Here is an 84,307-nt window from a genome sequence, read left to right on the forward strand (position 1 = left end):
GTCCTCCCGCCGCCGTTCTAGGCGTCGGCCTGGACCGGCGGGCAGAGTCTCGCGCGTTACATCCTCGATCACCCGGACACCGTGGCCGGTCGCCAGTCCTCGACGTCGCAACCGGCTCCCGACTGGTCGCTATCGCCGCGGTGCCCAACGCAATGCGGATTTTGGGGCCTGGCTGCCGGCCGGGGTCCCGCTCCCCCCGACGCGGGATCGGGCGTTGGGGCGAAGACTGCGCATGGCGGTGCTGCAGCACGTGGCCGAGGATGGTGCATTCGAACAGCGCCTCCGGATCGAGGGCCCCAGGCGAGTCCGTAGGTGGGGCGGAGCCGCCGTAGTACTCCGAGCCGGGGAGAGCCCGGCACATGGGGAAGGGCGGCAGCGGTTACGCGAAGGGACGGATGCTGTAATGCCGCAAGACGCGCCGCCGAACGGCGACGCCCGCCCGGACGAGAGTCCGGTTCGGCGGGTAGCGGAGATGCAGGCCAAACTTCATCGTTGGGCGGCGGCCGATCCCGGCCGCCGGTTCGATGACCTGTTCAACCTCGTGCACGACCCGGCGACGCTGATCATGGCGTTCGAGCGGGTCGCCGGTAACCGGGGCGCCCGCACTCCCGGCGTCGACGGCCTGACCGTCGCCCACGTCGAGGAGTCGATCGGCGTCCCGGGTTTCCTGACCGACCTGCGTGCCCAGTTGAAGGCGGGCACGTTCCGGCCGCTGCCGGTGCGGGAACGCAAGATCCCGAAGCCCGGCGGGTCGGGCAAGGTCCGCAAGCTCGGTATTCCGACCGTGGCGGACCGGGTCGTGCAGGCGGCGTTGAAGCTGGTGCTGGAGCCGATCTTCGAGGCCGACTTCGAGCCGGTCTCCTACGGCTTCCGACCCCAGCGGCGGGCCCAGGACGCGATCGCCGACATCCACCTCTACGGCACCAACGGGTACCGGTGGGTGCTCGACGCGGACATCGAAGCGTGCTTCGACTCCATCGACCACACCGCGTTGATGGACCGCGTCCGAGCGAGGATGAAGGACAAACGCGTGCTGGCGCTGGTGAAGGCGTTCCTCAAAGCCGGAGTGCTCACCGAGGTCGGTGACCGGAGGAACACCCACACCGGCACGCCGCAGGGCGGCATCCTGTCTCCGCTGCTGGCCAACATCGCGTTGTCGGTGCTCGACGAGCATCTGACGGCGCCATGGAAGCCGGGCGAGGCGATGTCGACCAGCGGTCGCCGTAACTACCGGCGCAGCCGTGGGTTGCCGACGTGGCGGCTGGTCCGTTACGCCGACGACTTCGTGGTCCTGGTCCACGGGACCGAGGACCACATGGCGGCGCTGCGCGAGGACGTCGCCGCTGTGCTCGCTCCGCTGGGTCTGCGCTTGTCGCCGGCCAAGACGCGGATCGTGCACATGAGCGACGGGTTCGACTTCCTCGGCTTCCACATCCGGTGGCGGCGCAAGCGAGGCTCGAACCGGTGGCACGTGTACACGTTCATCGCCCGGCGGCCGATCCGGTCGCTGAAGGCGAAGATCCGAGCACTGACCCGCAGGACATCACAGCAGGACCTGAGGTCCGTGCTGACCAGGCTCAACCAGGTCACGCACGGCTGGGCCACCTACTTCCGGCACGCCGTCGCCAAGCACACCTTCCACCCCCTGGATCGGTTCGCCTGGCAACGGCTGATCAGGATGCTCATGCACCGGCACCGCTGGAACTGGAAGGCCGTCCGCAAACGGTTCACCATGCCGACCGGCAGGTGGCTACCCATCACCGCGGACGGGACCGAGCACCGGCCGATAGGGGCCATCTCCGTGACCCGCTACCGCCGACGCGCGATCCCCGACCCCTGGCCTGCACCCGACAACGCCTGACGACAGCAACCGTGGAGAGCCCGTTGCGCGGAGACGCGCACGGCGGGTTCGGCGAGCGGCCTGGAGAAACGGACCAGCAGCAACGCGGGCACCGCGCTCCAGGCCGACTCAACTAGTCCGATGCTCCCTATCTGCTGGTAGCAGCGTGACCGGGCACCGGACCGATGCCGGGCCAGCGCCGCGATTCGCCGCCCTCTCAGCATGATCAGGTATGCCGCGATCGCCCGCTCGATGACTGCATCGGCCGGCAAGATCACGCCAGCACGGATTTACATTCAGGGCTGGGCGCGCGTTCCAGATCGAAGAAACTCAGAGCGTTTCGGCGCGACCGACCCATGCCGGTCGCCGACCCGGGCCGCCGCCTCATCGTCAGCGCCGCCAGGCGGCCGGCATCGGCGCCACCAACGGCGCGGGTCCAATGTAGCCACGGATGAACGAAAGGCGCAGCGCCGGTTCAGCGGCGGCATCTTGGAGGATCTCCACGACGCAGCGGTCCAGACTCGACGAGAGTGGGGGACCACCACCGTGGGCGCCACCTTCCCGATCTTGCTTCTCCCCTACCAGCCCGAGACCCCACCGGGCCCACGCCCAACCCTGCTCGGAAGGTCGCTGGGTACGGCCGGTCGGCTCACTCGGCGCCCTGCTCCCAAACTGCTCCCAAAGTAAGGGGCGCTAGCAGAAAAGCTCGTTACCGGCAACTCTGGCAACGAGCTTCCTACCTGCGGATATTGATGGTGGGCGATACTTGGATCGAACCACCGCGCGTCTGCTCCACCCACTCCGCCTCCTGGCGGGCCTCCTCCGCCGCCCGGCTGCCGTGGTCCCCGTCGGGGTCGTCGAGCGGGCGTCACAAGCCGACTGGCCGCGACAGGCCGGGGTCTTCCGGTCCTGTCGCGGCCAGTACGCCCTTGCCCGCTCCCGCTAGGACTGCCGGGCCGCCGCCTTGACGGCGAGGACGGGGCAGTTGGCATCGAGCAGGATTCGCTGGGCGCTGCTGCCCAGGAGGAACTTGCCCATCGCCGAGCGGCGGCGCAGACCGATGACGATTAGGTCCGCGGCGGTCTCCTCGGCGACGTCCACGAGTTCGTCGGCCGCGTCCCGGCCACGCACCAGCCGGCGGACCTCATGGTCCACGCCCTCGCGCAAGCTGTTCGCGCAGCCGGTCCAGCTCGGCGTCGACCAGCTCCAGGTTCGGGTCGAAGTCCCCGCCGACGTGCGCATGCTCACCGGAGACGACGACCAGACGGGCGCCCAGAGGTTTGGCCTCCTTGATTCCTCGCTGCAACGCCGCTCGTCCCTCAGGCGAACGGAGTTACCCCACTACAACGGTCACGGTTCCGATCCTTCCTCGTTCGCGATCTCAGCCAGCTGCTCCGCTGCCCGGTCAGGTCGGTCAGGCCGCAGCCACCGCCGTGGCGGCACCGCGTCCGGCGATCTTGCCGAACACCGAGCCGTTCGTCAGGCCGCTGCCGCCCGGGTAGTTGAAGTAGAAGATGCCGCCGACCAGTTCGCCAGCGGCGAAGAGTCCGGGGATGGGCTTCAGATCTGTGTCCAGCACGCGGGCAGAGGTGTCGATCCGCAGGCCGCCGAAGGTGAAGGTGATCCCGCAGGTCACCTGGTATGCCTCGAAGGGCGCCTCGTCGATGGGGTTGGCCCAGTTCGTCTTCGGCACCTCCACGCCGTGGGTTCCTCGTCCGTCCTTCACGTTCGGGTTGAACGGCGTGTCGACGTCGACCGCGGCGTTGTAGGCGGCGATCTCCTTGAGGAACACCTCCGGGTCCACCCCTTCGAGCTTGTATGCGAGCTCTTCGAGGGTGTTGGCCTTCACCTTCGTCACCTGGCGGATCCGGTACTCGTCCCGCAGCAGGTGCGTCACCTTCGCGTCGAAGATCTGCCAGGCGAACTGCTGGGGCTGCTCCAGGATGACGCGGCCGTACTTGGCGTACGTGTAGTTGCGGAAGTCGGCGCCTTCGTCCACGAAGCGGCGGCCGTGGGCGTTGACCATGATTCCCCACGGGTAGCTGTGCTTCTGGAAATGGTCGCCGACCGCGAGGTCGCCGAACTCGGGGGCGTTGCGCTCCCAGCCCACGGCGTGGCAGCCGGACCAGTTCCCCGCCGGGCTGGCACCGATCTCGAGCGCCATCTTGATGCCGTCCCCGGTGTCGTACATCGTCCCGCGCACCCTGGCCAGATCCCAGTTCGGGCCGAGGTAGCGGGCGCGCATCTCCGTGTTCGCCTGGAAGCCACCGCTGGCCAGCACGACGGCGTCGGCGGCGAGCTCGGTGGTACGCCCGTCCTGGCGAACCCGTACGCCGTGCACGCCCTCGTCATCGGCGATCAGCGAGAGCGCCCGGGTGCCGTACCGGATCTCCACCCCCGCGTCCAGCGCTGCCCCGGTCAGTGCGTCCACCAGGCCGGGCCCGCCGCCGGACGCCTCCACCGTCAGGCCGCCCCAGAACTTGAACCGACCGTCGACCTGGAACGCCTGCCGTCCGTAGATGGGCAAAAACCGAACGCCCTTGCGCTGCATCCACTGCAACGTCGGCAGGCTCTCCTCGACCAGCAGCGAGGCCAGCTCCGGGTCGGTCCGGTACTCGGTGACCCGAGCGAGGTCGTCGAGGAAGGCCTCCTTCGGGTAGGAGCCGAAGTCCGTGATGGCCCGCTGCGACTCGTCAAGATCGGGCATCAACGTCATCAGGTCGTCCACGCCGTCGTACGCGACCCGCATCGCCCCCGCGGTGAAGGTGCTGTTGCCGCCCTTTGCTTCCTGCGGGGCCCGCTCGAGGAGCGTCACCGCCGCCCCCTGCTCCCGGGCCGACAGCGCGGCGCACAGACCCGCGTTGCCACCTCCCACCACGATCACCTGGCGCTGAGCCGTCATCCCGTCCTCCGTTGTCTCCAATGCGAATGCAAGTTGCATTCAATCATAGAGGATTTGGATTCACTAGTCGACCTGCATCCAGTACCGTTGCGTCTGTGGAGAGCAAGAGCACCCAAGGCAAGGCCACGGCGAAGAAGAAGTCGCCGCGGAAGTCCGACCAGGCCGCCCCTCCGACGCGGGGCCGGAGCGCGACCACTGGTGCGGACGCCGACCTCGCGCGGTACCTGCGAGACGCACCGTCGTGGGGCGGGACGACCGATGCGGTAACGAACGCCCTCCGGGAGGCCATCCTCGACGGCGCGCTGCAGCCGTCCGCGTGGCTGCGGGAAGACGAACTGGCCCGTACGCTTCAGGTCAGTCGCACGCCGGTCCGGGAGGCACTCCGCCGGCTCGCCGACGAGGGCTTGGTCATCAAGACAGCCCACCAGGGGACGGTCGTGGCCGGCCTATCGCTTGAGGACATCCTCGCCCTGTACGTGGTGCGGGAAAATCTCGAAGGCGTCGCCGGGCGGCTGGCGGCCGTCCGTTGCACCCCCGAGCTGGTCGCCGGGCTGGAGGCCGCACAGGGGCGCCTGTCGCTGGCCGCCGCCCGCGGCGGCGCCGCGGAACTGGCCCGCGAGAATCTCGAGTTCCACCGTCTGTTGCGGACCGCCGCGGGCAACCCCTACCTGGAACGGTTCCTCACCCAGGTGGAGCACGCCGTGCGTCGTCTCCCCGTGAGCACCTTCGCCAAGCAGGGTCGGGCGGAGGCTGTCCTCGCCGAGCACCAGGCGATCATCGACGCGATCCGCGCTAGCGACGGGGACGCCGCGGAGGCGGCGGCGAAGAAGCACATGCGCGAGGCGCGCAACGTCCGCCTCGCGCTGGTGCTGGGTTCCTGACCGGGCCCCCATTCGGCGGGTCCGTCGGCCTTTCCGTCGCGGCGCAGCCACCGCACCGCGAAGTGCAGTGCGGTGATCACCACGAGCAGGCGTACGAAATGCATGCCGGCCACGAGGGTCTGTCGCCGCCCAAACCGGCTACGGCCGCGACCATCTCACCGACACCCCCGGGAACCATGCCGAACACGGACTCGACGAGACCGGCTCGACCGGTCGACAGATCGCGAGGCCGACGCCGATCCCGGCCGGGAGGATGACGAGCACCGCGGTGATCCTCGGCACCAGGATCGCTTTCCTGCATCCAGGGCACAAAGGTTCAAGCGGCGCGGCCGCTGGTGTACATCGACGCCAGTGTCCCTGGCTGCGACCGAGCCCCACATGGATCTGCTCGGCTCCACCTCGGGCCAGGTGCCGACTTTGGCATCGCGATCTATCCCCCGACCGCGGCAACGGTTAGCCAGAACGTCACCGCTGTGCCGGTGACCCGGCACAGCGGTGTCGTACAACTGGTCGCGATCAACCGCCCTCGGGTAAATGCCCGCATTGCCTTCATACCGCACCGGCCCGGTCACCATCCCCTCCGCCCGCGTCTACCGCGACGCCGGGGTGCTGACCCTCGACCGGGGCGTGTGGCTGGAGTTGTCCGACGGCAGCGTGTTCGGGCTGACCGTGCAGATCTCCCGCCGACCCCGCGGCGACGTCACCGTCCGCCGCCGCTAACCCCACGGCCGCGCGCCGCCGCGGCTCGACTTGATCGATGCCGGGTTCGGTGCGTTCCTTGTCGTCGCCCACCACCCGCTGGCGGCGACCCCGCTGATCCGGGCAGCCCTCTGGGCTGCGCCCCGAGCACCTCACAAAGCTCGCTGGCCGTCCCTGCCACGGGATGAGACCCCGTCCACCGCCCGTCTCTCCACCGCGCGGACACCGCACCATCGCCCGCGCACCCGGAGACGGGGTGCGCGGGCCCAACCCCTACGACAGGAGGCCCCGCATGGACCCTGCAACCCCGCCCGACAGGAGCGACCACCCATCCCCCACCCCGGATCCGGGCGGCGGCCGCCGGCCCGGCTACCTGTACCGGCAGGTCGCCGCTCACCTCGCCGCGCACCCCGATCAGGTGTTCAAGGTCGGGGAACTCACCACCGCGATCGCCGCCCCGTCCACCGGCGCGGTGTTCGAAGCGTTGAAGAAGGTGACGGCGGCCGGATACGCCACCTACACCACGGGCCCGCACCGGTTCCAGATCACCCAGGCCGGTGTCGACGCTGCCGGGACTTTGCCACCGCCCGCCCCGCGTACACCCCGCCAAGGACGTCGCGGGGCGGGTCGGCGGCAGCCGGTCACACGCTCCAACGGGGACCTGTACTTCCCGCGAAAGCTCGCGGGGGCAACCGATGTGGACGTCCTGCGCCGGCTACGCGAGAAGCGTATCCCGGTGCTGCTCTACGGCCCGCCCGGCACCGGCAAGACCGCCCTCGTCGAGGCCGCCTTCCCCGACCTGCTCACCGTCGCCGGCACCGGCGACACCGTCGTGGAGGACTTCCTCGGCAACTTCATCCCCCTGCCCGACGGCGGGTTCGAGTTCGTCTACGGGCCCCTCGTCACCGCCATGCGCGAAGGGCGGGCGCTGTTGGTCGACGACGCCACCCTCATCCCGCCGAAGGTCCTCGCCGTGCTCTACCCCGCGATGGACGGCCGCAGGGTCATCACCATCCCCGGCTACCGCAACGAACGTGTCGACGCCGCCGACGGGTTCGACGTCATCGCCGGCCACAACCTCGGCGTCCACGGCGCCATCTTGACCGACGCACTCGCCTCCCGGTTCGACGTGCACATCGAGGTCACCACCGACTGGGACCTCGCCCGCCACCTCGGCGTCCCCAACCCGGCCGTGCAGGCCACCATCGCCCTCAACGCCGACCTCGCCGCCGGGCGCTTCAGCTGGGCGCCGCAGCTGCGCGAGCTGCTCGGCTTCGCCCGCGTCCGCAAGACCCTCGGCCTCGCGGCGGCGGTCGCCAACTTTTCAGGCCGCGCCCCCGCCGACGACCGCGAGCAGGTCCTCGCCGCGCTGCGGCAGCAGTACGGCACCGAGATCACCGCGCTGACCCTCGGCAAACAGCGCTGACCCCCCGAAAGGAGAGCCCCTGATGCCACACCCTCGCAGTCACCTGCAGCCTGGCCCGGCAGCGCCCGCCGCCGGTGACCCGGACTGGCAGGTGTGGAGCGACGCCTGGACCCGACACATCCCGACCTTGACCGGCCGCACCGACCTGACCGTGACCGTCGCCCCCGGCGCCGGCGGCGGCGCACCCGCCTGCTGCTACCCCGACGCCGGCCGCATCGAGGTCGACGCCACCTACATCGGCGCCCCCGACGTCGCCAACCCCCGACGTCCAGGCCACAAACGCCTCGTCCCGACCGCCTACGGGCTGCTCGTGCACGAGGCCGCACACGCCGCCCACAGCCGCTGGCGCACCCCGCCCGGCACCCCACCCGTCGTCGCCACCGTCGCCGAACTCCTCGAAGAGTCCCGCATCGAATACCGGCAACGCACGAGACGCCGCGGTGACCGCAGGTGGCTGCGGCACACCGTCACCACCCTCATCAGCCCCGACGACGCCGCCGTCGACGACCCCTGGCACGCCGCGCACCTCGCTGGGCTGCTCCTGGCCCGGGTTGACGCGCGTCCTCACCGCCAAGGACTGCCGAGGACTGCCGAGGGATCCGCGCCGCCGTCACCACCGTCCTCGGCCGCAAACGGCTGCTGCAGCTACGCGACCTCTGGCGACAAGCCCACACCACCGAGGACACCGACGCCGACACCATGACCGACCTGGCGTGGCGGTGGTGCCACATCCTCGACATCGACCCGCACCGACAACCACACACCCCTGCCGCAGACGCGGGCGTGTTCGCCGGCCTGCTCGCCCAAGCGCTCGCCGACTATCTCGCCCACACCGCCGGCCTCACACCCGCCCAATACCGTGACCAGCAGATCACCGCCCGGTTCTCCGCGCCCGCGTCGTGGACCCGCCGGGACGCCAGCGACGGCGAGCGGGCCGCCGCCCGGCATCTCGCCGCCCGACTGCGCCGCGCCCGCACCCACCACCCCGAACCCGACACCCGCCCCAGCCCGGCGCCGCCGGGCCGGCTGCGCACCCGCCACGCCATCACCGCCCAAGCGCAGATCGCCGCCGGCACCATCCCCACCGCCACACCATGGGCCCGCCGCACCCCGCTGCCGCCGCCGAAACCGACCCTGCACCTGGGCGTCATCGTCGACGCCTCCTACTCCATGCACCCCTGGGCGGCACCCATGTCATCGGCCGGGTGGATCCTCGCCCACGAACCAGGCAGTCACCGCCACCATCGCCTTCGGCAGCGACGTCACCCTGCTCGTCCCACCCCGCCAGCACCCCCAGCAGGTACTCGAGCTGCAAGCAGACGGTGGCAGTACAGCGTTCACCGACGCGGTGAAACTCGCCGACCAGATGCTGCAGCTGCGCCAGCCCGGCCGGCTGCGGATGCTCGCCGTCGTCTCCGACGGCGACCTGCCCGACACCGGACCCGCCCAACGCCTGCTCACCACCCTGCACCAGGCGGGCTGCCCCGTGCTCTGGCTACGCCCCGCCGACCTGACCGGGCACACCTTCACCGACACCACCACCATCCTCGTGGCGGACCCGGTGCAGGCCATCGGCCACATCGCCGACGCCGCCGTCACCGCCCTCGAACACGCCTGATCACCCCGGGCCTGATACCTGGGCCAAGCCGCGGCCCGCGAGGCGGCCGCGCACCGCGCCGAGCAACCACCCGACCGAGATCCCTGACCGCACCGCCACCGGCCGCCTTGCCCGGCCACCCCCGCGCACTCCAGCGCAGTCCCCGGGCACGGCCGATCAGCCGTGCCCGGGGCCCGACCTGACAACGGGAGACACCGAGAGCAATCCGCAGCACCCCCGCCTGCCGATCACCTCACCCACCGACCTGCTCACCGCCGTGCCCTACCTGCTCGGCTTCCACCCGGCCGACAGCCTCGTCATCATCGGCCTCACCGGCACCCGGGTCACCGTCGCCAGCCGCGCCGACCTACCCGCCAACGTCGCCACGTGGGCCGACGACTATGTGCTCTCGCAGATCCGCATGCTCCGTCACGCGGCAGCCACCCGCGCCATCGCGGTCGGCTACGGCCCCGCCGCCACCGTCACCCCGGCCATGGACATCATCCTGCCGCGGCTGGCCGTCTCAGGCGTCGACGTCTTCGACGCCCTGCGCGTCACCGACCGCCGCTACTTCTCCTACCTCTGCCAGGGCGGGTCTGGTGGGGCGGCGGAGCCTCGCTGATCATTGCCACGCACTCGGGGGCTCGGTACTGTATGACTGCTGACAGTTAGCCATGCCGTGGTCGGCTTGGACCAGCCTCGGCGACACGAGAGAGGATCGTGCCACCTGATGGCGCAGCGACGGAGCTGGTCGTACGAACACGAACTCCACAGCAGGAGTCTCATCGGGGGCGAGTGGGCCGACGGCGGTGGCGTCGAGTTCGAGCGCCCCAACCCCGCGAACGGCGAGACCCTGAGCTTCGGGCGGCTCGCCACCCTCTCGGAGCTGGAACGCGCCATCGCCGCCGCGAAGGCGGCGACGACCGCCTGGGCACGTATGCCGTTCCACTCCCGCTCCGAGGTGCTCGTACGGGCGGCCGACGCGTTCGACGCGCGCGAGGCCGAGGTCGCCGAGCTCATGACGCTCGAGCAGGGCAAGCCTCTCGCCGAGTCGCTCACCGAGACGAGGCGCAGCGCCTCGATCCTGCGCTACTTCGCCTCCTCGGCCGACCGGCGCAGCGGCGACCTCTACGAGTCGCCGCGGCCGAACGAGTACACCCGGGTGGTCTACCCGCCGCGCGGCGTCGTCGGACTCATCACGCCGTGGAATTTCCCGGCCTCGATCCCCGTCTGGAAGCTCGCTCCCGCCCTCGTCTACGGCAACACTGTCGTGTGGAAGCCGGCCGGCGTCGTGCCCGCACTGTCCGTGGCCATCGCGCAGATCCTCGTCGACGCGGGGCTCCCGGAGGGCGTGCTCAACCTCGTCCATGCCGACCCGCCCGTCGCCGAGCAGCTCGTGCGCCACCCGGACGTCAAGGCGGTGTCGTTCACGGGCTCGACAGCGGTCGGCTCGGTCATCATCGCGGCGGCGGCGCGGACAAGGACGCCGGTCCAGGCCGAGATGGGCGGCAAGAACGTCACGATCGTCCTCGACGACGCCGACCTGCCCTCGGCCCTCGACGCACTCGTCGAGGGATCGATGGGCTCGACCGGCCAGCGCTGCACCGCCTCCGAGCGACTGCTCGTCCACTCGCGGATCGCCGACGAGTTGCTCGGACGGCTCGCCGAGCGCGTCAACGCGCTGCGCGTCGGCGACGGGATTGCTCCGGAGACCCAGGTCGGCCCTGTCGCGACCGCCCAGGCGAAGGAAAGCATCAACGCGGCATACCGGGCGGCATATGACAGCGGTGCCCGCCCGGTCGCGGCAGCCCCTGTGGACGAGGCGAGCCCCGGCTACTTCGTGGCGCCGACTGTGCTCGAGGTCGCCAACACCGCGATGCCCATCTGGCGCGACGAGGTTTTCGGGCCGGTGCTCGCCGCAAGGCGGTTCGACACCTTCGACGAGGCGGTCGCCCTCGCCAACGACACGGACTACGGGCTCACGGCCGCGCTGTTCACGGACCGCCACTCCTACGCAGCCCGGGCCGCGACCGAACTCCACGTGGGCGTGCTCCACCTCAACAGCGCGTCGATCGGTGCCGACCCGCACGTGCCGTTCGGGGGCACGGGCGCGAGCGGGTACGGCCCGAAGGAGCAGGGCGAGGCGGCCCGGGACTTCTACACCGAAAGCCGGACGATCTATGAGAAGTGGGTGAGTGCGAGTGAGTGAGACCGAACGTCCGAGGACCGTCGCCGAGGCGATCGTCGACAACTTGGCGAGCCACGGAGTCGAGGTCGCCTTCGGCATCCCCGGCGTGCACAACCTGGGCCTGTGGGAGGCCGCGCGCGGACGCGACGGCTTCGAGATCGTCGGCGTGCGGCACGAGCAAGCGGCCGTCTACGCAGCCGACGGGGTCGCCCGGCAGAACAGGGTGCCCGCGGCCGCATTCACCATCACCGGCCCCGGCGCAGCCAACACGGTTGGCGCCTTCGGCGAGGCCGCATCGTCGTGCAGCCCGGTCGTCCTCGTCGCAACCGAGGTCGCGCTGCGCGACCGTTCGGCGCGCAGCAGCTTCGGCCGGGTGCACGGCTCTCCCGACCAGGGCGCCATCTTCGAGAGCCTCGCGAAGGGCGTGTTCCGCATCCGCAAGCCGAACGATGTCATTCCGATGGTCACGGAGGCGATGCAGCTCGCCGCGGCCGACCCGCAGGGGCCGGTCTACATCGACGTGCCGACCGACATCCTCTCGGCCCCCGTGGACGAGACCACCGCCACGCCCGCAGCCCCGGTTCCCCCAGCGCCCGCTGACCTCGACGCCCTAATCGCCGCGCTCCAGCGCTCCGAGCGCCCGCTGCTCTGGGCCGGCGGCGGAGCCGCGACCGACCAAGCCGCCAACGTCGTCCGCCAGCTGTCCGAGCGCCTCGGGGCTCCGGTCATCACGACCTTCGCCGGCCGCGGCATCGTCACTGAGAAGGACCCTGGCTGGACGTCCCTGCCGATCCACGAGCCCGACACGATCGACCTCATGTCGCAGGCCGACCTGCTCCTCGGCATCGGCAGCGCGTTCGATGGGATGAACACCCGCAACTGGAACCTGCCCTTCCCCACCGAGTTCTACTCGGTCAACGTCGCCCCCACCCACCTCGTCGAGGAGGGCGTGCCGCATACGGACATCCGCGGCGACGCCGTCCGCGCCGGCGAGGAACTGCTCGCCCGCCTCGACCCGACGCCGCGGCCGTTCTGGGCCGACCTGCCGACGCTTCGCCAAGCGGGGTGGGATCGCCTGCACGAGCACGAGATGCAGCCGCAGGAGATCGGGGTCCTCGCCGCGGTCGACGAGGCTCTCGCACGTGGCGACGTCGTACTCGCCGACATGGCCATCTGCGGCTACTGGACCTCCGGGTATGCCGCCCCGTCCCGGCCGCGCCAGCTGCTGTACCCGGTCGGCTGGGGCACGCTCGGCTTCGCCCTGCCCGCCGCGGTCGGCGCCGCCTGGCAGGCCCGTCGCCGAGGAGGGCGCGCGTTCGTCGTGATGGGCGACGGCGGCTTCATGTTCGCCGTCGGGGAGCTCGCGACGATCCGCGACCACAACCTCCCGGTGACGATCCTCGTCGTCGACGACGGCGGCTACGGCATGATCCGCTACGACCAGGTCGTCTCGGGCATGGAGCAGTACGGCACGAGCTTCTGGGTGCCGGACTTCTCGGCGGTCGGCACCGCGTTCGGCATCCCCTCGATGACCGTCGACCTGGACGACCACGACGCTCTCCACGCCGCGCTCGGCCTCACTGGAACACCCGGCGACGGTCCGCGCCTCGTCCACGTCAAGGCCGAGCTCCACCCGCCGCGCACGACCTCGCCTCGCTGGCGCGAGCTGCAGGTGGTGACGGCCAAGTGACAGCCGCGGGCATCGACACCACGTCGCTCGTTCACGGGATGGCGCAGGTCCGCCTGCCGATGCTCATCGACGGGAGAGCCGTCGAAGCCTCCGACGGCGCGCGGTTCGCCACGGTCGACCCCTACTCGGGTATGCCGTGGGCCGAGCTCCCCGAGGCCACCGTGGCCGACGTGGATGCTGCCGTCGCCGCGGCCCGGCGCTCATGGGACGACGGCGAGTGGCGCGGCGCGACGGCCGGGCGAAGGGCGACCGCGATCCACCGCCTCGCCGACCTCATCCAAAAGAACGCCGACACCCTCGGGCGCATGGAGACCATGGACACCGGCAAGTCGGTCCGGGAGACGGTCCGGCAGGTCGAGTTCGCCGCCCGGGTCTACCACTACTATGCCGGCTACGCCGACAAGATCGACGGCCGCGTGCTCACGGTGGAGCAGCCCGGCTACCTCGACTACCTCGTCCACGAGCCGGTCGGCGTGTGTGCCCTGCTCACCGCCTGGAACTCGCCGATGCAGCTGCTCGCGAACAAGCTCCCCGCCGCGCTCGTCACGGGCAACTCCGTCGTGGTCCGGCCGTCCGAGCTCTCCCCGGGCTCCACGGCCTACCTCGTCGACCTGGTACGGGAGGCCGGCATACCCGACGGCGTCATCAACATCCTCACCGGCACGGACCTCCATGTGGCACAAGCACTTTCGCGGCACCCCGGCATCGACCTGGTGAGCCTCACCGGCGGCGTCGCCACCGGCCGATCGGTCGCGGGCGCCGCCGGCGAGGACCTCAAGCGGGTCGTCATGGAGCTCGGCGGCAAGAGCGCGCAGGTGGTCTTCGACGACGTCGACCTCGACCGCGTCGTCGACGGAATCGTCGCCGGCATCTTCGCCGCTTCGGGCCAGACCTGCATTGCCGGATCCCGGCTCGTCGTGCACGAGTCGGTCCACGACGAGCTGCTCTCCCGGCTGGTGGCGCGCGCCGAGTCGATCCGGCTCGGCGACCCACTCGACCCGGCGACCGAGATGGGCCCCATCGCGAACCGCGCGCACTTCGACCGCATCTCGCGCTACGTCGACTCCGGCATCGCCGAGGGGGCGCGGATGGTCACCGGCGGCCCGCCCGAGGACTCCGCAGACAGCCTGTTCTTCCGGCCAACGATCCTCGTCGGCGTCACGGAGCAGATGGCGGTCTGGCGCGAGGAGATCTTCGGCCCCGTCCTCGTCACGCACCCGTTCGCGACCGAGGAGGAGGCCGTCGCGCTCGCGAACGGCACCGCCTTCGCCCTCGCCGGCGGCATCTGGACCCGCGACCTCGGCCGCGCCATTCGGATGAGCCGCGCGATGCGGGCCGGCTCGATCTGGGTCAACACGTACCGCCAGGTGTCACCGCAGGCGCCGTTCGGGGGGTTCGGGCAGAGCGGCATGGGCCGCGAGCGCGGCTATGAAGGCATCCTCGAGTTCGTCCAGACGAAGAATGTGATGGTGGACGCGACATGGTAGACCGCCCGACGATCGGCCTCGTCGGCCTCGGCAACATGGGTGCCTCGGTCGCGGCGCGCCTCGTGGAGACGTACCACGTGCTCGGTTACGACCCGACTCCGTCAGCGGCGGTACGGGCGCTCGCCGAGGACGGCAACCTCGAGCTCGTGGCCCACCAGACCGACGTGGCCGCCGCCGACACCGTCATCCTGTCGCTGCCCACTCCCGCCATCTCGCACGCCGCCGTCGCGGCGATCGCACCCCTCATGCCAGGCGGGACCATCATCGAGACGAGCACCGTGCTGCCCTCGGACATGCAGGCCGAGGCGGCGCTCACCTCCCCCCACGGCATCCGGCTCGTCGACGCGGCGATCCTCGCCGGCACCGGACCGATGGTCTCGGGCAAGGCCGCGCTCCTCGTCGGCGGGTCCGTCGAGGACGTCGCCGCGGCCCGGCTCGCGCTCGAGCGGTTCGCCGCCGACATCCAGGTACTCGGCCCCCTCGGGGCCGGCATGGCCGCGAAGGTCATCAACAACGCGGTCGCGCACGCTGTCATGGTCGTTCTCGCGGAGGCGGCGGCGCTCGCGGCGGCGAACGGCATACCACGCGGCCGCATCGCTGACCTGCTCTCCAGCGTCGACGGCGGGCTCATCCGCCCGCTCGAGCACCGCTACAAGGAACGTATGCTGCACGGCGACTTCGAAGGCGGCATGCCCACCGACGCCGCACGCAAGGACTCGACCCTCGCACTCGCGCTCGCGCAGGACGGTCACGTGCCGCTGTTCGGCATCCACAGTGCGCACACGGTCTACGAGCTCGCCAGCGCGGCGAAGCTCGACAAGCTCGACTACGCGGCGATCACCACCCTCTGGGAAACCTGGACCGGTCGCCCGATGCGGGACGGCGACTGAACCCGACGAGCCAGGCTGTACGCCGCAGGGCCGGCACTCAGTGCCCGTGGACTGAGTGCCGGCCCTGCGGCTTACCGGGCCGGCTGGGTGGCGCTCAGCGCCGGAACGGCAGGTGGATCGCCTTCGTCTCGAGGAACGACTCGTAGCCCTCGGTGCCGTACTCGCGGCCGAGGCCACTGACGCCGAAGCCGCCGGCCGGCATACCGAACAGGCCGCTCTCGCGGAACGAGTTGATCCAGACCGTGCCAGCCCGAACGCCGTGCGCGAACTTCATCGCCTTCGAGACGTCACTCGTCCACACGGCTGAGGCCAGGCCGTAACGGGACTCGTTCGAGATCCGGACCGCCTCCTCGACGGTGTCGAAGCCGAGGACCGCGAGCACCGGCCCGAAGATCTCCTCCTGGGCGATCCGCGCCCCGGGGTCGACGTCGTCGAAGATCGTCGGAGAGAAGAAGTTGCCCGCCGACAGCGTCGGGTCGGACGGCCGTTCCCCGCCGAGCACAAGCCTGCCCTCCTCGCGCCCGACTTCGACATAGCCGGTCACCCGCTCGAGCTGCGTGGGGCTGACGAGCGGCCCCATCGTCGTGTCCGGCGCGAGCGGGTCGCCCATCCGCACCTGTGCGAAGCGTGCGACGAGGCGTTCGAGCAGCTCCTCACGGATCGAGTTCTCCACGAGGAGACGGGATCCCGCGATGCACGCCTGCCCCGTGAGCGGCGCGATCCCCTGGTACGCCCCCTCGACGGCTTCCTCCAGCGAGGGCGCGTCGGCGAAGATCACGTTCGGCGACTTGCCGCCGAGCTCCAGCACGACGCGCTTGAGGTTGCCCGAGGCTGCCTGCATGACCTTCTGGCCCGTGAGCGTCGACCCGGTGAAGGTGACCATGTCGACGAGCGCGCTCGACGCGATCGCCTGCCCCGCGACCGAGCCGTTGAGCCGGTCGCTCGTCACCACGTTCAGGACACCTGGCGGCAGGCCAGCCTCCTGGAACAGCGCCGCGAGTTCGAGCACCGCCCCGGCGGTGAAGTGGGCGGGCTTGAGCACGACCGAGCAGCCGGCCGCGAGACCCGGACCAGCCTTGTGGCAGAAGGAAAGTGGCCGGTTCCAGGCAAGCAGCGCGCCCACCACACCGATCGGCTCGTGCGCGATGATGCCGAACACGTCGGGCTGCTGCAGCGTCATCGACTCGTCCCGCCACGTCTCGGCGATCGAGGCGATGTTGCGCAAGCTCTCCGCCGCATGCGCGACGTTGCCCGCCTGCCGCGGCTGCCCGAGCTCCTTGGTGAGGATCGTCTGGAACCGCTCCGCATTGTCGTCGAGCAGCGACGCCGTGCGACGCAGCACGTCTGCGCGCCGCTTGGCCGGGTAGTGACGCCACGGGCCCTCGTCGAACGCCTTGCGCGCCGCGCGGATCGCCGCCTGCACGTCATCCTCGGTGGCCTGGGCGTAGCGGGCGGTCGTCGACCCGTCGAACGGGTCCGCGCGCTCGTAGAGCGCCTGGTCCTGGGCGGGACGCCACTGCCCGTCGATGAGCAGGTCGTAGGTCTTGGGGTCGGGGTTGCGCACCGAGGTGGTCGTCATGGCGCCGGCACCCCCAGCATCCCGGAGAGCACGCCCGCGATCTCGATCGGCTCCCACATCCCCGCCGCCCGGACCAGGCTGCCGCCGCCAGGCAGGTGGAACGGCTGGCTGTAGAGGCAGATGTCACCGCCCGAGGCGTAGAAGAAGCGTCCGCTGACGTCCTTCGACAGCTCGCCCGAGAGGTAGACGATGAGGGGCGCGACGTACGCGGGGTCCATGGAGGAGGCGGGCGGCATACCTCCTGTCTGGTTCGGCTTCGTGCCCGGGAAGAGCTGGGTGTTCGCGCTTGGCAGGAGGCAGTTGACGTTGACCCCAGTCTCCCACGTCTCGAGCGCGAGCGTCGTCGACAGCGCCATGATGCCGGCCTTCGCCGCGGCATACGCGACGCTGCTCGGCTTGCGCGCGTCGGGTCGGGGAATCGTCTTGTTGTCCGGCACGTCCCAGAACGCGCCTCGGGAGCCGACGTTGATGATCCGGCCCCAGCCGTTCTCGAGCATCACCCTGGTCGCTGCCCGGCACATGAGAAAGTGGCCCTTGAGGTGCAGGTCCATGACCGAGTCCCACTGCTCCTCGGTGAGGTCGACGAGGTCCGCCTTGACGACGTTGCCGGCGCAGTTGACGAGGATGTCGAGACTGCCGAACTCGGCGACCGCCGCATCGACCATCGCCCGCGCGCCGTCGGCGCTCGTCACGTCCTCCCGCAGCGCGAGGCCGCGCCCGCCCGCCGCAGCAATCTCGTCGACCACCGCCTGTGCGGCCGAGTCGCCCTGGTCATCGACGTACAGGTCGTCGATCACCACCGCCGCCCCGGCCTTCGCGAGCGCGAGCGCAATGCCACGACCGATCCCTCGTCCGCCACCCGTCACCAGGGCAACCCTTCCGTCAAGCCGTTCCGACGCTTCTACCATTCCTCGTTTCCTTCCCAGGCCGCGCTGGCACAGCAGTGACGCGCGGCGCATCCATCGCAGCGACTTCTTATTTGCACCGAGATCGTTCAGGCCGACACCGTGAGGGCCGGCGTCTCCGGCGTGTCCGGCGTGTCTACGGCTTGGTCCACCACGGACGCCGACTCCTCGGCGGGGAGCACCCGGACGTCGTGAGGGTCGACCTCGACCACGACGGTCGAGCCGACCGGCGTCTTCGTCAGGCTCGACGCGACCGCCTGAGCCCGGAGCCGGATTTCCCCCACGCGCACGAAGATGTCTCCGACGCTGCCCATGTAGACGACGTCCTCGACGACGCCGAGGAGATCGCCTGCACACTGGTCGGCCTGCGCCGGCGCCGGCCGCACCCGGATCGACTCCGGCCGGATCGAGAGCACGACGTCGGGGCCGGTGCCGGCTCGGGCGACGCCACGCAGCCGCAGGTTATCGACCTGCAGGTCGACGAGGCCGTCGGCGTCGACCGTGCCATCGACGTGGGCCGGGACAAAGTTGCTGATCCCGACGAACTCGGCTGCGAACCGGCTCACCGGCTCCTCGTAGAGCTCACGTCCGGTGCCGATCTGCACGATGTCCCCGTGGCTCATGAGCACGATGCGGTCCGAGATCGCCATCGCCTCGCCCTGGTCGTGGGTGACGTAGACCGCGGTGGTGCCGACCTGTTGCTGCAGCTCGCGTAGGTCGAACCGCATCTTCTCCCGGAGCTTGGCGTCGAGGTTGCTCAGCGGTTCGTCGAAGAGCAGCACCACCGGTTTTGGCGCGATGCTGCGCGCGACCGCGACGCGCTGCATCTGACCACCCGACAGCTCCGACGGGTAGCGCTTCTGCATGCCCGGCAGGCCCACCATCTCGAGCACCTCGGCGACGCGCTCATCGATCGTTGGCCGCTTCCAGCCGAGCACCCGGAGGCTGTACGCGATGTTCTTGGAGACGCTCATGTGCGGCCACAAGGCGTAGGACTGGAAGATCAGGCCGAGGCGGCGCTTCTCCGGCGGCAGCGTGAAGCCCTTCTGCGACACGACGTCGTCCCCGATGTAGATCTCGCCGCCGTCGATCGTCTCCAGCCCGGCGATCGAGCGCAGCAGCGTCGTCTTGCCGCAGCCGCTCGGGCCGAGCAGCGCCACGAACTCGCCATCGCCGACGTCGAGGCTGAAGTCGTTGAGCGCGTGAAAGTCCCCATACCACTTGTGCACGTGGTTGATCCGGATGGATCTCAACTCGGCGTCCTCTCTCTTTCGCCTCAGGCGCGACTGCTGCTGAGGTCGACCTTGAACACGAACCGCGCGACGAGGTAGGCCGCGATGATGAACACGGACTCGATGAGCGCGATGCAGGCGGCGTAGTTGAGTGATCCGGCGATGATCGAGCCCCACATGATGACCGGGAGGACGATCGAGTTCGCCGAGTACGTCATGACCGCGATGTTGAGCTCGCGAGTGAACATGATGAACAACAGCAGCCAGGCCGACAGGGTCGCGGGCGTGAGCAGCGGCGCGGACACGCGCCCGAGCGTGCCGAAGAGCCCGGCGCCGCCGACCCGCGACGCCTCCTCGAGGCTCTTGTCCACTTGGACGAGGGTCGAGGAGAAAATGCGCACCGGGTACGCGAGGAAGCGCGCGGTGTATGCCGCGATGAGCAGCCAGAGGGTACCGTACAGCGGCGTCTGGACCGCCGCCCACAGCGCGCCGACACCGAGCACGATGCCCGGCACGGCGACCGGCAGCATCGCCACGGTCTCCGTCGTGCGGGCCAGCGGTGCCTTGAGCCGCTTCCAGGCGTAGACGAGGAAGAACGCCAGAAGGGTGGCGATCACCGAGCCGACCAGGGCGACGAAGATCGTGTTGCCAAGGCCCTTGAGGAAGACGGGGTCGTTCTGGAGGTTCGCCCAGTTGTCGAGGGTGAACAACTTCGCGGTGAGGCGGGGAGTCACAAACTTCAGGAACGTGACGAAGATGAGCGTGACCATCGGGAGGAAGACTGCGCACAGCAGGAAGAAGGACGGGACGGCGGCCACCAGCCACCGCCACCGGCCGAGCTGGAGGATCGAGGGGCGGGTGCCCTTGCCGGTGACGGTGACGAAGCGGTTCGACATCCGGGTCGCGCGGCCCTGCAGCAGGATGCCGACGATCATGACGAGCAGGAGCACGAGGCCGGCCGCCGCCGCGCTACCCCAGCTCGGCGGGGAGAACTGCGTCTCCTGGTAGATGAACGTCGGCAGGGTGGAGAACTTCGCCCCGGCACCGAGCAGCGCCGGCACCGTGAACATCTCCGCGGACAGGACGAACACCATGATCGCCGCGGACAGCACGCCCGGTAGCACCATCGGGAAGGTGACGCGGACCATCGTCCTCAGGGTTCCGGCACCGCCCACGCGGGACGCCTCCTCGAGCGCGCCGTCCATGTTCTTCAACGGGGCGACCGTGTAGAGGTACGCGAACGGGATGTGGAAGAGCACCATGACGAACACCAGGCCCGGGAAGCTCAGGATGTTCATGAACCCGGACTCGGTGTGAAAGACCTGCTTGAACCAGTAGTTCAGGAATCCCGCGTTCTTCGACCCGAGGATGAGCCAGGCCAGCGCCCCGGCGAAGGGAGAGAGGAAGAGCGGCATCGGGATGAAGAACTCGAAGAACCGCTTGAAAGGGAGGTTCGTGCGAGCCACCGCCCAGGCCAGGGTGACGCCGATGATGCAGGAGAAGACGGTTACGCACGCGGCCAGCAGCAGCGTGTTGCCGAGGACGTGCAGGTAGATCGGGTCCGTGAAGATCCCGACGATGTTGTCCCACGTGAACTGCGAGTTCTGGTCGGTCGGCGAGCCGGTCTGGAAGACGGCGTAGACGAGGTAGCCGAGCGGGACCAGGATGATGAGCCCGAGGATGACGTAGAGCGGCAGCGGGAGCAGTGAGTCCCGGCGCGCGACCAGACGTCGCCCGAGCGAGACCCGCTGCGGCGGACCAGCCGGTTCGGAGTCGCCGCCGAGATCGGCTGCGGTCCGTTGCTCGACGCCCCGCGACGTAGTGAGCGACATCAATGCCTCCTTTGGCCCCACCATCGCCGGACGTCCCCAGTCGCAGTGGGATTACTGTCAACAATCTGCTGCAGGTGTCGCCTACCTGGTGTCAAGAGCACTCTTCCCCTGGTCTGGAGAACGAGGAGACGGTCGGCGGACACACGATCCCGCTGACCGCCTCGGGCGGTGGCCTACTGGCCCGCGCCGAAGAGCTGCGTGAAGTACGTTGTCAGGTCCTTCTGTGTGGCCGTGACGACCTTCTCGTCGTTCGAGACCTGCTTGTTCGGCTTCGGCCAGTTCTCGACGCCGTTCGGGGGCACCCCGATCAGGTCGTCGCGAACCGAGAGGTTGCCGGTCGCGTCTTGCGACGCCTTCTGGCCGGCCTCGGACAGCTGCCAGTTGATGAACAGCTTGCCGCCCGGCGCGTTCGGCGCCTTGGACACCAGGCCCATCAGCGCCGGGACGACGACGGTGTACTCCTGCCGCGAGAGCTCGACGGGAGCGCCCTTCAGCGCCGCGCGGACCGCGGTGACGCTGTTGACCCCGAAGGCGACGGCATACTCACCGCTTTGCACCTGGTTAGCGGCTGAGTTGCCGTCGGAGAACACGACGGGGTCGACGTTGTCCTTGATGGCCTTCAGCCAGTCCTTGCCGAGCGACGTGTCCTGCGCGACCCAGTAGTCCCAGCCGCGCAGGTAGGTGCCGCCGTTGGGCTCGGCGATCGCGGCGCGGCCCTTCCAGGTCGGGTCGGCCCAGCCCTGGTAGGTCTCGAGCTTCTTCTTGTCTTCGTCCGACACCATCGTCGGGTTGTAGACCGCCGACAGCTCGTAGGCGCACCACGGGTACGCATAGCCCTCGATGAACGTCCCCTCGGTCTTGTAGTGCGATGCGTCCGCCGGGGTGAACGGCTCGATGAGGTCCTGCTCCTTGAAGGTGCCGGTGAAGGGGGCCGTGCCGGCGTACTGGATCACGTCCACGTGGTTCTGCCCCGACTGCTTCTCGGTCTCGAAGCGGGTGAGCAGCTGCTGGCCGTTGAGGCCGGTGACCTCGAGGTCGAGACCGGGGTATGCCGCCTCGAACGCCTTCTTGATCGCCGCCTGCTGATCCGTGCCGGAGAGGTGCGTGTACAGGGCAATCTTGCCGCCGTTAGTGGCCTTCGCCTGCTGGTAGAGGTCGTTGAAGGCGGATCCGGCGGGGGTGGGGTCCGCGGAGCCGCCGCAGCCCGCGACCATGGTGGCGAGGGCAGTAGCAACGACCGTCACCACGACCCGGGACCGGAGTCCGAGTCGGAGCGGAGTGATGCGTCGCTTCGTCGCGTCGCGCATCCTTTGCCTCCTTTGGCTACCTTGGCTGTTAACAATAAACTGACACCAGCGGGTGCCGGTGTCAATAGCGCACGGGCATCGCCCGCGTGCCGTCCCCCGCCGCTAGGCCCCGATCCCGGACGAGGGGCGCAATACCCCCGGCCTCGAGGATGCGCAGGATTGTCGGCGGATAGGGCTGGACGGTGCGGCGAGCGCCCGTCCGACGGTTCACGACGGTCCATGCGTCGATGTCGATCTCGGCCTCGTCGCCGTCGTCGAAGAGCTCCAGGGCATTCTCGACCTGGATCAAGGGCAGGCCCGCTGCGATCGCGTTGCGGAAGTAGATCCGCGCGGCGGACTCCGCGATGATCGCCTGGACGCCCCAGACCTGCAGGATGCGGACAGCCTCCTCGCGATGCGAGCCGGCCCCGAAGTTGCGGCCCGCCACGACGATGTCGCCCGGTCGCATGTGTTCGTCGAGACCCGGCCGTAGGCTCTCGAAGGCGTGCGGTCGCAGCGTCGCCAGGTCGTGCTCGCCGCGACCCCGGTGCACCCAGAACGTCGGGGCGATGACGTCGGTGCTGACATCGTTTCCGGGGATCCGCACAATGCGACCGGTCATCCGCCGGCTCAGCACAGGGCCTCCCGGGGGTCGGATATGGCCCCGTTGACGGCCGACCACGCAACGGTCGCCGGGTTCGCCAGGTAGATCTCGGCCTCGGCGCTGCCCAGCCGCCCCCGGTAGTTCCGGGTGGTCGAGGTGAGCGCCACCTCGCCCGGGGCCAGGTAGCCCCGCAGCCCCAGGCACAGCTCGCAGCCGGGATCGAGGAGCTGGGCGCCGGCATCGAGCAGTGTGGTCGCCACGCCGGACTCGATGCACTGTCGGTAGACGTCGTTCGACGCCGGGGAGACCAGGAGCCGTACCCGTGGGTCGACGCGCCGCCCCTCGAGCACCCGGGCCGCGATCTGGATGTCCTCGAACCGGCCATTCGCGCAGGAGCCGATCATCGCCTGGTCGATCCGCTTGCCGACGACCTCGCCCACCGGGAATACCGCGTCGAACTCGTGCGGCACCGCGACCTGCGGCGGGAGTGTCGACAGGTCGACCTCGATCACCTGCTCGTAGTGCGCCTCGGCGTCCGGCGCGACCGGCCGGTAGCCGTCGAGCACCTCCTCGGCGACGCGCGTCCGGAGGAAGTCGTAAGTCGTCTCGTCGGCCTCGAAGAGCGCGAACTTCGCGCCGACCTCGACGCCGTGGTCGGCGATCGTGAACCGGGCGTCCATGCTGAGGCTCGCCACGCCGGCCCCGCCGACCTCGATCGAACGGTAGAGCGCGAAGTCCTCGCCAAACCGGCCGGCGAGGTGGAGCATGACGTCCTTGGCGACCGGCCAGGCAGGCGCTTCCCCGGTCAGCTCTAGCCGGATCGCCTCGGGCACCATGAACCACAGCTCACCCGAGGTCACCGCGTAGAGCACGTCGAGCTCGCCGATGCCAGTCCCGGCGCAGTTCAGTGCACCGTAGATACAGGCGTGCGAGTCGGACCCGACGACGAGCTGCCCCGGGCCCACGTAGCCGTGGTCGACCATCATCTGGTGGCAGATGCCCGAGGTCGTGTTGTGGAAGTGGGTGATGCCGAGCCGCTCGGCGAGCCGGCGCAGCCGCTGCGCCCGCTCGGCGGCGCGCAGGCTCGTCGGCGGCTGGACGTGCTCGAGCATCGCGTACACGCGATCGGGGTCCCACAGCCGCTGTATGCCACCCGGCATCCCGGCCTCGACGAGCCGCTCGTTCGAGTCGACGAACGACTCGAAGACCATGACCCCGTCGAGCGCGCAGTCGACCAGCTCGCCGGGCGCGACCCGATCGACACCGGCCGCCCGGGCCATCAGCTTCTCCGCCATCGTCATCGGCGGCGCGACCGTCACGCTCATGGAATGTCGTCGCGTCGCGCGAGCAGGCCGACCGCAGCGCTCGCGCTCGCCTGGTCATCGAGGCGCCACCAGGCCTCGAGCGCCCGCTCGGTCGCGGGCAACCCGATCACAGGGACTGACAGCTTACGGAACTTGTCACTCGTCTCCTCGACGCTCATCCGGTTCAGGTCGTGGCCGCGCGGGTTCTCCAGCTGGTGCACGCTCGTCTCGCCCGACGTCGTCGTCGCCGTCACCTTCGCGGCGACCGTCGCCGGGTAGAGCGCCTCGATCTCGGCGTCCTCATGGACCGAGATCCGCTGCATGAGCTCGAGCACGTCAGGTGCCTCGTAGCGCTCGGGCTCGAAGTCCGAGACGTCGATCGTGCCGTCGATCAGCACCCGCGCGAAGACGTAGGGCATGCTGTGGTCCGCGGTCTCGCGGGTCTTCGGCGCCCACTTCTCCGGTTCGCTCGCGGTCTCGTGCCAGGCCGACCAGTAGGTGCCGATCTGCACCGACTCCAGCTCGTCGAGCGGCACCTGCTTGCGCAGCTCGAGGGCAGCCCAGACGACGATCTGGATGTTGTACTCGAGCGGCCAGTACTTCAGCCGCACGAACTCCAGCAGGTACTCCCCGGTGGGCGGGAACGGCCGCAGCTCGAAAGGCCCGGTGATGAGCTCCCAGTGCCCGTGCCGGCCCTCAAACGATGCGGTAGGACCGGTCATGCCGAGCCGGGCCAGCTGCGTGAGGTAGGTGGCCTCGCGCGCCGCCTCCGCCGTCGCCGCGCCCTTCCAGAGGGAGAGGCTGCCGGCACGGGTCGCCCGCAACGGCACGCACGAGACGGCCGCGAGGGACACCGCGTGGACAATCTGCATCTCGTCCATCCGGAGCATGTTGCCAAGGCCGGCCGCGACCGCGACCGCGACAGCCGCACCCTGGTCCCAGCCCAGGTAGCGCATCCTGGCCGACTCAGTGAGCCGGTTGAAAACCTCGTACTCGACGACGACCGCGGTGAGCAGGTCGCCGCCGGACACGTCCTCCGCCGCCGCGGCCCCGAGCAGCGCGCCGATGCTGTCGCTCGGGTGCGCCGTGGGGAACGAGTCGTTGAAGTCGAGGAACCGCACCATCGCCGTGTTAAGGAATGCCGCCGTGTCCGCGGTCGTGCGCCCGCCACGGATGATCGGCACGCCGCCGATGTCCTCGACGGCCGGCACCGGCGCAAGGCGTGCCGCCATCTCGACGGCGTCGCAGTCGACGCCGCCGTAGGCACATGCGATGGAGTCGACGATGATCTGCCGCGCGAACACGCGAGTGCGCTCCGGGATGTCCTCGAGCCGCAGCGAGTGCGCGAACCGGGCGATCGCCCGGGTGGTGCGGTCGACGCCGTCGGCGTCGAGCACAGCGGCCGCATCTTCGGCGGGGCTGTGATCCTGTCGATCCTGGGGTCGCTTGACGGGCGAGGTCATGGGACTGCCTCCATTCGCACCTCGGCCACCCCAGCCTGGGTGTGGGCGGCGAGTGCGGCGGTGTCATGGTCGATGAGCACGAGCCGATGGCCCGGTTTGAGCCTTGGTCTCCCGCTGGGGTCGGCGGGCGGGAGCTTGCCGAGAAATGCCTTGCCGTGCGCGGCGGCGAGCTCACGGACGCGGTCGACCGATTCCCGCACGCGTGCGTCGGAGGGCCCGACCCCGAGCTCTGCCGACAGGTCGTTCACGCCGACGTTGACGACGTCGACGCCCGGCGTCGCGACGATGGCCTGCGCGTGCTCGATCGCGCGCATCGACTCGAGCTGGCAGATGGTGAGCACGTGGCGGTTCGCGGCATCCCGGGCCGCGGCGTCGGTCGCGGTCGTCCACCCGCTCGGGAACGCCTGGTAGCCGCTCCCCCGCCGCCCCTGCGGCGGGTAGTGCGTCGCGGCCGCGACCCGCTCCGCGTCCTCGGCGCTGTCGACCTTGGGCGCCATGATGCCGACGGCACCGAGGTCGAGGACACGGCCGATCTCGCCCGGCGTGCCCTCCGCCACCCGCACGACCGGCGCGACGCCCTCGGCTCGGCTCAGGGCCGTCAGCATCTCCAGCCGCTCATGGGTCAGGCCCGTGGCCTCGAGGTCGAACACCGCGAAGTCCACGCCCGCCTGACCGAGCAGCCGCGGCAGGACAGCGGTGAAGAAGCCGACGACCATGAGGCCGACGACCACCTCTCCGGCGGCGACCCGCTCGCGGAGCCCGAGCAGGTCGATCGCCGGCGATACCGCTCCCATGGACTCAGGCAACGATCGCGCTCCGCGCCGAGTCGGCCGCGTACTGCGCCGCTTCCTCACCCGCGATCCGGCCGAAGACAGTGCCGAAGGTGAGACCACTGCCGGCCCCATAGCCGTGGTAGAAGACGCCGCCGGTCACCTCGCCCGTCGCCCAGAGACCGGGGACCGGGTTGCCCTCGACGTCGATCACGCGGGCCTTGGTGTCGATCTTGACGCCGCCGAACGTGAACGTGACACCGCAGGTGACGCCATAGACGACGAAGGGACCCTGGTCGATCGGCAGCGCCCAGTTCGACTTCGGCACCTCCAGCCCGGTGGTCGCGAGCCCGTCCTTCTCCAGCGGGTTGAACCCGTCGCTCGGCGGGGTCGCGGCGTTGAACTCCGCCACCGTCTGCGCGAGCTTCTTCGGGTCGAGGTCGAGCTTGACCGCGAGCTCCTCGATGGTGTCGGCCACGACCGGCTCGGACAGCTCGTAGCGCGGCTCGAGCAGGTGCACGGTCTTCTGGTCGAAGATCTGATACGCCATCGCGTCGGGCTGCCTCTGGATCGCCGCACCAGTGCTCGCGTACGTCATCCAGAGGTGGTCGCGGCCCTCGTCGTAGAACCGCTCGGCATTGATGTTCACCGTGATCGAGTACGGGTAGGAGTAGCGGCTCATCTTGTCGGTGAGGTCGATGCGGCCGACGTCGGGCGCGTTGGACGCGAGCGCGCTCGCGTGCACGCCGCCCCACTGACCGGCCGACTGGGCGCCCTCGAGCAGGAGCTGCTGGAGCACGTGGCCGGTCGCGTACCGGCTGCCGCGGACCTTCACGAGGTCCCAGCCCGGGCCGAGGTAACGCTGCCGCATCTCGGGGTTCGCCCCGAAGCCACCGGCGGCGACGACGACGCTCTTGCCGTGCGCGTCATGCCAGCCATCGGCCTTGCGGATCCGCACGCCGACAACCCGCGAGCCCTCGCGGAGCAGGCTGTCGACCGGTGAGTCGTAGCGCACCTCGATCCCCGCAGCCTCGACGGCGGCGAACTCGTTCTCGACAAGCCCGACACCCTCCTCCTCGGTGACGAGGGCGGCGCCGCCGGCGAGGGTGTACTTCTGGTCGGCAGGCAGCTTCTCGATGTCGTGCACCTTGCCGACCGGGAACTGCCACTTCACGCCCTTGCCGTGCAGCCAGCGGACGGCGTCATAGCCCTGGTCGACCAAGATCTGCGTGAGCTCGGGATCGCAGCGGTTCCGCGACTGCCGGCGCAGGTCGGCCATCATCTTTTCGGTGGGGTAGGGCTCGACGTCCATTCGGTCGATCCACTTGCGCGAGGCCTCGTTGAGCATCGGCTCGAGATCGGCGAGCGTCTCGTACGGGAACCGGAAGAACCCGCCCGTGTAGGTGCTATTGCCGCCGCGCTCCTCCTTCGACGATGCCTCGAGCACGAGCACCTTCTCCGCGCCGACATCCTTCGCGCTCAGTGCCGCCGACAGTGCCGCGTTCCCAGCCCCCACGACGATGACGTCGTAGTCCTGCTGCCCCATGACGCGTCCCTTCCTCTCCGTTGACTCAGGACTTGAAAAACTGTTTACAGGTTACAGTAGTGCATATGCAGCCCCCGCGCCACCGCTACATGTCGACCGCGTCGTGACGACGGTCGACGAGCTCGAACGCCATCGCCGTCCCTCAGAGTGCGATGAGTTCTTGAACCGAGCGCTCCGAGAAGGTCCGCGACTGGCCCCTGGGCCACCAGACCCCCTTTGCGCAACGCGAAGAACCTGCTCGCGAGCTTCTGGATCATCGCGATGTGCTGCTCCACGAGCAGCAGCGCCGTTCCTGTCGAGCGGAAACAGCTCATAGACCTTCGGCGGACTCCAGGAGCCGCGTCAACGCGATGCGCGCCCGAGCAACAGGTTCTCCTCGACAGTGAGGTTCGGGAAGATGCGCTTGCCCTGCGGTACGAGACTGAGACCGCGCGTCGCCGGCTCGTAGCGGTGCCGGCCCAGCTGCCGGCCCTCGAAGCGGATCTCGCCCGTAACCTTCGGCACGCCGTAAGCCGATAGCAGCGAGGTCGACTTGCCGGCGCCGTTCCGACCGACGAGCCCGACCGTCTCACCTTCGTCGATGGTGAACGAGATGTGTTGCAGCACGACCGCGCCGGAATACGAGGCGGCAACATCCCGGAACTCGAGCAGCGCACTCATGCCGCGGCCCCAAGGTATGCGCGGATCACCCGTTCGTCGCGGCGGACCACGGCCGGCTCGCCGCTCGTGAGGAGCCTTCCGAGATTGATGACCGTGACGACATCGCACGTGGAGAACACGCCGTCGACGTCGTGCTCGACGAGGAGGACGCCAACCTCCCGCTCTTTGCAGAGCCGGCGCACGTGCCCGAGCAGTCGCTCGGACTCCTCGGCGACGAGTCCAGCGCATGGCTCGTCGAGCAGCACGATCTTCGGATCGCCGATGAGCGCGAGCGCTAGGTCGACGAGGCGCTGCGTACCGTACGCAATCTCACGGCATACCAGATCGAGCACGGGAACGAGCTCGACCGCCTCGACAATGCCCCGCAGGTCGTCCTCGTCTGTCCGCCGGGCGACGATCTCAAGCTGCTCGCCGACCGTCATCGAGGCGAACACGCTGGGCCGTTGGAAGGAGCGGGCGATGCCGTGGTGGCGCCGCCACGCGGGAGCTCTGCTCGTGACGTCCTCGCCGGAATAGGTGACGCGGCCCGAGCTGCAGCGCCGACGACCCGAAAGCGCCTCGACGAGCGTCGACGACGTCAACGCCGCGGGCGGCGTCGCCGGGTACGACCTCAAGTTCATCCACCAGGACACCGACACGACGCCGGCCACGAGCATCCGGGCCGCAACACAGGCGGTCACGCAGGAGGGCGCGCAGATCCTCGACTTCCAGACCTCGCCCGAGAACGCCGCGATCAACCCGCAGCTCGCGGGGTTTAACGCCCTCGCGTTCAACTCGATCGCGCAGAACGACGGGCTCATCCGCTCGCAGTGCGTTCCGAATGCGTTTCATCTCGTGCCGGCGAACTCGATGCTCATCAATTCGCTGCAGACCCAGATGCCGAACATAACGGGCAACAAGTGGGCGATCATCGCGGCCGACTACAGTATGGGCCACGGCGCGACGACGGCCTTCAAGGCCTCGACGCAGAAACTCGGCAAGAGCGTCGTCTCGGAGCAGTTCGCGCCGCTCGGCACGACCGACTTCGGCACGTACATCACGCAGATACAGCAGAGCGGCGCCGACCCGCTCCTCGTCGTCATGTTCGGCGCCGATGGCGACGCGTTCATCAACCAGGCCACGCAGTCAGGGTCATTGCGTAGTTGAGTAACTGCTGGTCACGGTGGTGATGAGGTCGTGGGGGCGGCGGTTGGCGCGTCGGGTGGCTCTGGCGATGTTGGTCTCGCCATTGCCGCGGTGGAATCCGATGGCGGTGTTGCGCAGGACCGCTGCGACGGCGGGTCCGTTGCCGGTACGTGCCCGGTGGGCGTCCTCGTGGAAGGTCACATCGCGGACCCAGTGCAGCCGGTTATCGATATGCCATTCCAGGCGGGCCCATTCCTGCAGGTCAGCTGGTTGGGCGTGGGCGGCGGGCAGTGACGCCACCAGATAGACGGTCTCTCGTGTGCGCTTGCCAGCCACAGTGCGCGAGCGGGTGATCCGGACGGCCTGTTGGGCGTGGGGGAAGCCGATGCCACCGGGAGTCTGGACGGTCAACGCCTTGACGGTGCGGGTCTCACGACGGCCGTGTCCGGTGTCGCGGTGTTGGTCCCCGACCGGCACCTGCGCCCCCAGGGCAGATGCTTGAGCTGGGCGAACAAGGTCGGCTGGTTGGCCTTGACCGACACATACAGGTGCCCGCCGGCAGCGGCGACGGCTCGGGCGTGGGCGACCTGTGCGTGCAGCGCATCCGCGACGATCACCACACCCGCCAGGCCGCCCAACCGGGCCGCGACCTGCTCCAGCAGCGGAGCGAACGCCGGAATCTCGTTCGACTTCGCCGCGACCTGGACCTGCGCCAGGACCACACCGGTCGAGGTGTCGTAGGCCGACAGCAAGTGAACCCGCCCCTCGGGCAGGACAGCTCCCCGCACCACCTTGCCGTCAACAGCGATGACCCGTCGCACCGGCGGCGGCGCCGACAGCCGGGAGCACAGCCAGTCGGCCAGCACCGCCGTCAACGTCTCGGCGTCGACGCGGACCAGCAACCGCCACACCGTGGTCAAGACCGGCACCCGACCGGTGAACCCGAGCCGGCCCCACGCCGACGCATCGAGATCGTCGACCCAGTCGACGATCGCGGCGAACGTGCTGGCTCCGGCCATCACCGCGCACACCGCGACCGCGAGCACGCTCGCCAAGGGATACCGGATCCCTCGCGGATCACGCGGGTCAGGAACTCGTGCCAGGGCCGCCAGCAGGCCATCGGACTCACGGCCGGCAGCCGTGGTGTCGGTCGAGGCGGGGGCGTGCTGACGGATCACGTCGATCAGCGATGATGACATGCGCGGGTGTGGTCCCTTGTCGGTGTCATGTTGTCTCAGCAACTCCATGATCACCGACGGGGCCCCACCCGTCCCGCGTCACCCTCCAATCAGGCCGTGACACCGCGTACGCCCAGGTCAGACACACCTCAATCGACTACGCAAAGACCCTGGCCACGCAGTACAACCTCTCGAACACGATCAAGACGCGTGTGAGCCTCAACCTCATCACCGACCAGTCGTTCGACAGCCTCGGCGACAAGGTGCTTGGCGACTACCTGATCAAGCAGTACGACTTGACCGCAGACAACGCCCTCAACCAGACGTTCGTCAAGGAGTACAAGGCGAAGTACGAAGTACGGCACGACGCCGAACGACTACGCGGCGAACACCTACATGGCTGCGCAGGGGCTCATCGCCGCGATCCAGAAGGCGAAGAGCAACGACACGAATGCGATCCGCGACGCGCTGTCCGGTCTGACCTTCGACAGCATCGCCGGCCAGGTCACCGTGCGGGCCCAGGACCACCAGCTCCTGATGCCGTCGTACTTCGCCCAGGTCGTGAATGATGGCGGCAGCCTCGCGTTCAAGATCCTCAACACGACGTCGGGCAAGGACGCTTCACCGCAGGCGAGCCCGGACTGCAAGATGACCTGACCGACGGCCCGACTAGGTCGCCGTCCGGTGCGGGATCCGCCCCCGACGGTGCCAGCCGGCGCTGACCGGCCTGGTCGGCCAGGACCGGGCGGTGGCGCACCGCATCACCGGCGTGTCCCATGGCGCCACGCCGCGTCGCCCCTTGACCCAGTCCTGGCCTCCACGGTCGCCCTCCGCAGCGACGGCATGCAGCAACGAAGAAAGGAATCCGGAGAAATGGCCGACCCGCAGCAGGCGCGGTACGAGATCATCGGGATCCGGTACGCCTCACTCACCCGGCTCAAGAGTCAAGAATTCCAGTCGTACTGGGTCTACGGCGAGGAGGACGGCCCTAACCATTCCGCACACTACTTCTGGGTGATCCGCGGCGAGGGTCGCACGATCCTCGTCGACACGGGGTTCAGCTCGGAGACGGCAGCGAAGCGCGGCCGCAGCCCCGAGATCGATCCGCTCGAGGCGCTCGCCCGCATCGGCATCGGCATCGCACCGGTGGACGTCGACCACGTCGTCCTCTCGCACATGCACTTCGACCATATCGGGAATCTCGCGAAGTTCCCCCGCGCCTCGGCAACGGTCGCCCGCGCCGAGCTCGACTTCTGGACGGGCGACATCGCCCGGAAGCGACTCTTCTCATGGCTCGTCGTACCGGAGGAGATCGAAACGATCGTGCGATTCCGCGACGAGGGACGCCTCACGCTCGTTGATGACGAACTCGAGATCCTGCCAGGGATCCGGGTGACGCGAGTCGGCGGACATACGGACGGATCGATCATCACTGAGGTGGCAACCGCGGCAGGGCGGACGATCCTCGCCGCCGACGCGCTCCACACGCATGAGGAGCTCGAGAAGGACTGGTCGTACTTCATCTTCTCGAACCTGCCGGAGATGTACCGGGCCTACGACCTCCTACGCCAGCTCGCCGAGACGCCCGGCACGACCGTCGTGCCTGGCCACGACCCCGAGGTCTCGCGCCGATTCCCCTGCCTCAGCGACGCTACCCCTTCGCACTGCACATCAGATGAGCGCGGGCAAGACACGCCCGTCGACAACGACCAGTCGCCCCGACGGCGTCAGCGACGGCTCCGGGCCGGGGCGGCATACGTCCCCTCGGGGGGGGTCTCCAAGGCGTTCTGGTAGATCGCGAGAACGCGGAAGACGAAGTGCACGAACTTCGTGTACGGCGCCACCGCCAAGGACACCATGACCGCAGCGACGTGCACGACCAGCTGCGCGCCGAAGACCGGAGTGTCACGGAAGACAAGGACGAGCAGCCCGGTCACGTTGAGCACGAGAAGGGCGCCCAGGAAGGCGAAGTCGGCGCCCCACATGACGGGCGTCGTCTGGCTGCGGTCACTGCGCAGCTTGAGCCGCGCGAGCCCGATACAGCCCACGATCTGCGCGACACCGCCGATGACGCCTGAGATCACGGGCACCGACAGGTACGGGTACGGCGGCAGGATGCTGAGGAAGTACTGCTCGAAGGCGGCCGACACCGTCGCGAGGAACGTCAGCCCGAAGCCGACCACGACGAGCTGGTGCAGGACCAGGCGGCTGCCGGCCGGTCGCTCGCCGGGGTACGTGCAGCCCTCGTCCGACCCCTTCTGGTGCCGAAGGGTTGCCGCCTGGGCCAGCGCGGCACCCCAGGGTCGGAGCCGGAAGAGGCCACCCGCACCGTGGGTGAACCTCCAGTAGCGCAGGGCTGCCAGGACGATCACGGCGACCGCGAAGACGCTGGGCGCACCGACGAGGCCCAGGAGCAGCCAGTGCTCGATGACGTCGTAGGCCGATCCCGACGTTGCCTCGAACGCGTTGCCGCCGCTGGTCAGGAGGCTGAGCAGGAGCAGCACGACGCTCAGAACCACCGCTGCCCAGATCGCGCCTGCGGGGCTTGCCAGGCGACGGATGCGGGTGGCGCCCCAGATGAACCGCTCGTAGGTGCGGGTGCGCTCGGCCGCGAACAGCTCGGGAGGGTTCACGCCGAACTCGTGTGGTGGCGTGTACATGCAGGCGAGGTAGCAGTCCCTGCAGTCGTGGCAGAGAGGTTGGCCAGGTGGGTCACGTCGGCGGGCGTGAGGTCGACCAGTCGTTCGAGCGCCGGCCACACCGGGCAGTAGCCCGCGCAGTAGCGGCAGGAGTTGCAGATGTCGAGCTGCCGCTTGGCCTCGTCGAAGCCTTCCTGCCAGGCCCCCGGCATACCCAGAACAACGACGCCCATGTCGTGCTGCCTCCCTCCCGGCGATACGCCCCCACACGGTGCCGATGGTCATGCCGAACCCGGCCATGTAGCCGGTCGACAGGATGTTTCCCGACATGATTTCCCCCGCTGCGAAGACGTTCTCGAACGGCGGTCCGTCCACTCGCTGGATCCTGGCGTTCGCGTCGACCTGGACGCCCATGTAGGTGAAGGTGATTCCCGGTCGCATCGGTATGCCGTAGAAAGGCGGGGTGTCGAGCGATAGGGCCCAGTTCGACTTCGGCGGTGTCGAGTCGGCCGCCACACCGTCATGTCCGGACGGGTCGAAACGCGCCAACGCATCGGCCGGCACGTGACGGTTGTAGTCGGCGATGGTCGCCGACGCCCGCTCGGCGTCCAGGCCCAACTGGGCGGCCACCTCGGCGATCGACGCGCCGGAGTAGGTCCCGTACATCGGCGGCACGAACTGCCCCTGCACCTTGGAGTCCCAGAAGGCATAGGCGATCTGTTCGGGCTGGAGCGCGACGTTCCGGCCCCAGATCGCGTAGCGCTTCGGCCAGATGTCCTCGCCCTCGTCGTAGAAGCGCTCGCCGCAGGCGTTGAGCACCACGCCGAACGGGATCGAGTCGATCCGGGTGGCGATCCCGCCGTCGAACTTCGGGCTCCGCGCGTCGACGGCGACAGAGTGGAACCCGCGCTCCTCACCGGCGGTCTCGACGCCCGCATCGAGGAGCCTGGAGAGGACCGAGCCGTCGTTGGTTCGCGGCCCGCGGATGTGGTAGTTCAGCGCCGCGTCTCCCCAGTAGCGCCACACCCAGTCGATGTTGGCCTCGAACCCTCCGCTCGCGGCGACGACACTCGTCGCCTTCAGCCGAAAGCTCCCCTCGGCGATCTGCACGACGACTCCCGTACATCTCGGCCCCTCAAGCTCGAGGTCGGTGACGGTGGCCTCGTAGAGCACGGGAATCCCCAGCTGCTCCACGCGCCGGTAGCAGGAGTTGATGAGTGCCTTGCCGCCGCCGAGGAAGAAGGTGTTGGTGCGGCCGAGATGCAAGGTCCCAGCGAGAGGCAGCTGGAACTGCGCGCCGTGCTCGGTCATCCATGACGGCACGGTCTCGGAGGCGTCCACGGTGAGCCGCGCGAGCTGTTCGTTGGTCGGGCCCTGCCCGACGCTGCAGAGGTCACGCCACACCTCCTCGCGACTGTAGGCGCCGGTGTTCCAATCCGAGTCGGTTCCCGTGGATGCACCGGATGTTGCGGGTGTGACGACTGTTCCCACCGCGGAAGAAGCGGTCCGTGCGCTTTAGGACCAGGACGCTTGCGCCCTCGTCACGAGCCGACAGTGCGCTGACCAGTGCCGCGTTGCCGCCGCCGATCACGATGACGTCCCACGTGTGCGCAACGAGCGACTGCACTCGGTGCGTGCGCTCGGCCTGCTCCGCGAGCCGGTCCCCTCGCGCCATCGTGCTCCCTCCTCGGGCTATCGTCACCCGATAGACCCGCCTTCGGGAGCAGACTGTTTACAGATAACAATAGCCACGAGAACGTCGCCCTGTAAACATGCGTCCCACGGGGCGAGCAGCGCGCGACCGGTCAGGCCTGCCCGCCGGGGGCAGACCGCAGGCGTGGCTCAGCGCACCATGCCGGCGGTGGACCTCAGTCCATCTCCTCGAGGTACGAAGCGAGGGTGTGCTCCATGTGCCGGTCCATGAGCTCGCGCACCGCACCGACGTCCTGGCGCTCGATGAGCTTGTAGATCTGCTCGTGCTCGTCCCACGCCCGCTCGCTGTGTACGAGGACGCCGGGGCTGAAGTACCACCGGGTCTTCTTGACCAGCACGTGGAGGGTGTCGCGAAGCGTGTCGTTGTGCGTCGACTGCGCGAGGATCTCGTGGAAGCGCACCGAGCCGTCGCGGTGGTATTCCCGCGCCCCGTCCACCGAGTGGCTGACCTCGTCGTGCGTTGCCGTGCGTAGCTTCATCGAGGCGATGCAGACCTGGAACTGGTCGAGGTCCTGGGGCGTGCGGTGCTGCGCGGCCTCGCCGGCAGCGAGGACCTCCAGCGTGTGCCGGACGGCGAAGAAATCGGTGGCGGCCTTCTTGTCCCGGTGCGCGACGAAGGCCCCCATCCGCGGACGGATCTCTACCCACCCCTCGGCCGCGAGCTGCTGCAGAGCCTGTCGGATCGGACCGCGGCTGACCCCGAGGGCCTTGGCCAGCTGGACCTCGACGAGCCGGTCCCCTGGGGCCAGCCCGCCCTCGACGAGGTAATTCGAGAGCGCCTCGTAAGCGAGATTGGCGAGCGAGGATTTGTCGCCGATGTTCGCCAGGCCCCTGGGCGCCTGGTCGTCGTCTGGCTCTGCGCCGCGCGGGATCAGCGACTGCACGTCCACCTCGAACCTCTTTCGACGTCGCCCGGCTCCCGGCCGGCCCTAGCGCTCTGATCATCAGTATACCGTCTGCAATCAGCAGCCTCAGCACTCGCGCGACGGCGTGTCCGGCACCCAGGGCGCCGCACAGGCGCCGATGTGGCCGAGACCCTACCGGTCGGCCGGGCGGAACATCGGCAATTGCACCTCCTCGTCGACGCGCTCGAACCACGACTCCACCGGCATACCCTTCACGATCCGATCCGGGTCGACGAGCCCCGCCTGATAGGTCGGCCCCTCCTCGAGCCGGATCGCGGCCACGACGTACGGCGGTTCGAAGGCCTCGAGGTACCTCCGCCGGTAGGTGACCCACCCTTGGACCCGGCCCCGGCCGCTGAGCCGCGCCCACTCCGAGTCGGTGCTCCAGCACATCGGGCACTGCGGCCCCGGCGGCCAGCGCACGTGCCCGCAGTCCAGGCACCGCTGCATGCGCAGCTCACCGGCGCGCGCGTACTCCCAGAAGGGCCGGGTGTCCTCGTCCATCGCAGGCAGGCGGATGTCGTCGGCCATTGCTCAGCGCTCCTTCGCGAGGATGAGGGAGTCGCCGTAGCACGACCCCCACTGCAGGAGCCTCGAGTCTGCGAGCTGCCGCTCCCCGGCGGTTCCGCGCAGCTGGAAGACCATCTCGGCGAGGTGGTTCCACCCCATGAGGTAGGCCTCCGCGAGCAGGCCGCCGTTGGTGTTGACCGGCAGTCTGCCACCGGGCGCGATCCCGCCGTCCGCGCAGAACGCTGGCGCCTCGCCCTCGCCGCAGAACCCGAACCGCTCGAGCGCGTACCAGACGAGCGGCGAAAAGGCGTCGTAGGTGTAGAACGCGTCGATGTCGTCGCGGGCGATGTCTGCATAGTCGTAGACGGCGAGGTCCCAGGCGGACGGGACGAACGTCTCCTCCGGCTGCTGCTGCGCGCCGAGACCGGGCCTGGCCCAGACGAACTCGTCTGGGCCAGAACGAATTCCCTGCATGCCGGCGAGGTGCACCGCGGGCGACGGCGCATCGGCCGCACGCTCGGCAGACGTCACGATGAGGCAGCACGCGCCGTCCGAGACGAGGCTGAAGTCGGGCCGGCGCAGGGGCTCGATGATGTAGCGGCTCGCGAGGTAGTCGTCGAGCCCGAGCGGCTCACGGAGCATGGCCCGCGGGTTGCGCTCCGCGTGACGGCGCATCGCGATCGGCACGTCGCCGAGCTGCTCCTCGGTCGCGCCGTACCTCGCGAGGTAGGTGCTCGCCGACATCGCCGCGCCGCTGCCGGGAGCGGTGAGCCCGTAGTGCGGCGCCTCACCGTGCGGGCCCCCGCCCACGCGGAACGCGTCCGGCCGCTCCTTGCCCCCGAGCTGCACCAGCTGCGAGTACTTCACCGAGCACACCACCGCGACATAGTCGGCGAGCCCCGCCGCGACCGCCATCGCCGCTGCCTGCAGGCAGGCGCCGACGAACCGGCCGTGCGACCACGACTGCATCGCGTACCGCACGCGCAGGCCGAGCCGTTCGCACACCATGTCGTAGTCGGCGCCGAGCGGGTACCCGATGTTGACGAAGAGGCCGTCGACCTGTTCCTTCGCCAGCCCCGCGTCCGCCACCGCGCCACGGATCGCCTCCCCCGCCATCGACAGCACGCTGCGCTCGGGAAACCGCCCGTATGCCGTCAGGCCGACACCCACGATCGCCGTCGCGTTCCGCAGTGGACCCGCCATTGCTCCCGTCCCTTCTCCCGCGCCCGTCGGGTCACGTCCTGGACCCCTTGGCCGGCTCAGCCCCGCGAGACAGCCTTGGACTCGAGGAGCGCGGCGATCTCCGCCTCGTCGATCCCCGACTCCCGGAGCACCTCGACGGTGTGCTCCCCCAGCAGCGGCGCGCGCTCGTACGCGGTGCGTGGCGAGCCGAGCTTGATGGCGGTGCCGACGACGGTCCGCGGGTCGGGGAGGCCGGGGTGCTCGAGCTCGAGGAGCAGGTCGCGGGCCGCCACGTGCGGGTCCGCCAGGATGTCGACGACCGAGTTCACCGGGGCGACCGGCACCCGGCCACCGAGCTCGGCGACGATGTCGGCGACCGGGCGCTGCGACGTCCACTCCTCGACGACCGCCTTCACCGGCAGGCGGTTCCTGCTCCGCGCGGCGCTCGACCCCAGCTCCGGATCATCGGCCAGCTCCGGCCGCCCCATGATCTGGGCGAACAGGTTCCACGCCCGGTCGTGGTGCGCCGCGATCGCGACGTTGCCATCCGCGGCGCGGAACACGCCGAATGGCGCGAAGAAGGGGTGGTCACTGCCCGTCGACTTCGACACGATGTCAGCGTAGGAGTGCTGGTAGACGATGCGCTCGCACAGCGACAGCACGGCGTCGTACATCGCGACGTCGACGAACTGCCCGTCGCCGCCGGAGCGCACGTTGACCACGGCACCGAGGATGCCGACGGCGAGCAGCGCCGCGGGGAAGATGTCCCCGACACCCGGACCGGTCTTCGTCGGTGTGCCGTCCGGCCCGGTCACGCCCATGAGCCCGCCCATTGCCTGGGCGACGATGTCGTACGACGGCCAGGCGGCATACGGGCTCTCGCCGGCCCGCGGACTGCCGAAGCCGCTCAGAGATCCGTAGACGAGCTTCGGGTTGTCCTTGGCGAGCGACTCGTAGCCCAGGCCCAGCCGGTCCATCACGCCCGGGCGGAAGTTCTCCACGACGACGTCGGCGTCGGCGATGAGGCGTCGGAGCAGCGCCACGCCGTCGGCGATCTTGAGGTCGACGACGATGCTGCGCTTGTTGCGGTTGACGCTCTGGAAGTAGCCGCCGAAGGCGCGCAGCTCGTCCTCGGGCGCAAAAGGCCCGACGTAGCGGACGTGGTCGCCTTGGGGCGATTCCACCTTGACGACTCCGGCGCCCAGGTCGGCGAGGAGCATCGTGCAGTACGGCCCGGCCAGCGCGCGGGACAGGTCGATGACCTTGACCCTGTGCAAGGGTCCACCTGCGCTGGCTGTCATTGCCGCCTCCTCGTCGAGTCGACCAGGCCGGCTGGCCGCGCCATTGTAAACAGTATTCGGTTCGCCGTTGGCATGTTTCCAGCCATGGCGCGGGCTGTCAAGGACGCGTCCGCGGGAAGTCGCGTTGAGTGAGCACTCCGTCGCAGTCGTAACAGCGCGGGGGCCGCTCAGCTCCAGCCAAGCCACTCTCTGAAGCCGCAGTCCATGGTCCACTCGAGGTCATCCCCGACGAGGTCCAGCTTTTTGGTGAAGAGTCGAATGACCTCGTCATACGTCAACGTGAGCCGCGTCAGATCGCTGCCCAGGAAAACCCGGCGCGTGGAGTACGCGTCGACGAGGCGTCTGATCCGCGGGTGCAGGCTCGGGAAGGGGAAGGGCTCAGACCCAAATCCGTGAGTAACTTCTTCACGGTCACCGTCTCGCCTTAGCTATCGATGTGTGTCGTTGTCGTGATGGTGTGGGCATGTTGGGGGCCCGGTGCCCGGCGGCCGGATCCGGGATTGTGGTCGTGCGCCAGCGGCGTGGGCTCTTGCCGGCGAGTCCGGCGGTGCGCATCAGCCGGGCGACGCGTTTGCGTCCGTGTCGTAGCCCCTGCTCGGTGAGGTCAGCGTGGATCCGCGGCGCCCCGTAGGTGCCCTTGGACCGTTCGTGCAGAACGGTGATCTTGTCGGTGAGCCGGGCATCGACCCGCTCGCGCTGCGACCGGGCGCCGGTTTTCTGCTGGTAGTAGGCGGATCGGGAGACCTCGAGCAGTTCGCAGGCACGTTTGACGTTGTGCTTGCCGGCCTGCTCCGCGGCGATGAACGGGAAGACGTTCACCGGGTCTCCTTCGCGAAGAAAGCCGTCGCCCGTTTGAGCACATCGACGTCTTCGCGCAGCCTGCGGTTCTCTTTGCGCAGCTGTGCGAGTTCGGCCCGCTCGTCGGTCATCAGCCCGTCGGCGCGGACGCCGGTGTCGAGTTCGGCCTGCTTGACCCACTCACGCACTGCCGTCTCGGTCAGGTCGAAGTCCTGGCTGACCTGCCGGAGCGTGCGGTCACCACGCTGGCACAACTCGACAATCTCGGCCTTGAACTCCGGCGTGAACGAACGCCGAGGCCGTGGCCGCTTCTTTCCCATGCTCTCCATGATGCTGGACATCCTCCCGGAGACCCCCGGTCCCCTGATCTCGGATGTCCGTCAAAACGGGGCAGGCCCACGCTCCAACAGGTCGGCGCACTGCTTGACCGCGTCATGAAGTTCAATCACCCGCTCAACCTGCTCACCAACGCCTCACTTCAGCTGACCATCCGCCAAGTCATCGTGCCGGCGAGGCGGGACCGCGCCAGCCCGCCTGGCAGGAACCGAACCTCTCCGCCACTGGCACAAGACGAGAAGACCACAACGCGTGGTCCAATTGAAGATCCGTTCAAGCACCGTTTGTGGACAATAAGCTGAGGCCCTCAGACATGCGCCGCCGGATGGTTTCAGACGTCGCGGCGCTACGCTTGGTCTTCCACGTAGGTGCGGGTCTGCTTGAGCACCAGATCGACAGCCTCCATACGGGCGTCGGGCGGGTAGCCGTACCGGGCCAGCAGTCGCTTGACCTTGCTGCGGACCAGAGCCTGGGCCTGCTCCCGGATCCACCAGTCGACCGGCAGGTCCTGAAGCTCCTTGACGAGGTCCCTGGCGATCTGCCCCAGCACCCCGTCGCCAAGCATCTCCTTCGCCGACTCGTTCTGCGCGACCGCCGTGTAGAAGGCGTACTCGTCCTCCGTCAGGCCCATCTCGGCAGCCTTGCCGCGGTCGGCCGAGACCTCCTTGGCCAGCGCGACCAGCTCCGCGATGATCTCCGCGGCTGTTAGCCCGCCCGAGGTGTAGCGCTGCATCGTCTTGAGCAGTTTCGCGGTGAACCCTTCCTGGGCGACAACATTGTGGGGGTGGGCCGACCGGACCTCGCGCTCAATCGCTCGACGCAGCGCCTCGATGGCCAAGTTGGGGCGCTGGCTCTCGCGCATTCGACGCATGAAGTCTTCGTCCAGGTGCGACAGGTCGGGGCGCTGGATGCCCGCCGCCTCATAGATGTCGACCACCTCATCCACCGCGATCGCGCTCGCCGTAAGCTGCCGGATCGCCAGCTCCACGTCCGCCGCCGTCGCGAGCCCCCGCTCCGCCCGCTCCTCAGCCCTCAACTTGGCCAGATACAGGCGTACAGCTTCGAAGAACTCCAGGTCCGTCCGCAGTGGCCGAAGCTTGTCCTCACGCGGGCAATTGCTGTAGGCGCGAGCGATCTTGCGGGCGGTGTCGGCGTAGCGATCGGCAAGGGTGGGCTTGCCCTCCTCCAGATCTGGTTCAGGGCTGCGGAGGTAATCCACAACGTCGAGCGCAGCCTGGTAGAAGGCACGCGGTCTGCCCGAGTCGCGCTTGGCCTTCCAGTTGATGCCGTGAAGCTGGCTGCCGATCACGCCGTGCAGCTCAACCACCATGTCAACGGCCGCGCTGATGTCCTTCCCGATCGGCTTCTCATCGACGTCGGTCCGGGTGTACTCGGCGAGCGCCTTGGTGAGGTCGTCGGCAATGCCAAGGAAGTCCACCACCAGACCGCTGGGCTTCTCGCCCCATCGACGGTTGACGCGGGCGAGGGCCTGCATCAACGCCGCCCCGCGCATCGGCTTGTCGAGGTACATCGTGTGCAGCGGCGGCGAGTCGAACCCGGTGAGCCACAGCGACTGAACGATCACCAGTTCCAGCGGATCGTCGGCATCCGTGGCTCTGTGCTGAACCTTCTTAAGCGCGCCGGCCGATCGGACGTGGGTGGCGATCGGCTCCTGATCCTTGGCGCTGCCGGTGTAAACGGCCTTGATCAAGCCTTCGTCGTCGTCCTCGTGGTGCCACTCCGAGCGGATCGCGGTGATCTCCTTGTAGAGGTCAGCTGCGACTTTCCGTGAGTAACAGACGATCATGGCCTTGCCGGGCTTGCCGGTCAGCTTGACCATCCCGGTCCGGCGCCGTTCCCAGTGCTCGACGATGTCCACGGCGAGCTCCCGTATCCGGTCTACGTGGCCCACGACGTCCTCATACTGCGCGAACGCCCGCCGGACGCGCTTGATCTCCTCCTCGTCGAGATCGACGGTCAGATCCTCGGCCTCCTCGTCCAACTCCACCGGGTTCACGCCCTCGGGGAGGTGCACGGGGATGTGCCGGTTCTCGTAGTAGACCCGCACGGTGGCGCCGTCGCGGACAGCGCGGGTCAGGTCGTACACGTCGATGTAGTCGCCGAAGACCGCCCGGGTGTTCGCCTCGGCTCTGGAGATCGGCGTGCCGGTGAAGGCGATGAACGCCGCGTTAGGCAACGCATCGTGCAGGTTCTTGGCGTAGCCGTCGAGGAAGTCGTAGTGGCTGCGGTGCGCCTCGTCCACGACCACGAGCACGTTGCGCCGCTTCGAGAGCAGCGGGAAGTCGATGTTGGCTTCCTTGTCCGCCTTGGAGCGGTTGAACTTCTGCAGTGTGGTGAAGATGATCCCGCCGGACGGCCGATCCAGCAGACGCATCAGCTGCTCCTTCGTGTCCGCCTGCACGGGTGTCTCCGGCAGCAGGTCACTGGCTGCAAAGGTGAGGAAGAGCTGGCTGTCCAGGTCGATCCGGTCGGTGAGCACGACGATGGTCGGGTTACGCAGCGCCGGCTCTTTCATCACCTTCGCGGTGTAGTACGCCATCTCCATGCTCTTACCTGAGCCCTGCGTGTGCCACACGACGCCAATCCTGCCGTTGCCGCCCACCGCCGTGATCGTCTTGTCGACCGCGATGTTGACCGCGAACATCTGGTGAGCCTTCGCGAGTCGTACCGTATCGATCGCGCCACCCCGCTCTCGCGAAAAGGCGGTGAAGTTAACCAGCAGATCTATGAAGACCTTGGGGTCGAACGCCCCACCGATCAGAATTTCCAGCGCCCGACCGTCGCTGACATCGACCGGCTCACCGCACTCGTCGATATCCCACGGTGCCATGTGCTCCCATGCGGTGAAGAGCGTCCCGATCCGAGCGGTGATGCCATCGCTCGCGACCGCGAAGACCGACACCGCGAGGGCGGTCGCACCGAACTCACGCCGATAGGTCATGAGCTGGTCGTACGCCTCGCGAGTTCCGTCGGTCGCGCCAGCCTTCTTGAGCTCGAACACCGCCAGCGGCAGACCGTTCACATAGGCCACAACATCGAGCCGGCGCTTCCGGCGGGCATCCTTGATTGTTACCTGGTTGGCCGCGATCAGGTCATTGTCGTACGAGTCGAGGAAGTCAATCACCCAGGCCGTGTCGGTGCGGTTCTCCCCCGACGTCGGATCAACGTAGCCGACCTTGACGCCACGCGTGAGCAATGTGTGGATCCGGTGCCGCTCCGTGAACGCGTCGGCCGACGTCCGCTTTTCGAACTCGGCCACCACCTCGTCCACGGCGTCCGGCGGCAACCGCGGGTTGATCCGCGCAACCGCCTGGCGAAGACGGCCGTAGAGGATCAGGTCACCCCAGGACTTCCGCGCGCCATGACCCTTGCGCGATGGCGCCAGTTCCGCGCCGGTCATGGGCTGCCACCACTCGCCAAGCTGATCCTTGACATGATGCTCCCACTCGGCCTCGGACTCGTCGTGCGGGGAGGCCGGATCGTCCGACAGGCTCATAGCTTCTCCATATTGGGCGAAAATCCTGGAGTAGTTGCGGAAACGTGCCAAGACACTGTCAGACCGCGTCAGAGACCAACCGCTCGGCGTCCTTGATCCTGAGCTCTCCAGAGATCAACTTCGGCAGCAGCGCGTCCCGGAGTTGGGCGAGTACGACGCCCTCTTCACGAGCCTGCTCGGCCCGCTCTACCAGCGAAGCAACCTGGCCCCTCGTCACATCATTAGTCGCCCGGAGATCAACAACATCAGACCCGAGGACCTCCTCCGGCCGCACACGTTGGTGGCTCTTCGAAGTTCCCGTTACGCGCGCAGCGAGGCGGGAAAGGAATTCACGCTGGCGAGCGACGGCCCAGAGTTCTGCAGTAGTGATGGTTGGATTTGGCGTAAGCACAAGGAACTCGGTTGACGCGAGTGCTGGCACACCGACCTTCGGCTCAACTCGCCAAACTCTCGGAATATCGGGGTTGAGCTTCGACAGCAAGACACTTGGTTCATCCACCACGAATTTAGTACTCAAGATCTTTCCCGGAGAACAGACGTCCGGTACTTGGCCGTTGTCGAACGCCGGAAGACTGTGATGCGCCACCGCTGGGACGTTGAGGGTGGACGGCATTACTTGGATTCTGCGCAACCTACACAGCGACGAGAGGCTGGTTCGAGACGACCACCGCTCTTCCGAAAAGAGAGAAAGCGCCAGGGCGCAGCTCGTATCGGCGATCCGCTCGTTGACCGCGATCTTGTCATCCAAAGCAGAAAGAGCGTCGGCTATTGCATGTTGTTCTTGCTTAGAGGGAAGGGTTATGACGAGTTCACGTGCGGATCCGATATTGAAGTGCTGCTGAACGGCCCCCACAGTGTGAGCCATGACAAACGATGCGGCAGTTGCGTTGATCGAATAGCAGAGAAATCTTGCGTCAATCTCAGCGCCCGGGCGGACAATGATCAGATCTGAGCAGTTTACTGGCCCCAGTCCGCTAGGGATAAGTGCAGCCGCGCCAGGAATCCCTGTGCGCACAATCACGATATCCCCAGGATTCAGTTGCGATTTTCGAAGACGTTCATGAAATTCTGCGGGAATCCATGTGCAATTAGCGAGGTCAAGTCGTCCTGGTCGGACGTTCTGCGAGCGCAGGAATAGAACTCCTTGACTCACATACTCAGACGCCATGGAGCCGACGTGCCCCACTGTTATCTGAGTACAGACCTCGTAAAGCCTTACATTCCGCCACTCAGACATGGATCCTCCCCAGCTGCTCACGGACGACAGCCTCGAGACGAGCCGATTCGTCAAAGTGCGCGTACAGCTCCTTCTGCAGCCGCTCGATCTGTTCGGCGATCGGTTCGTCGTTGGAGGTATCGACCTCGGCCGCGCCGACGTAGCGGCCCGGCGTGAGGATGAAGTCGTGTTCACGTATTTCGTCCAGCGTGGCTGACTTGCAGACGCCGGGCAGGTCTGTGTATTCGATCGTCTTGTCGGTGCCGCGCCAGGCGTGGTAGGTGCTGGCGATACGGCGGATGTCGTCGTCGGTGAGTTCGCGCTCGGTGCGATTCACCATCGTGCCCATGTTACGGGCGTCGATGAAGAGCAGCTGGTTGGTACGGTTGGCGAGCCGCTTCGATCCCTGTGGGCTCTTGTCTCGGGATAGGAACCACAGACAAGCTGGGATCTGGGTGGAGCGGAAGAGTTGACCGGGGAGCGCGACCATGCAGGCGACGAGGTCACCCTCCACCATCGCCCGGCGAATGTCGCCCTCGCCGGACTGCTTGCTAGACATAGAGCCATTGGCGAGGACGATGCCGGCACGGCCCTTCGGCGAGAGCTTGTGGGCCATGTGCTGCAGCCAGGCGTAGTTGGCGTTGCCGACCGGCGGGATGCCGTACTCCCAGCGGGGGTCCATGACGAGCCGGTCGCCGCCCCAGTCGGAGATGTTGAACGGTGGGTTGGCCATGACGACGTCGGCGCGCAAATCGGGGTGCTGGTCTTCGTGGAAGCTGTCGGCCCACTTGGTGCTGAGGTTGGCCTCGATGCCGTGGATGGCGAGGTTCATCTTCGCCAGCCGCCAGGTGTTCTGATTGAGCTCCTGGCCGAACACCGAGATCTCGAACGCCTTGCCGCCGTGGGTTTCGATGAACTTCTCGGCCTGGACGAACATGCCGCCGGAGCCGCACGCCGGGTCGTAGACCCGTTCGCCTGGTTGCGGTTCGAGGATCTCGACAATGAGCTTGACGATGCTCTTCGGGGTGAAGTATTCGCCACCGCGTCGGCCCTCGGCCAGCGCGAACTTCTCCAGGCAGTATTCGTAGACCTCGCCGAGGACATCGCGCGCGCTGCGGCGTTGGCCGTCGGCGTCGAACTGGTCGCGGAAGCGGAGCTTGTGGATCAGGTCGACGAGTTCGCCTAGGCGCCGCTCGTCAACACCTCGGCCGTTGTAGAGACCCTGCGGCAGGGCACCTCTGAGGTCGGGGTTGGCGTCACCCACGGCCTTCATCGCACCGTCGAGGAGTTGGCCGATGCTGGTCTGCCCAGCGGCGGTCTTGGCACGGTGGGCGAGGGACTCCCAGCGGGCGGCCTGCGGGACCCAGAAGACGCCGCGGCCGGCGTATTCGTCCTGGTCTTCCAGCAGTGCCTGCCGGTTATCCTCGGGGATGCCCTCTGCCTCCAGCTCCGTCTCGATCTGCGCCCGCCGTTCGTCGAACGCGTCCGAGGTGTACTTGAGGAAGATGAGGCCGAGCACGAAATGCTTGTACTCGGCGGCGTCCATGCTGCCGCGCAGCTTGTCGGCCGACTTCCACAGGGTGTCTTTCAGGTCGGCCGACTGCGGCTCTACCGGCTTGCGCGCGCGTGGGGGCACTATCTCGTCTCCTCAGATATTCGTGTTCGACGCGTGGGGCTTGAAGCGGAGGATCATCGCCCCGTCGGCGACGCCGGCGGCGATCCGCTGACGGACCAGATCCAACGCCGCAGCCTGGTTGCGGGCCCGTTCCGCCAGATCGTTGAGCATCATGGACGCTTGATCGAGGTGGTCGTAGTCGCTGGCGGTCAGCACGGGGATCTCCAGCTGGTTCAGGGCCACGCTGCGCACGCGCGGACCGGTGCGTGCCGCGTTGCGTGCCGCGCCGAGCAGGGCCGCCAGCGCGTACGGCCCGATCCATGCCTGCTGGGGCTCGTCGCGGTACAGGGACGAGTGTTTGACGTAGCCGGGGATACGCAAGCCCTGTACGGGGGTGAGCAGGACACTGCCGCCGATAGCGTCGACCATGACGCGAAGCTGGTCGCCGGCCATGACGACCACGTCGCCCGGTTCGGTGATCGCGGCTGCGCCGTACTGCCCGAGTGTCAGAACATCGATGCGACGCTCGCCGACGGGCACCTCTCCGAGTAGCTCTTCGCGACCCAGAATCCGTTGTCCGCTGCGACCCAGATCGGCATCGGGAATGCGATGGCCCGGCAGCCGGATGAGCTGCCGACCGCGTAGCAGTTCGCCGACCGTGCGGTACGCGATGCCCTGCGCGCGAGTGGTGACCCCGATCCGTTCCAGCGTGGTGGTCGCGTCATCCACGCTCGTTCTGAAGGTTGCCATCGCGGACTCACGTGCCCGCACCGCCTCCACCACGAGGTCCTCAGGTGCCGCCTTCGGTGCCAGCAGATGCGACGGCAGGAGCGACCGCCTGCCCATTAGCTCGGACACGGGAATCGCCGTGCATGGCTCAGCTTCGCGCGACTCCCGCGACCCGCACACGAGCCGCGTAGTCTGCTCGACCCATGACCCGCCGTACCGGGACCGGACCTGGTCGGCATCGCAGACAACGACGTCTCGGGTCGTATCGCCCTCGTCGGGTGCCAACACCAACAGCACAAGGTCCGTGCCGCCGATGAAGCGGTGAATGTGGCGAGGCAGTTGAATGATCGCGCGAACGCAACCTCGACGCACGAGTTGCTCGCGTACCCACGTCACCGGAAGCCGGCGCGACATCCCCGTGCGCGTCAGCGTCCATTCCGGCACAACGGCGAACCCAACGCCCTCGTCGCTGAGGCACTCCACCACTCGAGAGGCCCAGGACAGCGGGTGTTCCTCATGGTGTTCCTGCTCGCCGGGCTGGAACGGCGGGTCAACAAACACAAGGTCCGAACCCGAGAGACTGACCGTGTCCTGTCCGTCGGCGAGGACCATGACCATCTGGTGGCCGTGGCAGAAGGACCTCAGACGCAGCCACCTTGCCGCCACCGGGTCTGCCTCGGCGCACCGGATCTCGCGTGGGCGGCCGGCGGCCATCATGGCGGTGAGCAACTTCCCTGGGCCGGCCGCGAGATCAGCTACTGCAAGCTCGGTGAGATCTCCCAGCATCTCGTTCGCCAAGCGCAGGATCAGGTCGCAGATCTCGGGGGGCGTCTCAACCGGGCCACCGGACCAGCCACGACGACCAGCTGCGGAGAGCACCTCCTCGGCCGCGGCCGCCGCACCAAGCTCTGAGACCAGACGCTCGACATCATCAAGCATCGACAACGCTGTTTGGCCGCGAGCGCCGACATGGCTGAGCAGCCCGACGAGATCGGGGTGCTCAGCCTCGGCTCTGACGCACAGCTCCGCGAGAGCGGCGAGGTCGGCGGACAGTGGGCGTTGATGGGCCACTCGCAACGCGATCAACTCGAGCGCGACGTCGGCAAACGTGTCGGGATCGAGCTGGGTCTCATCGAGACTGCCACCACGGTCCATGCTTGCCCGGAATCTGTCTCCGTAGGTGACAGCCGCTGAGCCACCCTCACGCGGAGCCGGCACCGGCCGATGGTCCAGCCACCGGGCAACTTCATCCGAATCAAAGAGTGGCTGGCCAGGCGAACCGCCTACCGGATCAGGAAAGTCAAGATGCCGCCGCCTCCAATTGCTGACGCTGGGACGACGCACCTGGGCAAACCTGGCGATCTGCCCCAGCGAAACCGTCGACGACATTTGTCCCCACCTCCTCCCACCCGTCCGGTTGTCCGCGCCGCGACACTACCGACGGAGGACGAACTAGAGCAAGCTGCGCTCGGTGATAAGGGGGGTTATCTGACCTTGACTTTGATGCGTTGATAGCCGGGTTTCTCACGACGCGTTGTCGCCTGTCTGCTGGCCTGCCGCTCTTATGAGATGCGGCACCGGGGTGGCCACCACCGCCAGCCCCGGCCGACGCCATCAGACCCGTCAAGGAGAACAGCATGCGCAAGACCACCACCCTCGCCCTGATCGCCACCGGCCTCGTCGCGTTGGGCTGCGGCTCCGGCACCACCGACAACGCCGGCAGCTCCGGCGGCGGTGAAGGCGCCAAGGGCGACGACAAGCCCGCCAAGACCGCGAAGGTCGGCCAGCCTGCCCGGGACGGCAAGTTCGAGTTCACGGTGAAGTCCGCCAAGTGCGGCGTCGCCAAGGTCGGCAGCGACCTGCTCGGCCAGAAGGCGCAGGGCCAGTTCTGCCTGGTCACCGTCAACGTGAAAAACATCGGCAAGGAAGCGCAGATGTTCGACGGCAGCAGCCAGAAGGCGTATGCCGCGGACGGCACCGAGTACTCCTCCGACACCGGCGCCGCCATCTACGCCAACAAGAACGCCGAGACGTTCCTCAACGACGTCAACCCCGGCAACCAGGTCACCGGCGTCGTGGTCTTCGACATCCCGAAGAAGGTCGCGCTCGCCAAGCTCGAGCTGCACGACTCGCCGTTCTCCGGCGGCGTCACCGTCGCCCTGAGCTGACCATCCGGCGCCGGGGGCGGGATCCGCGAAGCCCGCCCCCGGCGCACCCCTCCCCCGCACCACCGCCATCCCGATTCTCAACGCGAGGAGATCGACGTGCGCCGTGCGAGTCAGCCGATCACGACCAGACCGACCAACCGCAGTGTCGTCCGCAAGGACGTCACCCGTCCGCCCTTCGACGCTCCCACCCTGTTCGACCTCGACCTGCCTGAACGGCCGGAGGGCACCTACCTGACGTCGGTCTACCAGCTCGAACGGGTGGCGCCGACCACCGACGGTCTGCACGACGCAGTGGACCACCGGTATGTGCGCAAGCACGACTTCATGGTCGAGGAACGCCTGGTGGCGGGCGCGCCGGCCCTGCTGGTGCATGGGACGGTGCCGCGCGAGCGGGCCGACTGGTGTGACGTGTTGGCCTCGTTGACCGGGGAGACGATCGACCTGGGGTTCAGCAGCGGCGGTGCCGCGCTGCTCGTCGCGGTCGACGACCATGTCTACGCGCTCGCCTACGGCACCGTCGGCCGTCACATGGTCGACCTGGACCTTGCCAACTCCGGCTTCGGGATCGGCTTCGCGGTGCGCTCGCTCGCCCCCGACGAGATCAAGCAGGTACGCCGGCGGGTGTTCGGCACCACCGGCCGGGTCGACCGCAACATGGTGCCGGGCGGCCAGCACATCCGGATGTACGGCATCGACAAGTGGGGCGAGATCGTCGGCCAGGTCTGCGGGCGCACGTTCAATCCGAACCTGACTGTCTTTCGGTCCACGGGCAAGGCCACCCCGGTCGAGGGCAGCGATGCCCTGCGTATCCACCTCGGCGTCGAGCCCGCGAGCCTGCTCGCTGACCTGCGGGAGATCAACCGGGTCTGCAAGCAGGAGTCGCCCTTCGCGGACCTGGAGTTCATCACCCAGATCCGTCCGGTGCCGGCCCGGGACCCACGGCTCTCTCAGGTGGAGCAGCAGTTGGACCGCCTGCTCGCGTCACCGGATCCGGCGGAGGTGGGGCTGGCCGTACCTGGCCGGGTCTTCAGCGAGATCGAGCGGATCCAGTCGTACAAGCTGCGGGTGCCGAAGTCCGGCCTCAGTCCGGCGCTCCTGCCGGAACTCACGCTGGCGGACGTCCTCACCCAGACCGGTGGCGTCCCCGACGGCGAGCGGTGGGCGTCGCTTTGCAACGGGCGCGTGACCCTCTACGCCGACGCGACCGGCGACGAGACGATTGGCTCGACGGCCGCCTCGCGGTGGATCACCGCGCAGCTCGCCCACGGTGAGAGTCAGCTCCTGCTGCACGAGGGCGGCTGGTACGAGATCGGCGACCGGCACAGGGAGTTCCTCCGCCACGAGATCGAGCAGATCCTGGCCGGGCCGGCCAGCATCACACTCCCGGCCTGGACCGCCGACCTGGCGGACGAGGAGAAGTACAACGTCCACGCCGCGAGTGTCTGCGGTCTGACCCTGCTGGACCGGCGGCTGCTGCGGACGAGCCAGCACCACCGCGGCATCGAGGCCTGCGACCTGCTCGGGCCCGACGACGAACTGATCCACGTCAAGCGGGCCAAGGGCAGCTCGGCGTTGAGCCACCTCTTCGCGCAGGGCGAGGTGTCGGTCGACGCGCTGCGGTACGAGGCCGACGCCCGCGCCGCGCTGGTCGAGATGGTCCGTCGGCAGCCGTCGGGGCGCGTCATCGACCCCGGCTTCCGGCCGCGCAAGGTCATCTACGCGATCGCCCTCGGCTCCGGCAAGCCGCTCACCGTGAAGTCGCTCTTCACCTTCGCCCAGGTCGCGCTCTACCGGGCGATGAAGTCCCTTCGCAACGAGGGCGTCGAGGTCGAGGTCGTCGGCATCCCGTCGGCCTGACCCGTCTGCGACAGCAGGTCCACTCCCGTCCCCGCCAATTCAGAGCCGTCCCAACCCAAGCCGCCCCGGCTGAACCACTGGTTGCCGGGCCGACTACCCCTGACCCAAGGAGAGAAACCATGGCCCAGCCCGAGTTCCGGCCGGAGTCGGACCCCGAGCCCCAGTCCGAGCCGGGCACGCCCGACACCGGCAGCCTCCTACCCGTCGCTCGTAAGAGGAAGCCCCTGATCGGGTGGATCGTCGGCGGGGTCGTCCTGGTGCTGCTCCTCTGCTTCGGCGGCTGCGGCGCGCTGCTGGCCACGACCAACAGCGGGGACAAGTCCCGCCAGGGCAAGGCCGCTGCTTCGGCTGCTCCGACGTCGTCGGCAACCACCTCGGCCCCGACCACTGCCGCCGCTGCGCCCGCCAGGACCGAACCGCCGCTCCCCACCTACGAAACCCCGACCAAGAACGACTTCAAGCTCAAGGTCAAGGTCCTGAGCAAACAGTGCTTCGGCAGCGCCGGTTGCAACATCACCTACCGGATCAACGTCACCTACACCGGTACCGGGCTCGATCCGTCCAAGACGTACGAGGTGACCTATCAGGTGAAGGGCGCCGAGGATCCGATCATCAACACGTTCGAGGTGACCGGAGACTCTGCCTCCGTTCAGCAGGAGGAGATGGCCAGTACCAAGCGCTCCGGCGACAAGCTGACCGCTGTCGTGACCGACGTGTCGGAGCTGTGAAAACTCAATCAGCGTGTCCCCATCACGAGACGTCAGGAGGCGTCGTGCGTCCCGATGAGTTTCTCCGCACCCTGGCCCTGCTCCCCCCTCCCCTGCACGACCGCGCTCTCACCCTGCGCGCCTTCACCCGCCCCACTCGCTGCGACGACTGCCAGCGCATCGGCGACGCCGTCCGCCTGGCCCTCACCGCCGCCCACTACGACGAGCTGACCTCCGCCGGCGAGCTGCTCGACACTGCCGAGCGGCTGGCCGTCGACCACGGCATCCACCGCCGGTCCGGCGACGAACCGCAGCGCGGTCGCGGCCGGGTGGTCCGCTGGGCGACGACGTCCGCGCCGCTGGTGGCCGCGACCGACGCCAGCTGGAAGGGCCGCGTCGGCGGCATCGGGTACGTCGTCAGCGATGGCCACTACGGGCTGCTCGGTCGGGGCACCGGCCGGCTCGACCCGACCGGCGCCTCCCGGGTGCTGATCAACGAGCTGCGCGCGGTCGACTACCTGCTGACCGGGTACGACGAGGCGCCGGTGGGCATGACGGTGCTGCTGGACTGCCTCGCCGCCCTGCGATACCTGCACCGCTGGCAGGCCGGCGATACCGATGCGATGCCGGCCGGCTACAGCCTGCGGGAGCGTCGCTGGTCGGACCAGCCCACCCTGGTCCGGCTCGCCGAGCAGGTGGCCCGCCGCCCCGACCTGACGTTCGCGCACGTCAAGGGGCACAACGGCCACGCCCTCAACGAGGCCGCTGACAGCCTGTCGCACATGGCCCGCCGCCGGCGGGAGGAGTCCTTCGACCTGCGTCCTCGGGCGCACGCCCTGGTCGACGCATTCCTGCGCGACTGGCACGCGAACGCCACGCTTTGACCGCTCCCCGGGTGCCCGGAGCGGCCGACGTTGAACCACTGATTCGTTTGCGACATCAGCTCTACAACGTCCGACTACCACCACCACCTCCCGACTCCGCTGCTCGCCCCAGCCGACAGCGGCCTCCCCACTTCCACCGCTCGCCTCGGGCGGGCCGACGACCCGTCGGCCCGCGGACACCACACGCCTGGAGACGACCATGACCCATCCTCCCCAGCCGACCGCGCCGCTGATCGAGCTGATCTTCGACCGACTCGCCGGCGCTGACGACGTACCGACCGAGACCGCCGAGCTGGTCCTCGCCGCGCTGACCAGCGAGGACGACCTGACCGCCGCCCTCGCCGGCACCCCCACCCGACTCGACCCCCGCTCCCCCACCGGCGACGGACCGGCGGACCGGATCTGGCTGAAGTCGGTGACCGTGGCCGGCTTCCGCGGCGTCGGCCCGGAACGGACCCTCCAGATCGACCCCGGTCCGGGCCTCACCCTGGTCGTCGGCCGCAACGGCTCCGGCAAGTCCAGCTTCGCCGAAGCCGTCGAACTCGCCCTCACCGGTGACAGCGCCCGGTGGGCCGACAAGACGAGCGTCTGGCGTACGGGCTGGCGCAACCTGCACAACCTGGATCCGTGCTGGGTCGGCGTGGAGCTGCGGGTCGACGGGGTGTCTACGCCGACCCGGGTGCACCGCGCCTGGCCGGTCGGGGCCGAGCTGGCCGACGCCGAGGTGACCGTCACCAGCGCCCGTGGCCGGCACAGTGGCCTGTCCGACCTGGGTCTGGCCCGCCCGCTGGAGCTGTACCGGCCGTTCCTCACCGCCGCCGAGCTGGGCAAGCTCGCCGCCGGCACGCAGAGCCAGCTCTTTGACGCGCTCTTCGCGATCCTCGGCCTGGACGCGCTCACCGACGCCGACCAGCGTCTGCTGCGCGCCGCCCGGCCGCACGACACCACCATCAAGGAGGTACGCGCACAGCGCACCGCCCTTGCCGACGCGCTCGCCGGGATCACCGACGACCGGGCCCGGCGGACCGTCGCGCTGCTACGCGGCCGCGGCGCGGTCGACCTCGCGGCGGTGACGACGATCCTCGACGAGCCCGACGAGCCGACCACCGACGGGGCGGTGCTGCTCTGCCGGGAACTCGCCGCTCTCGCTCCGCCGCCGGTCGACGAGGTGACCCGGCTGGCCAGTCAGCTGCGGGAGGCGGCGGTCGAGGCCCTGCGGTACGACGGCGGCCGGTCCCGGGCCGCGCTGCGCAGCGCCGAGCTGCTCCGCCTCGCCCTCGAACATCACGAGGACGAGGGCGACGGGTCGTGCCCGGTCTGCGCCACCGGCACCCTCGACGGCGGATGGCGTACCGCCGCCGCGCAGTCGCTGACCGACCTCCGGCAGCGCAGTGTCGCCGCTCAGACGGCGACGACCCGGCTCACGACCCTGCTGCGGCAGGCGCAGCACCTGATCGATGATCTCGCCGTGCCCGAGGGTTCCGGGTCGGAGCCGCCGGTCGGGGCGCTGCGCGATGCCGTGGCCGCGCTGCGGGGCGTACCCGGGAAGCCGGCCGACCTGGCCGACCACCTGGCCGCGCGGTACCCGGCGGTGGCGGCGGCGGCGGACGCGGCCCGCGCGTACGCGGAGGGGTTTCTGCGGCAGCGCGACACCGGCTGGCGGGCGGCGGCGGCCGAGGTGCGCGAGTGGGTGGCCGCGGCCGGCGGGCTGCCGGCGCGGGAGGCCACCCTGGCCCGGTTGAAGGCCGCGCGCGGCTGGCTGAAGGACGCCGGTACGCAGATTCGCAACGAGCGGGTCGCGCCGTTCGCCGGGCACTCCCAGCGGATCTGGGCGCAGTTGCGGCAGGAGAGCAACGTCGAGTTGGGGGCGATGACGCTCGAAGGCGCGAACACCCGGCGGCGGGTGGTCTTCCCGGTCAGCGTGGACGGCGCCGACAACGGCACCGCGCTGGGGGTGATGAGCCAGGGTGAGATGCAGGCGCTCGGGCTGGCCACCTTCCTGCCGCGCAGCTGCGCCCCGGAGAGCCCGTTCCGGTTCATCGTGGTGGACGACCCGGTGCAGAGCATGGACCCGTCGAAGGTGGACGGTCTCGCGCGGGTGCTCGCCGAGCTGGCCGAGCAGCGGCAGGTGGTGGTCTTCACCCACGACACCCGCCTGCCCGACGCGGTCACCCGGCTCGGCCTCGGCGACGCCCGCATCGTCGAAGTGCACCGGGCGGAGCGGTCGGTGGTCACGCTGCGGCCGGGCTCCGATCCGGTGACCCGCTACCTGGACGACGCGTACGCCCTGTCGCGCAACGAGGACATCCCCGCCGAGGTACGTGGGCCGGTGGTGGCGGAGCTGTGCCGCTCGGCGGTGGAGGCGGCCTGCCACCGGGCGGTCTGGCGGGTACGGGTCGCCCGGGGCGTCCCGCACGACGACATCGAGGCGGCCATCGAGGCCGCGTCGCGCCGGCTGGCCACCATCGTCGCGTTGGCGCTGTTCGACGACGCCGATCGGGGCGGTGGCGTGCGCGACGAGCTGCTCCGTCGGCACGGACGACGGGCGGTGAACGCGTACCAGGCGTGCCGGGAGGGCGTGCACGGCGCGTACCTGGCGGACCTGCCGGGCCTGGTCGCAGACGCCCGCTTCCTGGCGGGGGCGCTGCGGTGACCGCGCCGACGCCGCAGCGCTGCCTGGCGGCGGCCGACCAGTTGCTACGCGGCTCCGGCCTGCTGGGGGCCGTCGCCGTTCCCGGCGGCTGGTGGCCTCGGGCCTGCGCCTGCCTGATCCGGCTCGCCCTGGAAGGCGGCATCGACGCCTACTGGCGGCGGGTCAAGCCGACCGTCGCGGCCTGCCGGCAGGGCCGAGCCAAGCAGCTGATGCTGCGCGGACGGCTCGGGCCGGGCACGGAGACCGCCCGGCGGGTGGCGTACGCGTGGGCCACGCTCTCGACCGCCACGCACCACCACTGCTACGAGCTGGCGCCGACGGCCGCGGAGCTGCGCCGGCTGCACACCGAGGTGAACGCGCTGCTCGCCCGACTCGACCAGCGCTGACCGGACCTACCCACCTGTACAGGAGTGACCATGAGCTACCACCCCGGCCATGACCCCCACCGACCCGCGTTGCCGGCATCGGCCCCGCCGGCCAGCCCCGGCCCGTACCCGCCGATCGGGTACCCGCCGGCGCACATCGTCGTGCACGGCCCACCCACCTCCGGGCTGGCCGTGACGTCGCTGGTGTTCGGGATCCTCGGCGTGCTCGGCGGGTGGTGCCTGTTCGGGCTGCCGTGCCTGCTCGCCGTCGTCCTCGGCCACGTCGGCCTGCACGACACCCGCAACAACTCGAAGTCCGGACGCGGCATGGCGGTCGCCGGCCTGGTCCTCGGGTACGTCTTCGTCGCCCCCATGATCATGCTCACGATGATGGTCTTCTTCGGCGGACTGATCGGCGCAGCGACCCCCTCGGCCACGCCCAGCCCGTGAACCGAGGCCGCACGCCCAGGGCGACCTCGCGCCCGCCATCTCACTCGGCGTCGCCGATCATCTGGCGGATGATGAGCAGACGGTCGCCGTCCAGGGGCGCTGTGATCCGGCCAGCGTTGTCCCACCGCTCCAACGACCATCGGTCCTTGTCCCGCCGGAGGGTTACCTGGGCACGCGGCCCCACCCCGTGCCATACCGCACCGCGCAGCGACACTCCGAATTTGCCACGATCCAGCAGCTTCACCTTGCGCAGCTGAACGCAGGCGGGGCAGCGGCCGTCGGTCGAGGCCACGCACCGGCCGCACAGCCGACCACCGCAGAGGGCGCACGGCTTGACCGGGTCGGGGCAGGCAGGGCAGGTGGCGGTCAGGCAGGTGGCACAGACCTCCACCTGCCGCACCAGGTGGTGCAGCCGACAGACACTCACCTGGTGCAGCGGCTCCCCGGTAACGGCGTCGGGGAGGTACCCGACGGTCTCCCCAGCCGCGAGCCGGTACGCCACGGCCACAGCGTCGCCGTTGGCGAGGCGCCACTCCTCCTCCACCTCGAGGCCCACCGTGAGGTCCACCTCGCTGACCCGACGGCTCAGTGCCTGATGACGTAGTTCGGTCAGCAACGCGTCCGGCATTCGTGCACCGGCGGCAGGGGCCGTGGGTGTGGTGTCCGGCATGACGGCCGCAACGGCGGCGGCCGGGGACATGGTGGCCCGGCGGGGCTGGCCGAAGGGCAGTCTGGTGACCTGCGGGCTCGCACGACGAGCAAGCGGGGTGGCGCCCAGGAGGGTCGGCCCGCGGAGGTCCCGCACCGACGTGTGCGCGACGAGCGACACCAACGTGTGCTCCCCGAGCAGCTCGACGCCGAGCGCGCCACGCAGGAGGTCAAGCGCGCTGTCCTCGGTCACCTGATACCAGGTGGGCTGGTCACCGCGATGGCGGACGCCGAGTGACGTGTGGTGTCCGACGGCCGCGATCACCACCGTCCAGCCGTCGAGCTCGGCAGTGACGATCACCTCGGGTGCCGGACGCCAACCGGCATGCACCCACGGCGCGACCGCATCAGGAAACTGCCAGTCGGCCGTCTCCTCGATGATGTGACTACCGAGCGCCCGCCGCCGAACGAGGCCGCGTGCGGTGACGGCCACCGTCACGGCGGTGTGCTGGCGGCAGGCGACCCCTACCGTCCGCGCCGGCGGCGTCGCGACGTCGGCCGCGGCTTGGCGGATCGGCTTCCGTCGGGCCGCCGGTGCGGACGCCGGAATGGGTGTCGGCGGTTCCTTCTCGCCGAAGGCGTCGGCAAGGTCGGCGCGAAGCTCCAGATCCAGGCCACTGGCAGAGGGCATTGTGGCCAACGAGGGCGCGTTGCCGGCACGACGCTGACCATCGGTCTGCACCAGCCATTGGAACGTCGTGCCCGCATCGTGGCTGAGCACCAGCCAATCCGGAGGAACCGGCGTCATCCGGCCGGCCACCGTGCGGAGAGCGACGTCCCCGCTGCCCCCGAGCTCCGCCCCCCTCAGCCGAAGCCGCAGCACCTCCGGGTCGTCGGCAGTCGCGGTTTCCCAGTGTTCAAGCCCCGATGGTCCGATGACCGCTACCTCGCTGCGGTGTACGCCGCGCAGCACCGCAACCGTGCCGTGCGGATCACGTCCGATGAGGACAATCAGCCCGTCCGCGTGCAACTCCGTGGGCAGTTGCGAGCGCTGCTCGACAGTGGCGGGCTTCAGTTGGGCGCAGGTCAGACAGAGCGGACCCGGCCCGCACGCAGCGCAGACCGTCCTGTTGCAGAGCTCGCACGGGCGGACCGGCAAATGCCGCGCGCAGTCTCCACAGGATCGATCGCCGCACCGTTCACACCGGGTCTGCGCAACCAAAGACGGGTCCTTGGATCGGCATACGCCGCATGCCGGTCGTTCACAGGACGAGCAGTCGATGACGGCTCCGTCGTCTCCGCAGCAGGGACCGTAGAGGTGGTCGCACACCGGGCAGATGGCACTGCGTTCGTGTGCGAAGAGGTGGCCACGGCTGTCGACCGAAACCTCGCCGTCGGTGACGGTGCCGTCCGTCAGCGTGGCGGCGAGCACCGCACCGGGCTGGACGAGGATGTGTCCTGTTGGCAGTCGGGAGTCCAGCGGGGCCGCCGGCGCGACCAGGTAGCGCCGGGTCGCTGATCCGTAGGGAGAGCGCCAGCGCTCCTCCACGGTCACGTACTGCCCGATCGGCACAGGAGTCAGCGGCTCGTCCATCCCGGCCAGGACGGCGCACAGCTGCGGGTCCTCGGACCGTGCGGCTCCGGCGAACGCCGTGGAGATCGCCTGGGTGGAGACAGCAGTGATCTCAGGCTCACCCTCCCCCTCGGTGAGCAGGGTCCGGGACGTGACGGGGCGGCGCACCACCTCCACGCCGTCGGCCGGCGTGCTGTATCGCAGCTCGGCTGCGGGCGGTGGCTCCCATGGGTGCCGCACCACGGCCCGCGCGGGCGGCAGGCCCGCGGCCGAGACCAAACGGGCCAGTTGCTCCTCGGCGGCGAGGGTGGCGCCGGGTACGCCGGGGACGAACAGGGTGCTGCTGTGACTGCCGTCGGTCAGCAGGCACACGTACGAACGGTGCAGCCCGTCGATCTCCACGCCCACCGGGCCGACGGTGGTGCCGGCGATCGGTCGGCAGTGGGGTTCGACGTCGTGCCCGCTGGGGATCAGTGACGCGGTGTCAGAGTCGGCGAGCAGTGGCGGACGGTCGCCGTCGTGCCACAGCTCGCGGTAGTGGAACTGCCCGTCATCCAGGTCGACGCGGCGTACCAGTGCGAACGGCACGGCGGCCAGCGCCGGCGGCGCCGGGGCCGCCGCGCGGCGACGCAGGTCAGCCAGGAGCGCGCTGAGCCCGGCGGCGCCCTCACCGCTGACGTCTGGTCCGGGTAGGTCGGGCAGCAGGGCCGCGACGGTGTCGTCGACGTCGGCGTCGGCGTCGGCCTGCCAGGTCCACCACACCGACGGTTCCACGTGCGCCCAGGCGCTGCCGACCGTGAGTTCCGACGGGCTGACCAGTGGCGTAGCGGCGACCAGGCCGGCGCCGGCCGGCAACTGCAGCCGGGTGGCTAGCCCTCGCAGCCGGGCCCGAACCGGGTCGCGGACGTCCTGGTCAGGCACGATCGTGCGACGGGTGCTGTCCGCGCCGACGACGATGGCATGCCGTCCTCCGACGAGCAGGTACGCTTCGCCGCCCAGCCGCCACCCGTACTCCCAGTCGGTGTCCAGATCCGACGCGCGGCGCGGTCGGACGCAGCCGGTGCACAGCGCTCCGTCGCGGCGGCAGGTGGCGCAGGCGTCGCGGCCGCAGCCGGCGCAGGCCGTGACCGTGCGGGTGGGTCCACAGGCAGCGCACCAGTCGGCCTCGCACACCTGGCAGCAGGACAGGGCCGAGCGGTCGACGGCGTGGGCGCTGCCGCAGAGGGCGAGGGTCTGCACCGCGGCGCCGGTGGCCTCGCAGGTCGGGGCGTGGTCGGTCAGGTTGCCCGTCCAGGGATACCGGATCTCCCGGCTCACGCCGCTGACATGCTCCCAGCTCTCCACCACGACCAGCTGGTCGGAACCGTGCATCTCCAGGGTCAGCAGCTCGGCCCTTAGTTCGGTGTCGGCTACCGGGGGCGCCGGCCGACGGGCGACTTCGATGGCCCGTTCGAGCTGCCGCTCCCACTCCTCGATCTGCAGATATGTGTTCATGTCGCGGCTACGATGCCAGGACTTCTGGGCCGCGCCGAGCTGCTTCTCGAGGTTCGCGACGAGGGTTTCCTGCGCCTCCTTGCGACGCCGATCCTCGGCCTGCCGGGCGTCACGCAGGTGCTGCCGCAGGTGGACCGCGGCCTGTCGGTCCACGGCGTCCAGCACCGCCCGCCCGGGCAGGGGCGCCGGCATAGGCGCCCCGTCGGGCAGCGGCGCCCGACGCTCGTCGAGCTGCACCGGGGTGCCCCCGTCGACGGTGACGAGTTGCTGGTTGCCGCTGGTGGCACCCTCCTGTACGCGGTAGGTGCCCCGCGCCGACCAGGCGTCATCCGGCTCGACGTGCCGTTTGACCATCTGGACGTCCGGGTCGTGCGCGATGACCGCCCGTTGGTGCAGGTCCGGCAGCACGGCGACGGTGCCGGTCAGGTCCCCGCGGTCACGCAACACCTCCAGCAACTCGTCGAAGAGCTCCGACCCGACGACGCAGAGCTGCGCCTCGGGGTGGTGGTCCAGCGCGGCGTTGGTGAACGCGAGGAAGAGTTCGTCGCGGCCTCCGAAGGCGGCGGCGAGGTTCGGCGGCAGGGTCGCCACGACGTACCCGTCCGATGGTTGGGTCAGCGTGGCACCGGCCAGTTCCAGGAACCGCCAGACGAAGCGTTCGAGGTCCTTCTGCCGTCGCCGTGGCCGCTCCGCGGGTTGCGGCAGCAGCTCACGGGCCTCCGGCTCGACCGCCCGCTTGCGGCGTTCCTCCTTCCGCTGGGCGAGCCAGTCACTCAGTCCGGCGTCCGCCGTCATCATGTTCATGGCACGGCCGCGGGCCTGTTCGAGCTGGGCGCCGAGTTCGTCGAGCCGGCGCTGCATGGTGGCGTCGCTCTTGGCGTACAACGCTTCGAGGACCCGCTGCTCCATGCTGGAGTCCTGAGTGCCCTCCAGCTCTCCGAGGACGGTGACGACCTGCCCGAAGAGCAACTCGAACATGGCCAGCTTGTCATGCAGCAGCCGGTAGACGGATTCGTCGAGGGTGTCCCGGGCGAAGAGGTTGGCGATGTGCACGTTGCGGGTCTGGGTCAACCGGTGGACGCGGCCGATGCGCTGCTCGACCCGCATTGGATTCCACGGCAGGTCATAGTTCAGTACGCAGTTGCTGACCTGCAGGTTCTGTCCCTCGGCGCCGGCATCGGTGGAGACGAGCACCTGGGCGCGTCCCGACTTGAAGCCGGCGACCGAGGCGCTGCGGGCCGCGTGGCTCATGCCCCCGTGAAACGGTGCCGCGACGACGCCGTCGGCGTCGAGTAGCCGCAGGATGCCGCCGAGCGTGTCGGTGTGCTGGGTGAAGACGAGGACGCGGCCGTGTTCGTCAAGCCACCGGCGGACGACGTCCAGGGCGACCTGCTCACGCGAGGTGTGCCGGATGTCGCCGGCGAGATGACCGATCTCGGTCAGCGTCTGCTTCAGCCCGCTGTCCCACTCACGTTCGGCCATCCGCAGGGCGCTGCGGGAGACGGCCTGGGGTGAGGCGGTGAGCCGCAGCGCGAGTTGCCGGCGACGCATGGTGTCCGAAGGGCCGGTCATCCGATGCCGCAGGGTGTTCAGCAGCATGTCGTAGAGCTGACGTTCGGGTGCGGTGAGCTGGACGCCGTGGTCCTGGGGTGGCATCCGGTGCACCCGGTCGACCCCCGCCTGCTGGCGGGTGGTCCGGACGACCACGCTGCTGATCAGCTTGCGCAACTCCGGGGCGTTGACCGGCTTGCGGGGGTCGCGACCGTCGACGAAGCGGCGGGAGAAGTCACGTTCGGAGTCGAAGGTGCCGGGCCGGAGCAGTTCGACGAGCCGGTAGAGCTCCAGCAGGTTGTTCTGCACCGGAGTGGCCGACAGGAACAGGACCCGGGGGGCGTTGGCGATAAGTTCACCGATGATGTCGCGGGTCTTGCGGGCGCCAGCGCCGGAGAGCCGATGTGCCTCGTCCACGATGACCAGGTCGAAGCGCTCGCCGAGGCGGTGGGCGTTGCGCAGCACCAGTTGCAGGGTCATGATCAGCCGGTCCTGGGTGAAGACCCGGGCGTCCTGGCCACTGGCGACCACTGTGAAGTCCTCGTCGAACTTGTCCCGCAGTTCCTCGCGCCACTGGTCCCGCAGCGGCGCTGGGCAGACAATCAACACCCGCTGGGCCAGGCCGCGCAGCATCAACTCCTTGAGGATCAGCCCCGCCTCGACGGTCTTGCCGAGACCCACCTCGTCGGCGAGGATGCCTCGACCGCCCATTCGGGTCAGGACTGTGCGGGCCGCCCCTTCCTGGTGCGGCATGTGCTCGATGTGCGCAGCGTCGATGGCGAGCAGCTCATCGAACTGATCCAGGGTGGCGAGGCGTTCGCCCTCCAGCCGCATCCCTACCGCGTCGGCGGCGTCCCACCCCCGGTTGTGGAGGGCGTCGATCAGGTTGGTGCGAGCGTTGGTGAGGAACCCGATCTCACCCTGCCAGACGTACTCTTCGCGCTTACGCAACCGGTAGCGGCCACCGATGCTCGCACGCCGCGCCCGGCCGGTGTCGCCGCGGACGGCGGCGGCGCCCGCGGCGACCGGGCCCGCACCCGGCGTCGAGGCCACGCCGGGCAAGCGCGGGGCTACGGAAAGCCGGGTCCCCGGTGCCAGTACGACGAGCCGGATGGCCTCGTCACCCCGGCGCTCCAGCCGCAGCAAGCCGCCGATCCGGCCGGTGTCCTGCAGGTACTCGGTCAGCGTTTCACCGTGGAGCCGACGGCGGCCGGCGACCCAGGCCACCGGCAGGGACTCCCCGTCCACCACCAGGGTCAGGGCCACCGAGTGTTTGGTCAGGCCCAGGCGAGCGCTCTCGACGGGGCCGAGGGAGATCTCGCCACCCTCCAACAGCTCGGCGGAGATGACCCGCTCGACACTCACCATCTCACCCACGCCGGCCTCCCAACCGTTCCCGCCCGGCATCAGTGATGACCAGACTCATGTAACTCCTGCTGTCCCGCGTGGTCTGTTCGCGGACCAGCAGCCCGGCATCGACCAACTGCTCGGCCGCCTGCTCCCAGCGACGGTCGGCGCCGCGCACGTGACGTAGCGCGCCGAACTGGGGGCACCGACGCAGACCGGCCCCGATGGGGTGCCCCCCGGCCAGCATCTCCGCGCCGAGGACCGCGGCCTTCAGCCCGACCGCGCCGTAGCGGCCCGTCCGGAGGGTCGAGGCCCACCCGACCGCCTGCAGGACCGTCAGCTCGACGTTGACCAACTGCTCGGGGTCGGGCACCGCCGACGCGGGAAGGTCGTGCCACGGGGAAGTCCCCCCACAGCTGTCACAGGCCTCGTGCTCAGCACCGCACGAGTACGACGGAAAACCGAAGTAGGCGACCATGGCCGCACGGCGACACCCGCCACCGAGGTACGACAGCATCGCGTCGAGCTGCCGACGCTGCCAGGCGTTCCACCGCCGGATCTCCCGCTGCAACACTTCGCTGGCCAGCTGGCGGCTGCGCACCCGCAGCCTGCGGTACCGCTGCGACGACGAGAAGGTGATGAGGCGGTCCAGCGACCACGCCACGAGATCGCGTTCCAACGCGTCGGGGTCGACACCGTGGTCCGCCTCAAGCCGGTCGAAGTCGATTCGGCTGCCCACCTGCGGTCGCAGTTTCAACAGCACGGACAGCTCGCGGAACCGACGTCGCTCCCCCTGGTCCGCCGGTTCCCGGACCCCGACGTGAACCGTGCCCCGGGCCGAACAGTCCGGAAGTTGTTCCACCGCGCCGGCACGTTCCAGCCAGCCCAGCACCACGTTCAACTCGTCCGGCTCGACCGCGACCGCCTCGGCCAACTCCTCCGGGTCGAACACGACGTCCTCGCCTCGGCGGCGCTGCGTCAGCAGCAGGTTCAGCACACGCCGAGCCTGCGCCAACCGGACGTCGTCGGACGTGTCGGCCACCTGGGCACGACGACGGGCGATATCACCACCGCCGTACAGCAGGACGCACTGGCCCCGCAGGTCGGCCGAGCGCGCCGCCCGGCCGGCTTCCTGTACGTACGCGTCCAGCGACTCGGGTAGGTCGTAGTGCACCACCCAGCCGACGTCGGGTTTGTTGACGCCCATGCCGAACGCCTTGGTGGCGACGATGACCTGGGTGGTGCCGGCGAGAAAGTCGTCCTGCACAGCTTCGCGCTGCTCCGGCACCATTCCGGCGTGGTAGTGCCGGGCCCGCAGTCCCGCGCGACGCAGCAGCGCCGCCACCTCCTCGGTGACCGCCCGCCGGGAGGCGTACACGATGCCCGGTGACGATCCCATCGCCGTCGCGATCCGCAGCAGTTCGCGGGCCCGCTCTCGTTCAGCGCCCACCTTGGTCACCTGGAAGCGGAGGTTCGGGCGATCGGCAGGTCGGGTGACGACCACCGGGTCGGTGAGCTCCAGGGTGCCGATGATGTCCTGCAACACCGGCTCTGTGGCCGTGGCTGTCAACGCCATCCGTGGGGCCCGGCCCAGGTGCGCCACCGCCCGCGACACCCGTCGGAACTCGGGCCGGAAGTCGTGCCCCCAGTCGCTCACGCAGTGCGCCTCGTCGACGACGAGGGCGGCCAGGTCCTGCCGCTCCAACGCCACCCTGAGCACCGGATCCCGCACGAGCCGCTCCGGCGAGACATACAGCAGCCGCACCTTTCCCGTCGCCAGGTCCCGCAGGATCTCGTTACGAACGGCGGCGGGGGTGTTGCCGGTGATGCCTTGAACGCCCCGTAGTCCACGGCGGCCCCGCAGGTCATCCAGTTGGTCCTTGATCAGCGCGACGAGCGGACTGACCACCACCGTCGCCCGGTCCTGCGGGCGTAACAGGGCCGGAAGCTGGAAGCAGAGCGACTTTCCGGTGCCGGTCGGCAGGACACCGACGGTGTCGTCGCCTGCCAGGTGAGCCCGCATCAGCTGCAGCTGCGGTTCGCGCAGCTCGTGCACGCCGAAGAGCAGCCGTGCGCCCTCGCGAAGTTTCGGCTCCGGATCCTCTCCAGGCGCCAGACGCAATCGCTCCAGGGTGGCATCCACGTCGCTGCGGGCCAGCGACAACGCGGCTGTGAGGTCCGGCTGCTCACCCGTGACGAACTGTACGGCGAAGCGCCAGGCGTCGTCGCGGTCGATCGCGTGGTGAATCGCAGGCCCGGGCAGGGAGGAGAGGAGTATCCGATTGGCGCTGCCAGGCGACTGCATCCGCCGGTCGCAGATCAGCGCCACACCCCGGTCGGTCTCGCTGCGAATCAGCCGACCGAAGCCTTGCGCCAGCTGCACTGCGGTCTTGGGTACGAGGTAATCCAGGAATGGATCGCCACCACGGTCGGCGATCGCGCGGGCCCGGGCACTGACCACGGCGTCATCCGGATGCGGGTACGGCGGTTTCTCGATGATCAGGTAGCTGAGCGTCTCACCGGGGGCGTCGAAGCCCTGCCAGTACGACCGCAGCCCGTACACGACGCTCCCCGGCTCGGACCGGAACCGGTCGGCGATCTCGGCCCGGCCGGCCTCGCCCTGCACAAGCAGGTGCACACCCCGCTCGGCCAGCGGCTCCGACCGCTGCCGGACCAGGCTGGCCACGGCCTCCATCCGGCGACGCGCGGCGAACAGCGTCATCGAGCGGCCGCCGGTCAACGACAGCAGACCGACCTGGTCGCGGGCGAACTCCTCGACGAACTCCCGTTCCTGACTGGGCACCGGCACGGGCAGGTGGTTGGTGAGGACCACCGCGGACTGGGTGGCGTAGTCGAACGGGCTGCGCAGCTGTCGCCCGTCGAAGACGCCCGGCTCGCCGCTGCCCCGTTCTACCCGAATCCCCAGCCGGTCACTCAGGTAGTCGAAGCTGTCACCAGTGGTCAGGGTCGCGCTGGTCAGGGTGACGCTGCGCGCCGGTCGGACAATGCCATCCGCGAACGCCGGACCGACGTCGACCGGAATGCACTCGAAGGTCCATTCGCTCCAGGTGGTCTGATCCGCGGACACGGGGATAGGAGCAGCCTCGGCTTCTGTTGCAGACTCCGTGTCGGCGCCAAGTTGGCCGGAGAGTCGATAGACCCAGAGATGCTCATCGGGCAGGTCCCGGAGCCGCCCGAGCACCGCACCGGCGTCCCGGACGGCGCGAACCAGGCCGGCGACGCGAACCAGCACGGCCTTGAGCAGCAGCCGAGCGCGGCCGCTCGCCTCGGCCACCTGCGCGCGGGCACCCGTCTCCAACACCGTCAGCTCGGCAACCAGGTCCCGCAAACCGCGGGTGATCTGCCGTACCTCCTCGACGAGCTGCCGGTACTCCGGTCGGCTGTGCACGACCCCTGACTGCGGGACCGCGGAGCGGTGCACGCCGCCGTACTCGTGCAGATACCGCTGCACGGCGTCGGTCAACCGGTCGCAGTCCTGCCGCAGCTGTCGAGCCATGGCCGGCAAGGTCCGCTCTCGGCGCAGGTGAACTCCGGCAGCGCCGAGCCGGCGTAGGTGCCGGTCGAGTCCGCTCCTGCCGTCGAGCCTCGCCGCCAGGCCGAGAAGCTCGCGCCGGCCGACGACCTCCGTCCACGCGGCCGTCAACGAGTCTTCCAGCTCGTGTGCCTCGTCGAAGACCAGGTCACCACGGCCCTCGGCGAGCACATCGCCCGGGCTCCGCTGACCCTGCTGAGCGAGCTTCGCCCAGGTTGCGATCAGGGCATGATTGACCGCGACGACGCCAGGCCGTTCGCGCATCCCGGCAAGTCGTGTGAACAACGGGCACCGGTCAGCCCATGCACAGTCATATCGTTCGCAGGACCCGGCGTCGGTTCGCAGGGTGTCCCGCAGCCCCCGATAGTCGGGGCGTCCGCCCGCGACGTCCGCGTCCGCAACGTCATCCCACACCCCCGTCTCACCGAAGGCGAGCGCTCGGACGGCGACGGCCAACGCCAGCCAGTGGTCAGTGCCCGCGCTCTCATCGGACGACTCCAACGCCGCGGCGATCTCCCGGGAGCAGAGGTAGTTGGACACCCCGAAGAGCTGACGGAACGGGGCATGGAACAGCCCCTGGCCTCGAAGCCGAGTCACATCCCGTCGCAGTTGCTGCTGAAGGACCTTCGTTGCGGTGGCGACCACGACGGGTCGACCCGGACCGGCTTCCCGACCGGCAGGTGTCAGGTAAGCCAGGGACTTGCCCGTGCCCGTTGGCGCCTCGATGGCGAGTAGGCCACCCGCGTCGAGCACCTCAGCCACCGCCCCGGCCATCTCCCGCTGTGACGGCCGGGCTGCGTAGCCTCGCTCACCCAAGCGGCTGAACACCTGACGTACGGCGTCTGCGGCCGTACCGTGCTGAGCTCCTGCTACCGGGTCGAGCAGGGGGTCCGGGGCGCAGGACAGTAGGTCCCGGATGTTCACCGGCATTGGAGCCTCGGGCAACAGTCGAGCAAGGTCCGATCCGCCCGCGACGAGACAGGCCCGGGCAACCTGCCACGACGGATCAGAGCCGTCGACCCGGCTGACAAGAACCCGGAGACAAGCGGCGAGGGCGAGTGCGTCGCTCAGCGGATCATCGTCCCCCTGCTCGACACCGAAGACCGCGCACATCTCGCTCATTCGGCCGGTCGGTCGGGCGGGCTCATGAAGCAGCGCCAGTATCCGCAGATCAGCTCGGAGATCAGGAAGGCTGCCGGTGATGTCGTCTGGCAGGTGAGACCAGCGGTCACTGCTCAGGCAGTATCCGACCAGGCCAGCAGCCCCGACGATGAACTCACGTACCTCATCGGATCGGGTCGGACTCGCGCTGAAGATCCGCGCCGCGCCGTCACGCATCCGTACGACGGCCAGTTCCACCTTCTGGTGCACCGATGGCCTCGGCACCACGACGACGAGATCCTCCAGCGGCATCGCTGCTGGTGGGTCAACCCTGTTCCACGCAAGTGCGGCCTCGTCTACGACCTTCGCAGTTGCAGATGCCGTGTCCGGGTCGGGGGCGAAGGACGGGCGAGGTGGAAGGCTCAGGCGATCGTGGTCATCGGTGACGAACGCCGAGGGAAAGCGCTCCGGCAATTTCGCCAGTCGAGCCGCGCTCAGCACAATGCCACTTTCCCGAAGGACGTCGGCGATTTCGTCGGGCGTGAGCGGCCCTCGTTGTGCGATCACGTCAGATGCTGCGGCGACATTCGGGGGTAGCGCCCGCGTTCCCATAGCCTCACTCCCCCGTTGCTGCCCCCGAAAGCTGCGGCAGCGAAGGATCTGAGCCGCGACATGGCCCGCCCTGCCGGGCCGCCGCATATCCGGCCCGCTTTCGAGCCGGCGACCGATGACAACGTTGGCAGAGGCTGGTCAGCACCCGCCAGCGAGGTCATGGGCTGACTCAACGTATGCAGCGATTTAGGCGGTCGGGATCCTCCGGATGGACGGGTTCGACCAACCGAGCTGCCGCCGAGCTGCCCCGAGTCGACCTGGGAAGGCTCCTGCCGGCTCAGACAATCCAGCCCACCAGCGCCCGTCATGATCGTTTCGTGCGACTACTCGGTCCCCCGTCGCGCGCAGCTCCCCGCGAGGTACATCGACAATCGCCGCCGACCTCAGCCGGCCATGCGCCCCATTCGGACAGGAGCGGACCGGCGGGTGCGTAACGTGCAGGGGTAACCCCCTGACGCGAAGAGGAGACTTCATGTCCAAGCCACCGCTTCCCGAGGCCGCGGTCGCCATGCTGCAGAAGCCGAACCCTGCCGTCATGACCACGCTCCGCAACGGTGGTCAGCCGGTGTCCGCTGCCACCTGGTACCTGTGGGAGGACGGCCGGATCCTGGTGAACATGGACGAGAGTCGCCGCCGGCTGGAGCACGTCCGGAACGACCCTCGGGTGTCCCTCACCGTCCTGGATGAGGCCGGCTGGTACACCCATGTCAGCATCATCGGGCACGTCGCCGAACTGCGCGCCGACGAGGGCCTCGCGGACATCGACCGGTTGTCCCAGCACTACACCGGCAACGCGTATCCCCGGCGGGAGCGCGCTCGGGTCAGTGCCTTGATCGAGATCGACCGGTGGCACGGCTGGGGCTCACTCAAGGACAACAACCAGGTCGGCTGACCGACACGGCCCGGCCGGCGGCACCGGCGGCCGGGCCAGCGACCTCACGGTCAGGGCTGCACGGTGGTGGCGGCCGGCGCGCGGAGGCGGGTCACCAGGTAGCCGAAGGCCGCCGCGGTGAAGAACATGACGATGCCGTAGACGGCACCCGGGATTGCCATCTGGGTGCTGTCGAGCAGTGCCGGGCTGAGCGCGATCGTGATGGCCAGGGTGCTGTTGTGGATGCCGATCTCGAACCCGGCCGCGGTGGCGGCGCTCCGGTCGACCCCGGCCAGCCGGGGCACGCCGTATCCGATCGCGAGGCTCAGCAGGTTGAACGCGAGCACGGCCAGGCCGACCGAGACGAAGTAGTCGGCGATGTTCTCCCGCTCGCCGAGCACGGCGCCGGCGATCACGGCGACGAGCACCACGACGGAGAGGATCCGGACCGGGCGGTTCAGGCGCTCGGCGACGTGTGGCACCCGGGCGCGGATCAGCATGCCGATCGCGACCGGGACGAGCACGATGGCGAAGACCTGCAGCACCTTGTCGGACTGCAGGCCGAGGCTCCTTCCGTCGGGGAGGAAGTACGCCGCCGACAGGTTGACCAGGATCGGCAGGGTGAACACGGCGAGCACCGAGTTGATGGCGGTGAGGGTGATGTTCAGGGCCACGTGGCCGCCGAAGAGGTGGCTGTAGAGGTTGGCCGTGGTGCCGCCGGGGGAAGCGGCCAGCAGCATCATCCCGACGGCCAGTTCGGGCGCCAGGTCGAAGGCGAGGACCAGGGCGAAGCAGAGCGCCGGCAGCACCAGCACCTGGCACACCAGCGCGATGACGGCGGCTTTCGGATGTTGGGCGACCCGGCGGAAGTCCGCAATGGTCAGTCCGAGACCCAGGCCGAGCATGATGATGCCGAGGGCGATGGGCAGACCGATCAGAGTCAGGGCTGAGTCCATGACACAACATCGTTACCACCCGGTAATGACTCCGCCATCCCCCATGTGGCCGGACGGCTCTTGACCGTCGACGGTGATCGGCTTAACTTCATCAATCAGGCAAGACTCTTAACTAATTCCGCTCCATTCCTCGTGGGAGTGTGCCGATGCGACCATTCCGCCACCGCCGCCTGACCGCCGTCGTCGCCCTTGCGGCCATGCTGATCACCGCCGCCCCGCCAACCGCCGCGAGCGCGGGCGACAAACCCGACCGCCGGGCCGGCTACCACCGGGTCGGCTACTTCACCCAGTGGGGCATCTACGGCCGGGCCTTCCCGGTCAAGAAGCTCGACACCTCCGGGGCCGCGAGTCGCCTCACCCACGTCAACTACGCCTTCGGCAACGTCAGTGAGGACGGACGCTGCTATGTCGACGGTGGGCCGGGCGAGGGTGACGCGTGGGCCGACTACCAGCGTCCGGTGCCGGCCGAGGAGAGCGTCGACGGTGTCGCCGACGCCCCGGGTCAGGCGCTCAACGGCAACTTCGGCCAACTGGCCAAGCTGAAAGCCAAGCACCGCGATCTGAAGGTGCTGATCTCTCTGGGTGGCTGGAGCTGGTCGACGTACTTCTCGAACGCCGCCCTCACCGACGCCTCCCGCAAGGCGTTCGTCGCCTCCTGCATCGACCTCTACCTCAAGGGCAACCTGCCGGGCGGTGACGGCGCCGCGGGCGGGCCGGGTGCCGCCGCCGGCGTCTTCGACGGCATCGACCTCGACTGGGAGTGGCCGAACTGGGCCGGTGAGCCGGGCAACGTCATCCGCCCGGAGGACCGGGAGAACTTCACCAAGCTGCTCGCGGAATTCCGCCGGCAACTCGACGCGTACGGGCGCACGACCCGCGAGCACTACGCGCTGACCGCGTTCCTGCCGGCCAACCCCGCAGCCATGGACGCCGGGTACGAGGGCCGCAAGATCTTCAAGTACCTGGACTTCGCCACCGTGCAGGGGTACGACTTCCACGGCGGCTGGGACGCGGTGACCAACCAGCAGTCCGCGCTACGCGTGCCGGCGGGCGCTCCGGACAACCCGGACTTCTCCGCCGAGGTGGCCATCGACGGCTGGATCACCCGCGGCGCGCCGCGCGACAAACTGGTCCTCGGCATCCCGTACTACGGTCGCGGCTGGACCGGCGTCACCGGCGGCGGCAACGGCCTGTTCAAACCCGCCGCCGCGCCCGCGCCGGCCACCTTCGAGGCCGGGTACGAGGACTACAAGAAGCTCAAGACCCTGGCCGGCAACGGCTACACCGTGCACCGCGACCTGCGCTCCGGGCACGCCTGGCTGTTCGACGGTACGACGTTCTGGACGTACGACGACCCGGCGGTCGTGCTGCAGAAGACGCTCTACATCCGGCGGGCCGGCCTGGCCGGCGCGATGATCTGGTCGCTGGACGGCGACGACGACAACGCCACGTTGACCAAGACGATCGGCCTCGGGCTGACGACCTGGTAGGCGTATCGCTTGCGGCAGTCCCCCGGCCCGTCGTCGACCGACTCATCGGTCGGCGGCGGGCCGGTGGTCCGTGCGCCAGACCGCGATCGATCAGCTCGGTCTACCCCTGCTCGGATGCCACCGCGCGTACCGCGGCCTCGATGAGCGCGGTCACCTCGTCCATGTCACGGGCCCGGGGCACGTCCAACTCCCCCGACCATCCGTCCGGACGGGTGAGCTTCACCGTCACGTCCTCGCGACGGTGGGTCAACCAGCCGGCGATCGCCTGGACCAGCACCATGACAGCCCCGCCGCTGTCGACCGCCACCAGCAGCACGTCCGTGCCCTCCGCCGACGTGTCGTCGGACGACGTCGTCGAACCGGCGGCGGGCGCCGCCGTCACCTTTTCGCGAAGCCGGTCCTCGGACCGCAGCCAGGACGCCAGAGAACGCCGAGCGTCGGCAGATGGAAGATCGGGGAAGACCGACAGCGTGATCGTCTCCTGAGAGGCCAGCACCGTCTCCTCCTTCCAGGCGAGACATCCGCACACCGCCATCCTGCCAGCCAGCGCCGCCGCCGGCACCCCACGCAATCATCAAAGTCGATCAGACCTTGACCCGGGTATCCGCGATTCATAGGCTCCGGCCACTGCGAGGCTTTTCCCGAGAAGGGAAACAAAGACATGGCCCCATCGATGCGTCCGTCCTGGACGGTCCCCACGAGGCGGCTGGCGAGTGCCGCCGCGATCACACTCCTGCTCGGCACGATTCCCCTGCTCAGCGGCACATCCGCCGCGAGCGCGGCACAGTCCCCCCAGTGCAGCACCGACCCCACGGCACGCCTGAGCACCGTGCCCGCCCCGGAGACCGTGCTCGGCTTCCCGCTCGGCGCGGGTCAGGAGCGGGTCGTCACCAACGACGAAATCCGGACCTACCTGGGAGCGGTGGACGGCGCCTCCGACCGGGTCGCCACCGGGGTGATGGCCACCAGCGTGCTCGGTCAGCCGCTGCCGTACGCGGTGGTGTCCAACGAGCGCAACGTCCGGCCGTCCGAGCTGCGCAGGATCGCCGAGGACGTGCGGGATCTGCGGGACCCACGCCGGACCAGCGCGAGGACGGCCGCCCGGACGGCGAAGGACAGCCCGGCCATCGTCTGGGTCACCGCGAACGTGCACGGCGGCGAGAAGAGCGGCACCGACGCCGCGCTCAAGACGCTGTACGAGCTGGCCGCCGGCCTGTCGTGCGCGGTCGTGAAGCGCAATGACAACCTGGTCACCGTCATCGTCCCGACGCAGAACCCGGACGGCCGCGACGCGACCAGGCGGCAGAACGAGTTCGGCTTCGACATGAACCGGGACTGGTTCGCCCGCACCCAGCAGGAGACCGACGGCAAGCTCGAACTCCTGCGCCGATACCCGCCGCAGGTCTTCATCGACGCCCACGAGATGGGTGGCCGCCAGTACTTCTTCCCGCCCAACGCGGACCCGATCCACCACGAGATCGCCGGTGAGGCCGTCGACTGGATCAACCGGATCGGCGAGGCCAACAAGGCCGGCTTCGGCTACAACGGCGCCTGCGTCGACGACGACAGCATCGAGTGCTACTTCAACTACGACACGTACGACATGTTCTTCATGGGCTACGGCGACACCGTGCCGACCACCGGCTTCGGCGCGGCCGGCATGACGTACGAGAAGGGCAGCGCGTCGGCGGTGGCCGACCGGGTCCAGCAGCAGTTCAACACCCAGTGGGCGACGCTCGGTTGGGCCGCGGCGAACAAGCACGAGGTGCTGACCGACTACTTCGACATCTGGACCGACGCGCTCGCCCAGGGCAGGGCGGGCACGCTGGAGCCCAACGAGGTGGTCCAGCCCACCAACGAGGTCCAGTTCCCGGTGCCCGACATCAAGATCCGCTCGTACTTCCTGCTGCCCGACCGGCAGCTCGCCGACGTCCGCCAGCTCGTCGAGCGGCTGCGCCGGATGGACGTCGAGGTGTACGAGGTGCAGAAGCCGACCCGGGTGCCGACCGCGCGGGTCTTCGGCGGCCGGACGGCCACCAACGTGACCGTGCCCAAGGGCGCGTACTGGATCCCGATGGACCAGCCGCAGAAACACTGGATCCAGGCGATCATGGGCGAGGACCCGTACGTTCCCTTCCCCTACTTCTACGACGTGTCCTCCTGGAGCAACCCGCTGCTGATGGGTGTCTCCACCATCTACACCGGCGACAACGTCCGGCCGAAGGCGCAGCTGGTCCGCGAGATCTCCGGCGGCCGCAGTGGACCGGCGTGGCCCTGGGGCTCGTACACGTACCCGCTGGACTCGGCGGCGGCCGCGGAGTTCACGTTCGCCCTGCTCGGCCGTGGGGTGCCGCTCGTGCGCAACCTGAAGACCAGCGCGGTGGCCCTGCCGGCGAGCAGGCTGAGCCGTACGGTCGACGAGCTGGCCGACTCGTTCGGGGTGACCCTCACCCCGGGCGGGCGCGCCAGCGGGACCCCGCTCGACCTGCCGGACGTGGGGCTGTTCCAGGGCACCGGCATCTCCACCACGTCAGGCTCGCACGGTGAGGCCCGGTACGTGCTCGGCAAGCGGTGGGGGCTGGACCTCACGCCGGTCACCACGGCCGACATCAACGACAACACCGAGGCGTTCACCGGACGCACGGTCCTGCTGGTGCCGGACGGCAGCAGCCCGACCGGTGGCCTCACCGGCGCGGGGCAGGCCAACCTGCGCGACTGGGTCGCGCAAGGCCACACCTACATCGGGCTGCGTAACGAGGGCACCCGGGTGGCTCGGGCGGCCGGGCTCACCTCCACGACCGAGAAGCCAAAACCGGCCGGGTACCAGGTGATCGGCTCGCATCTGCGGGTCGACGTCGACCACGACAGCCCGGTCGCGTTGGGCCGCCCGGAGGAGGACTTCGAGTTCAACAACAGCGACCCGATCCTGAACCCGAGCACCACCGGGACCAACGTGCTCCGCTACCCGGCGGGCGACACCTTCTGGGCCAACGGCTACACCGTCGGCGGCGACGCGCTGAAGGGGACGGCTGCACTGGTCGACGAGCCGACCGGCGCCGGTCGGGCGGTGCTGTTCGCGTTCAACCCGCTCTTCCGGGCGTACAACGAGAATGGTCTGCACCTGGTGGCCAACGCGCTGCTCTACCCGGCGGGCGCGACTACCGCGCCGGACGCCCGGCGCACGCCGGGCATCGACCCAGCGCGCACCAGCGCTGCCGCCGCGCCGGTGGCGGCGGACCTGGGTGGCGGGTGGCGGCCGATCACCATTGAGGTGGCGGCGGGCGACCTCCCGCGCACCCGGGCCATCGTCGAACGCTTTACCACGGACGCCCTGGCGTCCGCGAAGGGCAGCTCGGCGTACGTGGTGATCCCGAACCCGCAGGGACTCCAGGTGGACGAACACCCGTTCGCGAGTGATCTGGTGCGCGCCCTGCGTGACGCCAAGGTGCCGCTGCGGTCGGTGGTGGGCTGACGAATCGCTGCACAGCGAAGCGCCCGCCCCGACGGGGCGGGCGCTTCGGCGCGTTCTGGGGCCGGTTCCGGATGCGCCGGCGCCCGATCTTCCTCCGGTCGGTGGAGCTGACCTTCGGCAGTGACCCGCAGCCGAGGCCCGGCTGGGCTACGGGATGTTGCCCTTGACGACCAGGCCGACCTGGGGGCCGGTAGTGGCGTTCGGAGCCTGTGGAGCTGATGTCGCCAACGATTCAGGCGGGCAGGGCGATCGGGTGAATCGTTGGTGACATCAGCTCCACAGCGTCTCAACCAAGGATGGGACCCTCCGTGGGGACGGCCAGGGAAGCCAATCGGCTCCTGCGCCGGTGTCGATCGTCCACGAGGGCGCGGCCGCCGCGATCCAGCTCGCGGCCCGCGTCAAGCGACGCCGGGACGTGGGGGGTGACCCGCATGCTGCTACCTGCATCAGCACTGGGCATCGCCGGTGCAGAGGTGGCCACGACCGGGTGGGCCGGCGATGTACTGGCCCGCTTCGAGGGCGATGTTGTGGGCCACGGCGGCGGACCGGTTGCTCGGGGCCAGCACGAGGCGTACCCCGGCCATCATGACGGCGTTGACCAGGCGGGTCAGCGGACCCCTTCTCCTGGGAACTGGCACCAGGGTTGATCAGCCGGGTTGTGCCGCTCGCTCAGACAGCGATGAACCGACGACAGGGGCGAGGGCTGCGGAGAGTACCTCCGGTGGCTGCGGAAGCGAACGGGGTCGCGACTCACGCGATCTGTCACGTCGCGTGGCTGGTGTGAGTGCGCGGTTGGATCGCTGGCCTGTCGCCGGAGCTCCGTGCTGACAGATGGGTGAGTACCGGCGTGGTCGCCGATATGTGACGCTGGCTGTGTGCTGCCCGCGCCCTTGTCTCGCCCGGTAGGGCCGTACGGCGGTCGACGGCCGCCGCCTACCGCCGCCCAAGTGCGGCGGTGTGGGGGCGGTCGTGTCACGCGGGCGTGTCGGCCTCGCAGACCGCGTGACGCCCCACCTGGCCTGGGCCATCAGGCTGCCGCTCGTTCACGCGGGAAGAGGTGTGGGCCGGGAACTCGTCGTCGTGGTGGGTGTCGCTGTAGGGCAGGTCGATGAGGCGGTGGCTGCCGGTGCTGCGGCCGGTCAGTTGCCAGATCTGCTGGGCGGGGCTGGCGCCGAGTGCGAGGCGCAGTCAGTCCAGGTGCTCATGGCGTAGACCGTTCGTACTTGGCGATTTTCTCGGTGAGGATGTCGAGGCGTTCGCGGCCGGTGTCGTACTCGAGAAAGAACGGCACGGACCGTCCGTGCTCGGTCCACACCCCGGCGCCGTCGGGGCGAGGCAGCCCGGTCGGTCCGTGGACCATCATCTGCGGGTTGCCGCCTCGGCGGTAGAACACGCCGGGCTCGTGGAAGGCGGACGCGGGCTGCCACCGGTCCAGGGCCGTGTCGGTGTGGGTGCGGGCGTGGGCGGCGAGGTCGATGAAGAACTGGTTGCCGCCGAGCAGGTGCGGCAGGTCCGGCCGGGCGGTCAGGGACTGCTTTCGGCGGCGGGCCTGGTCCCGGCGTGGTCGTCCGAGTCCGCGTTGGGCGAGGACGTGGTCGTAGCCGAGCTGGTCCAGGACGTAGTGGTACGGGTAGGAGCCGCCGTAGGCCCGGTTGGGTCGGAACCGGTCTGTCGCACGCAGGACGGTGAGGCGGCGTAGCCGGCGTTGGGCGAAGTCCAGGGACGGGAACAGTGCGGCGCCGATCTGATCGGTGGTGAGGACTCCATGGTCGTAGAGCCAGCCGAGGAGGCGGTCGTCGCGGGCGGTGATGCTGGCCTGTAGACGCAGCAGCGGGTCCGGAGCCGGTAGCGGTTTACGCATGGGCGTCCCCTGGGGGGACACCCCACACATGAGGGTGTGTCTGGAGCCGATCAGGAGCGATGAGAGTGGTGTTGACCTGGGCTGTGAGCGAGTACGGGGGGTCCGTTTGGGGGTCGGGATCAAGGCGGACGGTGAAACGGGGACCGACATCGACACCGTAACGGCGGGTCACACCGCGTCAGGCGTAACGGTGCGCTGAAAGTCTGCGTGAGCCGGGTCGGTGACGGCGTTGGCGACGCAGGTGATGGTCGTTGTGCAGGGTCATGATGCGTGAAGCTCCTCGATCAGGAATGCGGATGGGCTTTCGATGCGCGCCCTCGCTGCTGCGCCCAGACAGCCGCGGCGGGCGACGTCGCGGTGACAGTTCTGTCAGGTTCTGCCAGGTTCTGTCAGGTCGCCGGCTTGCTGCCAGACGAAAGAACTGGTCTGACAGCGGCGACCCGGGCTGACAGAGGACCTCGTGGTTCGGTCACGCGCCTCCATTCGCGGCAGTTCCGGCGCGGTCGGTGCCGGTGGAGTGATCTCGACGCGCACGAGCGCCGATTCGGTGGCGTTTGACAGCTGATGCCCGTCCAGGCGCAGCTGTCCGGCGAGGGCCTTGCGGGATAGCGATGTCTTCTCGACAGTAAGGGCGCGGGCGGCGGTCCGGGCGGCCGGGACCAGCGCCGCCACCTGCGGGCCGCCGTCGCCGGTTGCCGCCTCGTGGTCCCGGCGGTCCGGGACCGTCCGGCCCCGGTCCGCAGCGGCGGGGACCGCGGCAATGGGGTCCCGGACCGTCTCGCTAGGGTCCGAGACGAACGTGTCAGCGACGAGCGCCGGTCGTGGCCCGGTCCGGCCGGGCCGAGCGGTCCGGCCGGGCCGAGCGGTCCGGTCGGGCCGAGCGGTCCGGGGTCGGGTCCCGGCCGAGGGCGATCTCTATCATCGCCAGGAATCGGAACGCCGGCAGCGCGGCGGCGATCCAGCCGATCACCGACGCCTCGGCCTCCACCACCTGCGCGGCCAGGGACAGCAACACCACCAACGTCAGCACCGTGGCGGGGAAGGCGACGCTGGTGCCTAAGCGCCGGTGGCGGCGCAACTCCAAACCGGCGGCGATCGACGTCAACTCCAGCACGACCGCGTCGGCCCAGGCCAGCCAGCCCAGCTGGCCATGCGTCGCCGCGACGTCATGCACATGCGTGAACACCCCCGGCTGGCCGTGCCGTGGTCCGGCCGGCCCGGCGAACGGGCCGGCCGGCCACGGTGGCCCTGTCAGCCGCTCGTGCAGAGGATGCCGTTCAGGGTGAACGCGGTGGGCAGCACGTTCGGCCCGCTGTACGCGCCGACGAAGCCGGCGCTCACGCTGCCGCCGGCGGCGATCTGTCGGTTGTCGTCGGTCGGCGTGACCCGCACGGCGGCGCCGACCTGCTCCCAGGTGGCGTTCCAGCCGCTGCTCACCTGCTGCCAGCCCGTGGGCCACCGCCAGATGAGCGTCCAACCGTTGATCGGGCTCGTCCCGTTGTTGATGATCTCGACGTTACCGATGTAGCCGTTGCCCCAGTCGCTGTTGGTGGTGAAGCGGACGGTGCACGCACTCTCGGCCGGGCTGCCGGTGGCGAAGGTCAGCGGCGGTGAGGACCAGGACACCCGGCCGGCGGTGTCGCGGGTCAGCACGTTGACGGTGTACCTGCTGCCCGACACCAGGTTGCCGACCGTGAGCGAGGTGGCCCTGGTCTCGCCGAGCTGCTCGCTGATCGCCCCGTTCTGCCGGTACACCTCGTACTTGGCGATCGGGCTGCCACCCGGGGTGGCCGCCGGCCAGGAGATCGTCGCGGACCGGTCGGTGACGCCGCTGGCCGTGGGCTGGCCCGGCGCCGCGGGCCGCCCGGCGGTGCCGCCGGTCGGGCGCAGCACGAGCATGGTCAGCGAGTACGGCGGCAGCGTCCGACTGGTCGCCGAGCCGGACTGGCTGGTGGCGATGCCGGCCGCGCCGTTGGTGAGGGTGGAGACCGTCGGCGCGGCGGCGGACGGGGTGAACCCGGCGTAGTCGATGGTGACCGGATGCGCGGTGTCCGGATCCTTGTTCACCAGCAGCACCGCGAGGTCACCGTTGGCCCGGCGGACCGCGTGGGCGCTGACCAGCGACTGGTCGGTGCCGGCGCGGACGAACTGGTCGCCGGCCTTGGCGAAGACGTTCATCATGGCCAGCCCGTGGTAGGGCGCGAACGGTGTGTTCAGCGGCGGCTCGCACACCGAGCCGTCCTCCGTGCAGGCGCCGCTGGACAGTATCCCGAAGTCCCCATAGTCGGTCTGGCCCGCCACCTCCGACACCGTGCCGATGCCGTTGTGCACGTTCCACCACTGCACGGTGAAGACGCCGTTTTCCAGCAGCCCACTGTAGGCGTCGGCCAGGAAGAGCGCCGCCGGCTGGGTGGTCCGGCCGGCGTCGACGTTCAACTCGGTGAAGCTGATGCCGATGCGCGCGGCGTTCGGGCCGGCGTACCGGGTGAGCTGCTGCCGGAGCAGGTAGGCCGCGTCGGGGATGTGGTTGGTCCGGGCCAGTGACTCCGCGGCCGTGCCACCCGGGTACCAGTGCACGTCGACGAAGTCGATCTTCGGGCCGGCGAGGGAGAGCACGGTCTGGTTCCAGGGGCCCGGGTCGGCGCCGGCGGTGATCCCGTCCGGCCGGTTGCCCGGCATCGTCAGCACCGCGCCGACCTTGATGCTCGGGTCGGCCGCCTTCATCGCATCGGCGTACTCGATGACCAGCCTCGCGTACTGGGTCGCGCTCTTGTCCGGGTGGTCGTCGGCCTCCCAGGCCGATCCGTAGTGGCCGTTGCCGTAGTTCTCGTTGCCGACCGTCCAGTACTTCGCGCCGTAGCCCTTGGTCACGTTGGCGTACCGCACCCAGTCGGCGGCCTCGGCCGCGGTACCCGTGCCGTAATTGGCGATGATCATCGGTTCGGCGCCGACCCGCTGGACCGCGGCCATGAAGGTGTCGAAGTCGGTCCCCGGTGCGACGTACCCGCCGGGTGCCGTGTGGTCCTTCCAGTGGTAGATGTCGGCGTACGAACCGCCGGGGTACCGCAACATCCGCACGCCGGCGTCGCGCAGCAGGTCCGACGTCTCGGCGCTGCCCAGGTGCTGGTCCCAGATGGCGTGATTGACGCCCAGTGCGGTATCGGGCACGGTCGCCAACCCCGCCCGCGCGTTCACGGTTATGGCAACCGGGTCAGCTGCCGCGCTGACGGTCGGGGGTTGACGCCGGCGAGCGCGCCCACGGCGAGCAGCAGGCTCGCCAGGAGAGCCGTGTGACGGGATCGGGCGGGCCGGGCCCTGCGGGTTTTCGGGTACGGCATTGGCTGGGCTCCTTTGCGGAGAACGACAGTGAGTCGCCCAGCCTCGGACCGGTCGGTCGCACGGGAGACGCGGCGTGGTGGCGGGCAGACTCGTGGACGGACGGCTCCCGGTATGCCATCGCTCGTGTCACCGTCCCCCGGGAATCCACCAAGGGATCCCGGCTGCCCATGGACGGGCGTCAGCCCCGCGCGCGCGACAAATCATCGACGGCCAAGAATGTCACGCCGATCCGACGACCTCAAGTGCAGGTCCGAGCCTTTCGGCCCACCCTCCTGCCGTGTGCGAGCGGATCCGCCGGCGGGGTGGCGTGCGGGCGGGTCGGCTGCCACCATCACGGGCATGTCTGTCGCCCGTCGTACGCTGCTCGGGGCCGGCCTGGCCGCCGTAACCTCCGCCCTCGCTGGCTGCGATGACAAGCGCGGACTGGGCGCGGGCGGGACCGACCCGGGCGATGCGGTGGCCGTGACCGACGCAGCCGGCAACAGGGCGGGGTTCGGCCCGGCCGGGAAGCCCTCGGTGGCGCCCGGCACGGCGAACCACGGCGCGGCCCCCGGCGGCGGCAGCATCCCAGCGAAACAGGCCCGCTACGTGACCGCGCTGCTCCGGCAACACCTGCCCGCCACGCCGCAGACCTTTCAGCACAGCGGCTTCCCCGGTGCCGTCGCCGTCGTCCAGGTCAACGGCAAGACGACCGTGCACACCGCTCTCGGGGAGGCGCTCCGCTACGCGGCCGGCCCGAAACTCCTCTCGGCTGGCAAGCGCGTTCCGATGCGCCCCGACTCCATCTTCGACCTCGCCTCGGTCACCAAGGTCTACACCGCCATCCTGCTCCTGCAGCAGGTCGACAAGGGGCGCGTCGACCTCGCCGCCCCCGTCCGCGACTACCTGCCCGCCTTCACCGGCGCCGGCAAGGACCGGGTCACCGTCGAGATGCTGCTCACCCACACCAGCGGCCTCCCCGTCGGCGCCAAGGTCACCGGCCTGCCGGACAACGCGGCCCGCTGGAACGCCGTGCTCGCCACCCCACTGGTCTCCGGCGCTGTGCCCGGGGACACGTTCCGCTACTCCAGTGTCGGGCTCATGGTCGCCGGCAAGATCGTGGAAAAGGTCACCGCTCAGGGCCTCGAGCAGGCTCTCAAGACCAATCTCACCGGGCCTCTCGGCCTTCGGGACACGGGCTTCAACCCCAACACCTGGCTGTCCAGCGACGCCAAGGCCACCCGTCTGGTCGCCACCGACGCCCGCTCGTCCCGCGGCCTCCTTCGCGGCACCGTCCACGACGACGTCGCCAACCACCTGGGCGGCGTCGCCGGTCACGCCGGCATCTTCGCCAGCGCCACCGACCTGGCCGCCATCGGCGAACTCCTCCTCAACGGCGGCACATACCAGGGCAAGCGCATCCTCGCCGCCGCCACCGTTCGACAGATGCTCACCAACCACAACGCCGGGAAGCCCGCCATCGACCCGGAACACCCCAACCGCACCGCCGCCCACGGCCTCGGTGTCGTCCTCAACCAACCCTGGTTCATGGGCAGGCTCGCCTCCCCCGAGACCTTCGGCCACACCGGCTTCGCCGGGCCGTCCCTCCTGGTCGACCCGAACCGCAAACTCGTCCTCGTCCTGCTCACCAACCGGGCCCACCCCAACTGGAGCTGGGCGAACCCCGATCCGGTACGCGCCGCCGTCGGCGACGTCCTCGCCAAGATCCTCTGAGGGGCGCGCCCGCGGCACCACAGGGCCGGCAGAGCAGGAATAATCCCGCGGCATGCGGGGACGAATCGGTGCGGTCCGACGGTGGTACGGGGAGCGCGGACGGGTCGTCCGCCGTGTCCTCCTCGTGCTGGTCGCCGGTGTGGTGCTGCTGAGCGGCGGCACCCTGGCCAGCGTGGTGTGGATTCGCGGTGACGCGGATGACCACATCTACAGCGAGGCGGGTGTGCCGGACGCGCCGGTCGCCCTGGTCCTGGGCACCAAGGTGCAGGCGGACGGTGAGCCGTCACCGTTCCTCGCCGCCCGGCTGGAGATCGCGCGGCGGCTGTTCGACGCCGGCAAGGTTCGAGCGATCCTGGTGTCCGGCGACAACATGAACGCCGACTACAACGAGCCCGGGGCGATGCTGCGCTGGCTGGTCGACCGGGGCGTGCCGGCGCGGCAGGTGGTGCTGGACCACGCCGGCTTCGACACGTACGACTCGTGCGCGCGGGCGGAACGGATCTTCGGGGTGCGGCGCGCGACCGTGGTGACCCAGTCCTTCCACCTACCCCGCGCCGTGGCTCTGTGCAGGCGCCTCGGCATCGACGCCAACGGCGTGGGCGACGAGACCGTGAAGCGGTACGCCCGACCGTGGCGGGTCAGCTCCACCCGCGAGTACGGTGCCTGCCTGAAGGCGGCTCTGGACCTGCTCTCCGGTCGGGACCCGGCCCTTCTCGGCCGCCGCGAGACCGGCGTCGACGACGCTCTTCGCAAGGGTTGACGAGGGTCGCGGTCCTGGCCGCCCCACCCAGCGACGCGGATCCGGCGGTCCCGAGCGGCGTACCGTCAGCGGTGCCGGGGTGCTGCGGCGCTGTCGCGTTCGATGAGGTCGGTGGCGAGTTCGACGCGCGGGCTTTCGATCGTCTCGCCGGCGGCGAGCCGCAGCACGGTACGCGCGGCCAGCATGCCCATCTTGGCCAGGGGCTGGCGGACCGTGGTCAGCGGCGGGGAGCACCACTGGACCTCCGGCAGGTCGTCGAAGCCGACCACGCTGGGTCGGGCACCCGTAGGCCACGTTTGCGGACCGCCTCGTAGACGCCGAGCGCCATCTGGTCGCTGGCGGCGAAGATGGCGGTGGGCGGGTCGGGCAGGGACAGCAGTTGCGTACCGGCGGTGTAGCCCGCCTCGTGGTAGAAGTTGCCGGGGCGGATCAACGCGTCGTCGACAGCGATACCGGCGGCGCCGAGGGCGGCGCGGTAGCCGTCCAGACGGGCCCGGCTGCACATCAGGTGCGGTGGACCGGCGACGAAGCCGATGCGGCGGTGGCCGAGGCCGAGCAGGTACTGGTTGGCGCTGAGGCTGCCCGCCCAGTTGGTGGCGCCGATGGTGGGCGCCGCCTGCGGGTCGATGCCGGCGGGGTCGATGATGACCACCGGGAGATGGAGCCGGCTCAACTCGGCCTGGAGCGGCGGGTTCACCATCGAGGTCACGAAGATGACCCCGTCGGTGGAGCGGGCGCGCATGTTTGCGAGCCACTGCTTCGCCGAGGAGATGCGCCAGTGGATGGCCGAGACGACGGTGCCGACGCCGCTGCCCAGGGCGACGTCCTCCACCCCACGGATGATCTCCACCGCCCATGGGCTGTCCAGGTCGTTGAAGACCAGGTCGATCAGGGCGGCATCGGTCTCCTTGACGGGCGAACGGCGGCGGTAGCCGTGCAGGGTGAGGAGTTCCTCGACCCGTTTTCGCGTGCGGGGGGCGACGTCGGAGCGGCCGTTGATGACCCGGGAGACCGTGGGCACGGAGACACCCGCCAACCGCGCGATCATCGCGATGGTGACGTTTCGGTGGTTGTCGGAGCCCACGGTCGGCCCTCCGTCTGGCTGGAGTCTTCAGGTCGGCTCGATGGTTCGAAGGCCGTCTCCGGAACTTCCGGTGCTTCACCGGTACTATCAATCGATGGCCGGCACGCTACGAGTCGTTTCCACACTGGTCAAGGTCTCTGTTTAATTGCGAAGAGAGCGGCTAGCCTCGCGCCTTCATGAAGGCTGGCGGTGGTGGCGGGTCGTGAACGTGAAAATGCCCTCTGGGCTGGGATGATGGGACTTGTCGAGGGTC

60 protein-coding genes and 5 pseudogenes are annotated in these 84,307 nt (G+C 69.4%); 27 read left to right on the plus strand and 38 right to left on the minus strand.

Annotation, left to right across the window (positions count from 1 at the left end; all coding sequences use genetic code 11):
* Positions 1-140, plus strand: a pseudogene (locus ACWD5O_RS27405) (methyltransferase); the annotation flags it as partial.
* Between the two features lie 263 nt (positions 141-403).
* Positions 404-1,861 (plus strand): group II intron reverse transcriptase/maturase, encoded by a 1,458-nt coding sequence (ltrA, locus tag ACWD5O_RS27410; RefSeq protein ID WP_450087005.1) that lies wholly within the window; start codon positions 404-406, stop codon positions 1,859-1,861.
* 921 nt (positions 1,862-2,782) lie between these two features.
* On the opposite strand, the gene ACWD5O_RS27415 is transcribed toward ltrA, so the two are convergent.
* The 3 genes from ACWD5O_RS27415 to tcuA (ACWD5O_RS27425) all read right to left on the minus strand — a co-directional run bounded on the left by ACWD5O_RS27415 (position 2,783) and on the right by tcuA (ACWD5O_RS27425) (position 4,742).
* Positions 2,783-2,995: a universal stress protein gene (locus ACWD5O_RS27415; protein ID WP_450087006.1), complete on the minus strand. Its 213-nt coding sequence runs from the start codon at positions 2,993-2,995 to the stop codon at positions 2,783-2,785.
* Positions 2,985-3,146, minus strand: a complete 162-nt coding sequence (locus tag ACWD5O_RS27420; protein ID WP_450087007.1) for a hypothetical protein — start codon at positions 3,144-3,146, stop codon at positions 2,985-2,987. The genes ACWD5O_RS27415 and ACWD5O_RS27420 overlap by 11 nt, the downstream gene beginning before the upstream one ends.
* A 108-nt stretch (positions 3,147-3,254) precedes the next feature.
* Positions 3,255-4,742: an FAD-dependent tricarballylate dehydrogenase TcuA gene (gene tcuA / locus ACWD5O_RS27425; RefSeq protein ID WP_450087008.1), complete on the minus strand. Its 1,488-nt coding sequence runs from the start codon at positions 4,740-4,742 to the stop codon at positions 3,255-3,257.
* A gap of 95 nt (positions 4,743-4,837) precedes the next feature.
* On the opposite strand from tcuA (ACWD5O_RS27425), the gene ACWD5O_RS27430 reads away from it, so the two are divergent.
* The 10 genes from ACWD5O_RS27430 (at position 4,838) to ACWD5O_RS27475 (ending at position 15,600) form a co-directional block, all read left to right on the plus strand.
* On the plus strand, positions 4,838-5,623 hold the full coding sequence (locus ACWD5O_RS27430; RefSeq protein WP_450087009.1) for a GntR family transcriptional regulator: 786 nt from the start codon (positions 4,838-4,840) through the stop codon (positions 5,621-5,623).
* Positions 5,624-6,157: 534 nt separating this feature from the next.
* Positions 6,158-6,343 carry a hypothetical protein gene (locus ACWD5O_RS27435; protein ID WP_450087010.1) on the plus strand — a complete coding sequence of 62 codons (186 nt, stop codon included), beginning with the start codon at positions 6,158-6,160 and terminating at the stop codon, positions 6,341-6,343.
* Between the two features lie 271 nt (positions 6,344-6,614).
* Complete coding sequence (locus ACWD5O_RS27440; RefSeq protein WP_450087011.1) at positions 6,615-7,748, plus strand: AAA family ATPase; 1,134 nt, start codon at positions 6,615-6,617, stop codon at positions 7,746-7,748.
* 22 nt (positions 7,749-7,770) lie between these two features.
* A complete protein-coding gene (locus ACWD5O_RS27445; RefSeq protein WP_450087012.1) occupies positions 7,771-8,451 on the plus strand; it encodes a hypothetical protein in 681 nt (226 codons plus the stop codon).
* A 645-nt stretch (positions 8,452-9,096) separates the two neighbouring features.
* Positions 9,097-9,366, plus strand: a complete 270-nt coding sequence (locus ACWD5O_RS27450) for a hypothetical protein (RefSeq protein ID WP_450087013.1) — start codon at positions 9,097-9,099, stop codon at positions 9,364-9,366.
* 244 nt (positions 9,367-9,610) lie between these two features.
* Positions 9,611-9,967 carry a DUF4192 family protein gene (locus tag ACWD5O_RS27455; RefSeq protein ID WP_450087059.1) on the plus strand — a complete coding sequence of 119 codons (357 nt, stop codon included), beginning with the start codon at positions 9,611-9,613 and terminating at the stop codon, positions 9,965-9,967.
* A gap of 108 nt (positions 9,968-10,075) precedes the next feature.
* Positions 10,076-11,554 (plus strand): aldehyde dehydrogenase family protein, encoded by a 1,479-nt coding sequence (locus tag ACWD5O_RS27460; protein WP_450087014.1) that lies wholly within the window; start codon positions 10,076-10,078, stop codon positions 11,552-11,554.
* Positions 11,547-13,223: a thiamine pyrophosphate-binding protein gene (locus ACWD5O_RS27465; protein ID WP_450087015.1), complete on the plus strand. Its 1,677-nt coding sequence runs from the start codon at positions 11,547-11,549 to the stop codon at positions 13,221-13,223. Before ACWD5O_RS27460 ends, ACWD5O_RS27465 begins: the two co-directional genes overlap by 8 nt.
* Positions 13,220-14,710: an aldehyde dehydrogenase family protein gene (locus ACWD5O_RS27470; protein ID WP_450087016.1), complete on the plus strand. Its 1,491-nt coding sequence runs from the start codon at positions 13,220-13,222 to the stop codon at positions 14,708-14,710. Before ACWD5O_RS27465 ends, ACWD5O_RS27470 begins: the two co-directional genes overlap by 4 nt.
* Positions 14,704-15,600: an NAD(P)-dependent oxidoreductase gene (locus ACWD5O_RS27475; RefSeq protein ID WP_450087017.1), complete on the plus strand. Its 897-nt coding sequence runs from the start codon at positions 14,704-14,706 to the stop codon at positions 15,598-15,600. The genes ACWD5O_RS27470 and ACWD5O_RS27475 overlap by 7 nt, the downstream gene beginning before the upstream one ends.
* Before the next feature lie 94 nt (positions 15,601-15,694).
* Here the strand turns inward: ACWD5O_RS27475 and ACWD5O_RS27480 are convergent, their stop codons facing one another.
* The 12 genes from ACWD5O_RS27480 to ACWD5O_RS27535 all read right to left on the minus strand — a co-directional run bounded on the left by ACWD5O_RS27480 (position 15,695) and on the right by ACWD5O_RS27535 (position 29,401).
* Positions 15,695-17,179 carry an aldehyde dehydrogenase family protein gene (locus tag ACWD5O_RS27480; RefSeq protein ID WP_450087018.1) on the minus strand — a complete coding sequence of 495 codons (1,485 nt, stop codon included), beginning with the start codon at positions 17,177-17,179 and terminating at the stop codon, positions 15,695-15,697.
* Positions 17,176-18,138 (minus strand): SDR family NAD(P)-dependent oxidoreductase, encoded by a 963-nt coding sequence (locus ACWD5O_RS27485; protein WP_450087019.1) that lies wholly within the window; start codon positions 18,136-18,138, stop codon positions 17,176-17,178. The genes ACWD5O_RS27480 and ACWD5O_RS27485 overlap by 4 nt, the downstream gene beginning before the upstream one ends.
* 35 nt (positions 18,139-18,173) lie before the next feature.
* Positions 18,174-19,313: an ABC transporter ATP-binding protein gene (locus tag ACWD5O_RS27490; RefSeq protein WP_450087060.1), complete on the minus strand. Its 1,140-nt coding sequence runs from the start codon at positions 19,311-19,313 to the stop codon at positions 18,174-18,176.
* 47 nt (positions 19,314-19,360) lie between these two features.
* The gene (locus tag ACWD5O_RS27495; RefSeq protein WP_450087020.1) at positions 19,361-21,148 is read right to left on the minus strand and encodes an ABC transporter permease; all 1,788 of its coding nucleotides are present in this window, start codon (positions 21,146-21,148) and stop codon (positions 19,361-19,363) included.
* Between the two features lie 173 nt (positions 21,149-21,321).
* Complete coding sequence (locus ACWD5O_RS27500) at positions 21,322-22,455, minus strand: extracellular solute-binding protein (RefSeq protein WP_450087021.1); 1,134 nt, start codon at positions 22,453-22,455, stop codon at positions 21,322-21,324.
* Positions 22,456-22,516: 61 nt separating this feature from the next.
* Entirely contained in the window at positions 22,517-23,071 is a 555-nt protein-coding gene (locus ACWD5O_RS27505; protein WP_450087022.1) for a LeuD/DmdB family oxidoreductase small subunit, read from the minus strand.
* Positions 23,065-24,363 (minus strand): aconitase/3-isopropylmalate dehydratase large subunit family protein, encoded by a 1,299-nt coding sequence (locus ACWD5O_RS27510; RefSeq protein ID WP_450087023.1) that lies wholly within the window; start codon positions 24,361-24,363, stop codon positions 23,065-23,067. The genes ACWD5O_RS27505 and ACWD5O_RS27510 overlap by 7 nt, the downstream gene beginning before the upstream one ends.
* Positions 24,360-25,805, minus strand: a complete 1,446-nt coding sequence (locus ACWD5O_RS27515; protein ID WP_450087024.1) for an MmgE/PrpD family protein — start codon at positions 25,803-25,805, stop codon at positions 24,360-24,362. Before ACWD5O_RS27515 ends, ACWD5O_RS27510 begins: the two co-directional genes overlap by 4 nt.
* Positions 25,802-26,521 carry an aldolase/citrate lyase family protein gene (locus ACWD5O_RS27520; RefSeq protein ID WP_450087025.1) on the minus strand — a complete coding sequence of 240 codons (720 nt, stop codon included), beginning with the start codon at positions 26,519-26,521 and terminating at the stop codon, positions 25,802-25,804. Before ACWD5O_RS27520 ends, ACWD5O_RS27515 begins: the two co-directional genes overlap by 4 nt.
* A gap of 82 nt (positions 26,522-26,603) precedes the next feature.
* The gene (tcuA, locus tag ACWD5O_RS27525; protein WP_450087026.1) at positions 26,604-28,121 is read right to left on the minus strand and encodes an FAD-dependent tricarballylate dehydrogenase TcuA; all 1,518 of its coding nucleotides are present in this window, start codon (positions 28,119-28,121) and stop codon (positions 26,604-26,606) included.
* A 342-nt stretch (positions 28,122-28,463) separates the two neighbouring features.
* Positions 28,464-28,781 (minus strand): ATP-binding cassette domain-containing protein, encoded by a 318-nt coding sequence (locus tag ACWD5O_RS27530; RefSeq protein WP_450087027.1) that lies wholly within the window; start codon positions 28,779-28,781, stop codon positions 28,464-28,466.
* On the minus strand, positions 28,778-29,401 hold the full coding sequence (locus ACWD5O_RS27535; RefSeq protein ID WP_450087028.1) for an ATP-binding cassette domain-containing protein: 624 nt from the start codon (positions 29,399-29,401) through the stop codon (positions 28,778-28,780). The genes ACWD5O_RS27530 and ACWD5O_RS27535 overlap by 4 nt, the downstream gene beginning before the upstream one ends.
* Between ACWD5O_RS27535 and ACWD5O_RS27540 the strand changes: the two genes are divergently transcribed.
* A complete protein-coding gene (locus ACWD5O_RS27540) occupies positions 29,298-29,927 on the plus strand; it encodes an ABC transporter substrate-binding protein (RefSeq protein ID WP_450087029.1) in 630 nt (209 codons plus the stop codon). The genes ACWD5O_RS27535 and ACWD5O_RS27540 overlap by 104 nt on opposite strands.
* Here the strand turns inward: ACWD5O_RS27540 and ACWD5O_RS27545 are convergent.
* Both ACWD5O_RS27545 and ACWD5O_RS27550 read right to left on the minus strand, forming a co-directional pair.
* A complete protein-coding gene (locus ACWD5O_RS27545; protein ID WP_450087030.1) occupies positions 29,913-30,317 on the minus strand; it encodes a hypothetical protein in 405 nt (134 codons plus the stop codon). The two genes, ACWD5O_RS27540 and ACWD5O_RS27545, sit on opposite strands and share 15 nt — an antisense overlap.
* A complete protein-coding gene (locus tag ACWD5O_RS27550; protein ID WP_450087031.1) occupies positions 30,314-31,105 on the minus strand; it encodes an ISAs1 family transposase in 792 nt (263 codons plus the stop codon). Before ACWD5O_RS27550 ends, ACWD5O_RS27545 begins: the two co-directional genes overlap by 4 nt.
* A 324-nt stretch (positions 31,106-31,429) precedes the next feature.
* Here ACWD5O_RS27550 and ACWD5O_RS27555 point away from each other — a divergent pair.
* Together ACWD5O_RS27555 and ACWD5O_RS27560 are read left to right on the plus strand one after the other, a co-directional pair.
* Positions 31,430-31,741: pseudogene (locus ACWD5O_RS27555) on the plus strand (ABC transporter substrate-binding protein); the annotation flags it as partial.
* A gap of 216 nt (positions 31,742-31,957) precedes the next feature.
* Entirely contained in the window at positions 31,958-32,878 is a 921-nt protein-coding gene (locus ACWD5O_RS27560; RefSeq protein WP_450087032.1) for an N-acyl homoserine lactonase family protein, read from the plus strand.
* Here ACWD5O_RS27560 and tcuA (ACWD5O_RS27565) read toward each other — a convergent pair.
* From tcuA (ACWD5O_RS27565) to ACWD5O_RS27620, 12 genes are all read right to left on the minus strand, one after another.
* Complete coding sequence (gene tcuA / locus ACWD5O_RS27565) at positions 32,812-35,214, minus strand: FAD-dependent tricarballylate dehydrogenase TcuA (RefSeq protein WP_450087033.1); 2,403 nt, start codon at positions 35,212-35,214, stop codon at positions 32,812-32,814. The two genes, ACWD5O_RS27560 and tcuA (ACWD5O_RS27565), sit on opposite strands and share 67 nt — an antisense overlap.
* The gene (locus tag ACWD5O_RS27570) at positions 35,117-35,398 is read right to left on the minus strand and encodes an FAD-binding protein (protein WP_450087034.1); all 282 of its coding nucleotides are present in this window, start codon (positions 35,396-35,398) and stop codon (positions 35,117-35,119) included. Before ACWD5O_RS27570 ends, tcuA (ACWD5O_RS27565) begins: the two co-directional genes overlap by 98 nt.
* A 193-nt stretch (positions 35,399-35,591) precedes the next feature.
* Entirely contained in the window at positions 35,592-36,326 is a 735-nt protein-coding gene (locus tag ACWD5O_RS27575) for a GntR family transcriptional regulator (RefSeq protein WP_450087035.1), read from the minus strand.
* Between the two features lie 147 nt (positions 36,327-36,473).
* On the minus strand, positions 36,474-36,872 hold the full coding sequence (locus ACWD5O_RS27580; RefSeq protein WP_450087036.1) for a Zn-ribbon domain-containing OB-fold protein: 399 nt from the start codon (positions 36,870-36,872) through the stop codon (positions 36,474-36,476).
* A 3-nt stretch (positions 36,873-36,875) separates the two neighbouring features.
* Complete coding sequence (locus ACWD5O_RS27585; RefSeq protein WP_450087037.1) at positions 36,876-38,054, minus strand: thiolase family protein; 1,179 nt, start codon at positions 38,052-38,054, stop codon at positions 36,876-36,878.
* A gap of 56 nt (positions 38,055-38,110) precedes the next feature.
* Positions 38,111-39,310, minus strand: coding sequence for a CaiB/BaiF CoA transferase family protein (locus ACWD5O_RS27590; RefSeq protein ID WP_450087038.1), 1,200 nt, complete (start codon positions 39,308-39,310; stop codon positions 38,111-38,113).
* 435 nt (positions 39,311-39,745) lie between these two features.
* Positions 39,746-40,153, minus strand: a complete 408-nt coding sequence (locus ACWD5O_RS27595) for an IS3 family transposase (protein WP_450087039.1) — start codon at positions 40,151-40,153, stop codon at positions 39,746-39,748.
* Positions 40,150-40,473, minus strand: coding sequence for a transposase (locus tag ACWD5O_RS27600; protein ID WP_450087040.1), 324 nt, complete (start codon positions 40,471-40,473; stop codon positions 40,150-40,152). Before ACWD5O_RS27600 ends, ACWD5O_RS27595 begins: the two co-directional genes overlap by 4 nt.
* Positions 40,474-40,814: 341 nt before the next feature.
* Positions 40,815-43,985 carry a type I restriction endonuclease subunit R gene (locus tag ACWD5O_RS27605; protein ID WP_450087041.1) on the minus strand — a complete coding sequence of 1,057 codons (3,171 nt, stop codon included), beginning with the start codon at positions 43,983-43,985 and terminating at the stop codon, positions 40,815-40,817.
* Between the two features lie 58 nt (positions 43,986-44,043).
* The gene (locus tag ACWD5O_RS27610; protein WP_450087042.1) at positions 44,044-45,222 is read right to left on the minus strand and encodes a restriction endonuclease subunit S; all 1,179 of its coding nucleotides are present in this window, start codon (positions 45,220-45,222) and stop codon (positions 44,044-44,046) included.
* The gene (locus ACWD5O_RS27615; RefSeq protein WP_450087043.1) at positions 45,215-46,837 is read right to left on the minus strand and encodes a class I SAM-dependent DNA methyltransferase; all 1,623 of its coding nucleotides are present in this window, start codon (positions 46,835-46,837) and stop codon (positions 45,215-45,217) included. Before ACWD5O_RS27615 ends, ACWD5O_RS27610 begins: the two co-directional genes overlap by 8 nt.
* A gap of 12 nt (positions 46,838-46,849) precedes the next feature.
* The gene (locus ACWD5O_RS27620; RefSeq protein WP_450087044.1) at positions 46,850-48,700 is read right to left on the minus strand and encodes a hypothetical protein; all 1,851 of its coding nucleotides are present in this window, start codon (positions 48,698-48,700) and stop codon (positions 46,850-46,852) included.
* A gap of 482 nt (positions 48,701-49,182) precedes the next feature.
* On the opposite strand from ACWD5O_RS27620, the gene ACWD5O_RS27625 reads away from it, so the two are divergent.
* From ACWD5O_RS27625 to ACWD5O_RS27655, 7 genes are all read left to right on the plus strand, one after another.
* The gene (locus ACWD5O_RS27625; protein ID WP_450087045.1) at positions 49,183-49,713 is read left to right on the plus strand and encodes a DUF4352 domain-containing protein; all 531 of its coding nucleotides are present in this window, start codon (positions 49,183-49,185) and stop codon (positions 49,711-49,713) included.
* Between the two features lie 96 nt (positions 49,714-49,809).
* The gene (locus ACWD5O_RS27630) at positions 49,810-51,570 is read left to right on the plus strand and encodes a DUF6119 family protein (RefSeq protein WP_450087046.1); all 1,761 of its coding nucleotides are present in this window, start codon (positions 49,810-49,812) and stop codon (positions 51,568-51,570) included.
* Positions 51,571-51,689: 119 nt separating this feature from the next.
* Positions 51,690-52,298 carry a hypothetical protein gene (locus ACWD5O_RS27635; protein WP_450087047.1) on the plus strand — a complete coding sequence of 203 codons (609 nt, stop codon included), beginning with the start codon at positions 51,690-51,692 and terminating at the stop codon, positions 52,296-52,298.
* 44 nt (positions 52,299-52,342) lie between these two features.
* The gene (locus ACWD5O_RS27640; RefSeq protein WP_450087048.1) at positions 52,343-53,161 is read left to right on the plus strand and encodes an RNase H family protein; all 819 of its coding nucleotides are present in this window, start codon (positions 52,343-52,345) and stop codon (positions 53,159-53,161) included.
* A 199-nt stretch (positions 53,162-53,360) separates the two neighbouring features.
* A complete protein-coding gene (locus ACWD5O_RS27645; protein ID WP_450087049.1) occupies positions 53,361-55,814 on the plus strand; it encodes an AAA family ATPase in 2,454 nt (817 codons plus the stop codon).
* Positions 55,811-56,200, plus strand: a complete 390-nt coding sequence (locus ACWD5O_RS27650; protein ID WP_450087050.1) for a hypothetical protein — start codon at positions 55,811-55,813, stop codon at positions 56,198-56,200. The genes ACWD5O_RS27645 and ACWD5O_RS27650 overlap by 4 nt, the downstream gene beginning before the upstream one ends.
* Positions 56,201-56,230: 30 nt before the next feature.
* Positions 56,231-56,629: a DUF4190 domain-containing protein gene (locus tag ACWD5O_RS27655; RefSeq protein WP_450087051.1), complete on the plus strand. Its 399-nt coding sequence runs from the start codon at positions 56,231-56,233 to the stop codon at positions 56,627-56,629.
* 40 nt (positions 56,630-56,669) lie between these two features.
* On the opposite strand, the gene ACWD5O_RS27660 is transcribed toward ACWD5O_RS27655, so the two are convergent.
* Positions 56,670-63,263 carry an SNF2-related protein gene (locus ACWD5O_RS27660; RefSeq protein ID WP_450087061.1) on the minus strand — a complete coding sequence of 2,198 codons (6,594 nt, stop codon included), beginning with the start codon at positions 63,261-63,263 and terminating at the stop codon, positions 56,670-56,672.
* Position 63,264: 1 nt separating this feature from the next.
* Positions 63,265-68,208, minus strand: coding sequence for a RecQ family ATP-dependent DNA helicase (locus ACWD5O_RS27665; RefSeq protein WP_450087052.1), 4,944 nt, complete (start codon positions 68,206-68,208; stop codon positions 63,265-63,267).
* A gap of 772 nt (positions 68,209-68,980) precedes the next feature.
* Between ACWD5O_RS27665 and ACWD5O_RS27670 the strand changes: the two genes are divergently transcribed.
* Entirely contained in the window at positions 68,981-69,400 is a 420-nt protein-coding gene (locus ACWD5O_RS27670) for a PPOX class F420-dependent oxidoreductase (RefSeq protein WP_450087053.1), read from the plus strand.
* A 50-nt stretch (positions 69,401-69,450) separates the two neighbouring features.
* Here ACWD5O_RS27670 and ACWD5O_RS27675 read toward each other — a convergent pair whose 3' ends face one another.
* Positions 69,451-70,335: a bile acid:sodium symporter family protein gene (locus ACWD5O_RS27675; protein ID WP_450087054.1), complete on the minus strand. Its 885-nt coding sequence runs from the start codon at positions 70,333-70,335 to the stop codon at positions 69,451-69,453.
* 146 nt (positions 70,336-70,481) lie between these two features.
* On the opposite strand from ACWD5O_RS27675, the gene ACWD5O_RS27680 reads away from it, so the two are divergent.
* On the plus strand, positions 70,482-71,825 hold the full coding sequence (locus ACWD5O_RS27680) for a glycoside hydrolase family 18 protein (RefSeq protein ID WP_387327284.1): 1,344 nt from the start codon (positions 70,482-70,484) through the stop codon (positions 71,823-71,825).
* 100 nt (positions 71,826-71,925) lie between these two features.
* Here ACWD5O_RS27680 and ACWD5O_RS27685 read toward each other — a convergent pair whose 3' ends face one another.
* Positions 71,926-72,321 (minus strand): effector-associated constant component EACC1, encoded by a 396-nt coding sequence (locus ACWD5O_RS27685; protein ID WP_450087055.1) that lies wholly within the window; start codon positions 72,319-72,321, stop codon positions 71,926-71,928.
* Positions 72,322-72,486: 165 nt separating this feature from the next.
* Between ACWD5O_RS27685 and ACWD5O_RS27690 the strand changes: the two genes are divergently transcribed.
* The gene (locus tag ACWD5O_RS27690; RefSeq protein ID WP_450087056.1) at positions 72,487-75,297 is read left to right on the plus strand and encodes a M14 family zinc carboxypeptidase; all 2,811 of its coding nucleotides are present in this window, start codon (positions 72,487-72,489) and stop codon (positions 75,295-75,297) included.
* 446 nt (positions 75,298-75,743) lie between these two features.
* On the opposite strand, the gene ACWD5O_RS27695 is transcribed toward ACWD5O_RS27690, so the two are convergent.
* The 4 genes and pseudogenes from ACWD5O_RS27695 to ACWD5O_RS27710 form a co-directional block, all read right to left on the minus strand.
* Positions 75,744-75,935, minus strand: a complete 192-nt coding sequence (locus tag ACWD5O_RS27695) for a hypothetical protein (RefSeq protein WP_354968082.1) — start codon at positions 75,933-75,935, stop codon at positions 75,744-75,746.
* A gap of 334 nt (positions 75,936-76,269) precedes the next feature.
* Positions 76,270-77,158, minus strand: a pseudogene (locus tag ACWD5O_RS27700) (replication-relaxation family protein).
* Between the two features lie 802 nt (positions 77,159-77,960).
* Positions 77,961-78,332 (minus strand): hypothetical protein, encoded by a 372-nt coding sequence (locus tag ACWD5O_RS27705; RefSeq protein ID WP_450087057.1) that lies wholly within the window; start codon positions 78,330-78,332, stop codon positions 77,961-77,963.
* A gap of 77 nt (positions 78,333-78,409) precedes the next feature.
* Positions 78,410-80,496 (minus strand): annotated as a pseudogene (locus ACWD5O_RS27710) (cellulose binding domain-containing protein).
* Between the two features lie 340 nt (positions 80,497-80,836).
* Here ACWD5O_RS27710 and ACWD5O_RS27715 point away from each other — a divergent pair.
* Both ACWD5O_RS27715 and ACWD5O_RS27720 read left to right on the plus strand, forming a co-directional pair.
* Positions 80,837-82,210 carry a serine hydrolase domain-containing protein gene (locus ACWD5O_RS27715; RefSeq protein WP_450087058.1) on the plus strand — a complete coding sequence of 458 codons (1,374 nt, stop codon included), beginning with the start codon at positions 80,837-80,839 and terminating at the stop codon, positions 82,208-82,210.
* 52 nt (positions 82,211-82,262) lie between these two features.
* The gene (locus ACWD5O_RS27720) at positions 82,263-82,970 is read left to right on the plus strand and encodes a SanA/YdcF family protein (RefSeq protein WP_354968078.1); all 708 of its coding nucleotides are present in this window, start codon (positions 82,263-82,265) and stop codon (positions 82,968-82,970) included.
* A 65-nt stretch (positions 82,971-83,035) separates the two neighbouring features.
* Here ACWD5O_RS27720 and ACWD5O_RS27725 read toward each other — a convergent pair.
* Positions 83,036-84,018: pseudogene (locus ACWD5O_RS27725) on the minus strand (LacI family DNA-binding transcriptional regulator).
* Positions 84,019-84,307 lie beyond the last annotated feature (289 nt).

This window comes from Micromonospora sp. NPDC005161 (genome assembly GCF_053599855.1).

Coding starts and splice junctions, on each gene's coding strand:
- ltrA (WP_450087005.1), top strand. CDS start 404: ATGCCGCAAGACGCGCCGCCGAACGGCGACGCCCGCCCGGACGAGAGT.
- tcuA (WP_450087008.1), bottom strand. CDS start 4,742: ATGACGGCTCAGCGCCAGGTGATCGTGGTGGGAGGTGGCAACGCGGGT.
- ACWD5O_RS27435 (WP_450087010.1), top strand. CDS start 6,158: ATGCCCGCATTGCCTTCATACCGCACCGGCCCGGTCACCATCCCCTCC.
- ACWD5O_RS27440 (WP_450087011.1), top strand. CDS start 6,615: ATGGACCCTGCAACCCCGCCCGACAGGAGCGACCACCCATCCCCCACC.
- ACWD5O_RS27445 (WP_450087012.1), top strand. CDS start 7,771: ATGCCACACCCTCGCAGTCACCTGCAGCCTGGCCCGGCAGCGCCCGCC.
- ACWD5O_RS27460 (WP_450087014.1), top strand. CDS start 10,076: ATGGCGCAGCGACGGAGCTGGTCGTACGAACACGAACTCCACAGCAGG.
- ACWD5O_RS27475 (WP_450087017.1), top strand. CDS start 14,704: ATGGTAGACCGCCCGACGATCGGCCTCGTCGGCCTCGGCAACATGGGT.
- ACWD5O_RS27480 (WP_450087018.1), bottom strand. CDS start 17,179: ATGACGACCACCTCGGTGCGCAACCCCGACCCCAAGACCTACGACCTG.
- ACWD5O_RS27485 (WP_450087019.1), bottom strand. CDS start 18,138: ATGCGCCGCGCGTCACTGCTGTGCCAGCGCGGCCTGGGAAGGAAACGA.
- ACWD5O_RS27495 (WP_450087020.1), bottom strand. CDS start 21,148: ATGTCGCTCACTACGTCGCGGGGCGTCGAGCAACGGACCGCAGCCGAT.
- ACWD5O_RS27500 (WP_450087021.1), bottom strand. CDS start 22,455: ATGCGCGACGCGACGAAGCGACGCATCACTCCGCTCCGACTCGGACTC.
- ACWD5O_RS27510 (WP_450087023.1), bottom strand. CDS start 24,363: ATGAGCGTGACGGTCGCGCCGCCGATGACGATGGCGGAGAAGCTGATG.
- ACWD5O_RS27515 (WP_450087024.1), bottom strand. CDS start 25,805: ATGACCTCGCCCGTCAAGCGACCCCAGGATCGACAGGATCACAGCCCC.
- ACWD5O_RS27520 (WP_450087025.1), bottom strand. CDS start 26,521: ATGGTCGTCGGCTTCTTCACCGCTGTCCTGCCGCGGCTGCTCGGTCAG.
- tcuA (WP_450087026.1), bottom strand. CDS start 28,121: ATGGGGCAGCAGGACTACGACGTCATCGTCGTGGGGGCTGGGAACGCG.
- ACWD5O_RS27530 (WP_450087027.1), bottom strand. CDS start 28,781: ATGAGTGCGCTGCTCGAGTTCCGGGATGTTGCCGCCTCGTATTCCGGC.
- ACWD5O_RS27535 (WP_450087028.1), bottom strand. CDS start 29,401: ATGAACTTGAGGTCGTACCCGGCGACGCCGCCCGCGGCGTTGACGTCG.
- ACWD5O_RS27550 (WP_450087031.1), bottom strand. CDS start 31,105: ATGTCATCATCGCTGATCGACGTGATCCGTCAGCACGCCCCCGCCTCG.
- ACWD5O_RS27560 (WP_450087032.1), top strand. CDS start 31,958: ATGGCCGACCCGCAGCAGGCGCGGTACGAGATCATCGGGATCCGGTAC.
- ACWD5O_RS27570 (WP_450087034.1), bottom strand. CDS start 35,398: ATGGCGCGAGGGGACCGGCTCGCGGAGCAGGCCGAGCGCACGCACCGA.
- ACWD5O_RS27580 (WP_450087036.1), bottom strand. CDS start 36,872: ATGGCCGACGACATCCGCCTGCCTGCGATGGACGAGGACACCCGGCCC.
- ACWD5O_RS27585 (WP_450087037.1), bottom strand. CDS start 38,054: ATGGCGGGTCCACTGCGGAACGCGACGGCGATCGTGGGTGTCGGCCTG.
- ACWD5O_RS27600 (WP_450087040.1), bottom strand. CDS start 40,473: ATGTCCAGCATCATGGAGAGCATGGGAAAGAAGCGGCCACGGCCTCGG.
- ACWD5O_RS27605 (WP_450087041.1), bottom strand. CDS start 43,985: ATGAGCCTGTCGGACGATCCGGCCTCCCCGCACGACGAGTCCGAGGCC.
- ACWD5O_RS27610 (WP_450087042.1), bottom strand. CDS start 45,222: ATGTCTGAGTGGCGGAATGTAAGGCTTTACGAGGTCTGTACTCAGATA.
- ACWD5O_RS27620 (WP_450087044.1), bottom strand. CDS start 48,700: ATGGACCGTGGTGGCAGTCTCGATGAGACCCAGCTCGATCCCGACACG.
- ACWD5O_RS27625 (WP_450087045.1), top strand. CDS start 49,183: ATGCGCAAGACCACCACCCTCGCCCTGATCGCCACCGGCCTCGTCGCG.
- ACWD5O_RS27635 (WP_450087047.1), top strand. CDS start 51,690: ATGGCCCAGCCCGAGTTCCGGCCGGAGTCGGACCCCGAGCCCCAGTCC.
- ACWD5O_RS27645 (WP_450087049.1), top strand. CDS start 53,361: ATGACCCATCCTCCCCAGCCGACCGCGCCGCTGATCGAGCTGATCTTC.
- ACWD5O_RS27655 (WP_450087051.1), top strand. CDS start 56,231: ATGAGCTACCACCCCGGCCATGACCCCCACCGACCCGCGTTGCCGGCA.
- ACWD5O_RS27660 (WP_450087061.1), bottom strand. CDS start 63,263: ATGGTGAGTGTCGAGCGGGTCATCTCCGCCGAGCTGTTGGAGGGTGGC.
- ACWD5O_RS27665 (WP_450087052.1), bottom strand. CDS start 68,208: ATGCCGCTGGAGGATCTCGTCGTCGTGGTGCCGAGGCCATCGGTGCAC.
- ACWD5O_RS27670 (WP_450087053.1), top strand. CDS start 68,981: ATGTCCAAGCCACCGCTTCCCGAGGCCGCGGTCGCCATGCTGCAGAAG.
- ACWD5O_RS27675 (WP_450087054.1), bottom strand. CDS start 70,335: ATGGACTCAGCCCTGACTCTGATCGGTCTGCCCATCGCCCTCGGCATC.
- ACWD5O_RS27680 (WP_387327284.1), top strand. CDS start 70,482: ATGCGACCATTCCGCCACCGCCGCCTGACCGCCGTCGTCGCCCTTGCG.
- ACWD5O_RS27690 (WP_450087056.1), top strand. CDS start 72,487: ATGGCCCCATCGATGCGTCCGTCCTGGACGGTCCCCACGAGGCGGCTG.
- ACWD5O_RS27715 (WP_450087058.1), top strand. CDS start 80,837: ATGTCTGTCGCCCGTCGTACGCTGCTCGGGGCCGGCCTGGCCGCCGTA.
- ACWD5O_RS27720 (WP_354968078.1), top strand. CDS start 82,263: ATGCGGGGACGAATCGGTGCGGTCCGACGGTGGTACGGGGAGCGCGGA.